81 protein-coding genes and 3 pseudogenes (1 of these 84 only partly in view) are annotated in these 94,874 nt (G+C 71.8%); 19 read left to right on the top strand and 65 right to left on the bottom strand.

Annotated features, from left to right (window positions below; genetic code table 11):
* The 4 genes from ACFHW1_RS14785 to ACFHW1_RS14770 form a co-directional block, all read right to left on the bottom strand.
* Positions 1-215, bottom strand: a 215-nt coding sequence (locus tag ACFHW1_RS14785) for a helix-turn-helix domain-containing protein (protein WP_416569014.1), incomplete at its 3' end; no start/stop codon positions are given.
* Positions 216-524: 309 nt separating this feature from the next.
* Positions 525-713: a hypothetical protein gene (locus tag ACFHW1_RS14780; protein WP_416615615.1), complete on the bottom strand. Its 189-nt coding sequence runs from the start codon at positions 711-713 to the stop codon at positions 525-527.
* A 190-nt stretch (positions 714-903) separates the two neighbouring features.
* A complete protein-coding gene (locus ACFHW1_RS14775) occupies positions 904-1,362 on the bottom strand; it encodes a hypothetical protein (protein ID WP_416615613.1) in 459 nt (152 codons plus the stop codon).
* 441 nt (positions 1,363-1,803) lie between these two features.
* The gene (locus ACFHW1_RS14770) at positions 1,804-2,055 is read right to left on the bottom strand and encodes a winged helix-turn-helix domain-containing protein (protein ID WP_416589559.1); all 252 of its coding nucleotides are present in this window, start codon (positions 2,053-2,055) and stop codon (positions 1,804-1,806) included.
* A 243-nt stretch (positions 2,056-2,298) separates the two neighbouring features.
* Here ACFHW1_RS14770 and ACFHW1_RS14765 point away from each other — a divergent pair, with 243 nt between their 5' ends.
* The 3 genes from ACFHW1_RS14765 to ACFHW1_RS14755 are packed head-to-tail and all read left to right on the top strand — an operon-like array spanning position 2,299 to position 3,955.
* Positions 2,299-2,640 carry a hypothetical protein gene (locus ACFHW1_RS14765; RefSeq protein ID WP_416615611.1) on the top strand — a complete coding sequence of 114 codons (342 nt, stop codon included), beginning with the start codon at positions 2,299-2,301 and terminating at the stop codon, positions 2,638-2,640.
* On the top strand, positions 2,637-3,425 hold the full coding sequence (locus ACFHW1_RS14760; protein ID WP_416615609.1) for a hypothetical protein: 789 nt from the start codon (positions 2,637-2,639) through the stop codon (positions 3,423-3,425). The genes ACFHW1_RS14765 and ACFHW1_RS14760 overlap by 4 nt, the downstream gene beginning before the upstream one ends.
* Positions 3,422-3,955, top strand: coding sequence for a hypothetical protein (locus ACFHW1_RS14755; RefSeq protein WP_416551796.1), 534 nt, complete (start codon positions 3,422-3,424; stop codon positions 3,953-3,955). The genes ACFHW1_RS14760 and ACFHW1_RS14755 overlap by 4 nt, the downstream gene beginning before the upstream one ends.
* On the opposite strand, the gene ACFHW1_RS14750 is transcribed toward ACFHW1_RS14755, so the two are convergent.
* Both ACFHW1_RS14750 and ACFHW1_RS14745 read right to left on the bottom strand, forming a co-directional pair.
* Complete coding sequence (locus ACFHW1_RS14750) at positions 3,882-4,529, bottom strand: TetR/AcrR family transcriptional regulator (RefSeq protein ID WP_416551795.1); 648 nt, start codon at positions 4,527-4,529, stop codon at positions 3,882-3,884. The genes ACFHW1_RS14755 and ACFHW1_RS14750 overlap by 74 nt on opposite strands.
* The gene (locus ACFHW1_RS14745; protein WP_416551794.1) at positions 4,526-4,846 is read right to left on the bottom strand and encodes a DMT family transporter; all 321 of its coding nucleotides are present in this window, start codon (positions 4,844-4,846) and stop codon (positions 4,526-4,528) included. The genes ACFHW1_RS14750 and ACFHW1_RS14745 overlap by 4 nt, the downstream gene beginning before the upstream one ends.
* 236 nt (positions 4,847-5,082) lie before the next feature.
* Here ACFHW1_RS14745 and ACFHW1_RS14740 point away from each other — a divergent pair, with 236 nt between their 5' ends.
* Positions 5,083-6,579, top strand: coding sequence for a cellulose binding domain-containing protein (locus tag ACFHW1_RS14740; protein ID WP_416589567.1), 1,497 nt, complete (start codon positions 5,083-5,085; stop codon positions 6,577-6,579).
* Positions 6,580-6,671: 92 nt separating this feature from the next.
* On the opposite strand, the gene ACFHW1_RS14735 is transcribed toward ACFHW1_RS14740, so the two are convergent.
* The 6 genes and pseudogenes from ACFHW1_RS14735 to ACFHW1_RS14710 form a co-directional block, all read right to left on the bottom strand.
* Positions 6,672-9,104 carry an ATP-binding protein gene (locus ACFHW1_RS14735; protein WP_416551792.1) on the bottom strand — a complete coding sequence of 811 codons (2,433 nt, stop codon included), beginning with the start codon at positions 9,102-9,104 and terminating at the stop codon, positions 6,672-6,674.
* 61 nt (positions 9,105-9,165) lie between these two features.
* Positions 9,166-10,299 (bottom strand): annotated as a pseudogene (locus tag ACFHW1_RS14730) (ATP-dependent 6-phosphofructokinase).
* A 223-nt stretch (positions 10,300-10,522) separates the two neighbouring features.
* Positions 10,523-11,077 (bottom strand): Uma2 family endonuclease, encoded by a 555-nt coding sequence (locus ACFHW1_RS14725; RefSeq protein ID WP_416551789.1) that lies wholly within the window; start codon positions 11,075-11,077, stop codon positions 10,523-10,525.
* Between the two features lie 244 nt (positions 11,078-11,321).
* Positions 11,322-12,293 (bottom strand): hypothetical protein, encoded by a 972-nt coding sequence (locus ACFHW1_RS14720; RefSeq protein WP_416551788.1) that lies wholly within the window; start codon positions 12,291-12,293, stop codon positions 11,322-11,324.
* A 5-nt stretch (positions 12,294-12,298) separates the two neighbouring features.
* Positions 12,299-14,872, bottom strand: coding sequence for an FtsK/SpoIIIE domain-containing protein (locus ACFHW1_RS14715; RefSeq protein WP_416551787.1), 2,574 nt, complete (start codon positions 14,870-14,872; stop codon positions 12,299-12,301).
* A 130-nt stretch (positions 14,873-15,002) separates the two neighbouring features.
* Complete coding sequence (locus ACFHW1_RS14710) at positions 15,003-15,686, bottom strand: S1 family peptidase (RefSeq protein ID WP_416567965.1); 684 nt, start codon at positions 15,684-15,686, stop codon at positions 15,003-15,005.
* Positions 15,687-15,932: 246 nt separating this feature from the next.
* Here ACFHW1_RS14710 and ACFHW1_RS14705 point away from each other — a divergent pair, with 246 nt between their 5' ends.
* Positions 15,933-16,670, top strand: coding sequence for a hypothetical protein (locus ACFHW1_RS14705; protein ID WP_416551785.1), 738 nt, complete (start codon positions 15,933-15,935; stop codon positions 16,668-16,670).
* A gap of 75 nt (positions 16,671-16,745) precedes the next feature.
* Here the strand turns inward: ACFHW1_RS14705 and ACFHW1_RS14700 are convergent, their stop codons facing one another.
* The 3 genes from ACFHW1_RS14700 to gltB form a co-directional block, all read right to left on the bottom strand.
* Positions 16,746-17,552 carry an SGNH/GDSL hydrolase family protein gene (locus tag ACFHW1_RS14700; protein ID WP_416551784.1) on the bottom strand — a complete coding sequence of 269 codons (807 nt, stop codon included), beginning with the start codon at positions 17,550-17,552 and terminating at the stop codon, positions 16,746-16,748.
* Between the two features lie 168 nt (positions 17,553-17,720).
* Positions 17,721-19,289, bottom strand: coding sequence for a glutamate synthase subunit beta (locus tag ACFHW1_RS14695; protein WP_416551783.1), 1,569 nt, complete (start codon positions 19,287-19,289; stop codon positions 17,721-17,723).
* Entirely contained in the window at positions 19,282-23,901 is a 4,620-nt protein-coding gene (gltB, locus tag ACFHW1_RS14690) for a glutamate synthase large subunit (RefSeq protein ID WP_416615607.1), read from the bottom strand. Before gltB ends, ACFHW1_RS14695 begins: the two co-directional genes overlap by 8 nt.
* Before the next feature lie 146 nt (positions 23,902-24,047).
* On the opposite strand from gltB, the gene ACFHW1_RS14685 reads away from it, so the two are divergent.
* A complete protein-coding gene (locus ACFHW1_RS14685; RefSeq protein WP_416615605.1) occupies positions 24,048-25,106 on the top strand; it encodes a GNAT family N-acetyltransferase in 1,059 nt (352 codons plus the stop codon).
* A 93-nt stretch (positions 25,107-25,199) separates the two neighbouring features.
* Here the strand turns inward: ACFHW1_RS14685 and ACFHW1_RS14680 are convergent, their stop codons facing one another.
* From ACFHW1_RS14680 to trpC, 5 genes are all read right to left on the bottom strand, one after another.
* Positions 25,200-26,396 carry an FAD-dependent oxidoreductase gene (locus tag ACFHW1_RS14680; RefSeq protein WP_416551780.1) on the bottom strand — a complete coding sequence of 399 codons (1,197 nt, stop codon included), beginning with the start codon at positions 26,394-26,396 and terminating at the stop codon, positions 25,200-25,202.
* 44 nt (positions 26,397-26,440) lie between these two features.
* Positions 26,441-27,712: a prolipoprotein diacylglyceryl transferase gene (gene lgt, locus ACFHW1_RS14675; protein WP_416615603.1), complete on the bottom strand. Its 1,272-nt coding sequence runs from the start codon at positions 27,710-27,712 to the stop codon at positions 26,441-26,443.
* A gap of 117 nt (positions 27,713-27,829) precedes the next feature.
* Positions 27,830-28,630 carry a tryptophan synthase subunit alpha gene (gene trpA, locus ACFHW1_RS14670; protein ID WP_416589572.1) on the bottom strand — a complete coding sequence of 267 codons (801 nt, stop codon included), beginning with the start codon at positions 28,628-28,630 and terminating at the stop codon, positions 27,830-27,832.
* A complete protein-coding gene (gene trpB, locus ACFHW1_RS14665) occupies positions 28,627-29,910 on the bottom strand; it encodes a tryptophan synthase subunit beta (RefSeq protein ID WP_416551777.1) in 1,284 nt (427 codons plus the stop codon). Before trpB ends, trpA begins: the two co-directional genes overlap by 4 nt.
* Positions 29,907-30,710: an indole-3-glycerol phosphate synthase TrpC gene (gene trpC, locus ACFHW1_RS14660; RefSeq protein ID WP_416551824.1), complete on the bottom strand. Its 804-nt coding sequence runs from the start codon at positions 30,708-30,710 to the stop codon at positions 29,907-29,909. Before trpC ends, trpB begins: the two co-directional genes overlap by 4 nt.
* A 435-nt stretch (positions 30,711-31,145) precedes the next feature.
* On the opposite strand from trpC, the pseudogene ACFHW1_RS14655 reads away from it, so the two are divergent.
* Positions 31,146-31,388: pseudogene (locus tag ACFHW1_RS14655) on the top strand (hypothetical protein); the annotation flags it as partial.
* 73 nt (positions 31,389-31,461) lie between these two features.
* Here the strand turns inward: ACFHW1_RS14655 and ACFHW1_RS14650 are convergent.
* The 3 genes from ACFHW1_RS14650 to hisI are packed head-to-tail and all read right to left on the bottom strand — an operon-like array spanning position 31,462 to position 34,105.
* Entirely contained in the window at positions 31,462-32,109 is a 648-nt protein-coding gene (locus tag ACFHW1_RS14650; RefSeq protein ID WP_416551776.1) for a Trp biosynthesis-associated membrane protein, read from the bottom strand.
* On the bottom strand, positions 32,106-33,662 hold the full coding sequence (locus tag ACFHW1_RS14645) for an anthranilate synthase component I (protein ID WP_416551775.1): 1,557 nt from the start codon (positions 33,660-33,662) through the stop codon (positions 32,106-32,108). Before ACFHW1_RS14645 ends, ACFHW1_RS14650 begins: the two co-directional genes overlap by 4 nt.
* On the bottom strand, positions 33,662-34,105 hold the full coding sequence (gene hisI / locus ACFHW1_RS14640) for a phosphoribosyl-AMP cyclohydrolase (RefSeq protein ID WP_416551774.1): 444 nt from the start codon (positions 34,103-34,105) through the stop codon (positions 33,662-33,664). The genes ACFHW1_RS14645 and hisI overlap by 1 nt, the downstream gene beginning before the upstream one ends.
* Before the next feature lie 372 nt (positions 34,106-34,477).
* Here hisI and ACFHW1_RS14635 point away from each other — a divergent pair, with 372 nt between their 5' ends.
* The 4 genes from ACFHW1_RS14635 to ACFHW1_RS14620 all read left to right on the top strand — a co-directional run bounded on the left by ACFHW1_RS14635 (position 34,478) and on the right by ACFHW1_RS14620 (position 37,933).
* On the top strand, positions 34,478-35,680 hold the full coding sequence (locus ACFHW1_RS14635) for a hypothetical protein (RefSeq protein WP_416615601.1): 1,203 nt from the start codon (positions 34,478-34,480) through the stop codon (positions 35,678-35,680).
* Between the two features lie 107 nt (positions 35,681-35,787).
* Positions 35,788-36,528 carry an ABC transporter ATP-binding protein gene (locus ACFHW1_RS14630; protein ID WP_416551772.1) on the top strand — a complete coding sequence of 247 codons (741 nt, stop codon included), beginning with the start codon at positions 35,788-35,790 and terminating at the stop codon, positions 36,526-36,528.
* A complete protein-coding gene (locus tag ACFHW1_RS14625; RefSeq protein WP_416551771.1) occupies positions 36,525-37,280 on the top strand; it encodes an ABC transporter permease in 756 nt (251 codons plus the stop codon). The genes ACFHW1_RS14630 and ACFHW1_RS14625 overlap by 4 nt, the downstream gene beginning before the upstream one ends.
* Before the next feature lie 26 nt (positions 37,281-37,306).
* Positions 37,307-37,933, top strand: a complete 627-nt coding sequence (locus ACFHW1_RS14620) for a TetR family transcriptional regulator (protein ID WP_416551770.1) — start codon at positions 37,307-37,309, stop codon at positions 37,931-37,933.
* 16 nt (positions 37,934-37,949) lie between these two features.
* Here the strand turns inward: ACFHW1_RS14620 and ACFHW1_RS14615 are convergent, their stop codons facing one another.
* Positions 37,950-38,699, bottom strand: a complete 750-nt coding sequence (locus ACFHW1_RS14615) for a DUF2470 domain-containing protein (RefSeq protein ID WP_416567972.1) — start codon at positions 38,697-38,699, stop codon at positions 37,950-37,952.
* A gap of 74 nt (positions 38,700-38,773) precedes the next feature.
* Between ACFHW1_RS14615 and rpsD the strand changes: the two genes are divergently transcribed.
* Complete coding sequence (gene rpsD / locus ACFHW1_RS14610) at positions 38,774-39,385, top strand: 30S ribosomal protein S4 (protein WP_416615599.1); 612 nt, start codon at positions 38,774-38,776, stop codon at positions 39,383-39,385.
* A 64-nt stretch (positions 39,386-39,449) separates the two neighbouring features.
* Here rpsD and ACFHW1_RS14605 read toward each other — a convergent pair whose 3' ends face one another.
* Both ACFHW1_RS14605 and ACFHW1_RS14600 read right to left on the bottom strand, forming a co-directional pair.
* Positions 39,450-41,183 carry an ABC transporter ATP-binding protein gene (locus ACFHW1_RS14605; RefSeq protein WP_416615619.1) on the bottom strand — a complete coding sequence of 578 codons (1,734 nt, stop codon included), beginning with the start codon at positions 41,181-41,183 and terminating at the stop codon, positions 39,450-39,452.
* A gap of 113 nt (positions 41,184-41,296) precedes the next feature.
* A complete protein-coding gene (locus ACFHW1_RS14600) occupies positions 41,297-43,228 on the bottom strand; it encodes an ABC transporter ATP-binding protein (RefSeq protein ID WP_416551767.1) in 1,932 nt (643 codons plus the stop codon).
* A 175-nt stretch (positions 43,229-43,403) separates the two neighbouring features.
* On the opposite strand from ACFHW1_RS14600, the gene ACFHW1_RS14595 reads away from it, so the two are divergent.
* The gene (locus tag ACFHW1_RS14595) at positions 43,404-44,033 is read left to right on the top strand and encodes a TIGR03085 family metal-binding protein (RefSeq protein ID WP_416551766.1); all 630 of its coding nucleotides are present in this window, start codon (positions 43,404-43,406) and stop codon (positions 44,031-44,033) included.
* An 87-nt stretch (positions 44,034-44,120) separates the two neighbouring features.
* Positions 44,121-45,065, top strand: a complete 945-nt coding sequence (locus tag ACFHW1_RS14590) for a terpene synthase family protein (RefSeq protein ID WP_416551765.1) — start codon at positions 44,121-44,123, stop codon at positions 45,063-45,065.
* Between the two features lie 459 nt (positions 45,066-45,524).
* On the opposite strand, the gene ACFHW1_RS14585 is transcribed toward ACFHW1_RS14590, so the two are convergent.
* Together ACFHW1_RS14585 and ACFHW1_RS14580 are read right to left on the bottom strand one after the other, a co-directional pair.
* Complete coding sequence (locus ACFHW1_RS14585; protein ID WP_416551764.1) at positions 45,525-46,892, bottom strand: S8 family peptidase; 1,368 nt, start codon at positions 46,890-46,892, stop codon at positions 45,525-45,527.
* Between the two features lie 276 nt (positions 46,893-47,168).
* Entirely contained in the window at positions 47,169-48,383 is a 1,215-nt protein-coding gene (locus tag ACFHW1_RS14580) for a S8 family peptidase (protein WP_416567976.1), read from the bottom strand.
* Between the two features lie 370 nt (positions 48,384-48,753).
* On the opposite strand from ACFHW1_RS14580, the gene ACFHW1_RS14575 reads away from it, so the two are divergent.
* On the top strand, positions 48,754-50,580 hold the full coding sequence (locus ACFHW1_RS14575) for an AMP-dependent synthetase/ligase (RefSeq protein WP_416568010.1): 1,827 nt from the start codon (positions 48,754-48,756) through the stop codon (positions 50,578-50,580).
* A 25-nt stretch (positions 50,581-50,605) separates the two neighbouring features.
* Here the strand turns inward: ACFHW1_RS14575 and ACFHW1_RS14570 are convergent, their stop codons facing one another.
* Complete coding sequence (locus ACFHW1_RS14570) at positions 50,606-52,066, bottom strand: PLP-dependent aminotransferase family protein (protein WP_416567977.1); 1,461 nt, start codon at positions 52,064-52,066, stop codon at positions 50,606-50,608.
* Positions 52,067-52,125: 59 nt separating this feature from the next.
* On the opposite strand from ACFHW1_RS14570, the gene ACFHW1_RS14565 reads away from it, so the two are divergent.
* Positions 52,126-52,857 carry a YczE/YyaS/YitT family protein gene (locus ACFHW1_RS14565; RefSeq protein WP_416551761.1) on the top strand — a complete coding sequence of 244 codons (732 nt, stop codon included), beginning with the start codon at positions 52,126-52,128 and terminating at the stop codon, positions 52,855-52,857.
* On the opposite strand, the gene ACFHW1_RS14560 is transcribed toward ACFHW1_RS14565, so the two are convergent.
* On the bottom strand, positions 52,832-54,349 hold the full coding sequence (locus tag ACFHW1_RS14560; protein WP_416551760.1) for a beta-N-acetylhexosaminidase: 1,518 nt from the start codon (positions 54,347-54,349) through the stop codon (positions 52,832-52,834). The genes ACFHW1_RS14565 and ACFHW1_RS14560 overlap by 26 nt on opposite strands.
* Before the next feature lie 56 nt (positions 54,350-54,405).
* On the opposite strand from ACFHW1_RS14560, the gene ACFHW1_RS14555 reads away from it, so the two are divergent.
* A complete protein-coding gene (locus tag ACFHW1_RS14555; RefSeq protein ID WP_416551759.1) occupies positions 54,406-54,879 on the top strand; it encodes a hypothetical protein in 474 nt (157 codons plus the stop codon).
* A gap of 33 nt (positions 54,880-54,912) precedes the next feature.
* Here the strand turns inward: ACFHW1_RS14555 and hisF are convergent, their stop codons facing one another.
* From hisF to hisD, 8 genes are read right to left on the bottom strand one after another with little or no spacing between them, the layout of a single operon-like run.
* Positions 54,913-55,695 (bottom strand): imidazole glycerol phosphate synthase subunit HisF, encoded by a 783-nt coding sequence (hisF, locus tag ACFHW1_RS14550; protein ID WP_416551758.1) that lies wholly within the window; start codon positions 55,693-55,695, stop codon positions 54,913-54,915.
* Positions 55,692-56,438 (bottom strand): bifunctional 1-(5-phosphoribosyl)-5-((5-phosphoribosylamino)methylideneamino)imidazole-4-carboxamide isomerase/phosphoribosylanthranilate isomerase PriA, encoded by a 747-nt coding sequence (gene priA / locus ACFHW1_RS14545; protein ID WP_416551757.1) that lies wholly within the window; start codon positions 56,436-56,438, stop codon positions 55,692-55,694. Before priA ends, hisF begins: the two co-directional genes overlap by 4 nt.
* A gap of 27 nt (positions 56,439-56,465) precedes the next feature.
* A complete protein-coding gene (locus ACFHW1_RS14540) occupies positions 56,466-56,792 on the bottom strand; it encodes a hypothetical protein (protein WP_416589583.1) in 327 nt (108 codons plus the stop codon).
* Entirely contained in the window at positions 56,789-57,454 is a 666-nt protein-coding gene (gene hisH, locus ACFHW1_RS14535) for an imidazole glycerol phosphate synthase subunit HisH (protein ID WP_416551755.1), read from the bottom strand. Before hisH ends, ACFHW1_RS14540 begins: the two co-directional genes overlap by 4 nt.
* Positions 57,454-57,624: a hypothetical protein gene (locus ACFHW1_RS14530; RefSeq protein WP_416551754.1), complete on the bottom strand. Its 171-nt coding sequence runs from the start codon at positions 57,622-57,624 to the stop codon at positions 57,454-57,456. Before ACFHW1_RS14530 ends, hisH begins: the two co-directional genes overlap by 1 nt.
* A 1-nt stretch (position 57,625) precedes the next feature.
* On the bottom strand, positions 57,626-58,237 hold the full coding sequence (gene hisB / locus ACFHW1_RS14525; protein ID WP_416551753.1) for an imidazoleglycerol-phosphate dehydratase HisB: 612 nt from the start codon (positions 58,235-58,237) through the stop codon (positions 57,626-57,628).
* Positions 58,237-59,421, bottom strand: a complete 1,185-nt coding sequence (locus ACFHW1_RS14520; protein ID WP_416551752.1) for a histidinol-phosphate transaminase — start codon at positions 59,419-59,421, stop codon at positions 58,237-58,239. Before ACFHW1_RS14520 ends, hisB begins: the two co-directional genes overlap by 1 nt.
* Entirely contained in the window at positions 59,418-60,800 is a 1,383-nt protein-coding gene (gene hisD / locus ACFHW1_RS14515; protein WP_416551751.1) for a histidinol dehydrogenase, read from the bottom strand. Before hisD ends, ACFHW1_RS14520 begins: the two co-directional genes overlap by 4 nt.
* 87 nt (positions 60,801-60,887) lie before the next feature.
* Between hisD and ACFHW1_RS14510 the strand changes: the two genes are divergently transcribed.
* The gene (locus tag ACFHW1_RS14510; protein ID WP_416551750.1) at positions 60,888-61,589 is read left to right on the top strand and encodes an LON peptidase substrate-binding domain-containing protein; all 702 of its coding nucleotides are present in this window, start codon (positions 60,888-60,890) and stop codon (positions 61,587-61,589) included.
* Here ACFHW1_RS14510 and ACFHW1_RS14505 read toward each other — a convergent pair.
* Both ACFHW1_RS14505 and dnaE read right to left on the bottom strand, forming a co-directional pair.
* The gene (locus ACFHW1_RS14505; RefSeq protein ID WP_416551749.1) at positions 61,504-62,325 is read right to left on the bottom strand and encodes a DUF2567 domain-containing protein; all 822 of its coding nucleotides are present in this window, start codon (positions 62,323-62,325) and stop codon (positions 61,504-61,506) included. The genes ACFHW1_RS14510 and ACFHW1_RS14505 overlap by 86 nt on opposite strands.
* A gap of 21 nt (positions 62,326-62,346) precedes the next feature.
* A complete protein-coding gene (gene dnaE, locus ACFHW1_RS14500) occupies positions 62,347-65,889 on the bottom strand; it encodes a DNA polymerase III subunit alpha (protein WP_416551748.1) in 3,543 nt (1,180 codons plus the stop codon).
* Between the two features lie 193 nt (positions 65,890-66,082).
* Here dnaE and ACFHW1_RS14495 point away from each other — a divergent pair, with 193 nt between their 5' ends.
* The gene (locus ACFHW1_RS14495) at positions 66,083-67,666 is read left to right on the top strand and encodes a hypothetical protein (RefSeq protein ID WP_416615597.1); all 1,584 of its coding nucleotides are present in this window, start codon (positions 66,083-66,085) and stop codon (positions 67,664-67,666) included.
* Between the two features lie 251 nt (positions 67,667-67,917).
* On the opposite strand, the gene ACFHW1_RS14490 is transcribed toward ACFHW1_RS14495, so the two are convergent.
* The 25 genes and pseudogenes from ACFHW1_RS14490 to ACFHW1_RS14370 all read right to left on the bottom strand — a co-directional run.
* Positions 67,918-69,396 carry an AAA family ATPase gene (locus ACFHW1_RS14490; protein WP_416568011.1) on the bottom strand — a complete coding sequence of 493 codons (1,479 nt, stop codon included), beginning with the start codon at positions 69,394-69,396 and terminating at the stop codon, positions 67,918-67,920.
* Positions 69,397-69,596: 200 nt separating this feature from the next.
* Positions 69,597-70,880, bottom strand: coding sequence for a hypothetical protein (locus tag ACFHW1_RS14485; protein WP_416551746.1), 1,284 nt, complete (start codon positions 70,878-70,880; stop codon positions 69,597-69,599).
* Positions 70,881-70,939: 59 nt separating this feature from the next.
* Positions 70,940-71,881 carry an RluA family pseudouridine synthase gene (locus ACFHW1_RS14480; RefSeq protein WP_416551745.1) on the bottom strand — a complete coding sequence of 314 codons (942 nt, stop codon included), beginning with the start codon at positions 71,879-71,881 and terminating at the stop codon, positions 70,940-70,942.
* The gene (lspA, locus tag ACFHW1_RS14475; protein ID WP_416551820.1) at positions 71,878-72,504 is read right to left on the bottom strand and encodes a signal peptidase II; all 627 of its coding nucleotides are present in this window, start codon (positions 72,502-72,504) and stop codon (positions 71,878-71,880) included. Before lspA ends, ACFHW1_RS14480 begins: the two co-directional genes overlap by 4 nt.
* 56 nt (positions 72,505-72,560) lie before the next feature.
* Positions 72,561-72,980 carry a TraR/DksA family transcriptional regulator gene (locus ACFHW1_RS14470; protein ID WP_278174555.1) on the bottom strand — a complete coding sequence of 140 codons (420 nt, stop codon included), beginning with the start codon at positions 72,978-72,980 and terminating at the stop codon, positions 72,561-72,563.
* 397 nt (positions 72,981-73,377) lie between these two features.
* Positions 73,378-73,668, bottom strand: coding sequence for a DUF167 domain-containing protein (locus tag ACFHW1_RS14465; protein ID WP_416551819.1), 291 nt, complete (start codon positions 73,666-73,668; stop codon positions 73,378-73,380).
* An 85-nt stretch (positions 73,669-73,753) separates the two neighbouring features.
* Positions 73,754-74,326, bottom strand: coding sequence for a hypothetical protein (locus tag ACFHW1_RS14460; RefSeq protein WP_416567981.1), 573 nt, complete (start codon positions 74,324-74,326; stop codon positions 73,754-73,756).
* Between the two features lie 52 nt (positions 74,327-74,378).
* Entirely contained in the window at positions 74,379-75,188 is an 810-nt protein-coding gene (locus tag ACFHW1_RS14455) for a DivIVA domain-containing protein (protein WP_416551743.1), read from the bottom strand.
* Positions 75,189-75,228: 40 nt separating this feature from the next.
* On the bottom strand, positions 75,229-75,534 hold the full coding sequence (locus tag ACFHW1_RS14450; protein ID WP_123602596.1) for a YggT family protein: 306 nt from the start codon (positions 75,532-75,534) through the stop codon (positions 75,229-75,231).
* A gap of 25 nt (positions 75,535-75,559) precedes the next feature.
* Positions 75,560-76,237: a cell division protein SepF gene (locus ACFHW1_RS14445; protein ID WP_416551742.1), complete on the bottom strand. Its 678-nt coding sequence runs from the start codon at positions 76,235-76,237 to the stop codon at positions 75,560-75,562.
* Positions 76,238-76,423: 186 nt separating this feature from the next.
* A complete protein-coding gene (locus tag ACFHW1_RS14440; protein ID WP_416551741.1) occupies positions 76,424-77,164 on the bottom strand; it encodes a YggS family pyridoxal phosphate-dependent enzyme in 741 nt (246 codons plus the stop codon).
* On the bottom strand, positions 77,161-78,279 hold the full coding sequence (gene ftsZ, locus ACFHW1_RS14435) for a cell division protein FtsZ (protein ID WP_416551740.1): 1,119 nt from the start codon (positions 78,277-78,279) through the stop codon (positions 77,161-77,163). The genes ACFHW1_RS14440 and ftsZ overlap by 4 nt, the downstream gene beginning before the upstream one ends.
* 290 nt (positions 78,280-78,569) lie before the next feature.
* On the bottom strand, positions 78,570-79,307 hold the full coding sequence (locus tag ACFHW1_RS14430; RefSeq protein WP_416551818.1) for a cell division protein FtsQ/DivIB: 738 nt from the start codon (positions 79,305-79,307) through the stop codon (positions 78,570-78,572).
* A gap of 188 nt (positions 79,308-79,495) precedes the next feature.
* Positions 79,496-80,929, bottom strand: coding sequence for a UDP-N-acetylmuramate--L-alanine ligase (murC, locus tag ACFHW1_RS14425; protein WP_416615595.1), 1,434 nt, complete (start codon positions 80,927-80,929; stop codon positions 79,496-79,498).
* A 21-nt stretch (positions 80,930-80,950) separates the two neighbouring features.
* Positions 80,951-82,057 (bottom strand): undecaprenyldiphospho-muramoylpentapeptide beta-N-acetylglucosaminyltransferase, encoded by a 1,107-nt coding sequence (gene murG, locus ACFHW1_RS14420; protein WP_416551738.1) that lies wholly within the window; start codon positions 82,055-82,057, stop codon positions 80,951-80,953.
* Positions 82,058-82,184: 127 nt separating this feature from the next.
* Positions 82,185-83,591, bottom strand: a complete 1,407-nt coding sequence (locus ACFHW1_RS14415; protein WP_416551817.1) for an FtsW/RodA/SpoVE family cell cycle protein — start codon at positions 83,589-83,591, stop codon at positions 82,185-82,187.
* Between the two features lie 228 nt (positions 83,592-83,819).
* A complete protein-coding gene (gene mraY / locus ACFHW1_RS14410; RefSeq protein WP_416551737.1) occupies positions 83,820-84,944 on the bottom strand; it encodes a phospho-N-acetylmuramoyl-pentapeptide-transferase in 1,125 nt (374 codons plus the stop codon).
* The gene (locus tag ACFHW1_RS14405; protein ID WP_416551736.1) at positions 84,941-86,386 is read right to left on the bottom strand and encodes a UDP-N-acetylmuramoyl-tripeptide--D-alanyl-D-alanine ligase; all 1,446 of its coding nucleotides are present in this window, start codon (positions 86,384-86,386) and stop codon (positions 84,941-84,943) included. The genes mraY and ACFHW1_RS14405 overlap by 4 nt, the downstream gene beginning before the upstream one ends.
* Positions 86,383-87,972, bottom strand: a complete 1,590-nt coding sequence (locus tag ACFHW1_RS14400) for a UDP-N-acetylmuramoyl-L-alanyl-D-glutamate--2,6-diaminopimelate ligase (protein ID WP_416551735.1) — start codon at positions 87,970-87,972, stop codon at positions 86,383-86,385. The genes ACFHW1_RS14405 and ACFHW1_RS14400 overlap by 4 nt, the downstream gene beginning before the upstream one ends.
* Positions 87,973-88,027: 55 nt before the next feature.
* Positions 88,028-90,262: a penicillin-binding transpeptidase domain-containing protein gene (locus tag ACFHW1_RS14395; protein WP_416615593.1), complete on the bottom strand. Its 2,235-nt coding sequence runs from the start codon at positions 90,260-90,262 to the stop codon at positions 88,028-88,030.
* Positions 90,263-90,267: 5 nt separating this feature from the next.
* Positions 90,268-90,846, bottom strand: a complete 579-nt coding sequence (locus tag ACFHW1_RS14390) for a hypothetical protein (protein ID WP_416551733.1) — start codon at positions 90,844-90,846, stop codon at positions 90,268-90,270.
* Between the two features lie 11 nt (positions 90,847-90,857).
* The gene (gene rsmH, locus ACFHW1_RS14385; RefSeq protein WP_416551732.1) at positions 90,858-91,991 is read right to left on the bottom strand and encodes a 16S rRNA (cytosine(1402)-N(4))-methyltransferase RsmH; all 1,134 of its coding nucleotides are present in this window, start codon (positions 91,989-91,991) and stop codon (positions 90,858-90,860) included.
* 265 nt (positions 91,992-92,256) lie between these two features.
* Complete coding sequence (gene mraZ, locus ACFHW1_RS14380) at positions 92,257-92,688, bottom strand: division/cell wall cluster transcriptional repressor MraZ (protein ID WP_123602607.1); 432 nt, start codon at positions 92,686-92,688, stop codon at positions 92,257-92,259.
* 763 nt (positions 92,689-93,451) lie between these two features.
* Positions 93,452-93,889 (bottom strand): annotated as a pseudogene (locus tag ACFHW1_RS14375) (AAA domain-containing protein); the annotation flags it as partial.
* Positions 93,886-94,874 carry the 3' portion of a hypothetical protein gene (locus tag ACFHW1_RS14370; RefSeq protein ID WP_416551731.1) on the bottom strand. It continues 505 nt past the right edge of the window, so 989 of the gene's 1,494 nt are visible here — the last part of the coding sequence; its start codon lies off the right edge, out of view; the stop codon is at positions 93,886-93,888. The gene ACFHW1_RS14370 and the pseudogene ACFHW1_RS14375, both read right to left, overlap by 4 nt.

The raw sequence follows: 94,874 nt of genomic DNA, 5'->3' as shown, positions 1-94,874 counted from the left end.
TTCGGTCGCAGACGATTCCCGTCGCAACGCGCCTGCGCCTCGACCGCACGGTAATCCCACGATCCGCCGTTCCGCGCGATCTCCCGAGCGATCGTCGAATGGTGCCGCCCGAGCAACCTTCCGATCGTCCGAGCTGACACCGAATCACCGCCCCGGCTCAACTCCCGCGAGATCGTTTCTCGCTCCTCAACCGTCAACGGAGAAGACCCGCTCATCTACCACCCAATCACTCGACACCCAAGATCATTTTACCGGGTGTCGCCATGACCGTTTGACTCCGCCCAGCGAAAGGATTCATCAACGCCCTTGTTGACGAAGTGAGGGAATCTGAGGCAAAGCCCGATGATTCAGAGAAGCCAAAAGCCGAGCCAGCAGTGCCGCATCAAGTGAAATCCACCCCGCCGACCACCCCAGGATTGCCCCAGCAGAGAAGACGGAGCCCCCTTGAAAGATTCGGACTAGGGTCGACAAGAGATGACAGTAACAGCCAAGTAGCTTCCAGCACTGGTTCCTATCTTCAGCAACTACGCCGGATCCTCGACGAGATCGAGACCCAGCAGGCCAAGCTGGCGAACGCGGCTAACGCGATGCGGGCCAGGCAGCTCCGCCTGGCCCAGTTGCTTGCCGGCGGGCGGCAGGACCGCACCCAGGAGATCTACACCTGGGCCGAGCTGTCCCGCTCCAACATCGAAGAAGCCGCTGTCCTCACTCACCAAGCCACGAGAAGCCTTGGCGCGTACATATCCAACTTGTAGGCTTGTATGGCTGAGAACTCGTCCGTACTGCTAGGTCAGCCCTCTTCACGAACGGCTAGCGACCAAAACCAGCCGCCAGGGCGATTGATTCAGGACTGTCCGAAAGCTTTGCGCTGTGTCAGTTCGCGGAGTTTCCCTGACGGCCCACTCAAGAGGAAGGTATTAGTTGCTCCAGGTTCCGCCAGTCCTTGGCGGCCCAGTCCATCAACTGGCGCACACGCTCTTTCCCTTCGTTGACCACCACATCGACAAAGCACTCGCACTTCGACAGATCCCTGCCGTTGATCATGCAAACCGCGATGCCTGCGATCTGCATCCCTCTCGACACAGCCACTAGTTGCTGATCCCAGGGCAGGGGTATCCGCTTGGCGATCTCCTTGCCGAAAGCCCTGGCTACTCGAGGGGTGCTGAGCAACTCCAGCAAAAAGCCCACCAGATCCCCGATCAGACCGTGAAGCCAGTCCTTGCCGTCCAAAGCGGCGCGGGCAAGACGAGCAAGCCCTTTACAGTTCCGCCCTGACCAGTCATCGGTCAGTCGGACCCACACCTTGTCCCCCGCGTAGCTTGCCGCCTGAGCCACGGCAGCCTCGGCTGCTCCGAGCGTCACCGCCGCCTCGAAGTAGCCAACCGCCTCTGCAACGACGGCCTCCCGCTTTGCGGGTGAAGGCCGCCGCCTCGGTCGAGTCGACTCACTGGTCAGACGTGGTGAGCTTGCCGCTCGTCGAGTCCCCGGCGGTGTCTTTGACTTGGCCTTCTTGGAAGGATGCTTGGCGTACTCAGCCAAGCGTCCGCGCAGCGGTACTTCTGGTCGACCGACGTGCTGCGGACACCTCTGACCAGGACGGCTGACAAGGCGTTGGCAGGCACGCCCGTCCTCATCCCGTGGTCCCCGACATTTGATCCTCTGTTTACGCAGCCTCCGTGCCATAGCTGAACGTAAACAAACGAGCACAGAGGATGACAGTAGTCGATCCTGTCAGATTCGGGACACAGAAGCGGGGTATGGGCCGCCGCTGGCGCTCCCTGCGACGCGGGCAGGGAGCAGCCGTCACCCGTTCGGGTCGACGACAAACACGCCGACGCCCTGCACGCCCTCGATCAGCCCTTCGGTCCGCAGCTTGAAGATGGCTTGGCGCACGACGATCGCTGACACGTCGTGCTCCTTGCACAGCTGCACGGTGGACGGAAGCTTGTCGCCTGGTGCCAGCTCACCGGAGACGATCTGGCTCCGGAGGTGGTCGGCGATCTTCTCCCACTTGGGCTTGGCGGGCATGGGCGGCTCCCTGATCTGCGCACCCATTTGATCACGCGCCAGCCTTGTATGGCAAGAAATTGGCGCTCATGGGTTGCTTTGAATGGGCGCATATGTAAAGCTGTCTCCGCGCTGCTCCCTGGTCTGCAAACCGGAGTGGTTGCCCCGCAAGGAGCCCGGTCGGCCGGCGCCGCCTGTCGGTCGGCCGGGTGCGTCAACCTGCCCGCCACCTGCGACAACAGTCGCATCAGCGGCGGGTGCCATCTCCACGCGTACGGGAGGCAATGTCCGGTGACACCCGACCCCCGCCCCACCCCGACCGTCCCACCACCGCCCACCCGGCTGCGCCCGGCCGGCAACCAGCGCTCCGCGACCTACTACACCCGGTACGCCCGCGCCCGCGTCGTCGAGGCGCAACGCACCATCGACAGTCACACCACCTCGGCGTACACCGGGTGTTGTCTCGGCTGTGGACGGCCCGGACCGTGCGCGGACCTGACCGAAGCCGAAGCGACGCTGCGCCGCTACCACCGGCTGCCGTTCCGCCGACCCGGCGCGACCCTGCTCGACCCGACCCGGGTCGCCGATGCCCCCGACCGGCCCCGCTTCTCCTGGCTGAGCAGGTCGGCATGAGCGCCCGGGAGTACGCCGCCGACGCCGCAGCCCTGCAGGTCGCCGCCGACACGATCGGCGCGCTGCGGGCGGTCTGCCTGGCCCTGGAGACCGCCGTCACCCACGTCACCGAGCAACTCGGCGACGCCCGCACCCTCGCCCCGGACGCCCGGCTCACCGTCGACCGCTACGAGGAGGCCCTGCACCAGGCGTGGGAGGCGTACGGCGAAGTCTTCGACGCCGTCACCGTCGCCCGGCCGCGGCTGCCGGGCAGCCGCCCGGTCGGCGTCGCCACCATCATGCGCGGCCTGCGGACCGCCCGTGAGCACGCCACCCACGCCGCCGGCACCACCGGCGACGCCCGGCCCCGCGTGCTGGCCGCCGCCGACCGCCTGGCCCGCAGCGACGACCCGTACGCCCAGGCCGCCGCCGCCCGGCTGCGCACCGCCCTGGCCCGCCTCGACCAGCTCGACGGCAGCCTCGGCGTCGGCACCGGCGCCCTCGACCGCTACTTCAACGCCCTCGCCAACGGCTACGACCCGCCGCAGCAGCGGCTGCGCCGGCTCGCCGCGCGCCGACCGCTCACCAGCACCCCACCCACCACCACCGACGCCGACGGCGACCCGCCCGGCGACGGTGCCGACTCCGCCGGGCATCAGCCACCGACCGAGGTACGCGGCCTCGCCGCCCGTACCGCCGCGTCGCTGGTCGCCACCGGCCGCCACCACGTCAGGTTCCGCACCTTCTGGCAGCTCGTCCGCCACCACATCTGGGAAGACGCCTTCCACACCTGGAGGAGCCGGTGACCAACGCACCCACCGCCGCCCTGACCTACCTGGTCGCCGGGCAGACCGGCGCACACGAACGCCAACTCGCCCGCTTCGACGACGACCAGTGGCAGGAGTATCTTGACCTGCTCAGCGGACTGTTCGTGCTCACCGTGGACCGACGGTTCCGGCCCGGCGACCCGGCCGCGGTGATCCGCTTCGTCGCCAGCGTCCGGGAACGCTTCGACCCCGCCGGCACCGCCATCGACCCGACCGTGGCCGAAACCCTGATGTACGCCGCCCTCGGCCAACACGACACCCTGCCCGCCACCGCCGAAACCATCACCGCACAGACACTGCTCGTCGTCGCCCTGGTCAACGACGAAGGACTCAGCCCGGCCGGCCTGGCCGACCTGATCGACGACACCACCACGATGATCGCCGCCGAGCCGGACGACCGGCCGGCCGTCGTCACCCCGGACGGGTCGGCCGCTGTCACCTCGGACGGACAGCCGGCCGACCACCAGCAGCCCGACGACCACGGGCAGCAGCCGGCTGATCCGACCTGACCAGAGCGGCGATCGACGACTCGACGGCAGCGGTGTCCAGCGGCTCACCGATGGCGAAGTGTTGCAGCAGGACACCGTCGACGAAGACGGCGACCGCGTACGCCGCGCGGTCGCCGGTCAGCGGCGTCAGGATCTCGCAGAGACGGTCCCGCCAGGCGCGGGCCAGTGGCCGCAGCTCGGGGCTGCGGGCTGCGGCCAGGTACAGCTCCAGCTCGGTCAGCGCCCGGCCCCGGTCGGCCAGGTACTCGCCGATCAGCCCGGTGAGCCGGGCCGGCAGGTCGGTGCCGTCGCCGAGCTGATCGGCCCAGCGGCGTAGCTCGGCCTCGACGTCCGTCTGTGCCTGCCGCAGCCCGGCCACGATCAGATCAACCAGGGTCGGAAAGTAGTAGGTGGTCGCCCCGAGCGGGACGCCGGCGCGGGCGGCGACCGCCCGGTGCGTGGTCCGCCCGATCCCGACCTCGGCGACCACCTCCAGGGTGGCGGCGGCCAGCGCCCGGCGGCGGCCCTCCGGATCCCGGGGCCGCACCGGACGGCGGTCCCGGCTGTGGGCCGCGCCAGCCGGGTCGGTGGTCAATGGGCACCGCCCAGGTTGAGCACCACCACACCGGCGATGACCAGCCCGATCCCGGTCACCTTCGCCAGGGTCAACGGCTCGCCCAGGAACGTCGCGCCGATCGCGGCGATGGCCGCCGTGCCGAGCCCGGCCCACAGCGCGTACGCGACACCGACCGGGATCGTCTTCACCGCCTGGGCGAGGCAGGCGAACGCGGTGACGTACGCCACGACCAGGGCGAGCGTCGGCCACAGCCGGGTGAACCCGTGGGTCGACTTGAGCAGGCTCGTCCCGATCACCTCGGCGGTGATCGCGGCGGCGAGGAACAGGTACGCCATGACCGTCTCCGTTCTTGTACACACGTACATGTACAAGCGTACAAGAAACGGGGTGAGTCGGCAGCGGACATCCCCGGCCGACCACCGGATGAGCAGCTGCCGCACGGATCGGCCCGACCATGAGCCGGTACGCAACTACCGGCAGGACGCCCGGCAGGTCGACTCCTGCCGGGCGTCCTGCCTGTCACCCCACATCAGACGTTGCTTGACTGGGCGTCATGGCATCAGTTCGGAAAGTGACCACCCTTGCGGTGGTCGTCGCAGCGATGGTCGGCGCGACCACGCTCACCAGTCCCACCTCCGGCTACGCCGAGGCCCACCAGCCGGAGCCGGCCGGGACCACCGAGTCCATCCTCGACCTCATCCCGGCACCGACCCTGGACCGGATGGTCGCCCAGGCTCCACTGGTCGACGCGGCCAACGTCATCCGCACCGCGGTCGACCATGCGCCGGGCCGGGGCTACGCCGGCATCGGCCTGGTCGACGACCAGGTCACCCTGTGGTGGAAGGGAGAGCCACCCGCCGACATCGCCGCGGCCGTCGCCGCCGCCCGCCGCACCGCGCCGGTCGAGGTGGCCGACGCCACCTACTCCCGCGCCGAACTGCGTACGGCAGCCGCCCGGATCGCCCCGGTGGTGGAGGCCGACCCGACCGACGCCAGCCACTCGGTCCGGCTGCGTACCGACGGCACCGGCATCGAGATCGGCGTCGACTACAGCTCGAGCACCGAACTGCCGACGCTGCCGGAGACCGGTGTCCGTACCACCTTCGTCGAACGCGACCAGCTGGTCGAACGGTCGCGGACCGACGACGCCGCACCGTTCGACGGCGGGGCCGGCATCGGGCCCACCACGCCCTGGTGTACGGCCGGCTTCGGCGTACGTGACGCGGACACCACCGCCGGCTACATCCTCACCGCCGAACACTGCGGGTCGATCGGCTCGGCCTGGCACACCGGCTGGGACACCACCACCGGCACCGGCACGCTGATCGGCTACGCGGTCGACAGCAACGACGACCACGACACGATGATCATCTCGACGTCGGCACCCGGCGGCCACATCTACGTCGGCGGTCAGCACGACGAGGTCCGCGCCGAAGTGGTCGGCTGGACCGAGGTCTTCCCCGGTCAGCTGCTGTGCCAGTCCGGGTACACCTCGGCGGGAGTGCTCGGCGGACCCATCTGCAACCTGCGGGTCGACTACCACTACGACGACATCGAGGACCTCGTCGAGGCCACCCAGCTCGACGGCCACGACTCCGCCCGGGGCGGCGACAGCGGTGGCCCGGTCTACTTCGTCAACCCCGACGGCACCGTGCTCGCAGCCGGCACCACCACCCGGTCGGCCGGACCGGGCTTCGGGTTCCAGGACTTCGCCACCGCCCGCGACGACTACGGCAACCTCGTGCCGGCGACGGCGATCGCCAGCAGCTGCCGGGTCTCCTTTGTGGTCACCCAGTCGTGGGGCACCGGCTACACCGCCAGCGTGACCGTCTACAACGACGGCCCGGCCGTCAACGGCTGGTCGGTGGGCTGGACCTTCCCCGGCGGGCAGCTCCTGCGGGGTCACTGGAACGGCGTCTTCCAGCAGACCGGATCGGCGGTGACCGTCACCAACGAGAACCACAACGCCGCCATCCCGACCGGCGGTGCCGTCAACTTCGGCTACACCGCGGACGGCTCCCCCACCGTCCCGGCGCCGTTCACTCTCAACGGGACCACCTGCAACTGACCCTGTCCACCGACACCGGGTCCCGCCGAATCGCGGCGGGGCCCGGTCCCCTTCGCGGCGGATCAGCATCTCGGCGCGCATCAGAATCCCGGTCAGGACCCGGCCAGTTCGCGCCGCAGGGTGGCGCGCAGGGTCCGCACCTGCGGGGCGTCCAGTTCACCGCACCGGTCGAGCGCCCGCTGGCGCAGCAGGCGCGCGGCGGCCGGGTCCGACGCCGCGCCGGCCAGAGCGGCGAGCGCGGACAAGGTCTGCGCCTCCCACCACGGGCAGGACAGTACCGCGTACAGGTCCAGCGCCGCCCGCAGCGCCTCGGCCGCCGCGTGGGCCTCGCCCAACGACGCGAGCGCGAGCCCGTACCGGTGCACGGCGTTGGCTTCGCTGAACGTCGCACCGCACCGGTGGAACACCCGCCGGGCGCGGGCGTACTGGTCGGCGGCCTCCCGCAGCCGGCCCATCCCGGCCAGATCCGCCCCGAGACTCACCATCGCGCCGGCCCGGGCCACCGCCGCGCCGGTACGGCTGAGACCACTGTTCCGTCGGTAGAACGCCAGCACCTCGCGGTGCAACTCGGCCGCTTCGGCGAACCGGCCGAGCGCAGCAAGCGACCCCGCCTGCGCACTCGCCGCACTCTGCTCGCCGAGGGCGTACCCGATCTCGCGGAACAGACCGACCGCCCGGCGGCTGTGGTCGACGGCCGACCCGGCGCGGCCGGTGCGGACCAGGACCGCGGCGGTGTAGGTCAGTGCCCACGCCTGCTCCCGGCGGTCCCCGATCCGCCGGGCCAGGTCCAGCGCCCGGTCCAGAGTGGCCAGCCCGTCGACGTTGCGGTCCTGGCAGAAGTACTGGGCCCAACCCAGGAAGTTCAGCAGTACCGCCTCGTCGCGACAGCTGCCGACGGCCCGGGCCGCAGCGACCGCCAGCGAGAAGATCTCTTCCCAGGGGTGCAGGTGACTGTTGGCATCGGAGTACCAGTGCAACGCCCTGGCGAGCGCGATCACGTCGGCGTATCGACCACACCGGGCGGCGTAGCGCAGCGCCGCCAGCCAGTTGCCGGATTCCCGGTCCAGCCAGTACGCCGCCGCCTGATCGTCGTCGAACGGGGAATCGGCCCGACCGGCGTCCGGTTCGAACATCACCCCGGCCTGCCGGGTACGCAGCAGCAGCCAGCCGACCATCCGATCGTGCGCCTCCGTCCGCCGGTCCTGCTGTTCCTCGACGTCGAGGCGTTCCCGGGCGTAGAGCCGAACCAGGTCGTGGAACTGGTACCGGTCGCCCAGGGTCAGCAGGAGACCCGCCTCGACCAGCTCCTCCAGGGCCACCGCCGCGGTCTCCTCGTCGATGCCGGCCACGACGGCGGCCAGTGCGGGTGCGAAATCGGTGCCGGGGATCAGCGCGGCCCGCCGGAACACTCGCGCGGTGACCGGGTCCAGTTGCCGGTACGAGACCTCGAACGCCGACCGTACGCCCAGGTCCCCGGCGGTCAGTACGGTCAGCCTTCGATGTTCGTCGCGGAGCAGGTCCACCAGCCACGCTACTGACCATTGTGGCCGGCTGGCTAGCCGGTTGCCGGCGATCCGCACGGCCAGCGGCAGCTGTCCGCAGAGTGTGACGAGTTGATCGGCGGCGGCCGGCTCAGCAGCGATCCGGTCGGCACCGACGATCGCCGCGAGCAGCGCTCGACCGGCCGCCGGGGCGAGCAGGTCGAGCGGCTGGCGGACCGCGCCGGCCAGGCCGGCCAGCGGACGCCGGCAGGTCACCAGCGCCAGGCATCCCCGCCAGGCCGGCAGCAGCGCACGTACCTGTGCCTCGTTCGCGGCGTTGTCCAGGACCACCAGCAGCGGCCGATCCCGGGTCAGGGTGCGGAACAGGCCGCCCCGCTCGGCCGGCGACACCGGCACCCTGCTGTCCGGCACCCCGAGCGACCGCAGCAGCCCGGCCAGCGCCTCGGCCGGGTCGAGCGGTCCGTCCGGCGAGGCGCCCTGCAGGTCGACGAAGAGCTGTCCGCCGGCAAACGCCCAGCTGAGTCGATGTCCGGCCGCGACCGCGAGGCTGGTCTTGCCGATCCCCGGCGGACCGTGCAGCACCACCACCGAGGATGTGTCCGGCCGGCCGGCGGCGACCTCGGCGGCGAGAGTCGACAGCCGTTGCAGGATCTCCGCCCGGCCGGCCAGGTCCGGGACGGCGGACGGCAGTTCCCCGGGTACGACCACCGCCGGGCCGTCGTGCGGCACCGTGCCGCTGTTGTACTGCCCGTGCGGCACCGTGCCGCTGTCGCGCGGCTGCCGCTCGGCCCGGGCCAGGGCGACGAAGCAGTCGCGGTCCGCCCCGGCCAGCCGCAGGGCATCGGCGAGCAGCACCACCGTCCGTCGTTGCGGGCTGTGCACCCGGCCGCGCTCCATTTCCCGGATGCTGCGGACGCTGGAACCCGCCGCCTCGGCAAGCTCCTCCTGGGTCAGCCTCCGCTGCAGGCGGAGGGCCCGGAGCAGATCCCCGAACTGGTCATGCTGCACCTGACCGGTAGCCATGGCTTCCCCAACCACCCAACGCCCTGGCGCACATGACGTGCGTGCCGCCACCTCTAGGTAACTAGAATCGGCGACAATAGGCACAGAGTGTGATCGCAGTCGTGACAAAACAGTGACGAGTCGCCGGAACCCGGCCCGCGCCGGCATGGACTCCCAGCCGCTCGATCAGGCGATCGACGGCGGCTAACCGGTGGCCTCCAGGACCGACAGCCACAGGTCGCCGTGCGGGTCGACCTGGCACGCCACGGATCGTGCAACTCGGATCGATGTACTTCACACTCGACTCGTGCCCGGCAGCGGCGAGGTTCTCGACGATCCGCCGCCGCAGGTAGCGGCCGAAATCGTGCAGCCGCAGATTGCCGGAGGCGTCGTGGCCGGCGGGTTCGCCAGCCAGATGCTCCTGGCCGGCGCCCTCGGCGGCGACGACCGTCGTGTGCCCCCGCTCGGCGACCCGGCGACGCAGGTGCGCCAGGAGGCCACCCGGGCCGTCCAGGGCGAACGGAGCCTCGGGCACCAGGACGAAATCGGCGTCGTGGGTGGCCAGGGCCGCGTAACAGGCGATGAAGCCGCTGTGCCGGCCCATCAGCTGCACGAGCCCGATCCCGCCGGGGAACGCGGTGGCCTCCACATGGGCGACCCGGATCACCTCGGTGGCGTGCGCGACCGCCGTCTGAAAACCAAAGCTCTATTCGATGTACGGGATGTCGTTGTCGATCGTCCTCGGCACCCCGACGACGGCAACCGGTCGACCCCGCCGGGCGAGCACCTCGGTGATCCGCGACGCACCCCGCATCGAACCGTCACCACCGATCACGAACAGGATGTCGATGCCGAGCTCGTCGAGGGTGTCGGCAATCTCCTCCGGATCCTGGTTGCCCCGCGACGTACCGAGGATCGTGCCGCCGTACTCGTCGATCCGGTCGACGACCGCCGGCGTCAACGGGACCGGGTCGTGGCCGTGCCGGGCGACCAGCCCTTGATAGCCGTTGCGGAAACCGACGATCTGGCGCACCCCGTAGCCGGTGGTCAGCTCCAGCACCAGAGCCCGGATCACATTGTTCAGGCCGGGACAGAGCCCGCCGCAGGTGACGATCCCGACCCGGGTGCGGGCCGGCTCGAAGAAGATCTTCTGTCGCGGTCCGCCCGGTTCGAGGCTGGGTAGCTCGTCGATGGGCAGACCCCGGCCGGTGAGCATCCCGACGGTGTCGTCGAGCAGCACCCGGTCGGGCTCGTCGACGTAGTGCCAGCTGGTGTTGCGCCCGAGCAGCAGTCGGGCCAGCGGCGAGTCGAACAGGCACCCGCCCAGCGTCCGGATCTCCAGTCGCACCGGCTCGTCGGCCATCCTCCCATGGTCCCGCCGTAGTTTTCAGCAGCGTTACCGAACGGCACCCTTGGCCGGTCGCACCACCGCGATCCGCTCAGCTGACGGGCGGGGCGATCAGGTCATCGACGGCGAGCTCGATGCCGGCGTACGGGACCGGGATGCGCTCCCCGGGAAGGTACTCGACCCGTGTCCGGTAACCGGACGAGATCGGCCCGGTGTGCTCGTAGATCGCCCGCTGGGTGACGACCCAGTACACCGGGTAGCCCGCCTGGCCGTACAGCCTGGTCTTGACGTTGAGGTCCTGGATCATCGTCTCGTCGGCGACCTCGACCACGAGCAGCACATCGGCGGCGTCCCAGACCGACAACCGCGACCCGACCATCCCGATCGGACCAGCGTCGACGCGACGTACCCAGCAGTCCGGGTCGGGAAGCGACTCCCCGGTCGGCAGGGTCGCAGTCGTCACCCGCACCCCGTCTCGCGGCAGCATCGTCAGCAGCTGACCGACCGTGTCACCGTGCCATGATCCGATCACCACGGGCCAGATGTCTCCTTCGACGAGCTCCACCCGGTGGTCGAACGCCCCCGCTTCCGAGGCGCGCAGAAACTCGCTCTGGCTCCATCGGTAGGCGAGCACGGGCTCGGTCATGGTCCCGATCCTACCAACCGCCCGAGGACACTGACCGGTGCAGCGCGTCGCGGTTGCGCCTGTCAGCTCGACAGCCGACTCGCCAGCGCCGTCGGCCCCTCCCCCCAAATTGATGTCACAGTCAGCACTTCCGATTCATTGGCTATTGCCATTGCAGGCTGACCACAAGGCTCTGGATGTTCGACATTTATCCAAAACCTCGGAGACGGTGGTGCAAATAGTGCAGGCCCAAGACCGAATCGCCTCAGAACTCGTCGAGCTGGAGGAAGACCAGCAGCAGGAGCATCGAGGCGGCGGCACCGGCGAAGCTGATCAGGAACCCCAGCTTCGGGAACCGAGGGCCGCCGTCGGTCTCCAACCGGGACCGCCCCCACTTGCTGATCACGAAGTACGCGGCGAAGAAGCCGGTCGCCGGGAAGCCGGCGCAGGACCAGATCCACTTGGTGCTGTAGTCGACGCCGGCGGTCACCGGGTTCAGGAAGAACCCGAACTGCAGGACGGCGACGGCGGCCGCGAACCCCAGGTAGACGGTGACTGCCCGGGCCAGCGGTGACCAGCCGGGCAACAGCGGCGGGCGGCCGGCGGCCTGCTCCGCCTCGGTGGCGGCAGCGTCGGCCTCGTCGAGTTGCCGGCGGGCCGCCTCCAGCTCCTGCTCCGGATCCGGTGGGAACCCGCCAGCCGCCGCCGGGTCGCCGGAGACCGGCGCGGCCGAGACCGAGCCGGACGCGCCCATGCCGCCGCCGTACGGCTGCACCGAGCCGGCGGCAGGGGAAAGCGGCCCGGAAGCCCCAGTCGGCAGCGGCACCGGCTGTTCGCCGGTGGCCAGCTCGGGGCGGCGCGGCGGTGGCGGAAGCCCGACCGGCCCCGGCATCGCCTGACCTGGCATCGCCCGGCCCGGTGGGGGCGGTGGCGGCGGTGGCCACGGGACGCCGGCCGGCGAGGCGTCGTACCCGCCGGACTGTTGCTGGCCCGACGCGCTGCCGGCGGCCGGGGTCGCCGCGATCGGCGGCGGCGCGGGCGGTGCCGGCATACCGGCGGCCTGGGCAATCGCCGCCAGCCGCTGCCACTGGGCATACAGCCGCTGGCCGAGCTGGTCGGCGTAGCCGGTGAGCCGCTGCCGGCGCGTCTGGTGCTGCGCCGCACCGGCCTGGCCGGTGCGGTGCAGGTCGTGCAGGTGCCGGGCCAGGGCGGCGTACTCGTCGAAGTCGCTGCTCACCGCGCTCAGCCCTCCTCGTCCAGCTCGCGGCCGGGCAACGCGAACGGCACGATCAGCCGGGTCCGCTGGTCGTGCCGGTCGATCAGCAGCGCCCGGTTCGGCCGCGGCCGGTACGCCAGGTCGTGGGTGCCCAGGTAGGAGCCCAGCTCACCGCCGGGCACGTTCATCGCCACCAGGCAGGCCAGGTCGTCGCGGTTGTGCGAGCCGCCCAGGTCGTCGGCGAGCCGGCGCAGCCCGCGCCACCACCCCAACAGGTGTACGCCGTGGCCGGGACCCTGACGCAGCACCACCTGCAGGTCGTCCAGCCCGGACCGGAACATGTCGTCCTTCGCGCCGAGCACCCCGGCGGCGGCGTCCATGCCGAACACCACCAGGTACGTCCGGCCGCCGTCGGCCGACGCGGCGGTGTCCGGGTTGGCCAGTCGGCGCAGCTCCTCGCGCAGCTCGGCGGCGGTCAGCCGGGTGATCGAGTGCCCGAGGGCGTGCAGCGCCTCAGCGGTTTCATCGGCGACCTCGTCGGCGGAGGCGACCAGCGGGGCGAACAGGAACCGGGGGTGGCCGGCCGGCTCCTGCCGGGCCAGGCTGACCGTGGCGGCGTGCAGCACGTCGGCGGCGTGGCCGGTGGTGCCGACCACCGCGATGTGCCGGCCCGGGGTGGCGTCCAGCGGGAACACCGCCGACGTCAGGTCCACGTCGACCTGCCGGCCGACCAGGGCGAGGGGGCGCCGCCCGCCGGGGGCCAGTGAGCGGTACGTCGGGTCGCCGTCGAGGTGCGCCGCCTCGTACCCCTTGAAGATCGCCGGTGGCCGGGAGCCGGCGGCGCGGGCCTGCCACAGCTCGTGGCGCAGCGCGGCGATCCGCCGGGCCCCGCCGTGCGCGTCCGGGAACCGGACGACCGTGTTGGCGCCGGCGATGCCGGCCGAGGCGTTGACGATCGCCTGCCCGACCGGCAGCCCACCGGCGGTGTGGTTGAGCGGATCGAGGACGCCGTTGCCGCCGGGCAGCGCCACCCGCAGCGGGAACTGGCCGAAGATCGAGTCGGTCTTGCCGTACAGGGCTTCGATTCCGGACATGCTCTGGCTGGCCAGCACCAGGTGTACGCCGTACGACCGGCCTTTGCGGGCCAGCTCCTCCAGCAGGGCGGCGGCCTCTCGGGCGACCGAGTCGTTGCCGTCGAACAGCACGTGGAACTCGTCGATCACGGCGACGGTACGCGGCGTCGGGGCACCGTCGCGGGGCAGGTCGGCCAGTTTCGTCACGCCGTGGCGTTTCATCGCCGCCGCCCGCCGGTTCAGCTCGCGGCGCAGTTCGCGCAGCACGGCGACGCCGTACTCCCGGTCGGATTCGATGCCGACGGCGCGGGCGTGCGGGATCCACGACGGGTCGCGGCCGGTCGGCACGAACTCGGTGAAGCTGACGCCTTCCTTGAAGTCGAGCAGGTAGAGCGCCAGCTCGTCGGGTGGGTAGCGGGCGGCCAGGCCGTACAGCAGGTCGAGTAGGAAGACGGTCTTGCCGGAGCCGGTGCGCCCACCGACCAGCCAGTGCGGGGTGACGTCGTCGAAGGCGAGGATCGCCGGCTCCCGGCCGGCGCGGCCGACGACGGTGTGCAGGCCGGTGCCGGCGGTCTCGGTCCAGACCCGGGGCGGCAGCAGGTCGGCGAAGTCGAGTGCGGAGCCGCGCCGGTGAATCTCGCCGAGCCGGTCGGCGAGGGCCTGCACGACCCGGGCCGGCGGGTCGCCGTCGAGGGCGACCGGTGCGGCCAGCCCGCTGCCGTCGGAGCTGAACGGCTGGCCGGGCGGGTCGCCGACCCAGCCCCGGTTGCCGTCGAGTCGCAGCTGGGTGGTCGGGCCGAGCGTCGGCGGCTGCGCTCCGGTGCCGGTCGGCGGGTAGCCGGCGACGATCACGCAGACCCGGGCGGTGGTGCCGGCGTGGGTGAGCGCGGCGAGGCGCATCAGTTCGGCGCGGCTGTCCGGCAGCGCCGCCGCGACCACCACCAGCAGCTCCCCCGGCTGCCCGCCGGTGCGGGCCTGGGCGGCGCGTACGTGCTGGTCGGCGTCGTCGAGGCGTTCCTTGGCTTCGGCGTCGGTGGCGGCCGGTGCCGTCAGCACACCGGCTTCGACCAGCGGGCGCAGCGGCAGGAAGGTGGCTCCCATCGAGGTGGTGTCCAGCGCGGTCACCCGTACCGTGCCGGGTTGGGCGGCGGCGAGCAGCCGAACGACGAGGCTGCGCAGCAGGGCGGCGATCCGTGGCTGCCGGGCGTCGGCGTCGATGGCCAGGTGGGTGCCGGCGCCGAGCGGCACCAGCGCGGGGAACTCGACCGGGTCGCCGGTGCCGGCCAGCCCGACCGGGCGGGCCATGCCGACCCGCACCGGTGCCGGGCCGGCGGACAGGTCCTGGGTGGCGCTGGTCGCGCCGGTGGTGAGGGTTTCGCCGACGTGGCGCAGCCGTTCGGTGACGTCGCCGAGGTCCGGCGGCGGTGGTGCCGGGCCGTCCGCTATAGCCGATCGTGCGGTGGTCAGGTGGGTCACGGCCTGCCGGTGGGCGGCGACCGCCCGACGGTACGCGGCACCGAAGCTCATCCCACCCCCACCTGCCACTCGGGTAGCCACCGGAACACTATCCGAATCGGGCGGGCGCTGTTAACCCGGCTGCCGGGCCGGCGGCGGTCGCCGGCCGGGCAGCCGGGTCAGGACGGTCAGGTGCCGACGGTCAGACGCCGGTGATCGAGGTGATCCAGTCGCGGCTGGCAGCGACCGAGGCGTAGTTCTGCGAGGTCGACCCGTTGGAGTTCGAGCAGACACCCACCTGTTGTCCGTTGTAGAACTGCGGGCCGCCCGAGTCGCCCTGCCAGGCGATGCCGGTCACCGGGGAGCTGCGCAGCGCCGGTCCCTCGTACGCGTCCCGGCCCCGCACCGACACCACCTGCACCGAGGCTGTCTTGAGCTGTGGTGACAGGTGACAGTTGAGACAGGTACGGCCCCAGCCGTAGATGGTGTTGGTCGAGCCGACCGGCGGGTTGCTGGCGGCGAGCGTGACATACGTGGTCACGATCGGTGTGCTGAGATACAGCAGCCCGATGTCGTATAGGTATCCGTATTGGGAGTAGGTCGCGCTGACCGCACTCACCTGGCCGCCGGTGGCGTGATGGACACTGCCGACCCGGACCGACATCGAGCCGCCGATGCAGTGCTCCGCGGTGAGCACCCAGCGGGAGGCGATGATCGAGCCGGAGCATCTGAACGAGCCGTCGCTGTAGACAGCGGCTACCCAGGGCGCTGATGAAACGGTGTCGCCGCCGATGATCTGCTGCGGTGCGGCAGCGGATGTCGACGGAGTCATGACAGCGCCGGCGAGTGCCGTCACGACCGCAATCAATAGTTGGCGGAGACGCAAGATGGTGCTCCTCACCGAGCGAACGCCCAGCCCTGGCGTCGCCCTCATCGAAGGTCCCCGGCGTCGATCTTATCGCTGAGGATATCGACACACAATACGCATTCGCCTGCATAATTAGCAGCGCGGTCGGCCCGGTGCCGGACGGCCTGGTCGGCACTCGGAGCGGCCGGTAGTGCCAGCACCGAGCCCGATAAGCCCCTAGTATCCGTAATCGGAGTGTCCCGACGACCGTCGGAAGTGCGATCGATGCGACCTGGCGACAACGACGGCACCGACGACGGCCGCGAGACCAGACACGGCACCCGCGACGGTACCGAGCGCGACGAGACGTTGCGCCGGTTCGCCGACCGCCTCGACAAGCCGCTCGGCGTCCTCGGTGTGCTGTTCCTGCTCCTGGTGATCGGACAGTTCGTCACCACCCATCCGCCGACGGCCGCCGTTCTGGGCGCGGCCAGCTGGGTGCTGTGGGTGGTCTTCGTCGCCGAGTTCTCGCTGCGGGCCTGGCTGGGCCGGCACCACCCGGGCCGGTTCTGGCGGCGCAACTGGTGGCAGCTGCTCTTCCTGGCCGTACCGGTGCTGCGGTTCGCCCGGGTGGCGTTGGCCTTACGGACGGCCCGCGCCGGTGCGGCCATTTCCGCCGCCGTACGCGGTTCGCGCTCCGCCGGTCGGCTACTCACCGACCGTCTAGCCTGGCTCTTCGCGGTGACGGTGAGCCTCATCCTCGCCGCCGGCCAACTGCTGGTGGTCTCCGGCTCGTATCCGAGCTACGCGCAGGCGCTGCACGACGTCACGCTCACCACGATCACCGGTCAGCGGATGGCCGCGCGGGACCCGTTCGCCCAAGGTCTGGAGCTTGTTCTGGCCGCGTACTCGGTCGTCGTCTTCGGCACCCTGGCCGGCGCGCTCGGCGCCTACTTCCTCAGCAACCGGCCAGCTCCCAGCGATGACGACCGGGACCGGGACCGGGATCAGGCAACTACCTGACGGACGGTCCGGTCCCCGTGGTGCGGGCGGGGACCGGACCGCCAGGTACTTGGCTCCGTTCGGTACGTGAAACTGTCAGCCGGTGACCGTGTTGAGCGCGGCCAGATACCCGTCGCGGTAGCCGGCGGCGTTCGGGTGGTACGCGGCGATCAACGCGGAGAAGTCGTTGATCCATGGGCTGCCAGCACATACGCCGTGCCCGGCGAACTGCGGCCGGGTGTCCACGAAGGTGGCCCCGGCAGCCGACGCGCGGGCGGCAGTAACGTCGGCCAGCAGGTCCGCCGCGTCGTTGATGATGGACCGCTTGGTCAGGCTCATACCGAACAGACCGCAGTAGCGGACCTCGTCGAACAGGCGCGGGTAGCCGAGCACGATCAGCTGCGCGTGCGGTGCCCGCTGCCGGATCGCGGCGTAGGTGGCGTCGAGCCGGCCGGGCAGTTCGGTGGTGGCGAACCGTTCGGCCCGGTCGACCGCGCTGGCGCAGGAGGACTCGCTGCCCAGCCGGCAGCTGAGCACGACATCGGCGAATCCGGCGTCGTTGCCACCGATGGTGATGGTGACCATCGTGGTGCCGGCGTCAAGCGCGGACACCTGGTTGTCGAGCACGTCGTCAGTGACCGCACCGCCGCAGGCGACGAAGCGGAAGCTGGCCGGGGAGTTGGCGGCCGCCCACAGCGGCGCGTACGAGCGGTCGCTGCGCAGGCAGGTCGTCTCGTAGGGGCCAGCGCCAACGCCGGACGAGAACGAGTCGCCGAGGGCGACGTAGTGAACGGCGGCGGGTGCGGCGGATGCCGGGGCGGTGGCCGCGACGACGCCGACGCCGGTGGCGCCAAGGGTGACGGCCAGCGCGACGGCGGCGCGGGCCAGGGGACGAAGGAGCATGGACGGACCTCACAAGGATGGGGGGATCCTCGTGGCCGCGCGCGTGGCCGTGGGGAGTAACGGTTGTTACTAGCCAGTAATGCTATCGAAACATCTGCATCCCCGAAAGAGGAACGACCCCACCGAAGACCAGCAGATCTTCAGCAGGGCCGAACGGAACGGTCCCGGTCACCGAGCGGCGAGTGGCTGTGCCGTCGGCACCACCGGTGCCGGCAACTCCCCCACCCCACCGAGGTACGAGTGGATGGCGGCCGCCGCTGCCCGTCCCTCGGCGATCGCCCACACGATCAGCGATGCCCCCCGGTGCATGTCACCGGCGACGAAGACCCCCTTGGTAGCGGTCTGCCAGGCACCGTCGGAGTCGATCGCCCCGCGCCGGTTACGGACCAGCCGCAGCTGCTCCAGCAACGGCTGCTGCTCGGTGCCCTCGAAGCCGATCGCCAGCAGCACCAGGTCCGCCGGCAGCTCCCGCTCGGTGCCCGGCACCACGGTCAGGATCCGCTCGCCGTCACGCTTGGTCACCGTCACCTCGGCGATCCGGACCGCCCGTACCGCGCCGGTGCCGTCGTCGACGAACTCCTGCACCGCGACGGCGAAGACCCGCTCGCCGCCCTCCTCGTGCGCCGGATACTCGCGCAGCACCCACGGCCAGGTCGGCCACGGGTCCCGGGCCTCGTCGCGGGCGCTCGGCGGCTCCGGGTAGAGATCCAGCTGGTACACCCCGGCCGCACCCTGCCGGTGCGCCACCCCGAGACAGTCGGCGGCGGTGTCACCACCGCCGATGATCACCACATGCCGGCCGGCCGCGTCGATCGCCGGCCGGTCCACCGGTACGCCGTCCACGTGCGATGACCCGGACTCCGACGGCGGCTCGACGGCCACCACCCCGGCCGCCTCGGCCGTGCGGGCGTGCGCCGCCGCAGCCGCCACCACCCGGTTCGACTCGACCAGGTGCTCCATCGCCAGATGCACCCCACGCAGCGCCCGGCCCGGCGTCGCCGGGGTGTCCCGGCCGGCCAGCGCCCCGCAGGCCAGCAGCACCGCATCGTGGTCGGCCCGCAGCTGCTCGGCGGTCACGTCGACGCCGACGTTCACCCCGGTACGGAACTGCACGCCCTCGGCCGCCAACTGGGCCAACCGCAGGTCGATGTGCTCCTTCTCCAACTTGAAGTCAGGGATGCCGTACCGCATCAGGCCGCCGATGGCGTCGTCGCGCTCGAACACGGTGACCGCATGCCCGGCGCGGGCCAACTGCTGGGCGGCGGCCAGCCCCGCCGGGCCGGAACCGACCACCGCGACCCGCCGGCCGGACGGATCCGGCACCGGATGCGGGGTGACCAGGCCGGCACCCACCGCCCGGTTGATGATCTCCACCTCGACCTGCTTGATGGTGACCGGCGCACCCCCGGCGATGCCCAGCACGCAGGCCGCCTCGCACGGCGCCGGGCAGAGCCGGCCGGTGAACTCCGGAAAGTTGTTGGTGGCGTGCAGCGACTCGATCGCCGCCGCCCAGCCACCGGTACGGACCAGGTCGTTCCAGTCCGGGATGCGGTTGCCCAGCGGACAGCCGTCGTGGCAGAACGGGATGCCGCAGTCCATGCAGCGGGTCGCCTGCTCGCGGATCAGCTCGTCGGCGGCCGGCGGATAGACCTCCCGCCAGTCCATGATCCGCACCGGCACGGGTCGGCGGTGCGGCAGCCGCCGGTCGATCCGCAGGAATCCGGTCGGGTCAGGCACGAGCCACCTCCATGACGGCCTCATCCACGTCACGGCCGGCGGCTTCGGCGGCCCTCATCGTCTCCAACACCCGGCGGTAGTCGCGCGGGACCACCACTGTGAACTCCTCCACCGCCTCCGGCCAGCGCTTGAGCAGAGCCTCGGCCACCGCCGAGTCGGTCTCGGCGAAGTGCCGCTCGACCAACTCACGCAGCATCGGCTCGGCGTCGGCGGCCACCGGCTCCAGATCCACCAACTCCCGATTGACCAGCTGCTCGTCGAGGCGCCACAGGTACGCCGTACCGCCGGACATACCGGCGGCGAAGTTGCGCCCGGTCGGGCCGAGCACCACGACCGTACCGCCGGTCATGTACTCGCAGCCGTGGTCGCCGACGCCCTCGACAACGGTGACCGCGCCGGAGTTGCGCACCGCGAACCGTTCGCCCACCCGCCCGCGCAGGAACAGTTCCCCGGCGGTCGCCCCGTACAGGATGGTGTTGCCGGCGATGATCTGCTCCTCGGCGCCGGCACCACCGGGCGCGGCGAACGGGGCCGCCGGGTCCGGACGCACGATCAGCCGGCCACCGGACAGACCCTTGCCGACGTAGTCGTTGGCGTCGCCGACCAGCCGCAGCGTCACCCCGCGCGGCAGGAACGCACCGAACGACTGCCCGGCGGTGCCGGTCAGGGTGAACTCGATGGTGTCGTCGGGCAGCCCGGCCCCGCCGACCCGGCGGGTCACCTCGCCGCCGAGCATCGCGCCGACGCTGCGGTGCTCGTTGCGTACCGGCACCGACGCCCGCACCGGGGCCCGGTCGGTCAACGCCGGCCCGGCCAGGGCGATCAGCTCGTTGTCGAGCGCCTTGTCCAGGCCGTGGTCCTGGGCGCGGACGCCGCGCAGCGCGGCGCCGGCCGGCAGCGCCGGCACGTGCAACACCGCGGACAGGTCCAGGCCCTTGGCCTTCCAGTGCTCCACGGCCGGCGTGGTGTCCAGCAGGTCGGCCCGACCGATCGCCTCGTCGATCGACCGGAAACCCAGCTCGGCCAGGTAGCTGCGGACCTCCTCGGCGAGGAACAGGAAGAAGTTCTCCACGAACTCCGGCTTGCCGGTGAAGCGTTCCCGCAGCACCGGGTTCTGGGTGGCGATGCCGACCGGGCAGGTGTCCAGGTGGCAGACGCGCATCATCACGCAGCCGGAGACGATCAGCGGGGCGGTGGCGAAGCCGTACTCCTCGGCACCGAGCAGCGCCGCGATCAGCACGTCGCGGCCGGTCTTGAGCTGGCCGTCGACCTGGACGGTGACCCGGTCGCGCAGTTTGTTCAGCAGCAGCGTCTGCTGAGTCTCGGCCAGGCCCAGCTCCCACGGGGTGCCGGCGTGCTTGAGCGAGTTCAGCGGGGACGCGCCGGTGCCGCCGTCGTGCCCGGAGATCAGGATGACGTCGGCCTTGAGCTTGGCGACACCGGCGGCGACGGTGCCGACGCCGATCTCGCTGACCAGCTTGACGTGCACCCGGGCGGCCGGGTTGACGCACTTGAGGTCGTGCACCAGCTGGGCGAGGTCCTCGATCGAGTAGATGTCGTGGTGCGGCGGCGGGGAGATCAGCCCGACGCCGGGGGTGGCGTGGCGGGTCTTGGCGATCCACGGCCACACCTTGTTGCCGGGCAGCTGGCCGCCCTCACCCGGCTTGGCCCCCTGCGCCATTTTGATCTGCAGGTCGTCGGCGTTGACCAGGTACTCGCTGGTGACGCCGAACCGGCCGGAGGCGATCTGCTTGACCGCCGAACGGCGGGCCGGGTCGTAGAGCCGGTCGACGTCCTCGCCGCCCTCGCCGGTGTTGGACCGCCCGCCGAGGCGGTTCATCGCGATGGCGAGGGTCTCGTGCGACTCGGCGGAGATCGAGCCGTAGCTCATGGCGCCGGTGGAGAACCGCTTGACGATCTCGCTGGCCGGCTCGACCTCGTCGATCGGCACCGGCTCGCGGACCCCGTCGCGCAGGGTGAACAGTCCACGCAGCGAGCCGGCCTCGGCGGCCAGGTTGTCGACGGTGGTGGTGTAGCGGCGGAACACGTCGTACTGCCCGGAGCGGGTGGCGTGCTGCAGCAGGAACACCGTCTCCGGGTTGAACAGGTGCAGTTCGCCTTCGCGCCGCCACTGGTACTCGCCGCCGACGTCGAGGCGGCGGTGCGAGCGTTCGGCGCTGTTCGACGGGTAGGCGCGGGCGTGCCGGGCGGCGACCTCGGCGTGGATGCCGGACAACCCGACCCCGCCGACGGTGCCCGGGGTGCCGGCGAAGTAGCGCTCGACCAGCCGGGGATCCAGACCGACCGCTTCGAAGACCTGTGCCCCGCAGTACGAGGAAACCGTGGAAATGCCCATCTTCGACATGATCTTGAGTACGCCCTTGCCGAGCGCCTTGACGTAGTTGCGGATCGCCTCGGCGGAGGTGATGCCGGCCAGCGCGCCGGTGGCGATCAGGTCCTCGACCGATTCGAAGGCCAGGTACGGGTTGACTCCAGCGGCACCGTAGCCGATCAGCACGGCGGCGTGGTGCACCTCCCGGCAGTCACCGGACTCGACGACCAGCGCCACCTGGGTGCGAGTCTGCTCGCGCACCAGATGCTGGTGCACGGCGGCGGTGAGCAGCAGCGACGGGATCGGCGCCAGGTCGAGGGTCGAGTCCCGGTCCGACAGCACGAAGATCCGTACTCCGTCCTCGATCGCCTCGGACACGTGCCGGCAGATCTCGGTGAGCCGGGCCTTGATGCCGGCGGCGCCGTCGCGCAGCGGGTACAGGCCGGAGACCCGGACCGCCTTGAAGCCGGGCAGGTCGCCGTCCTCGTCGATGGACAGGATCTTGGCCAGCTCGTCGTTGTCGATGATCGGGTACGGCAGCACGATCTGCCGGCAGGAGGCCGGACCCGGGTCGAGCAGGTTGGCCTCCGGGCCGATGGTGGACTGCAGGCTGGTCACCATCTCCTCCCGGATGGCGTCCAGCGGCGGGTTGGTGACCTGGGCGAACAGCTGGTGGAAGTAGTCGAACAGCAGCCGGGGCCGGGTGGACAGCGGCGAGACCGGGGTGTCGGTGCCCATCGACCCGATCGGCTCGATGCCCTTGCGGGCCATCGGCGCGATCAGGATCTTCAGCTCCTCCTCGGTGTAGCCGAAGGTCTGCTGGCGGCGCTGCACCGAGTCATGCGTATAGACGATGTGGTCCCGCTCCGGCAGGTCCCGCAGGTCGATCAGGCCGGCGTGCAGCCAGTCGCCGTACGGGTGGGCGGCGGCCAGCTCGGCCTTGATCTCCTCGTCTTCGACGATGCGCCCGGCGGCGGTGTCGACCAGGAACATCCGCCCCGGCCGCAGCCGGCCCTTGGCGACCACGGTCGCCGGGTCGAGATCGAGCACGCCGGCTTCGCTGCCCAGCACCACCAGGCCGTCGCTGGTGCGCCACCAGCGGCCCGGCCGCAGCCCGTTGCGGTCCAGCACCGCGCCGACCAGCTCACCATCGGTGAAGGCAACCGAGGCCGGACCGTCCCACGGCTCCATCAGGCTGGCGTGGAAGCGGTAGAAGTCACGCTTCGCCGGCTCCATCCCGGGGTCGTTCTCCCATGCCTCCGGGATCATCATCAGGACGGCGTGCGGCAGGCTGCGCCCGGCCAGGTGTAGCAGTTCGAGGACCTCGTCGAAGTTGGCCGAGTCGGACGCCTGCGGGGTGCAGACCGGGAACAGCCGGCGGATGTTGCCGGGGATGTCCGGCGTGGCGAGCAGCGCCTCGCGGGCGTTCATCCAGTTCTTGTTACCCCGGATCGTGTTGATCTCGCCGTTGTGCGCGATGAACCGGTACGGGTGCGACAGCGGCCAGGACGGAAACGTGTTGGTGGAGAACCGGGAGTGCACCAGGGCGATCGCGCTGGCCACCCGCTCGTCGCGCAGGTCGGGGTAGAACTCGGGCAGCTGGTCCGGGGTGAGCATGCCCTTGTAGACCATGGTCCGGCCGGACAGCGACGGGAAGTAGGCGGTCACGCCGCGCTCGGCGCTCTCCCGCTCGGCCTGCTTGCGTACGCAGAACGCCACCCGGTCCAGGTCCAGCCCGGCCAACGGGGTGCCGGCCGGGCCGGCCGCCGAGTCGGTCAGCCGCTGCGCGGACAGGAAGAGCTGCGCGATCCGGGGGCGGACGGCGTCGGCGGTCTCGCCGAGCCCGTCCGGCTGCACCGGCACGTCCCGCCAGCCGAGTACGTCGGCACCCTCGACCAGGGCGTACTTCTCGACGATCCGGCGGACCCGGGCCTCGTCGGCCGGGTCTGCGGGCAGGAACACCAGGCCGGTGGCGTACTGCCCGGCCGGCGGCAGGTCGAAGTCGACGACGGCCCGTAGGAACGCGTCCGGGACCTGGATCATGATGCCGGCGCCGTCACCGGTGTTCTGCTCCGCACCCCGCGCACCACGGTGGTCGAGCCGGCACAGCGCGGCCAGGCCCTTGGCCACCACGTCGTGCGAGCGGCGGCCGTTGAGGTCCGCCACGAAAGAGACACCACACGCGTCGTGCTCGTGGGCGGGGTCGTAGAGACCCTGCGCCGGCGGCTGGGATGCCTGCGGCGGGCAGGGGTGCGGTCCCTGCGGGTACGGAAGAACCACCGGGCCTCCTGTCGTCACTCGCGCATGAACAGATTTCGGGACGACGTCGGCCCTGGAGAGTTTTCTGAGTCTACGTGAGGGGCCACCGGACATCACCAGTGCGAATTGATCACACGTCCATTGTATGGGACGTGTAGTCTCACAAGGTGGCCAACCAGGAGAACGAACTCCTTGGCCGGCTGGACCGGTTCTGCGATGCCGTACCGCGTGCTGCCGCCCGCCCCGAAGAGCTGGGTGACTATGTACTTTTCGTGCGGAATGGGGAGGCGGGTTGGCCGTTCTACGCCCGCCCCCGGGTAGGCGTGACCGCGCCGCCGGCCGCCGCCGACATCACCACCGTACGCGCCCGGCAGCGCGAACTGGGCCTTCCCGAGTCCTTCGAATGGATCCACGAGATCAACCCCGACCTGCTGGCGGTGGCCCGATCGGCCGGGCTCGGCGTGCGGCAGGCACCGCTGATGGTGCTCGACCCGACCGCTCTGCCCCCGGTTGGCCGGTTCGCCGACCGGCCGGTACGGCTGCTCGACCCGGACTCACCCGACTTCGCGGCAGATCTCACCACCTGGTTCACCATCGCCCAGGCCGCGTTCGCCCCGTCCGACGGCACCGGTACCGGACTGCCGGCCGTCGGCGCGGACACCCCCGAGATTGTTACAGTGACATTTCCCACTGTCGACAGTGGCAGTCCCGGCGGCGGCGCGGGCGGCGCGGCCGGGCCGCCCGCGCCGGCCCCCGGCGGGCTCGCCACCACCGCCCCGGCAGCCCCACCGGACAGCATCGAACCGCTGGCCACGACAGGCCCGACGGCCTCACCTGTCGCGGCGGCGACCGACGACCCGGCCCTGCCGGACACCCTGGTCGACCGCGAACGGTCGGCGATCGCCGCCGGCAGCCACACCATCGCCCTGGCCGGGCTGCCCTCGGCCGGGCTGCCCTCGGCCGGGCAGCTGGCCGCCGTCGGATCGCTCAACCGGGTCGACGACGTCGCCGAGATCGTCGGTGTCGGCACCGTGGCACCGGCCCGCCGCCAGGGTCTGGCGTCTGCGATCACCGCCGCGCTGGCCCGGCACGCGCTCGCCGCCGGCGTCGACCTGATCTTCCTGGCCGCCGGCGACGACGACGTGGCGATGCTCTACCACCGACTCGGCTTCCGCCGAGTGGGTACCTCCTGCATCGCCGAGCCCACCGCCCATCTTGTCGGCTGACCGGCCCAATCGCCGCAGGCGACCGGCCCAATCGCCGCAGGCGACCGGCCCAATCGCCGCAGGCGACCGGCCCACTTGCCACAGGCGATACGGTCAGGACGGCGGCGGCTGCCACTTCGCTGCGGTGGCGGCCACACTGCCCATCAGCCGAGGGCTGATCGTGCCGAGCGTCGCGTCCCGGGCCCGCAGCGCCAGCCGTCCCCGCGCCGACAGCACCGCCGCCATCCGCCGGGTCTGGCGCACCATCGCCACCGCCCGCGGCCGGCGCAACCGGCTGTACGAATCGACCGCTGCGGCCAGCGCCGGCCCTGGCACGGTGTTCCGGACCAGGGCGCACAGCGTCGCCGCGTCCTCGAACGCCAGGCACGCGCCCTGCCCGAGATGATGCGGCATCGCGTGCGCCGCGTCACCGAGCAGCACCACTCCGCCCGGCCCGACCGGGAACCCGTACGCCGGAGGCAGCGGCCGCAGCTCGCGGACCTCCTGCTGCACCAGGTCGGCCGGCTCGGTAGCGGCGAGCAGCTCGCCCACCGGGGCCGGCCAGCCGGCGAACCAGCGGCGCAGCAGGGTCAGCTGGGTCGCCGGCGGCTCCGGGCGAGAGGCCCCGGCGGCGGTCGCCACCCAGTAGATGCCGCCCCGGCTGGAGCCGCCGGCCGAACCCCGTTCACCCAACGAGGCCGAGACGAACCGATAGCCGGCGCCGAGTATCTCGCCGCCGACCTGGCCGGCAGCCAGCTGCGGCGCCCGGTACCAGGGGATCACCGCCCGCCAGGCCGAACTCCCTGAGCTGACCACCGAACTGCCCGGGGCCAACGCCGGACGCAGCGCGCTGTGCACGCCGTCCGCCGCCACCACCAGGTCGGCCTCGACGACGCCCCGGCCGATGGTCACTGCCGGCCGGTCCACCGCCGGTCGCAGGCCCTTCACGGTCACCCCGGTGCGGATCTCGGCCTGCTCGCCGAGACCTGCGATCAACGCGTCGTGCAGATCCTCCCGGTGCACCACCACCGGGGCCCGGTCCTCCGGCTGCGGCCGGGGCTGCACCAGCCACTGCCCGTCGGGGCGGCGTACCCCGGTGTACGACACCGGGGTGGCGATCGCCTCCAGCCCGGCGCCGAGGCCCAACGCCCGCAATGCGCGGACACCGTTGGCCCAGAGCACCAGGGCGGTGCCGTCGGACCGGACCCGGTCCTCACGTTCCAGCAGGGTGACCCGCCAACCGGTGCGGGCCAGGGCACCGGCGACCGCCAGACCGCCGATGCCCGCCCCCACCACGACCGCAGTACGCATCCCGCCCCCTCTCCCCCGGTCGATCGGCACCCGCCGACCGGCGGTCAGCTTCCGGTCTTACCGGTGCCGGTGCCGGCTCCGGTCTCGGCGTCGGCTCCGGTCTCGGTGCCGGTCTCGGTGCCGGTCTCGGTGCCGGTCTTGGCGTCGGCGTCGCTCTCGGCGACACCGTCGTCGGCACCGTCCGCGCCGGGGTCGGTGGTGCTGCCGGTATCCGTTCCGGCGGTGGTCTCGGCCGGCAGCTCACCGGTGCTCTCGTACCGCCGGAACTGTTCCTCGGTAACCACTCGGTAGCCGGCGGCCAACTCGGCGGTGGGTTTCCTGCCCGAGACGTCGATCTGGGACACCCCACCGGTTGCCCCGGACTCGGCCGCCCCGCTTTCGGTCGGCTCGGCGGTGCCCGACCCGGCGTCGGTCGAACCGCCGGCGGCCGGGGTCGACGCGCCTACAGGTGGCAACGGCCGACCCTCGGCGTCCAGCGGGACAAGGAACTGTTGCGGGCCGCGTACCCGGACGAGATAAACCAGCGCGGCCAGGAAGACCACCGCCGAGGTCCACACGTTCAGCCGGACACCGAGGATCTCGTTGGCCTCGTCGGTCCGCATCATCTCGATCCAGAACCGGCCGGCGGTGTAGCCCGCCACGTACACCGCGAAGGCCCGACCGGCACCGAGCTTCCAACGGCGGTCGGCGAGCAACACCAGCGCGGCGACACCGACGTTCCAGATCGCCTCGTACAGGAACGTCGGATGGTAGAGCCCCGGCTCCAGCACCGGGTTGCCCTCCGGGTCGCGCAGCGCCTGACCCGGGTTGCTGCGGTCCATCTGGTGCACCTGCAGGCCCCACGGCAACGTGGTCGGGCCGCCGTACAACTCGTTGTTGAACCAGTTGCCGAACCGGCCGACGGCCTGGGCGAGCGGCAGGCCGGGGGCGAGTGCGTCGGCGACCACGCTGAGCGGGATGCCCAGCTGGCGGCCGGCCAGCCAGGCGCCGACCGCGCCACCGGCGACGGCGCCCCAGATACCGAGACCGCCCTGCCAGATGTAGAAGGCTTCGATCGGGATGCCGTTGGCGCCGAAGTACGCCTGCGGTGAGGAGACGACGTGGTAGAGCCGGGCACCGAGAATGCCGAACGGCACCGCCCAGATGGCGATGTCCAGCACCGCCCACGGGCGGACCCCGCGCTGGCGGAGCCGGTACTCGGTGACCGCGCTGGCCACCACGATGCCGAGGACGATGCAGAGCGCGTACGCCCGGATGGGAACTGGACCAAGTTGCCAGACTGCGGTGGCCGGGCTGGGGATCGCGGCGAGTGTCACGGGTGCACACGCTACCGTCGCGACCCGCCAACCCGGGACCCCCAGCCGGCCAGCGTCAGGCGTGTCGCCGGCTTACCAGGTCACGGTGCCCTGCTTTGCCGGGTCGCCCAACCCGCTTCACCGGGTCACGGCGCGTACGCCGGCGGCGAGTTCACCGCTGAGCGAACGCAGCGCGGCCAGCCCGGCGGGCAGATCGGCTGCGTCCAGCAGGCACCGGATCAACGCGCTGCCGACGATCACCCCGTCGGCGAACGAACCCACCTCGGCGGCCTGGGCGCCGTTGCCCACCCCGAGGCCGACGCCGACCGGCAGGTCGGTGACCTGGCGCAGCCGGCCGACCAGGGTCGGTGCCGCGCCGGAGGACTGCTCGCGGGCCCCGGTGACACCCATCAACGCGGTGGCGTAGACGAAGCCCCGGCAGTGCCGCACGGTCATCGCCAGCCGGGCGTCGGTCGACGACGGCGAGACGAGGAAGGTCCGGTCCAGGCCGTACGCGTCCGAGGCGGCCAGCCACTCGTCCGCCTCATCCGGGATCAGGTCCGGGGTGATCAGCCCGGTACCCCCGGCCGCCGCCAGGTCACGGGCGAAGGCGTTCACGCCGTACCGCTCGATCGGGTTCCAGTAGGTCATGGTGACCACCGGCGCGCCGGTCGCGGCGACCGCCTCGATGATCCGCAGTGCGTCAGCGGTGCGGACCCCGCCGGCCAGGGCGATGTCGCTGGCCCGCTGAATCACCGGGCCGTCCATCACCGGGTCGGAGTAGGGCAGCTCGACCTCGATGACGTCGACCCCCGCGTCGACCATCGCCCGCATCGCGACGATGCTGTCGTCGACGTTGGGAAAGCCGGCCGGCATGCAGCCGACCAGCACGGCGCGGCCCTCGGCCCGGGCCTTGTCGAACGCCACCGAGATGCTCATCGGTCCTGCCCGTCGAGTCGGTCCTGTCCGTCGAGAATGCCGAAGTACGCGCCGGCGGTGTGCACGTCCTTGTCGCCGCGGCCGGAGAGGTTGACCACAATGGTCGGCTCACGGCCCAGCTCGGCGGTGAGCTCCGGGATGACCCGCAGCGTGCCGGCGAGAGCGTGTGCGCTCTCGATCGCCGGGATGATCCCCTCGGTGCGGCAGAGCAGCTGGAACGCCGACATCGCCTCGGCGTCGGTGACCGGTCGGTAGCGGGCCCGGCCGGCGTCGTGCAGCCAGGCGTGCTCCGGCCCGACCGCCGGGTAGTCCAACCCGGCCGAGATCGAGTGCGAGTCCAGGGTCTGCCCGTCGGCGTCCTGCAGCAGGTAGGTACGCGCGCCGTGCAGCACACCGGCGGCACCGCCGGTGATGCTGGCCGCGTGCCGGCCGGTGCCCACCCCGTCGCCGCCGGCCTCGAAGCCGTACAGCCGGACCTGGTCGTCGCCGACGAAGGCGTGGAAGATGCCGATGGCGTTGGAGCCGCCGCCGACGCAGGCGGTGACCGCGTCCGGTAGCGCGCCGAGGCTGTCCAGGCACTGCTGGCGGGCCTCGTCACCGATACCGCGCACGAAGTCGCGGACCATCGCCGGGAACGGGTGCGGCCCGGCGGCGGTGCCGATCAGATAGTGGGTGTGGTCGACGCTGGCCACCCAGTCGCGCAGCGCCTCGTTGAGCGCGTCCTTGAGGGTGCGCGACCCGGTGGTCACCGGCACCACGGTGGCACCGAGCATCCGCATCCGGGCCACGTTGAGCGCCTGCCGTTCGGTGTCCACCTCGCCCATGTAGACCACGCATTCGAGGTCCAGCAGGGCGGCGGCGGTGGCACTGGCCACACCGTGCTGACCGGCGCCGGTCTCGGCGATGATCCGGGGCTTGCCCATCCGCCGGGTCAGCAACGCCTGGCCGAGCACGTTGCGCACCTTGTGCGCGCCGGTGTGGTTGAGGTCCTCGCGCTTGAGCAGCACCGTCGCGCCGACCTGCGCGGACAGCCGCTCGGCCCGGTAGAGCAGCGACGGGGTGCCGGCGTAGTCGCGCAGCAGCCGGTCGAAGTCGGCCCGGAAGCCGTCGTCGGCCATCGCCTGCCGGTACGCGACGTCCAGCTCGTCGAGGGCGGCGATCAGCGCTTCGGGCACGAACCGCCCGCCGTAGCGGCCGAAGTGGCCGGTGTAGTCGGGCAGCGCGGCGGGTTGCGCACCGGTGCCGGGCGCATCGACGCCGGCGGCGTTCGGGGCGCTCATCGGACCGGCCTCGGCGTCGCCGGGTGATTGCCGGCGTTGACCAGCTCGGCGACCGCGTCCCGGGGGCTCTTCTGGGTCACCAGGCCCTCGCCGACCAGGACCGCGTCGGCGCCGGCCGACGCGTACCGGATGAGGTCGTGCGGTCCGCGCACCCCCGACTCGGCGATCTTGACGACACTGTTCGGCAGCCCTGGCGCGATCCGCTCGAACACCGACCGGTCCACCTCCAGGGTGCGCAGGTCTCGGGCGTTGACCCCGATGATCTGGGCACCGGCTTCGAGGGCTCGGTCGGCCTCCTCCTCGGTGTGCACCTCGACCAGCGCGGTCATGCCCAGCGACTCGATCCGCTCCAGCAGACCGACCAGCACGTTCTGCTCCAGCGCGACCACCATCAACAGGACCAGGTCGGCGCCGTAGGCGCGGGCCTCGTGGACCTGGTAGCTGGAGACGATGAAGTCCTTGCGCAGTACCGGCACGTCGACGGCGGCCCGTACGGCGGTGAGGTCGTCCAGTGAGCCGCCGAACCAGCGCTGCTCGGTCAGCACGCTGATGCAGCGGGCACCACCGGCGGCGTACTCCGAGGCCAGAACGGCCGGGTCCGGGATGTCGGCCAGCGCGCCCTTGGACGGCGAGGCCCGCTTGACCTCGGCGATCACCCCGACCCCGGGCTTGCGCAGCGCTGCGCAGGCGTCGATCGGCGGTGGCGCGGCGGCGGCGAGCTCACGGATCCGGCTCAGCGGGACCAGCCCTTCGCGGCGGTCAACCTCGGCTCGGACGCCGGCGATGATCTCGTCGAGCACTCCGAGCGCCGGCGCCGACGGTCCGGCGTTGTCCTCCTGGTCAGCAGTCACCAACGGACTCCCCTCTCCGGGTGTCATGCGCCCGATGCTAGGTGGCGGCGCAGGTGAGCTGGAGTCGGGGGTATGGCGCGCCTCACCATCTGGGCTGGGGCATAATGCCGATCTTTTGTGAGAAGAGCATCACCCACCGTGCCAACGGCTGCCAGCGGGCCGGGCCACCCGGGCACCACCGGACTCCATCGACGCTGATCGTATCGCGTCGGCGGTGCCGGCTCCGCTGTGGTGCAGATCAACACCGGCGGTACGGGTGCCGCCCGGTCCGTTGGGTGATAGTTGACCTGCGGGTCACCGCCGTGAAACAGCCTCCGGTCAGCATGGGGTTCGGGCAGACTGGTCGGCGGTAGCCGCCGGCCGCGCAACCACCTGGGGGACGCCATGAGCAGCACACCACGGGACGCCAACGTCGACCTGATCGCCATCCCCCGGGCCGTGGTCTCGCTGGCCGCCGAGGTCGTGCACACCATGGAACGCGCCGTGATCGGCGATCACCGGGTACGTACCGCCAAGGGCAATGCCTGGGAGGCGATCTGCGCCGACCGGGCCCGCGCCCACCAGCGGGACGAGATCCGCCGGCTGGTGGCCACGCTCACCGCCGCCCGGTCCGTCGAGGTATCCGACGCCGCTGATGAGCCAACCGCCACCGCTGAAGCCGCCACCGCTGAAGCCGCCACCGCCACCGCCACCGCAGCCGTCACCGGTCGGCGCCCGGGTCGTCGTCGGTCGGGTCCTCGCCCCGGTCCAGAGCGTTCCACGCGTCCAGCGTCGACCGCCTAGACCGGCCGCCCAGACCAGCCGCCCGGCCGTCGGCACCCGGACCGGACCCGTCGGCACCGGACCGGCCGCCACCGGGCCGGCTCCGCTCGTACCGGGCGCCCATCGCCGGCCATTGCCGGGAGCGCAGCGCGGTGACCGACCCACCGGCGGCGAGCAGCACCGCACCGACCACAGTCGCCGCCGGCCACTGCGGAGCCGACACGGTGCTGTCCGTCGTCGGACCGGCCGGACCTGCGCCAGTGAGCAGCACCGTCAGCCCACCGGCCGCCATCGCCACGCCGAGGACCGCGAGCAGCGCGCCGACCAACCGCCGGGCCAGCCCTCGGGTGGCCAGCACCGCGCCGGTGCCGGCCAGTCCGACCAGAGCGACCGCCGGCAGCCACGGCAGCACGTCGGCACCGGTGCGGGCCACCTCGACGGCCGGCAGCGGCACTGGGCGCCCGGTCACCTCGACCGCCCAGTCCCGCCCGGCCGCGTACAGCACCAGGCCGGCCCCGGCCAGACAGGTGACGGCGGCGCCGGCCAACGCCCGCCACGGCGCGGCCGACAGACCGGGGCCGGTCACCGGGCCGGACGCAGCGTCTCGGCGGCGGCGATCGCCACCAGCACCGCCGCCGCCTTGCTCTGCGTCTCCCGTTCCTCGGCGGCCGGATCCGAGTCCGCCACGATCCCCGCACCGGCCTGCACGTAGGCGCGGCCGCCACGGATCAGTGCGGTCCGGATCGCGATCGCCATGTCCAGGTCGCCGCCGAACCCGAAGTAGCCGACGGTGCCGCCGTACAGGCCCCGACGGGTCGGCTCCAGCTCCTCGATGATCTCCATCGCCCGGACCTTCGGCGCGCCGGACAGGGTGCCGGCCGGAAAGGTGGCCGCCAGCGCGTCGAACGCGGTCCGGTCCTCGCGCAACTCGCCCACCACCGTCGACACGATGTGCATCACGTGGCTGTACCGCTCGACGGTGGCGAACTCCGGCACCTCGACGGTGCCCGGCCGGCAGACCCGACCGAGGTCGTTGCGGCCCAGGTCGACCAGCATCACGTGCTCAGCGCGCTCCTTCGGATCGTTGAGCAGCTCGGTGGCGAGGGCGGCATCGGCCTGCGGGGTGGCACCCCGCCGCCGGGTGCCGGCGATCGGGTGCAGCATCGCCCGCCGGGTGCCGCCAGCGGTGACGGTGACCTTGAGGTGCGCCTCCGGTGACGAGCCCACCACGTCGAAGTCGTCGAACCGCAGCAGGTACATGTACGGGCTGGGGTTGGTCGCCCGCAGCACCCGGTAGACGTCCACCGGGTCGGCGGTGGTGTCCCGCTCGAACCGCTGGGCCAGCACGATCTGGAAGCACTCGCCGGCCTGGATCGCCTCCTTGGCCTCCTCCACCGCCTTGGGGTACGCGCCTGCGGCGGTGCGGCTACGGGCCGCCGGCCCGGGCGCACCGGGCGCGTCCATCATCGACACCATCGGTGGGTTGGGCCGGGACAGGGCGGTGGTCATCGCGTCGAGCCGACCGATCGCGTGGTGGTAGGCGGCTGCCGCGGTGACCGGGTCGGCCGCCGCCGGCAGGACCGCGTTGGCGACCAGGATCGCCGTACCGTCGAAGTGGTCGAGCACCACCAGGTCGGTGGCGAGCAGCAACCCGAACTCGGGCAGCGCGAGATCATCCTCGGTGTGCTCGGGGATCCGCTCCAACCGGCGGACGAAGTCGTAGCTGAGGTAGCCGACCAGGCCGCCGGTCAGCGGCGGCAGGCCGCCGACGGGGTCGGTGTCCGGGGGCGGCCCGGTCAACGCGGCGACGGTCGCCCGGAGCACCTCGACCGGGTCACCTTCGGTGGGCACCCCGTCGGGCGGGTCGCCGAGCCAGTGCGCACCGCCACCGGACTCGGTCAGCGTCGCCGCGCTGCGTACTCCGATGAACGAGTAGCGCGACCACGCGGTGCCGGCCGACCCGGCGCCCTGTTCGGCGGACTCCAGCAGGAAGGTGCCGGGTCCGCCGGCGAGCTTGCGGTACACCCCGACCGGGGTCTCGCCGTCGGCCAGCAGCCGCCGGGTCACCGGCACCACCCGACGCTGCCGGGCCAGGGTCTGGAAGGTCGGTTCGTCCGGACTGACCGTACCGGTGATCATCAATTCTCCTGGAGGTCGGCGATGGTGCCGGTCACCGGCAGCTCGTCGAAAAAACAGTTGTCGGCCCCGGTGTGGCAGGCGGCACCGACCTGCTCGACCGTGACCAGCACCGCGTCGCCGTCGCAGTCCAGCCGCACCGACCGCACATACTGGTGGTGCCCGGAGGTGGCACCCTTGACCCAGTATTCCTGCCGGCTGCGCGACCAGTAGGTGGCCCGCCCGGTGGTGAGAGTGCGGTGCAGCGCCTCGTCGTCCATCCACGCCATCATCAGCACCTCGCCGGTGCCGTGCCGCTGCACGACGGCGGCGATCAGCCCATCGGCGGAGCGGCGCAGCCGGGCCGCGACGGCCGGATCGAGCGCGGAGCGCCGTGGCGGGTCGCCGGGCGTGGGTCGCCGGGCGGTGGTCGGTGGGCCGGCTTCCGGTTCATCTGGTACGGACACAGTGCCCGATTGTTCCGTACGCCCGGACCGCCGTGGCGCGGCGTCCGGCATGCGGTGTCGTGAGCCCGACAGCGGTCGGCCGGAATCGACGGTTCGGGGGCTGTGCCGGTGCGGCATCAGGAGTACCTTGGCGGTGCGCCGCCACGGTCCAGGTCTGCGGGCACGCCCACTGCTCGGCGGACCGAATCCCGGTGCCCGCCGATCGCACCTTTCCGCTCAGGTTCCACGCCTGAGCCGGCGATGTGTGTCCGCCGGGCCTGTCGGCCGTGGCCGACGCAGCGAGTCGGCGCACCACCCAGCACCACGCCCGTGCGGACGGCTCCGGTCACCCCGGGACCGGGTCGCCCCGCCGAAGCGGACGGAGGATCAGCAATGCAGCCCACCCCCACCCCTGCGCACACCGGGCCGGTGAAGCCGGACGAGACCGGCACAGGTCCGGGTCCCGTGCACGGCACTCCCGTACCGACGCCCCGACCCGCCCTCGACGACAATCCGATCAACGAGGCGACGACGGAGATCCCGATGATCGTGCCGAAGCCGGCCCACCGCAACGGCCCAAGCCCGTTGCCGCCGATCGCCACACAACTGCTCGGCGGCGACGGCGAGGTGACCGGCGAACCGGCCGGTGACTCCGCTGACGACGACCGGGACGCGCCGGCTGCCGCAACGACGCCGGCCCAGGGTGTCCCCCCGACACCGGCAGCCGGCCAGGCGGACGACGGCCAGGCGGACGGGCAACGGGCGGACGGGCAACGGGCGGACGGGCAACGGGCGGAGACCGACGCCGAACCGGCCGGGGAGGATTCCGGGCCGGTCGAGCAGGACCCCGCAGCCGACGACCAGGACGGGAACGGCGATGGGGATCCGACAGCCGGCCCGGCCGGCGGGACCGACGAGCCGGCCGACACCGATGTTCCAGCGAACCAGACGGTCGAGCCGGATGGGACGGACGAGCCGGATGGGACGGACGAGGCGGACCGGCCGACCGCCGCGGCGGACCCGGATGACGACGAGCGGTCGGGACCGACAGCCGAGACGGACGACGACCCGGCCGAGGACGAGGAGACCGTCACCGCGCACGGCGACGCCGGTGACCTGTTCTACGCCGCCGCCGACGACGACCAGTTCGACGACGATGAGGACGACGAGGACTTCGGCGAAGATCCGGAGGACGACGAGGACGACGAGGACGACGAGGAGCGGGCTGCCATGCTGACCACAATGGAGGAGACGACCGGGCCGGCGGCCGGACACGACGACCAGCCGGCAGTAGCCCGGCCGGCGAGACCGGGCGACGTAACGCTGCCACCGATCACCATCTGGACCGAGGACGCCGCCGACGAACTGCGCGACGAGTGGCACGAGATCAAGGCCCGGTTCGTCGACGAACCGGAGGTCGCCCTGGCGCAGGCTCAGTCACTGGTCGGGCACACCGTCCGTACGCTGGCCGAGCGGCTGCTGGCCGAGCAGGTCGAACTTGACCCGCACCGGCACAGCGAGACGCCGGACACCGAGTCGATGCGGATGGCGTTGCGGCAGTACCGGGAGTTCCTGGACCGGCTGCTGGCGATCTGACCGCTGCGGGCGGGGCGGCCCGTTCCGTCCCGCCCGCCCGGGTCGACCTGCCGAGATAATTCATCTATCGTTGAGTTCTACAACTGATGAGTTGTCCGGAGGCAGCCATGGACCCTGTCGTCGAGGTCACCGACCTCGTGGTCGACCGCGGCCGGCGCCGCGTGCTGCACGGCATCTCGTGCACCGTGGGCAGCGGCAGCGTCACCGGTCTGCTCGGCCCGAGCGGCAGCGGTAAGAGCACCTTGATGCGGGCGGTCGTCGGCGTGCAGACCGTCCGGTCCGGACAGGTCCGGGTGTTCGGCCAGCCGGCCGGGGCGCCACAGCTGCGGCGTACCGTCGGGTATCTGACCCAGGCGCCCAGCGTCTACGCGGACCTCACCGTCCGGGAGAACGCCCGGTACTTCGCCGCGCTGTACGGCCTGCCGGCGGCCGACGCCGACCGGGCCGTGGCGGACGTCGGCCTGGCGGCCGCCGCCGGGCAGCTGGTCGCCGACCTGTCCGGCGGACAGCGCAGCCGCGCCTCGCTGGCCTGCGCACTGGTCGGCCGCCCCGAACTGGTCGTGCTCGACGAGCCGACCGTCGGCCAGGACCCGGTGCTGCGGGCCGAGCTGTGGGCCCGGTTCCACGCTCTCGCCGCCGCCGGCACCACCCTGCTGGTCTCCAGCCACGTGATGGACGAGGCCGGCCGGTGCGACCGGCTGCTGCTGATCCGCGACGGGCGGCTGATCGCCGACGACACACCTGCGGCGGTGCGCGCCGCCGCCGGCACCGACGACCTGGACGAAGCGTTCCTGCGGCTGATCCGCGACCGTCAGCCAACCGACCCGAGCCGAGGAGCCGACCGGTGAACCCGAGGATCCTGGCCGCCACCGTCGGCCGCGTGCTGCGCCAGCTGCGCCACGACCGGCGTACCGTCGCGCTGCTGGTCGTCGTACCGGCGCTGCTGCTGACCCTGCTTCACTACATGTACGGCGACCAGCCGGCAACCGGCGGGCAGCCGATGCTGTTCGACCGGGTCGCCCTGGTCATGCTCGGCGTCTTCCCATTCGTGATCATGTTTCTGGTGACCAGCATCGCGATGCTGCGCGAACGCACCAGCGGCACCCTGGAACGACTGCTCACCACCCCGCTGGGCAAGCTGGACCTACTGTTCGGCTACGGCCTCGCGTTCGGGCTCGCGGCGGCGGTGCAGGCCACCGTGGCCAGTGCTGTGGCGTACTGGCTGTTCGACCTGTCCACCGCCGGCAGCCCGGCGCTGGTGATCGCGATAGCGGTGCTCAACGCCCTGCTCGGCGTGGCGCTCGGCCTACTATGCAGCGCCTTCGCCCGCACCGAGTTCCAGGCCGTACAGTTCATGCCGGTGGTGGTGATCCCACAGCTGCTGCTCTGCGGCCTGTTCGTCGCCCGCGACGAGATGGCCGGCTGGCTGGAGGCGGTCAGCAACGTCCTGCCGCTGTCCTACGCCGTGTCGGCGTTGACCGAGGTCGGGGCGCATCCGGAGCCGACCGCGACGCTCTGGCGTGACCTGACCGTGGTCGCCGGGGCGGTGGTGGCCGCGCTGGTGCTCGCCGCCGCGACGCTGCGCCGCCGCAGCGGCTGAACCAGACGCGACAGGAAGCGGTACTGATGGCACGACGCACCGGCCGGCGACCGGGCAACCCGGACACCCGCGAGGCGATCCTGGCCGCCGCCCGGCAGGTCTTCGGCGAACGTGGCTTCGACCAGGCGTCGGTGCGCGCCATCGCGGCGGCGGCCGGCGTGGACCCGGCGCTGGTGCACCACTACTTCGGCACCAAGGACAACCTGTTCCTGGCCGCGATGGACGCGCCGGTGGATCCGGGCGAGCTGCTGCCGCAGGCGCTGGCGGGCGGGCCCGAGCAGGTCGGCGAACGGCTGGTCCGACTGGTGCTGGGGGTCTGGGACTCGCCGGCCGGAGTGGCTGCCCTGGCGCTGCTGCGGTCGGCGTTGACCAACGACTGGACCGCCCGGCTGATGCGCGAGTTCGTCACCACCCAGATCATCCGACGGGTGCTCGGTCAACTCGACCTGGACCAGGCGGAGCTGCCGGTCCGGTCCGCCCTGGTGGCCTCGCAGATGGCCGGCCTGCTGGTGGTTCGGTATATCCTGCGGTTGGCACCGCTGTCCACCATGGCGGCCGACGAGGTCGCCGCAGCGGTCGGTCCGACGATCCAGCGCTACCTGACGGGGCCGCTGACGACAGCGGCCGGGGCGGCCGAGACGACGTCGGGCTGAGCCCGCGCCGCCCGCGTCAGGCGGCGGCCGGTGGAGTGCAGCGCCGGCAGAGCACCGGGTGCAGCAGGCGGGCGAGTTCGGCGCGGTCACGTACCGGGGCCGGGAAGGCCAACCGGGCGCGCGGCCCGTGCGGGCCGAGCGCGACCACGAACCCGTACCGGTCCATCCGGACGACCTGCGGATCCCTGGCCAGCGACCGGTGACCGGCGTCGCGCAACTGCCGGCGGATGAACGCGGTCATCTCGGCTCGGTGGTGGTCGGCGAGGTCGACGAGCAGCTCCGACTCGATGGCGCCGATCGGGTCGGGCTCGGCGGCGGCGTACACGTCCGGGTCGACGTCGATGGTGACGCCGCAGCGTTCCAGCCGGACCTCGGCCACCTCCATCCGGAAGATGGTGGCACCCCGGCCGACGTCGAGCAGGTCGGGGCAGGCGTGCACGTCGGCGAAGTCCAGCGCGGCCATCCGGGCAGGGGCACCGTCGAGCGGGCCGACCCAGCCGGACACCCAGACCCGGCCGTGCGTCGGCGAACCGGCCACCGGCGGTACGTCGGCCACCTCCAGCACCACGGCGGTGTCGTCGGTCCCGGGGACGGGTCGCAGCGCGCCGTCGAGTAGGTCGGACCCGGCGGCGAGCAGCAGGATCCGCCCCATCGGGTCGGTCGCGTGCCGTACGGCGTGCGGTCCGGGGCGGCAGGCGACGTGCGCCATGCCGGGCAGCCGGCCGAATGCCATCGTCCGGGCGATCTCCGCGGGACTGGGCTGCATGACACGGACCTCCGAGATCAGTTAGGCTCACCTTAGTGAGGGCAGGCTAACCTACTGAACCCGGAGACGTCCACGTGAACCACCCACGACCCAAGGCGCGAATCTCCCGCGCCCTCGGCATCCCGCTGACCCGCAAGTGCACCCGGTACTTCGAGCGGCGCCCGTACCCGCCCGGCGTGCACGGTCGCGCCCGCCGCAAGCCCTCCGACTACCAGGTACGGCTGCTGGAGAAGCAGCGCCTGCGGCACCAGTACAACGTCAGCGAGACCCAACTGCGGCGCGCCTTCGACGACGCGGTCCGCGGCACCGGCAAGACCGGCGAGGCCCTGGTCACGTTGTTGGAGCGACGCCTCGACGCGATCGTGCACCGGGCCGGCCTGGCTCGCACCATCTACCAGGCACGACAGCTCGTCGCCCACGGCCACTTCACCGTGGACGGTCACAAGGTGGACCGGCCGTCGTACCGGCTGCGCCCGGGTCAGGTGGTCCAGGTCCGGGAACGCAGCCGGACCAAACCGCCGTTCCAGATCGCTGCCGCCGGGGCGCACGTCGGCGAGGGACCGGGTGCGCCGTACCTGTCGGTCAGCCTCGCCGAACTGACCGCGACCCTGGTCCGCGAGCCCGCCCGCCGCGAGGTGCCGATCATCTGCGACGAGCAGCTGGTCGTCGAGTTCTATTCCCGCTGACCCCGGCCGCCGCTCCCGCCGGACCCGGTGACCTGCCCCGGCGGGTACGGCGCGGAGCCGGCGGTCACCGGGTTTGCTCCAGCCAGGAGGCGAAGAGCCGACCGTAGACCGACTCCGGATCGGCGAGCAGTTCCTCGTGCGGGCCTCGCTGCACCACCCGGCCACGGTCCACGACGATCACCTCGTCGGCGGCCTGGGCGGTGGACAGTCGGTGCGCGATCGCCACCGTGGTCCGGCCCCTGGTCACCGCCTCCAGGGTCCGCTGCAGCCGCACCTCGGTCGCCGGGTCCACCGCGCTGGTCGCCTCGTCGAGCACCAGCAGATCTGGATCCGCCACGTAGGCCCGGACCAGCGCCACCAGTTGCCGCTCACCGACGCTGAGCGCCTCGCCGCGCTCACCGACCGGGGTGTGCACCCCGTCCGGCAGGCCGGTCACCCAGTCGGCCAGCCCCAGCTCCACGAAGGCGGCGGACAACTGCCCGTCGGTGAGCTCCGGGCGGGCGAACCGGACATTCTCGGCGACCGTCGCGTCGAACAGGAAACCGTCCTGCGGAACCATCACCACCCGGGACCGTAGCGACTCGAACCGGACCCGGTCGAGCGGTACACCGGAGAGCTTCACCTGCCCGGACACCGGGTCCATCAGCCGGGCGAGCAGCTTCGCGAAAGTCGTCTTGCCGCTGCCGGTCTCGCCGACCACCGCCACCCGGGTCTTTGCCGGGATCTCCAGGGTCACCTCGGAGAGCACCTGCGGCCCGCCCGGGTAGGCAAAGCAAACCTGCTCGAACCGCACGTCCAGCGGCCCGCCCGGCAGCTGCACCCCGTCGTCGCCCGGGTCGGCCACATCCGGGGCGACGTCCAGCACGTCGAGCACCCGCCGCCAGCCGGCGATCGCGTTCTGCGCCTCGTTGAGCACCTCGGTGGCGATCTGGACCGGCTGGATGAACAGGGTCACCAGGAACAGGAACGCGGTGAGCTGGCCGACGGTCAGCCCGCCGTCCAACCCCATCCGGACGCCGACCACCACCACCCCGGCCAACGCCAGACCGGCGGCGATCTCCCCGGTGGAGAAGCTGACCACGCTGGTCCGCAGCGCGCGCTGCTGGGCGCGGCGCTGCCCTTCGATCGCCTCGTCCAGCCGACCGGCGGTGCGTCGGGACACGCCGTACGCCCGGATCACCGCCGCGCCGACCACGCTCTCCGCGACCGCGGCGAGCAGCGCGCCGGTGCGCTGACGAACCACGCCGTACGCGGCCGCGAGCCGACGCTGGAACGCCCGGATGATCAGCAGCGCGGGGACGAACGCGGCGAGGACCACCAGGGTCAGCTGCCACGAGTAGACCGCCATCACGACCGCGGTCACCACCACCTGACCCATGCTGATCAGCAGGATGACCCCGCCCCACTGCAGGAACTGGGTGATCTGGTCGACGTCGCTGGTGACCCGGCTGACCAGCGAACCGCGCCGCTCGGACTGCTGGTGCAGCATGGACAGGTCGTGCACGTGACGGAACGCACGGGTCCGCACGGCGGCGAGAGCGGTCTCGCTGACCGTGAACAGCCGGCGCACCATGAAGTAGCCGCAGACGGTCGTCACGACCAGCACGGCGGCGGTGGCCGCGACGATCGTGCCCACCACTTCGAGATCGGGGCCGCCCGGCGCCCGCAGGCCGTTGTCGATCGCCTGCTGGACCGCGACCGGGATGGCGGCCCGGCCGATCATCGACACCAGCGCCAGCAGCAGGGTGCCGGCCAGCCCGGTCCGCAGCTCCGGGGAGAGCGCCAGCCCGCGGCGCATCGTCTGCCAGGTCGACTCGGATCTGCCCGCCAGTGGGTTGGCGGCCGGCCCGCCCGACGGGTCGACGGGGTCGCCTCGACGCTCGCCGCCGGCGCGGTCGACGGTGGGCGCGCTCACGCGACCACCTCCGCCGCCCGCGCCGGACCGCCACCGGGATCGCCGTCGGTGCCGGTCCGGGTCCGCTCCCGCTCCGCTTCCGCCTGCTCGTACGCGGTCACCAGGTCGTTGTAGCCGGGACAGCGGGACAGCAGCTGCTGATGCGTGCCGTGGTCCACTACCCGGCCCTGGTCGAGGTAGACCACCTCGTCGGCGAGGGCGATGGTTGCCCGCCGGTACGCGACGATCAGAATCGACGTCGCGAACTCGGAGCTGCGCAGTGCGGCCAGGATCGCCGCCTCCACCCGGGGGTCGACGGCGCTGGTCGCGTCGTCGAGCACCAGCAGCCGGGGCTGCCCGGCCAACGCGCGGGCCAGGGTGAGCCGCTGCCGCTGGCCGCCGGAAAGCGTGGTGCCGCGCTCACCGACGACGGTGTCCAGCCCGTCGTCGAGCGCCGCTACGAACCCGTCCGCCTCGGCCAGCCGCAGCGCCGACCAGGCCACCTCGTCGGTCAGCCCGGGCCGGTCGAGAGTGACGTTCGCCCGGACCGTGTCGTCGAAGGCGAACGGCACCTGGGCGACCAGGGAGACCGTGCGGGCCAGCGAGCCGGCGGTCAGCCGGGGCAGTTCGACGCCGTCCAGCACGACCCGGCCGCCGGTCGGATCGACCAGCCGGGCGGCCAACGCGGCGATGGTCGACTTGCCGGCTCCGGTTGGCCCGACCAGGGCCACGGTTCGCCCGGCGGGCACGGTGAACGACACGTCACGCAGCACCGGCGGCAGCGCGCCGTCGGTGCCGGGCGCGGTGACCGCAGTCGGGTCGACGGACTGGTCGGCCGGGGCCGGCGCGGCGGGCTCGCCGACCGGGGGCCGGTAGCTGAACCAGACCCGGTCGAAGACCAGGCTCGCCGGGGTGCCGGCGGCGGGCAGTTCGGTGTCGCCGTACGGCATCTCGCCGGTGGCCGTGAGCACGTGCCGCACCCGGTCCCATCCGGCGACGCTGCGGGGCAGCTCGGCCAGCACCCAGCCGATCGCCCGGACCGGGAAGGCCAGCACGGTGAACAGGAACGCGACGCTGACCAGGTCGGCCACGCTGACCGCGCCCTGCCGCAGCCGGGCGGCACCGACCAGCAGCACGGCAAGGGTGCCAAGGCTGGGCAGGGTCTCCAGCAACGGGTCGAACAACCCGCGCAGCCGGCCCACGGAGATCAGCGCGTCGCGCAGCTCGGCCGCCCGGCCGGCGAACCGGGCGGTCTCCTGGGCCTCCCGCCCCATGGTCTTGACCACCAGGGCACCGTCGAAGCTCTCGTGCGCGATCCCGCTGACCTCGGCCCGCAGCTGCTGTGCCCGGACCTGCCGGGGGGCCATCCGGCGCGAGTAGACCACGTTGAGGGCGAACAGCGCCGGGAACACCGCAAGCCCGACCAGTGCGAGCACCCAGTCGGTGGCGAACAGCGCGGCGATCGCCGTGACCAGCATCACCACCGTGCCGACGGCGAACGGTAGCGGGGCGACCGGGAACCAGGTCGCCTCGACGTCGGAGTTCGCGTTCGACAGCAGGGTGCCGGTGGGGTGCCGCTGGTGCCAGGACATTGGCAGGTCGAGGTAGCGGCGGGTGACCCGGCGGCGGTAGCTGGCCTGCAGACGGTACTGCATGAAGCCGGCGCCGAGCCGCCGGCCGAAGATGCCCACCACCTTGACCACGCTCACCGCCAGCAGGGCCGCCGCGCCGGCTCCGAGCAGGCCGGTCTCCACCCGCCCGGACTCGATCGACGGAACCACCACCTCGCCCACGATCGCCCCGACCACGTACGCGCTGGCGATGGTGAGCAGCCCGAACACGACGCTGCCGCTGACGCCGACGGTGAACAGCCCCGGCTGCTCGCGGATGCCCTGGCCGAGCACCCACAGGCCGCGGAGCAGGACGTCACGGCTTGTTCGATTGGCCACGCTACCCCCGACTGTAAGTCCTGGTCATCAAATCTCGTCCTTACCGACCCACGATGCCAGCGGGGTACGACGACTGTGGCCACCGCCACAGCACGCCCCCGGTCCCGGCACCCGACCCGGTACCACGACGTCGACTCGCTCGGCGCGCCGTCCGTCGCCCGCCTACGATCGGTTCATGGCGCGGTTCGCACAAATGGAACGTCATGCCCTGGCCGACCTGTTCCTTGCCGTTGGTCCGGATGCCCCGACGGTGAACGACGGGTGGACCACCCGGGACCTCGCCGCGCACCTGGTCGTCCGGGAGCAGCGGCCCGACGCGGCAGCGGGCATCTGGTTGCCGGTGCTGCGCGGCTACAGTGAACGGGTCCGGCTCGAACTCGCCGCCTGCCCCTTCCCCGACCTGGTCCGGATGGTCCGGCAGCCACCGGCGTGGAGCCCGGTGAGCAACCGGATCACCGACGAAGTGGTCAACCTGATGGAGTTCTTCATCCATCATGAGGACGTCCGACGGGCCCAGCCGGACTGGCACCCCCGGGACCTGCCGCCCGGCGAGCAGGCCGCGCTGTGGAAACGCGTCTCGGCGCTGACCAGGCTGCGGCTGCGCCGGTTCCCCGGCACGGTCACCGTCGTCGCCGACGGCTACGGGGACGTGGCGACCGGGACCGGCGGGGACCGGGTGTCGCTCAGCGCCCCGCCCGGGGAGCTGGTGCTCTTCCTGACCGGCCGACAGCGGGTGGCCCGGGTCCAGCTCGACTGCGCCGCTGCGGTCGAAGAACGATTGCGTAACGCCCGCTTCGGCTTCTAGCGGCGATCCTCGTCGTGGCCGGGCCGGACCGCGATGATGATCATACCGGTACGCCATCCCTCCCCTTGGCGGCCGGCTGGAGGCCGTATGCGCGCGTTCGCCCCGACGTCCGTGGTCGCCCCACCGTTCCGGCCCCGCGTCAACCCGTACCGGTCGACGCTCGCCAGGGCGTCGGCGGGCTGGGCGGACCGGCACGGGCTGACGGCTGATCCGCAGCGTGCCGCCCGGCTGCGCCGCGCCAACGCCGCCGAGTTGGCCGCCCGGGTCGCGCCCGACGCCGACGTCGTCCGCGTGCAACTGCTCAGCGACCTGTTCACCTGGCTGTTCGCGCTCGACGACCGCTGCGACGAGGACGGGCTCGGCACCGACCCGGGCCGGGTCGCGCCGGTGATCAGCCCGCTGATGCGGACACTCGACGGACCCGGTGCCACGCCACCGACCGACCTGGGCGACCGGTCGCCACTGGCGCTGACCCTCGCGGATCTGTGCCACCGGGTCCGCCGGCTGGGCCGGCCCGGGATCCTGCTGCGGTTCACCGCTTCGCTGCACCAGTACCTCTTCGCGCTGCTCTGGGAGGCCGGCAACCGCCAGCAGGGCCGGGTGCCGGCGGTCGCCGAGTACATCCAGATGCGCCGGCACGCCGGCGCGGTACTGCCCAGTTTCGCGCTCACCGACCTCGCAGAAAGCGGACTGCCGCATTCCCGTCACCGGGTTGACCCGACGCTCGCCAGACTGAACACTGTGGCGGCGGATCTGGTCTGCTGGTGCAACGACCTGTTCTCGTACGGCAAGGAACATGGCCAGGATCCCCACAACCTGGCCACCGTGATCGCCCACGAGACCGGCTACGGTCCGGCGGCGGCCCTGGCCACCGCCGCCGAATGGTTCAACGACGGTCTCGCGCTGTTCCTCCGGCTGCAGGCCGAGGTGCTGACCGACGCGCCGCCGCCGGTGCACCGCCTGGTCGCGACGCGACGAAACTGGATCCGTGGCACCTACGACTGGTCGGTGATCTCCAGCCGGTACCAGTGACCGGGCGTCGCACCGCCGGTGTGGACGGGATTCAGCCGTCCAGCTCCCAGCCGATCTCCGGCTGGTCACCGGCGCACACGGCGTCGACCTCGTGCTCCCCTGCCGGCCCCACGAAGCTCACCTCGACGTCGTCCTCCGGCGGTCGGAGCTGCCCGAGGACACCGCCCGGGTGGTGCGGCTCGACTTGCCGGACGGTCCGCCGGTGGGAATCGACGCCGAGGACCTGGCCGCCGCAGTCGACGCGGTGCTGGGCAACGCCTTCGCACACACCCGGACGGCACCGCATTCGCCGTCACGCTGACCGGCGCGACGACCGACGGCGCCGAGCGGAACCTTCACGATCAGGACGATGACCGCTGGGACGGCGACGGCCACGACCGCCGGGACCGCTGAGCCGCGGCGGCCCGAACGTGCCGGGCGCCGGGACGGGGTGATGTCCGTCCCGGCGGCCGGACGTGATCAGCCAATCGGTGCGGGCAGCAGCGGCGGACGCTGGGTCAGCGTCGGCACCGCGGTCAACGTCGGGCGCGGGGTGAGGGTCGGGCGCGGGGTGAGGGTCGGAATCACGGTCGGGATCACAGTCGGCCTGACGGTCAGCGTCGGTACCGGGGTGATGACGTTGCGGAACAGGACGTAGAGCAGCAAGTTCGGCGAGCCGGGCCCAGGGTTGACCACCACGTTCGGCGTGGCGATCCGCAGGATGAACGCGGACACCTGCGCCGGGGTGTAGTTCGGGTACGCCTGCAGCACCATGGCGGCCGCGCCGGCCACGTGCGGCGCGGCCATCGAGGTGCCGCTGATCGTGTTGGTCGCGGTCGGGCTGGTGTGCCAGGCCGAGGTGATCTGCGATCCGGGCGCGAACAGGTCCAGGCAGCGTCCCCAGTTGGAGTAGGAGGCCCGGTTGTCGTTGCGGTCGGTGGCCCCGACGGTCAGTGCGGTCGGGACCCGGGCCGGCGAGAAGTTGCAGGCGTCGGCGTTCGAGTTGCCGGCCGCCACCGCGTAGCTGACTCCGGAGGAGATCGAGGCGGTTACCGCGCTGTCCAGCGTTGCGCTGGCACCGCCACCGAGGCTCATGTTCGCGACCGCCGGCCGGCCTGCAGCGTTGGTGGTGACCCAGTTGACGCCGGCGAGGACTCCGGCGACGGTGCCGCTGCCGCTGCAGTTGAGCACCCGCACGGCGACCAGCCGGACCTTCTTGGCGACGCCGAACCTGGTGCCGCCGACCGTACCGGCGACATGGGTGCCGTGCCCGTTGCAGTCCGCCGCGGTGCCGCCGAACGCGTCGTAGCCGGGCACGGCCCGGGGGGACAGGTCGGTGTGGTCGAACCGGATGCCGGTGTCGATGATGTACGCGGTGACCGTCGAACCGGTGTTCGGGTAGGTGTAGGAGCGGTTCAGCGGCAGGTAACGCTGGTCGATCCGGTCCAGGCCCCAGGACGGCGGGTTGACCTGGGTGCCGGCCAGCGAGACGGTGTGGTTCTGCTCCACGTACGCCACGGACGAGTGCGCCGCCAGGCGACGGGCGGCGGCCTCGGAGAGCTTGATCTCGAAGCCGGTGAAGGCGGTCTCGTACAGTCGGTTGACCACGCCGCCGTAGGTCCCGGCGAGTTCGGCGGCGCGGGTCGCGATCCGGGCGGTCCGCATGGAGCGGGAGCCGCTCACCGCGCTGGCCTTCAACGCGACGATGTAGCTGCCCGCCACCGCGGTGGCACCACCCGCCTGGCGGATCTCGCCGGTGGGGGCGGCCGTGGCCGGCGGGGTGACCGTCATGGTGGCGACGGCTGCCGCCACGACCAGCACCAGGGCGCGCCGGACGTGCGTGCGCATGGGTGTCATCTCCGTCCTTCCTTCGGTCTTTTGTCCGCAGTAGTCGATCTACTGCGGACAGATGAACGATCGACGATGCCGATCGGACCGATCGTAGGGCGGAGCCTATTGACGACTTCCTATATTTCTTGAGTCATATCACTGACAGCATGCATCCGGCTACCCTAAGCGCCGTCGGAGTGTGGGCGAGATGCCGCAGGGTGCGGCCCCCGGGCGCTGGGGTGCCCAGGGGCCGCGCGCTGCTCGAGCTGTCGGGTCGGTCAGCGGATCACCGGATCAGTTGACCACGTAGAGCAGGCGGTTCGGCGAGCCGGAGCCCGCACCGGACACCACGCCGGTGGTGGCGTTGCTGACCAGGTAGCTGGTCACCTGGGAGGGGCTGTAGGAGGGGAACCGGCTGAGCACCAGAGCGGCGGCACCCGCCACGTGCGGAGCGGCCATCGAGGTGCCGCTGATGGTCCGGGTGGCGGTGTTGCTGTTGTACCACGGTGCGGTGATCGACGAGCCCGGCGCGAAGATGTCCAGGCAGCGGCCGTAGTTGGAGTACGACGCACGGGCGTCGCTGCTGGTAGTCGCGCCGACGGTGATCGCGCTGGAGACCCGGGCCGGCGAGTAGTTGCAGGCGTTGGCGTTCGAGTTGCCGGCCGCCACCGCGTAGCTGACACCGGAGGAGATTGAGTTCGCCACCGCGCTGTCCAGCGTGCTGCTGGCCCCACCGCCGAGGCTCATGTTCGCCACCGCCGGCTTGACCGCGTTGGCGGTGACCCAGTTGACCCCGGCGACGACCCCGGCGACGGTGCCACCGCCGGAGCAGTTCAGCACCCGCACGGCGACCAGCCGGACACCCTTGGCCACCCCGTACGCGCTGCCGCCGACCGTACCGGCGACGTGGGTGCCGTGCCCGTTGCAGTCCGCCGACGTGCCGCCGAACGCGTCGTAGCCGGCGCGGGCCCGCCCACCGAAGTCGTTGTGCGTGGTGCGGATGCCGGTGTCGATGATGTACGCGGTGACGTTGCTGGCCGTCGTGGGGTAGGTGTAGGCGTTGTTCAGCGGCCGGTTGCGCTGGTCGATCCGGTCCAGACCCCAGGACGGCGGGTTCGTCTGGGTGGCGGCGAGCGACACGGTGTGGTTCTGCTCCACGTACGCCACGGACGAGTGCGCGGCGAGCCGGCGGGCGGCCGACGCCGACAGCCGCGCCTCGAAGCCGTTGACCGCGGCGCCGAAGACACGGTTGACGGCACCGCCGTACTGTGCGGCGAGGCTGCCGGCCCGGTCCGCGACGGCGGCCGCGCGGGCTGCGTCACCCCGGGCTGCGACGGCGGCGTCGGTGAACACCACGATGTAGCTGCCCGCGACCGCGGTGGCCCCGCCGGCGAGCTTGATCTCCCCGGCCGGAGCGGCGGCCGCCGGGTTGCCGACGAGCGCGGTGGCGACGGCGGCGGCGCAGCCGGCCAGCAGTAGCCGGCGGCCAGTGGTACGGAGAACGGTCATCCCTGTTCCTTCCTGGATGCGGACACCCGCGTCGGCTTGTGGCCGTCTCGGTCGCGGGCGGGCGAGCGGGATATCGATTGATGAAATCCTATGCGTGAGCGTTGGCAGGTTTATATATCGATATCCCCATACCGCCGACGCATGGTTTCCGGTGGCCGGCGCCGGGCGCCGGCCACCGACCCCGAGGCCGGACACCGCCGGGCACGAGCGAACCAGCCCTTGACGAGGAACGACACCGCGAGGCTTGGCCGGGTTTGCCGCGCTGGGCGTTGCTTGGGGCTAGCCGAAAACCGAGCCTGGCACTACTGTTCGGTAACACAGAATTTACGTGACAGCGCTCACTATCACATATGCGGAGGCGACGGACCCGATGGCTCTCGACGTCCCATACCGGTCGATTCCCGACATGTTTCTGCAGCGGGTGGCTGCCACGCCGGACCGGAACGCGATCGCCGGACCCGCCCCCGGCGACTCCGGCCTGACCTGGATGACCTGGGCCGAGGTCGCCGGCCGGACCAGGGCGATCGCCGCCGGCCTGTACGCACTGGGCGTCGGCAACGAGGACCGGGTGGCCATCCTGGCCAACACCCGGATCGAATGGGTGCTGGCCGATCTCGGCATCATGTGCGCCGCCGGCGCGACGACCACGGTCTACCCCACCACCGAGCCGGCCGACGCGGCGTTCATCGTCGGCGACTCCGGCTCGAAAATTCTGATCGCCGAGAACCGTGCCCAAGCCGACAAGATGGCCGACGCGGACCTGCCGGCGCTGACCCACGTGGTGCTCATCGACGGAGCAGCCGACCCCGCCGCGACGGTCCCCCAGCTCACCCTGGCCGAGCTGGAGGAACGCGGCACCCAAGCACTCGCCGAGGAACCCGGCCTGGTCGAACGGATCGCCACCACCATCGAGCCGGAGCACCTGGCCACCCTGATCTACACCTCCGGCACCACGGGCCGGCCCAAAGGCGTCGAGCTGCTGCACCGGGGCTGGTGCTGGGAGGCCGTCGCCCAGTCCCAGCTGGGCATCATGAACCCCGACGACCTGCAGTACCTCTGGCTGCCGCTGTCACACTCGTTCGGCAAGACCCTGCTGTGCAGCATCATCCACGTCGGGCTGCCGACCTATGTCGACGGCCGGGTGGACAAGCTGGTCGACATGCTGTCGGTGGTCCGGCCGACGCTGATGTGCGCCGCCCCGCGGATCTTCGAGAAGGTCTACAACAAGGCGGTCGCCACAGCGCAGGAGGCCGGCGGCGCCAAGGCCCGGATCTTCGACTGGGCGGTCCGCGTCGGTCGCCAGCGGGTGGCCCTGCAACAGGCCGGCCGGCCGGTGCCGGGTGGGCTGAAGCTCAAGTACGCGATCGCCGAGAAACTGGTCTTCAGCAAGCTCCAGGCCCGCCTCGGCGGGCACATCAACGCGCTGGTCTCCGGTTCGGCGCCGCTGAGCCCGGACATCGCCGAGTTCTTCGCCGCCGCCAACCTGCCGATCTGCGAGGGCTACGGGCTGACCGAGGCGAGCGCGGCCAACTTCGTCAACCGGCCGGTCCAGATCAAGATCGGCACCGTCGGGCAGGCGCTGGGCGACCTGGAGTGCCGCATCGACGAGGACGGCGAGGTGCTGCTGCGCGGCGCACCGGTGATGCGTGGCTACCACAACCTGCCGGCGGAGACCGCCGAGGCGTTCACCGCCGACGGATTCTTCCGCACCGGCGACATCGGCAATCTCGACGACGAGGGCTTCCTGACCATCACCGACCGCAAGAAGGACCTGGTCAAGACGTCCGGCGGCAAGTACGTGGCACCGTCGCACATCGAGGGCCTGTTCAAGGCGGTCTGCCCGTACACCTCGCAGGCGGTGGTGATCGGCCAGGCCCGCAACTACTGCACCATGCTGGTCACCCTGGACCCGGACGCCATCACCGGCTGGGCCGCCGACGGGCCGCTGGCTGGCCGGCCGTACGCCGAGATCGTCGCCTCGCCCGAGGTGCACACTCTGGTGGCGGGCTACGTCGCCGAACTCAACGGCAAGCTCAACCGGTGGGAGACAATCAAGAAGTTCGCTATCCTCAGTCGGGACCTGACCATCGAGGACGGCGAGATGACGCCGTCGCTCAAAATCAAACGCCGGATCGTGGAGAACAACTTCGCCGCCGAGATCGACCGGATGTACGCCGGTCAGCTCGCCGAGATCTGACCGTGGGGTCGGGCACCAGCCGCCGTCAGGCGATCATGGCGGGCTCCCGCCACTGACGGCGGCTGGTGCGGTCAAGGTCGTAGCGCACGGCGGCGATCCGCCGTACCGCGTCGGTCAGCACCGGCACCGGCAGGGTGAACGGCAACCGCAGGAACCGCTCCAGGGTGCCGTCGATGCCGAACCTGGGGCCGGGGGCCAGCCGTACCCCGGACTCCTCGGCCGCTCGGGCGAGCGCGCTGGAGATCGGGCCGTCCAGCTCCGCCCAGAGGGTCACCCCGCCGTGCGGCACGCTGACCCGCCACTCGGGCAACACGTTGGCCAGCTCGGTGAGCAGCGCGTCCCGCTGGGCGGTGAGCTGCGCCAACCGGGCCGGCACGATGGTGTCCGCCGCGGCCAGCAGGTGGACCCCGACCAGCTGGTCGAGCACCGGACCGGCCATGTCCACCCCGACCCGCAGGGCGGCGAGCCGCTGTACCAACGGCGCCGAGGCCCGTACCCAGCCGATCCGCAGCCCACCCCAGTAGGGCTTACTCATCCCCCCGATGGAGATCACCCGGGAGTGCCGATCGAAGACCGCGGTCGGCGGTGGCACCGGGGTGCCGTCCAGCGGCAGGTCCACGAACGACTCGTCGACCACCAGGTCGGTGCCGCTGGCGTGGGCCGCCGCGACCACCCGTTCCCGCAGCTCGGCCGACATCAGGTGACCGGTCGGATTCTGGAACTCGGGGATCAGGTAGGCCAGCCGGGGCCCGTCCTGTCGGATCGCGCCGAGCAGCAGGTCGGCGTCCCAACCGCCGCCGGCGGTGGTCGCCAGTCCGTGGGTGGCGATCCGGGCCCGACGGGCGGCGAGCGCGGCGAGCGCGTTCGGGTAGGTAGGCGACTCGACCAGCACCGGTGCGCCAGCTGGCAGCAGCAGCCGTAGCACCAGGTCGAGGGCGTGCTGGGTGCCGCTGGTCACCATGATCTGCTCCGCGCTGGTGGGCAGACCACGCCGGGTGTAGCCCTGGGCGACCGAGGCCCGCAGCTCGGCCAGCCCGGTCGGGTAGTAGCCGGCGTGCTGAAGGTAGCGGGGCAGGTCTTCGGCGGCGGCGCGGGCCGCCGGCACCAGCTCGGGTGGGGCGGCCAGCGCCGCGTACCCCAGGTCGATCATGTCGGGGGCGGTCTCCGCGGTCCACAGCCCGGAGCTGGCCACCTGGTGTCCGGTGGGCAGCGTGGTCCAGCTGCCGGCCCCCCGGCGGCTGGTCAGGTGGCCGGTCTCCCGCAGACTGCGGTACGCGGCGGTGACGGTGGTCCGGCTGATCCGCAGCGCCTCGGCCAGTTCCCGCTCGGCCGGCAGCCGTACGCCGAGCGGCAGCCGCCCGTCGGCGAGCAGGCCGCGGACCGCCCCGGCCAACGCGGCGTAGTCCGGGTTGCGCCGCCGGCCGGGCAGGGCATGCCACTGGCCGAGCAGCCGGGCCAATTGGCTGCCCCGCACGATCACTGCCATAGCCAGTTGCCTCCAATTGGTCGTATCGCGATCGCCGATTGGCCTTCAATGTGGCATGCATGACCAAGATTGGCAACGGCGGTGGACTCCGCCGCAGACCGGACCCCAACCCCGGTCACCATCCCGGCGGCCGCCCCGGCCGCCACCCGGGTCGGCGACTGCCCCGACGGCTCGGACAGCTCTACGCCGGCCTCGCCCTGTACGGCGTCAGCATGGCGCTGATGATCGAGTCGGATCTCGGGCTGAACCCGTGGGACGTCTTCCACCAGGGGTTGACCCAGCTGACCGGGTTGAGCTTCGGGACCGTCACGGTGTTCGTCGGCGGAGCCGTGCTGCTGCTGTGGATACCACTGCGGCAGCGGCCCGGCCTCGGCACGGTCAGCAACGTGGTGGTGATCGGCGTCGCGGTGGACGCCGGTCTCGCACTGCTGCCCGCACCGACGCAGCTGCCGGTCCGGGGCGCGTTCCTGGTCACCGGGATCGTGCTCAACGGCCTGGCCACCGCCTTGTACATCGGGGCGCGGATGGGCCCCGGCCCCCGGGACGGGCTGATGACCGGCTGGGTCGCCCGGCACCCGCGCAGCTTGGTCCGGCTCGTCCGCACCGTGATCGAGCTGACCGTGCTGGCGTGCGGCTGGCTGCTGGGCGGCACCGGCGGGCTGGGCACCGTGCTCTACGCGGTCGGCATCGGACCGCTGGTGCAGTTCTTCCTGCCGCTGTGCACCGTACCCACCGGCGCGACCGCGCCCGAGCCGGTCCCGGCGGTCAGTCGTCCGGCGGACGGTAGCTGACGCCGACCCGGTCCAGCCGGCGCAGCTGCCCGGTCAGCCGACTACGGAACTCCGCCCACACCCCGGGCGGCACCGCGCCGGTGTCGTCGGTCGGCACCGGTCCGGACCAACCCACCTCCGCCAACGCGGCCAGCCGGGGGAAGGCCCGCCACCACACCCGCTGCTCGGTGGGCAGGTACTCGCTCCACAGCTGCCCCTGCACCCCGAGCACGTCGCCGGGCTGGAACCCGTACACCGTGCGCAGCGGCAGCACCCCGGCGATGGCCAACGGCTCGGCCGGATCGTCGGACTCGGCCCAGTCGAAGTACGTGTGGCTGTACGGCGCGGCAACCACCGGAAGACCGGCGGACCGGGCCAGGTCGATCCGGTCGATGCCCCGCCACGCGAAGACGGTGGACCCGCCCGGAACTCCCCGGTCGAGCAGTTCGTCCCAGACCGCGGTCCGCCGACCGTGACCGGCCAGATGCTCGGCCAGCCGCCCGGTCCACCAGCCCTGCAGGTCGGCCACCCGGGGCAGGCCGAGCTCGGTGGCCCGGGCGACGGCCGCCGGGTTCGCCGCCCACTCGGCGGTCGGCACCTCGTCCCCGCCGACGTGCACGTACTCGAACGGAAAGACCTCGACCACCTCGTCGAGGATGTGGTGCACGGCGGCCAGGGTGGCCGGTTCCAGGTTGAGTACGTGGGTGGAGATCCCCCAGGTCGTCCCGACGGCCAACCGGCGGGTCGGATCGTTGCCGAACTCGGGATAGGCCGCGATCGCCGCCTGAGCGTGCCCGGGCAGGTCGATCTCCGGCATGATCCGCACACCGCGCCGGGCCGCGTAGGCCACCAGGTCACGCAGCTCTGCCTGCCGGTACCAGCCGCCGTGCGGCACCCAGTCGCTGCGGCCGTCCCGAAGATGACCGGCCGGCGACGCCGCCCGGAACCCGCCCACCTCGGTCAACCGGGGGTACCGCCGCACCTCGAACCGCCAACCCTGGTCGTCGGTCAGATGCAGGTGCAGAGTGTTGAGCTTGTGCATGGCCAGCACATCGACATAGCGGTAGAGCAGCGGCAGCGGGTGGCACCAGCGGGCCACGTCGAGCAGCGATCCCCGCCACGGGTACGCCGGCACGTCGACGATCTCCACCGTCGGCAGCCGCCACGGCACCCCGGTGACCGGACCGGCCGCGTACACCTGGTCGGGCAGCAACTGACGCAGCGTCTGCACCGCCCAGCGCAGCCCGGCCTCGGCGGCGGCCACCGCCCGGACCCCGGACGGGTCGACCCGCAGCCGGTAGCCCTCGGCGCCGAGCGCGGGATCGTCGCGCACCAGCAGACTGATCACGCCATCGCCGGGCGCCCCCGCTGCCGCCAGCGGCAGCCCGGTCGCCGGGGTGAGCAGTTCGCGCAGCAGGTCGGCGACGCCGGCCGGCGCGCACACACCGGTCGTCGCATCGAGGGTGAAATGCCCGGCCGCACGGATCAGCCGGGTGGGACGCGGCAAAAGCATGTCCACAGCCAAGCACAGGAGTTCCGCCCGCGCGCCCGGCGCGGCATCATGGGCAGATGATGGACGAGGGGTGGGCTTGGTCGGACGCGTGGATCTTCGTCTCGACGGTCATCGCGGGCAAGGTGGGTCGGCACCGCAGGTCTCCGCTGAGCCGCCGGCCCGAAGGGGTACGCCTGGTCGACGTGCTCACCACCGCCGAACACCTCAACCAGGCGATCCCCACCCGGGAAGAGATCGAGACCGGGGTACGCCGGCTACTCGGTGCCGGGCTGGTCTCGGTCAGCGACGGCTGGTTCCAGGTGACCGAGGCCGGTGAACGGCTGTGGCGGGACCGGCCACGCAGCGGTCTGACCACCACCGTGGACAGTGTGCACGGGGTGCTCGACCAGCGGTACACCACCGCCGAGGCCGACTGGCAGCTGGACGACCAGGACCACGCCGCCGCGATGCTCGAATACACCGGGCGTTTCCTACCGCCGGCGCCCCGGCGTCCGGTGGAGAACTCCGCCGCCCGGCAGGGCCGGGCCTGACCTCGGGCGGGTCGACAGGGCCGGCTATGGCGGTCAGCGCACCGGGTGGCCGGCGTCGCGCAGCTCCCGTTTGACCGCGCCGATGGTCAGCTCGCCGAAGTGGAACACACTCGCGGCGAGGACCGCGTCGGCCCCGGCGGCCACCGCCGGCGGGAAGTGCGCGGTGGCACCGGCCCCGCCACTGGCGATCACCGGGATGTCGACCACCGCCCGTACCGCGGCGATGAGTTCGACGTCGAAGCCCGCCTTGGTTCCGTCGGCGTCCATCGAGTTGAGCAGGATCTCCCCGGCGCCCAGTTCGGCGCCGCGCCGTGCCCAGGCCACCGCGTCGATCGCGGTCCCCCGCCGACCGCCGTGCGTGGTCACCTCGAAACCGCTGGGCGTGTCACCGCTGGCCACCGTCTGCGGCCCGGCGCGGCGCACGTCCAGGGACAGCACCAGCACCTGCCGGCCAAACCGGTCGGCGATCTCGGCGATCAGATCGGGTCGGGCGATCGCCGCGGTGTTCACCCCGACCTTGTCCGCTCCGGCGCGCAGCAGCGTGTCCACGTTCTCCACCGACCGCACCCCGCCGCCGACGGTGAGCGGGATGAAGACCGACTCGGCGGTCCGACGGACCACGTCCAGCATGGTGCCGCGGGCGTCGGAGGAGGCGGTGACGTCGAGGAAGGTCAACTCGTCCGCGCCGGCCGCGTCGTAGGCTGCGGCCAACTCGACCGGGTCCCCGGCGTCACGCAGGTCGACGAAGTTGACCCCCTTGACCACCCGGCCCGCGTCCACGTCGAGGCAGGGGATCACCCGGACCGCGACGGTCACGCCGAGGCCTCCGATCGGCCGGCGTCGCGCAGCGCGGCGAGCGCCTGCGCGACGCTGAACGCGCCGGCGTACAACGCCTTGCCTGCGATCACTCCCTCCACCCCGGCCGATTCCAAAGTGGCGAGCGCCCGCAAATCATCCAGGGTGGACACACCGCCGGAGGCGATCACCGGCGCGTCGGTCCGCGAGCACACCTCCCGGAGCAGGTCCAGGTTCGGTCCCCGCATGGTGCCGTCCTTGGTGATGTCGGTGACGACGTACCGCGCGGCCCCGGCCTTGTCCAGCCGTTCGAGGATCTCGAACAGGTCACCACCGTCACGGGTCCAGCCTCGAGCGGCCAGCGTACGGCCACGCACGTCCAGGCCGATCGCCACCCGGTCGCCGAACTCGGCGACGATCCGGTCGCACCAGACCGGGTCCTCCAACGCGGCGGTGCCGATGTTGACCCGGGCCGCGCCGGTGCCCAGCGCGGCGGCGAGCGACTCGTCGTCGCGGATCCCGCCGGACAACTCCACCGCTACGTCGATCTGCCGGACCACCTCGGCGAGCAGATGGGCGTTGCTGCCCCGACCGAAGGCGGCGTCGAGGTCGACCAGGTGGATCCACTCCGCCCCGTCACGCTGCCAGGCGAGCGCCGCCTCCAGCGGATCACCGTAGGAGGTTTCGCTACCGGCCGCGCCCTGGACCAGGCGGACGGCCTGGCCGTCGGCGACGTCGACAGCGGGAAGCAGGGTCAGGGTCACGGATTGTCTCCTCGAAGGTGGTGGGTATCAGGTCCGTCGGCCGAGTGCGATGACCACGACGGCGGGTGCCACGAGCAGCAGTACGACGATCAGCAGCAGGCGCAGCGCCATGTCGGGCACGGCCAGCCAGACGACCGCCAGCGCCGCCACGGTCAGCACCGCGATCCCGGCACGTTCGGCGCGGCTACGCCGGATGAACAGCCGCCCGGTGCGCCCGCCCGGCCGACGCGGGGTGAGCCGGCGCAGCGCGGACCGGCGCCGCTGCCGGCGGGCGCTGGTCCGGGCGCGGGCGGCCCGCTCGCGTTCCGCCTCGGCCAGCCGGGCGGCCCGGCGGCGGGCCCGTTCCTTGCTCACCGGTCCTCCCCTCCCGTCATGGTCGGTGGAGTCAACGTGGCCAGCCAGTTGCCCAGCAGGATCGCCCCGGTCTGAGCGGACTTCTCCGGATGGAACTGCGTCGCCGACAGCGCGTCACGTTCGGCGGCGGCCACGAAACCGGCTCCATGTTCGGTGGTGGTGACCAGGGCGCCGGCGGCGCTCAGCTGGTCGACGGCGAGTGCCGCGTACGAGTGCACGAAGTAGAACCGGGCGTCGCCGGGCAGACCGGCGAACAAGGTGCTGCCGGCCGGCGCGGCGACGGTGTTCCAGCCCATGTGCGGCACCCGCTCGGCGGGCAGCCGGCGAACCCCGCCGGGCAGCAGGCCGAGCCCTTTGGTGACCACCCCGTGCTCCTCGCCGTACTCGAAGAGGATCTGCATGCCGACGCAGATGCCGAGTACCGGGCGGCCCTCGGCGACCCGCCGCGCGATCACCGGCGCCGCACCCAGCTCGTCGATACCGGACATGCAGGCCGCGTACGCGCCGACGCCCGGCACCACCAGTCCGGCGGCGGCGTCGGCCGCGGCCAGGTCGGCGGTCACGGTCACCTCGGCACCGGCCCGGGCCAGAGCCCGTTCGGCGGAGCGCAGATTGCCGGAGCCGTAGTCGAGCACCACGACGGCCGGCGATGGCGTGACCATCAGTCACCTCCCGGTAGCAACCAGAACACGCCGGCGGCGACCGCCAGCAGGGCGAGGCCGGCGGCCAGACCGATGGCACCCCGCCCGGCACCCTGACGGTGCAGCGACCAGACGCCACCGACCAGCACCCCGGCCAGCGCGAACAGCGCCACCGGCAGGAAGCTGTCCACGTTACAGCGCGCCTTTGGTGCTGGGCACCGAGCCGGCCGACCGGGGGTCGATCGCCACCGCCTCGCGCAGCGCCCGCGAGACCGCTTTGAACTGGGCCTCAACCACGTGGTGCGCGTCCGGGTGGCCGCCGTCGCGGGCGGCCCGCAGCACCGACACGTGCAGCGTGATCATGGCCGAGTGGCCGAGCGACTCCCAGATGTGCCGGGTCATGCTGGTCGGGTAGACCGGCCCGATGTACGGCGCCAGCGCCGGCTCGTCGTGCACCACGTACGGCCGGCCGGACAGGTCGACCACCGCCCGTACCAGTACCTCGTCCATCGGGATGGTGGCCGAGCCGTACCGGCGGATGCCCGCCTTGTCGCCCAGCGCCTGGCGCAGCGCGGTGCCCAGCGCGATCGCCGTGTCCTCCATCGTGTGGTGCGCGTCGATCTCCAGGTCACCGACCGTCTGTACGGTCAGGTCGAACCCGCCGTGCCGGGCGATCTGGTGCAGCATGTGGTCGTAGAAGCCGACACCGGTGCCGATGTCGGCGGTGCCGGTGCCGTCGAGGTCCAGCTCCACCAGCACCTTGGTCTCGGCCGTGGTGCGTTCGACCCGTGCGGTGCGGTTCATCAGATTCCTTCCGTGGACGCTCCGGCCCGCAGGCCAGGGAGGAGATTTGCGGCTGTCTGCGACGTGGCGGCTGGTTCGGACCCGGTGACCTGCTCGGTCATCGCGTCGAGGAACGCGTCGGTCTCCTGCGGCGTCCCAGCGGTCACCCGCAGCCAGCCGGCCAGCCCGACGTCACGGACCAGCACCCCGCGTTCCAGCAACGCCTGCCAGACGGCCCGCTGGTCGCCGGTGGCGCCACCGGCGCCGTTGACACCGAACAGCACGAAGTTGGCGTCGCTGTCCGCCACGGTGAGCCCGAGCCGACGCAGCTCGGCGACGATCCGGTCCCGCTGCTGCATGATCACCCGTACCGTACCGAGCAGGGTGTCCCGGTGCGCCAGCGCCGCCCGGGCCGCCGCCTGGGTCAGCGCCGACAGATGGTAGGGCAGGCGGACCAGTTGGACCGCGTCGACCACCGCGGGATGCGCCGCCAGGTAGCCCAGTCGACCGCCAGCGAAACCGAACGCCTTGCTCATCGTCCGGGTCACCACCAGCCGTGGATGCGTCGACAGCAGCCGCACCGCGCTGGCCGTGCCGGGGCGGGCGAACTCGGCGTACGCCTCGTCGACGACGACCATGCCCGGCGCGGCGGCCAGTACCGCCCGCACCACCGCCGGGTCCAGGGCGGTCCCGGTCGGGTTGTTCGGAGAGCAGAGGAAGACCAGGTCCGGCTGGTGCTCGACCACCTGGCCGGCCGCGTCGTCGGCGGACAGGTCGAAGTCGGGTCCGCGTCGGCCGTCCACCCACCGGGTGCCGGTGCCCACCGCCAGCAGCGGATGCATCGAGTACGCAGGGGTGAAGCCGAGCGCCACCCGGCCGGGACCGGCGAACGCCTGCAGCAACTGCTGCTGAATCTCGTTGGAGCCGTTGGCCGCCCACACCCCGGCGGTGGTCAGCCCGTGCCCGAGATAGCCGGCCAGATCGGCCCGCAGTGCGACCGCGTCCCGGTCCGGGTAGCGGTTGAGTTGCCGCAGCTCGGCGGTGACCGCCTCGGCGATCGCCTCGACCACGACGTCCGGCAGCGGGTAGGAGTTCTCATTGGTGTTGAGCCGCACCGGTACGTCCAACTGCGGTGCCCCGTACGGACTGCGCCCGCGCAGATCGTCGCGGATCGGCAGGTCGTCCAGGGTGACCGGGCCGGTCATCTGGTCACCGCCGGTCCGCCCGGGGAAACGGCCGGTGAGTTCGCTGCCGGGGCGGCGCTGCCGGCCGGGTCGGCGAACCGGGCCCGGACCGCCTGCCCGTGCGCCGGCAGGTCCTCCGCCTCGGCCAGGGTGACCACGTGCTCGGCGACGTCACGCAACGCGTCCGCGTCGTACTCGACGAAATGGATGCCGCGCAGGAAGGACTGCACCGACAGGCCCGAGGAGTGCCGGGCGCAGCCGCCGGTGGGCAGAACGTGGTTGGAGCCGGCGCAGTAGTCGCCCAGCGACACCGGGGCGTACGCGCCGACGAAGACCGCCCCGGCGTTGCGGACCCGCAGCGCCCACTGCCGGGCGTCCCGGGTCTGGATCTCCAGGTGCTCGGCGGCGTACGCGTCGACCACGGCCAGACCCGCGTCGAGGTCGTCGACCAGGACGGTGCCGGACTGCTCGCCGCCGAGCGCGGTCGCGATCCGGTCGGCGTGCCGGGTGGCCGGCACCTGCCGGGCCAGTTCCTGGTCGACCGCGTCGGCCAGCCCGGTCGACGGGGTGACCAGTACGCTGGCCGCCAACGGGTCGTGCTCGGCCTGGCTGATCAGGTCGGCGGCGACGTGCACCGGGTCCGCGGTGTCGTCGGCGAGGATGGCGATCTCGGTCGGGCCGGCCTCGGCGTCGATACCGGCCACCCCGCGCAGCAGCCGTTTGGCGGCGGTGACCCAGATGTTGCCCGGCCCGGTGATCACGTCGACCGGGGCGCACCGGTCGGTCCCGTCCGGGTCGACCGCGGCACCGTAGCCGAGCATCGCGACGGCCTGGGCTCCGCCGACCGCGTACACCTCGTCGACGCCGAGCAGGGCGCAGGCGGCCAGTACCCGCGAATCGGGCAGCCCGTCGTTGTCGCGCTGCGGCGGGCTGGTCACCACCAGCGATGCCACCCCGGCGACCTGGGCGGGGACCACGTTCATGACCACGGTCGATGGGTACACCGCCAACCCGCCGGGCACGTACAACCCGACCCGGCCGACCGGCACCCAGCGTTCGGTGACGGTGCCGCCGGGCACCACCTGGGTGGTGACGTCGGTCCGGCGCTGGTCGGCGTGCACCCGCCGGGCCCGGTCAATGCATTCCAGCAGCGCGGCCCGGACCCCGGGATCGAGGTCGCGCTCGGCCGCGGCGAGCGCTTCGGTGGGCACCCGCAGCCGGTGCGGGCTGACCCCGTCGAACCGCTCGGCCGCCTCCCGGATCGCCGGGTAGCCATGGTCACGGACCGCCTCCACCAGCGGGCGGATCCGCTCGACCGCCACGGAGACGTCGAGCTGGGCACGGGGCAGCAGGCCACGCGGGTCAGGTGACCCGCCTCGCAGGTCGATCCGGTTCAGCACGCTTGCGAGTCTAGGCGTCCTCCCACTGGCCGGACGCCGGCCGTCCAGCGGACGGGACAGTGAGCGTGACCACGCTAGGCTCGACCGGTGGGTCAGCGGCTACCGGTCTTTCCGCTCGGGACGGTGCTCTTCCCCGGGTTGGTGCTGCCTCTGCACATCTTCGAGGAGCGTTACCGGGCACTGGTCCGGCATCTGACCAGCCTGCCCGAGGGCGTCACCCGGGAGTTCGGGGTGGTGGCGATCCGGCGTGGCTGGGAGGTGCTGCCGAGCGCCGGGCCGCCGGGTGCGCCGGCACCGACCTCGGTGAGCCTGTACGAAATCGGCTGCACCGCTCAGCTGCGGCAGGTCACCGAGCTGCCGAACGGACGGTACGACATCGTGACGGTGGGCCGGCGCCGGTTCCGGATCACCGACCTGGCCACCGAAGGTACGCCGTACCTCACCGCGTCGGTGCAGTGGCTGCCCGAGCCGACCGGGTCCGAGGAGCTGGCCGACCTGCTGGCCCCGCAGGTGCTCGCGGTGTTCCGGCAGTATCTCGACCTGGTCCGGACCGACTCTGCCGAGATCACCGAGCAGCTGCCGGAGACGCCGACCGTGCTCTCCCACCTGGTGGCGGCGACCGCCGCGTTGCACATCAGCGAGCGGCAGGCGCTGCTAGCGGAGCTGGACACCGCCCGACGGCTGCGGGCCGAGCTGCGGATGCTCAATCGGGAGGTGGCGCTGCTGCGCCGGGTGCGGGCGGTGCCGGTCCCGTTGCCCGAGTTGGCGGTTCCGGCGAGTCCGAACTGATCCGCGGATCGGCGGCGACGTCCGGGGCCGGACGAACGTCCGGGGCCGCTGGGAGGATCGGAAGGTCAGGCCCGGCTTCGCCCCGGTCCGGCCCCGGACGCAGGTCCGGGTGGCTGGACCAGCCGGCCAGCATGGTGTACGCCAGCACTGCGCCGAGCGCCGGAGCGCTGAACGCGCCGGTGACCGTCGGCAGCACGCCGAACCACAGGTCGAAGTCGCCGGCCTGCAGGTCCGGTGGCCGCTCCAACTGGGCACCGAGCGCCGCCGCCTCGATCGCCCGCTGGTAGCCGGCCAGGCCGATCTGCCGGCCCAGGGCCCAGGCCAGCGCCGCCGCGCCGAGCCCACCGGCGGCGACGGCGACCAGCCCGTACGGGCCACGGGACCGGGGCAGCGACGCCCAGACGACGATCCCGGCGAGGATCCCGTAGCCGACGCCGAGCATCGCGAACCAGCCGTCGGCGGCGACGAAGACCTCCGGGTCGCCGCCCCGTACCGCCGCGCCCTGCTCGGTCTTGACCACCGGGATCCAGGGGGCCAGCATCGACCAGGCGACGCCGAGCGGAGCACCGCCCACGGTGATCGCGGCGGCGACGTACAGCCCTGGCCGTCGCCGGATCCGGCGCCGGCTGGCGGCCGGGGTGGACCCCGCCGCGCCGACGTCGGACGAGGGTGCCGGCGACGCTCCGGACGGGCCGGTCGGGTCGCCGGGTGGGCCGGCGTCGGCGGTGGAACTCACCCGTCGATCCTCTCGCAGGTCTCAGCCGGCCACGGCGGTAGGGCCGAGGAGCGCCTTGAGGTCGGCCATCAGGGCGGTCGTCGGGGCGACCCGGTGCGGGCCGAGGCGCAGCAGGGTGGCGCGGCCGCCGTTGACGAGTTTGACGTGTACCTCGGCCGAGCCGGGGTGGCTGGTCAGCACGTCGCGGAGGCTGTCGACCAGGGGCGGGGTGCAGCGGGCCGGGGACAGCGCGATCACGATGGGTTTGATCTCGTCGGCGGCGGTGATCTCCGGTACGGACAGGTCCATCGCCATCAGCCGGGGCTGGTCGTCGCGTCGATCGACCCGGCCCTTGACCACGACGATGGCGTCCTCGGCGATGTACTGGCCGACGAGTTCGTAGGTGTTCGGGAAGAACAGCACCTCGACGGCGCCGCCCAGGTCCTCCAGGGTGGCCGACGCCCACGCCCGGCCCTGCTTGGTGATCCGCCGCTGTACCCCGGAGAGGATGCCGGCCAGGACGACCACGGTGCCGTCGGCGACCGCGCCGTCCTCGGCGAGGGCGGCGATGGACATGTCGGCGGCGTTGGCGAGGACGTGCTCGACTCCGAACAGCGGGTGGTCGGAGACGTACAGGCCGAGCATCTCCCGTTCGAAGGTGAGCAGGTCGGTCTTGTCCCACTCGTCGTCGGGGATCGGCGGGGTGACCACCATCGGGCCCGCGCCGCCGCCGGCCGGGTCGGCGGCGCCGAACGCGTCGCCGAACAGGTCGTACTGGCCGACCGCCTCGTTGCGTTTGAGGTCCATGAACGAGTCGATCGCGTCGGCGTGCACCGTCAGCAGGCCCCGGCGGGTGTGGCCGAGGGAGTCGAACGCGCCCGCCTTGATCAACGACTCGACGGTGCGTTTGTTGCAGGCCACCGGGTCGACCTTGCGCAGGAAGTCGTAGAAGTCGGTGTAGGCGCCCTTGTCCTTGCGGCACCGGGCGATCGCGTCGACCACGTTCGTGCCCACGTTACGCACGGCGGCCAGGCCGAACCGGATGTCGGCGCCGACGGCGGTGAACCGGGCCCCGGAGGCGTTGACGTCCGGCGGCAGCACCTTGATCTTCATCCGCCGGCACTCGGCCAGGTAGACGGCGGCCTTGTCCTTGTCGTCGCCGACGCTGGTCAGCAGCGCGGCCATGTACTCGGCCGGGTAGTTGGCCTTCAGATAGGCGGTCCAGTAGGACACCAGGCCGTAGCCGGCGGTGTGTGCCTTGTTGAACGCGTAGTCGGAGAACGGGACCAGGATGTCCCACAGCGTCTTGATCGCCTCGTCGGAGTAGCCGTTGTCCCGCATGCCCTGCGAGAACGGCACGTACTCCTTGTCCAGGATCTCCTTCTTCTTCTTGCCCATCGCCCGGCGCAGCAGGTCAGCGGCGCCGAGCGTGTAGCCGGCCAGCTGCTGGGCGATCGCCATGACCTGCTCCTGGTAGACGATCAACCCGTAGGTGTCGCCCAGGATGTCGGCGAGCGGTTCGGCCAGCTCGGGGTGGATCGGCACCACCGGTTTGCGGTTGTTCTTGCGGTCGGCGTACTCGTTGTGCGCGTTGGCGCCCATCGGACCCGGCCGGTACAGGGCGAGGACGGCGGAGATGTCCTCGAAGTTGTCCGGCACCATCGACCGCAGCAGCGACCGCATCGGCCCGCCGTCGAGCTGGAACACCCCGAGCGTGTCACCGCGGGCGAGCAGCTCGTAGGCGCGCTTGTCGTCCAGCGGCAGATCCTCCAGGACCAGGTTGAGGTTCTGGTTGTCGGCGATCCCGGCCAGGCAGTCGTCCATCACGGTCAGGTTGCGCAGCCCGAGGAAGTCCATCTTCAGCAGGCCGATGGACTCACACGCGCCCATGTCCCACTGGGTGATGATCGCCCCGTCCTGCTCCCGCTTCTGGATCGGCAGCACGTCGACGAGCGGATCCCGGGACAGGATCACCCCGGCCGCATGCACCCCCCACTGCCGTTTCAGCCCCTCCAGACCCTTGGCCGTGTCGACGATCTTGCGGACCTCGCCGTCGGACTCGTACAACGCCCGGAACTCCACCGCCTCCGGGTAGCGCGGGTGCTTCGGGTCGAAGATGCCGGTCAGCGGGATGTCCTTGCCCATCACCGGCGGCGGCATCGCCTTGGTGATCCGGTCACCCATCGCGAACGGATAGCCGAGCACCCGCGCCGCGTCCTTGATCGCGGCCTTCGCCTTGATCGTGCCGTAGGTGATGATCTGGGCGACCCGCTCCTCGCCGTACCGCTCGGTCGCGTACCGGATCATGTCACCGCGGCGACGCTCGTCGAAGTCCATGTCGATATCCGGCATCGACACCCGGTCCGGATTCAGGAACCGCTCGAACAGCAGGCCGTGCGGGATCGGGTCCAGCTCCGTGATACCCAGGGCGTACGCGATCAGCGCCCCGGCCGCCGAACCACGGCCCGGACCGACCCGGATCCCCTCCCGTTTGGCGTAGTGCACCAGGTCCGCGGTCACCAGGAAGTAGCCGGGGAAACCCATCTTGAGGATCACGTCGAGCTCGTACTCGGCCTGCCGGCGGTGCCCTTCGGGCACCCCACCGGGGAACCGGCGCTCCAGCCCACGCAGCACCTCGGCCCGCAGGAACGACTCCTCGGTCTCCCCGGCTGGCACCGGGAACTGCGGCATCAGGTCACGGGACGCGAACAACGCCGAATAGTCGCCGATCTTCTCGGCGATCTCGAGAGTGTTGTCACACGCCCCCGGCACCTCGGCGTCCCACAGTTTCCGCATCTCCGAAGCGGATTTCAGATAGAAGTCCCGCGCGTCGAACTTGAACCGCTTCGGGTCCGCCATCGTCGAACCGGACTGAACGCACAGCAGCACCTCGTGCGCATCCGCGTCCCGTTCATGCGTGTAGTGCAGATCATTGGTCGCGACCGGTTTGAGATTCAACCGCTTACCTAGCCGGATCAGATCATCCCGGACCCGGGTCTCGATACCCAGACCGTGATCCATCAACTCCAGGTAGAAATTGTCGGCCCCGAAGATGTCGCGGAATTCAGCCGCCGACGCGCACGCCTTCTCGAAGTCACCGATCCGCAACCAGGTCTGGACCTCACCGGACGGGCACCCCGTCGTCGCGATGATCCCCTTGCCGTACTCGTTCAGCAGTTCCCGGTCCGCACGCGGCTTGTAGAAGTACCCCTCCAGGCTCGCCCGCGAGCCCAGCCGGAACAGGTTACGCAGGCCGTCCGCGTCCGCCGCCAGCATCGTCATGTGGGTGTACGCGCCACCACCGGAGACGTCGTTCTCCCCGCCGTCGGCCCACCGAACCCTGGTCCGGTCCCGACGATCCGTCCCCGGCGTCAGATACGCCTCCAGGCCGATGATCGGTTTCACCCCGGCACCGGTCGCCTGCTTGAAGAAATCGTACGCGCCGAAAAGATTGCCGTGGTCGGTCATCGCCAGGGCCGGCATTTCCAGACGGTTGGCCTCGGCGAACAGTTCCTTCAACCGGGCCGCTCCATCGAGCATCGAATACTCTGTGTGCACGTGCAGGTGCACAAAACCATCGGACACCGACCCGGCCCCCTTCTCCCGTCCCGGCACGACCAGCGAACCCTATCGTGTCGCCGCCGGCACCGCATCGAGCCACGCGGGGATCCACCGCCACCCGGTCGACACCCACTTTCGCCCGCCCCGACTCGCGACACTCTCGGCGGACCACGAGCTCCACCCGACAACACCGCCAGTGAGGGTTTACCGTCTCTGTGTGAAGGCAACCAGACAGAGACCCACATTTCGCTCCAGGTTGGCCGGCATCGGCATCGAGGCGCTGGTCAGCATCGGCACCGCGTTCGGGTTCCTGGCCTGGAGCAAAGACATAGATGTCGATCCACTGGACCGGAAAGGCCAGGTGAGCGGCCTGGCGGCACTCCAGCTCCGGTTCGCGGTGCTGGCCGGCGTGCTGGTCGTCGCGATGGTGCTGACCCACCGGCTGCTCGCCCCGGCACACCGCCCGTACATCGTCCGGGCCGGCTGCGCCGCGATCGCCGGGCTCGCCACCGGGCTCGTCGCCGGTGGGATCGCGGTGGCACTGCGCGGCACCCAGCTGCCGCTGTGGGCCGGCGGCGGCGACTACCAGTGGATTCTCGAATGGACCGCCGCGTTGTGGTCCGGGCAGGAAATCTCCGACCACTACCCACCGGCCGTCTTCTGGATGATCGGGGCCTGGGCCCGGCTGACCGACCAACCGCACGTCCTCGCCCTCAAGGACCTCCAGTTGGCCGGTACGGCCCTGTTCGGCCCGGCCGCCTACCTCGCCTGGCGGTTGGTGCTGCGTCCGCTCTGGGCGGTGGCCGTCGGGGTACTGGCGATGCTGCCGATGATCGAACCGGTCAAGCCGTACCCGCAGATCACCCTGGTGATGCTGATCCCGGTGCTGGTGAAGTTCCTGTCGACGGTCCGCCGGGCGGACCGGATGACCGCCCGGCGGGCACTGCTGGCCGGCACGCTGGCCGGGGTCGGCCTCGGGCTGCTCTTCCTGCTCTACTCCGGATGGTTCGTCTGGTGCGCGGGCGGCATGCTGGTGGCCGTCGCACTGACCGCCCCGTGGCGGACCGGCTGGCGGTCGGTCCTGCTACTCGGCGGCGCGACCGTGGTCAGCTTCGTGCTGGTCGGCTGGGTACATCTACGCGGCCTGCTCGCCCCGACCGGCGGCACCTCCGACGACTACTTCTACTTCGACACCGACACCGAGCCGGCGTACATCGCGATGTGGCGCAACGACCGACCGGCCGACGTCGGCCCGGTCTGGCCCCCGGTCGGCGAACTCGGCGGGGTCGGGCTGTTCACCCTGCTGCTCGCGGGCGGGCTCGGGCTGGCCCTCGCGCTGGCCTGGCGCCGCAGCATCGTGATCGCCCTCGGCGCGTGCGCGGCCAGCGCCTGGTTCCTGCGGATGTGGCTGGCCAGTGAACAGTGGGAGACCCAGACCGTACGGCTGTATCCGCGGACCACCGCAGTGGTGCTCTACTGTCTACTGATCCTCACCGGATTCGGTGTCCTGCTCGCCGTCCAACGCTGGCGCGACCGCACCGGCGCCACCGGCCCCGGCGCCACCGGCCCAGCCGGCCGAGAGCCGACCGCCCCGGTCGGGCTGCTGCTCGTGCCGCTGCTGTTCGTGCTCGCCTCCGCCGGGTCCGCCACCGTCGACCGGTACCTGCCCGACGAGCGGACCAACCACGCCGGCTACTTCGCCTGGATCGCGCACACGACGCCCTACCCGGACGGCCGATGCTCCCGCTGGGGGGTGGCGCACGGCTGTCAGCCAACGGCCGACCGGGTGCCGGCCGACTGACGTACCGCACGTCGGTCAGGCCGGACGCAGCTCCACCCGCATGATCCGGCCGCTCTCGCGCCCCGCTCGGCGTCACCCTGGCGGATCGCGACCGTCGCGCCAGGGGTCACTCCGCTGAGCCAGACGACGCCGTCACCGACTGGTGGCGCAGCGACATAGCTTGATCAGACACGGCCCCGCAGAATCGGTCGTAGGGGTCACCCCCCCCACGATCGGCCGACCAACAGTTGACCGATCGTGGGGTGGCACCGTCAGCGGACGAACGGCTCCAGCATCATCGAGGCCGCCTGCAGCCACGCCTGCCGCGTCTCCGGCTGCAACTGCACGTACTCGATCGACGATCCGGTCTCCAGCGCCGGATCGTAGGGGACCACGGCCACCGCCCGGGTCCGGGTGGCGAAGTGCTGGCGCAGGTCGTCGAGCAACGGCATCGCCCCCGGGCTCGGGCAGGACAGCAACGTCACCGCGTTACGTACCAGGTCGCCCATGCCGACGTCGTCCAGCAGGTCCAGCATCCAGTCCGCGGTGAACGCCGCGTCCTCCCGGGGCACGCAGGTGACCACCAGCTGATCGGCGGCCTGCAGGACGGTCTGCCAGTTCGCGCTCTCCACGTTGTTGCCGGTGTCCACACAGATCACGTCGTGGGTGCGGCGGAGCAGCTCCAACACCCGCCGTACGGTGTGCGGGTCGAGACGCTGCGCAAACCGAGGGCTCTCCTCACCGGCGAGTACGTCGTACGAGCCGTCGGAGGCGTGCCGGAGGTAGTCGTCGAGCCGGTCGGTCAACTCGTAGCCGTGCGCGCCCTCGATCTCCACCAGATCGGAGATCAGATGGCGGATGGTCCGGGCATGTCGGGCGCTGCCGGCCCGCAGGCCGAGCGTGCCGCGCAGCTCGTTGTCGTCCCAGGCGAGCACCCCGCGGCCACGGACGCTGCCGATCGTCGCCGCAGCGAGGACGGTCGCCGTCGTCTTGTGCACCCCGCCCTTCGGATTCGCGAACGCCAGCACCCGCGGTATGCCGAGGTTGCGCCGCAGGATGCCAGTGGCCCGGTCGACCTCGGCGTCGGGCCGACTCTCCCGCCACTCGATCCGCGCCGGATATCCGCCGCCGCCGTCCGGACCCGGCGGGTACCCCGGCCCCGGCCCGGCCCGGCGGGGCGGCTCGGCGACCGGCGGATAGCCGCCCACCTCGGGGCCGCCCGGGAAACCCTGCTCCTGGGGTGGCGGCACACTCGGGCGCACCGGGCGAGCGCCCCGGTCCGGAGGAGGGCCGGGCATCACCGGGTAGCCGGGCGCGTAGCCACCCGGGGCTACCGGGCCCGGAGGCGGTGCCAGCGCGGCGTACCGACCGGCGGCCGGTGCCGGTGGACCCTGGTCGGCCGGATAGCCGGGATCCGCCGGATAGCCGGGATCGGCAGGGCGGCCAAGGCCTGACGCGCGACCGGGACCGGCTGGATGGCCGGAGTCGCCCATCCAGCTGGAACCGGTGGGATTGCCCGGCTCCGGGTGGTGACCCGGCACCTGCGCGACGCCGTTGGGCACCTGCGCGGTTCCGCGACCGTTCTCCCGAGAGCGGGGCGCCGCCCCACTGCGATCCGCAACCTCTGGCTGCTCACCGGTACGGCCACCGAGGCGAGCCCGGTCGAGCAGCGCACGCCAGCGCGGCGCTGGTTCGGCAGGCCGGCCCCAGCCGGACTCGGTGCCCTCCACGGCTCGCCCTCCCAGCGCTATCGGTCCCCGCCTGACAGGCTACGAAGCTAGACCTGTTCAGGCCACACCGCCAAAGGCCCGTTGTTCGCCCCTACCGGCCATCTCTGCCGGACTCCCCCAGTCCGGTCACCGCAGCCGTCACCTTACGAGGATCGTGGCGGCACCGGGGGTAGCGTACGGAACCGAGACACCGGTGGTCGATACCGGCCCGCTACCAAGGTTCACCGGGGGTGCTCCGGGCAGCCCGACGGTCCGACGGTGGCCGACGACGCGCCGGTCTGGAACGGGGTACAGCCAGCCGGCGTGGCCGGACGGCCCGCACCGCTGGTCGACCTGCCCGACGGAGCCGTGGTCGGGCTCCCCGACCCGGCCGACGGGTTGGCCCGACCCGCCGGGTTTCCAGGAGCTGCCGGGTTTCCAGGACCGACCGGGTTTCCAGGAGCTGCCGGGATCCCAGGACCGGCCGGCGACGTGTCGGCTCCGTCCCGGGTGCCGACGTCGGCGTCCGGGGCGGAATCGGCGCTGTCCGGGGCGGAATCGTGGTCGGGCGCGGGCCCGGTCTGCGCCCCTGGCCCCACGTCCGGGGCGCCGTCGGTCGCCGGAGCGACGCCGGTCGGGCCACCGCCGACCGCACTGTCGGCCGCACCGCTCGGCTCGGCGGCCAGAACATCGAACGGCAACCCGCTGCTGGTGAGCGCGGCGTCGCCAATCGGCACCACCCCGTCGTACTCCGGTAGCGGAGGCAGGAACACCGCCCGGTCCAGGCGGCGGACCTCGGGCGCGGGATCGACGGCCCGGACCTCGGCCAGCCGGGCCAGCCTGCGCAGGTCTACCGGGACGCCCTGGACCACCGCTGCGAACACGCAGGCACAGTGCTCGCGGTAGGCGGCGGCCTCGGCGGTGGCCACCCGGGCGCCCTTGTCGTAGGCCAGCCACTGGTCCAGGTCGGCCGCCCGGCCGAGTTCGGCGACCCGGCGGCGGTAGTCGGTCGCCTGCCTGTTCTTGCGCTCGGTGACCTGATCCATCCCGGTCAGCACGTCCTCGGGCAGCTGGAAGGCCGGCATCCGGATCACCTGAGTCTTCTCCCGTCCCAGCGGGACCCGGGTGTAGACCTCCACGGCGGACACTCCGGACAGGACAGCGGCGAGCCGGTCGGGTGCCAGATATCCATCGAAAGTCACCAGTGCGTAGCTGTCGCCAGTCGACCCGGCCGGGGCCGGATCCTCCGGTAGGGTGGCCAGCTCACCACGAACCGCCCGGAGGTAGTCGGGTATGGACTCGCCCTCGGCTACTCCCACCTGCACGATGTCGTCCACCGCGCGGACGGCGCCGTCGTCGTGATCCACCGCCCAGACGGCGGCGACCAGCACCGCGCTGATCGACACCCCGGCCACCCCGACGAGCAGCTGGGGACGGACCGGTCGCTGCGCGAGCCGGACGGCGGCGTCCACCAGGATCGGCAGCAGCCGTCGGTCGATTCGCCGCAACAGGTCGCCGGCACGCACGGGCGACTCTCCTTCCCCGATGGCGGGTGGACGCTGAGTGACCGCGTGTTCGCCGGCTCTCAATCGCCGAGCACGGCCAAGGCACGCTTCAAGTCGTCAGGGTAGTCGCTGTGAAAGCGAACTTCCTCCACCGTACGGGGGTGTAGGAAACTGAGCGCACGGGCATGCAGCCACTGGCGGGTCAGTCCGAGTCGGGCGGCGAGTGTCGGATCCGCACCGTACGTCAGGTCACCTAGGCACGGGTGCCGCAGCGCGGAGAAGTGCACCCGGATCTGATGGGTGCGGCCGGTTTCCAGGCGGATGTCGACCAGGCTGGCGGCGGGGAATGCCTCCACCGTCTCGTAGTGGGTGACGCTGGGTTTGCCGCCCGAGACGACCGCCCACCGGTAGTCGTGGGTGGGGTGGCGGTCGATCGGGGCGTCGATGGTCCCGCGCAACGGGTCGAGATGCCCCTGTACGACGGCGTGGTACCGCTTGTCCACCTCGCGTTCTTTGAACGCACGCTTGAGTACCGAGTACGCGCGCTCGCTCTTGGCCACCACCATCAGCCCGCTGGTGCCGACGTCGAGCCGGTGCACGATGCCCTGGCGTTCGGCCGCGCCACTGGTCGCGATCGTGTGACCGGCAGCCGCCAGACCGGCCAGCACGGTCGGGCCGGTCCATCCGGGGCTCGGGTGCGCCGCCACGCCGACCGGCTTGTCCACCACCACGATGTCCTCGTCGGCGTACTCGACCCGCAGCCCGTCGACCGGTTGGGCGATCACCACCGGAGCCGCGACGGGCGCCGGCAGGACCACCTCCAGCCAGGCACCGGCGGTCACCCGGTCGGACTTGTGCCGGGTCACCCCGTCCACCGCGGCGTCGCCGGACTCCACTAACGCGGCGGCCGCAGTGCGGGACAGTCCGAACAGCCGGGAGACGGCCTGATCGAGCCGGGTGCCGTCGAGCCCGTCGGGCACCGGCAGCGACCGTCGCTCCCCATGGCGGGCAGGTGTGGTCAACGGTCCACCTTTCCGGACAGCCGGCGGCCGTCGCGCTGTCGGCCGGTCAGTTCCAGCAGTACGGCAAGGAGTACGCCGACGACCAACGCGCTGTCGGCCACGTTGAAGATCGGGAAAACCTGGCCGTACGGATGGAAGACGCTGAACATGTCCACCACATGGCCGAGAAGGGGCCCGGGGGCGCGGAACACCCGGTCCAGGAGGTTGCCGAGCGCCCCACCGAGGACCAGCCCGAGCGCCACCGCCCAGGGCAGCGACCGCAGCCCTCTGGTCAACCAGCCGATCCAGCCGACGACCGCCACGGTGACGAGCGGGAATATCCAGGTGTAGTCGGATCCGAGGCTGAACGCCGCACCGCTGTTGCGGATCAGCGTCAGGTAGAGGGCGCCGCCCAGCAGGCGGACCGGTTCCCGGTCGGTCAGGGCGCTGATCGCCCACTGCTTCGCGCCGAGGTCGACGAGCAGTGCCGCCGACGCGACCAGGGCGAAGACCCACAGCGCACGTCGGCCGGTGCCCGTCACCGGCTGGCCGGTGACGGGCACGCCAGGGCCCGCTTCAGGTGCTGGCGGGGCGTCGCCACCGGCGTTCGGAACGTCCGGGCGCGGATCGCCGTCGGCGGACAGACGCCTCTCCCTTCTCAGTGGAGCGGCTCACCCGCGTCGGGCCCGTCACCGCCCGGCTAGCGCCGCTCCTCGATCTGCTTGCAGGACACGCAGAGCGTGGCCGAGGGGAAGGCAGCGAGCCGCTCGACCGGAATGTCCGTGCCGCACCGCTCACACCAGCCGTAGTTACCCTCGTCCAGCCGCTCCAGCGCCCGCTCGACCTGGTTGATGCGATCCAGGATGCTCTTGGCGAGGGAGATCTCCTGCTCCCGCTCGAACGTCTTGGTGCCGGTGTCGGCCTGGTCGTCGCCGGCCGAGTCGGTCAGCCGTTCCCGCTGCAGCTCGGTGATCTCGCTCAGCGTCTGATCATACTCGGCTCGCAACTCGTCCCGACGGGCCTGCAGGGCAATCTGGATCTTGGTGGTCTCGGCCGCGCTGCGCGGTGCCCGGGCCGCTCGCCCGCGGGCGGCGGTCTTCGTGTCGGCTGGCTTCGCCATCGTCGCTCCCTCGGCCGCGTCACCCGCGGCGATCGGCAGTGCCTGTACGGGATCCTCCGGCGTCGGCAGGCCGGACGGTACACGGCGCGGCGCGGTGGACAGGGTCTCCCGACCCGGCCGGCACCTCGCTCCCGTCAGCTCGGCCATGCTGCCCCCAAAGCACAAAACGGGCGTACAACGGGTCCGTTGCACACTCCGGAGATTCGCAAGGATACGGAACGTGAAGACATCCGACAACAATGGCACAGCTTTCGTCCGGTGATGCACCGATTTGCCTGGCCAGATCGAGCAGAAGAGAACGACGACGCGGCGTGCGCCGACATATCACCCAAGAAGGACAGTTGCCGCGCCTTGTCGAGGAGTGTGCCGCGTGGTCGGGGTGTCGGTGGTCAACCGTTCACCCGTCCCGCAGCCGCCGCAGCCGGGCGTCCAACGCCTCGGCCTCGTCGGTGGACACGGTGTCCACCGAGAACAGCTTGTCCCGACTGGCGGCACCGGTCCGTAGCGTGACCCGCCGGGTCGGCACGTCGAGCGCTGTCGCGAGCGCATGCCGGGCCGCCTCCGTCGCACGGCCGTCCACCGCCGGGGCAGTGACCGCGACGATCAGCGCCGGTCCCTGCGGGCCGGGGTGACAACCACCGATCCGGGCGCGGGACGCACCGGGCTTGACCCGGACGGCGACCACCAGGCCGGTCTCCGGACGCCCGCTGGCACCGGCGGCCGGCCGGGTGGGCCGGCGGCTGCTCGCACGGGACACGAAGGAAGCCGCCTGTTCAGACGCGGCCGGACTCGGCCAGCAGGGTCCGGTTCGGCTGGCAGAGCCCACACGGGGTGAATCCAAGTTCCAGGGCCTCCCGCACCGGCAGCGGCTCACCGTCCCTGGCTACCAGGTGCAGGCAGCTCGCCCGGTGGTAGCGGGGCCGTCCGTCGACCACGATCACCTCGGCATCGAGCCCGGCCAGCCGGGCGTGATCGGTTTCACCCGTCTCCTCGACCGCCGGTTCGTCGGGCGGGTCGTCGTCGGCTGCCCCGCTGCCGAGACGGTCGTCGGCCGGGTCGGTCGGCTGCCGACCGACCGGCGCGGCGAATGACCGTTGACCAACCCACTGGTCCGGATCGGGGCCAACGCCGAACTCAGGCCGGGAAACCGGCTCCGGGTCGAACGGGCCGGTGCGCAGGTTGCCGGCCCGGGCCGCAGCGGCCTGCCGAGCACCGACCACGAGAGCCACCGCCGCGAGCAGACTGGCGACGATCGAGCCGACCAGCAGCAGGCTGGACCCGCTCGCCAAGCCGAACACGAGCAGAGTGACGGCGACGAGGATGAGCACCAGACTTGCCACTATCACGGCTCACCCCCGCCGCCTCGTTGCTGACGTACCCCCCGCGAGAGGCTCGGCCTCAGCGGCCGGCCTCCAGCGCGCCGGACCGCCCACCGCCGTAGGAGCTGGCCAGGCCGGCGGTCGCCAGACCACCACCACCCGACGCGGAGCGGCCGCCCTCGACCCGCCCCATCTCGGCCTCGAGGCCCTGCCCGCGACCGTCCAGGTCGCGCAGCTGGCTCTCCAGGTACGCCTTGAGCCGGGTGCGGTACTCCCGCTCGAACTGCTTGAGCTCCTCGATGTGCTTCTGCAGGGCAGTTCGCTTGGCGTCCAGGCCACCCATCGCCTCCTGGTGGCGCTGCCGCGCGTCCCGCTCCAGTGCGTCGGCCTTGGCCCGCGCCTCGCGGGTGACCTCCTCGGCCTTGGTGCGGGCGTCGGTGAGCAGCTTGTCCGCCTCCCGGCGGGCGTCGGAGACGTGGTCGTCCGCCGTCCGCTGGGCCATCATCAGCACCCGCAGTGCCTGCTGCTCGCCGTCGCCGCCGCCACCACCGACGACCGGGCCACCGGCCGACCTGACCTGCTCCAGCTCGGCCTGCATGGCACGGGCGGCCTGCTCGGCGGCGGCCTTGTCCCGCTGTACGCGGTCGAGCTGGGCCTTCATATCGTTGAGCTCCGCCGCGAGACGCGGGTCGCCACCCGGGCCCGCCGGCCCGCCACGACCTCCGCGCTCCACCTGGGCGCGCAGCTCGTTGTTCTCCTCAATCAGACGGGCGAGCTCACGCTCGACCTCGTCCAGGAAGGCGTCGACCTCCTCCTCGTCGTACCCCCGCTTGCCGATCGGAGGCTTTTTGAAGGCGACGTTGTGGACGTCGGCCGGGGTTAGCGGCATCGAAACTCCTCGGGTCAGTTGCGGCCGCGTAGCGCGCCGGTCAGTTGGTTGCCCTGATCAGCGGCTCCACCACGAACGTGATCAGCACGAACAGGATAACCAGGAGCACAAGGGAGGCCAGGTCGAAGCTCACGGTACCAATTCGCAGTGGTGGGATCACCCGCCTCAACGCCTTAAGGGGGGGATCAGTGACGCTCCACACCGATTCCAATCCGGCTGCGGCACCCCGACCGGGTTGCCAGCGTCGACCATACTGAAGCACCGCGCTCAGGACAAACCTCGCCAACAGGGTGAGCAGAAAGACGTACAGCAGCAGATACAGGACTTGAAACAAGATTGACAACACGGCAGGCGAGGTCCTCGGGTCAGGGCTAGCCCAGGCTGAAGAATCCACCCTCGGCTATCTTGGCCTTGTCCTCCGCGGTGACCTGGACGTTGGCCGGTGAGAGCAGAAACACCCGGTTGGTGACGCGTTCGATCGTACCGCGCAGACCGAACGCCAGACCGGCAGCGAAATCAACCAGACGGCGGGCGTCGGCCTCATCCATCTCGGTGAGGTTGATGATCACCGGCGTGCCGTCGCGAAAGTGCTCCCCGATCGTCCGGGCCTCCCGGTAGGTGGTCGGGTGCAGCGTGGTGATCTGGTACCGCTGCTCCTCCTCGGCGACGACCATCCGCTCCCGCACCACGGGCTGTGGCGCCAGAGCCAGATTGTCCCTGGTCGGGTAGCTGGCCGGCGCGGCCTCGGCACCGGCCCGGGTGATCGATCGCACACTGGCACGCTCACCCCGGTCGGGATCCAGACCCCGGTGCTCCCGCTCGGCGGCCCGGGCCTGCAGCCGCTCCGACGGCCGCAGCCGCTCCACCGGTGGCCGCGCGCGTGGTGGTGGGTCGTCCGGCTCCTCGTCGTCAGCGAACTCGTCGGCGTACCTGTTGTCGCGGTATCGCGACTCTCGGTAGCCACCCTTGTCGTAGCCGTCGTCGTAGCCCTGGTCGTCGTCCTCCTCGACCAGACCTAGCCAGACCCCCGCTTTGCGCAGTGCACCCATGCCGCGCCCCTCCGTCCGCCGTGCGGCACGCGCCCCCGCCGTGCCGCTGTCGCGCGTGAACACTGCAGTGCCCACCGGTCCGAACCGGCTCCCCGCCGTGACCGATGTGCGGTCACGGACGTCGACCCCCGACGACGGGGAGCCCGGCTCAAACAACACTGATGTAGTTTGGTATCCGCCGCCAGGCTACCGTAGCGTTGGGCGCTTTCCGAGCAACGCACTTCCGACACGGACATGTGTCGCGCCGGCGTTCACCGCCGCCTCCAGGTCGGCGCTCATCCCGGCCGAGACCATCCACGCCTCCGGCGCGGCGGCTCTGAGCTGGGCAGACACCTCCGCCAGCCGGGCGAACGCCGGCTCCGGCGGCTGGTCGAGCGGAGCCACCGCCATCACCCCGGCGAGTCGCAGATCGGACGTGCCCAGGACGCACTCGACCACCGGCCAGAAGCCGGTCACCGCATCCGCCGAGTCCGGCAGCGCGCCACCACGCCCCGTCACGCCGTCCAGGCTGACCTGCACCAGCACGTCGAGCGGTCGACCACGCCGACCGGCGGCGGCGGCCAGGGCCCGGGCCAGGGGCACCCGGTCGACCGAGTGCACCAGGTCCGCGTAACCCGCCACCGACCGGCACTTGTTGCGCTGCAACTGGCCGACGAAGTGCCAGCGCAGTCCGGGCGCGCCGGACGGTCCGGGGGCCAGCTCGGCGACTTTGGCCGCCGCCTCCTGGTCCCGGTTCTCGCCGACGTCGGTGACCCCGAGTTCGGCCAGCAGCCGCACGTCGGCGGCCGGATAGGTCTTGGTCACCGCGATCAGTGTGACGCTGTCCGCCGGCCGACCCGCCGCCGCCGTGGCGGCGGCAAGCCGGGACCGTACGGCGGTCAGCCGGTCGGCCAGTTCCGCACGTCGCCGTTCGGTGTCGACGGTCATGACCCGTTCTTGAGAAAGTCCGGGACGTCAACGTCGTCGAAGAGCACCCGGCGGGTCTGCTGGGTCGGCGTCTGAGGCGCCGGGGCGACAGCCGGGCTGGCCGGCGCGGCCGGTGATACCGGTGCGGCCGGGACCTTACGCGGACCCTCGGCCGGCTTGTACGCGGGAGCCCCACCGTCGAAGCCGGCCGCGATGACGGTGACCCGCACCTCGTCGCCCAGCGCGTCGTCGATGACCGCCCCGAAGATGATGTTGGCGTCGGCGTGCGCCGCGTCGGTGACCAGTTGTGCCGCGTCGTTGATCTCGAACAGGCCGAGATCGGAGCCACCGGCGATGGAGAGCAGCACCCCCCGGGCACCGTCCATGCTCTGCTCCAGCAGTGGGCTGGAGATCGCCGCCTCGGCCGCCTCGACCGCCCGGTTCTCGCCCCGGGCACTGCCGATCCCCATCAGCGCGCTGCCGGCCCCGCTCATCACGCTCTTGACGTCGGCGAAGTCCAGGTTGATCAGGCCAGGCGTGGTGATCAGGTCGGTGATGCCCTGGACACCGGAGAGCAGCACCTGGTCGGCCTGCCGGAAGGCGTCCATCATGCTGATCCCCCGGTCACCGAGGGCCAGCAGCCGATCGTTCGGGATGACGATCAGCGTGTCGCACTGGTTGCGCAGCTCCTCGATGCCGGCCTCGGCCTGCACCTGGCGTCGCTTGCCCTCGAAGGAGAACGGCCGGGTGACCACGCCGATCGTCAGGGCACCGAGCTTGCGGGCGATGTTGGCCACCACCGGCGCCCCACCGGTGCCGGTACCACCGCCTTCACCGCAGGTGACGAAGACCATGTCGGCACCCTTGAGCACCTCTTCGATCTCGTCGCGGTGGTCCTCCGCGGCGTTCTTGCCGACGTCCGGGTTCGCCCCGGCGCCGAGGCCCCGGGTCAGCTCCCGGCCAACGTCGAGCTTGACGTCGGCGTCACTCATCAGCAACGCCTGGGCGTCGGTGTTGATCGCGATGAACTCGACGCCCTTGAGGCCAACCTCGATCATCCGGTTGACGGCGTTGACTCCGCCTCCGCCGATGCCGACGACCTTGATGACCGCCAGGTAGTTGTGCGGAGGTGTCATCGGGGTGCCTTCCCTTCGAGAGTGGCGGGCGCCGGCCTGACCCGGCCCACTGGGACCACGGAGGACAGACCCGTCGGTACACGAGAGCGGGGGCGAACCCTCACCCTCTACTAGAGGCTTAGAGTTATGTCAACCACTGAACCTCTCCGGGCAACGTATGCGCACGTACCGCGTGATCCAAGGACCATGCTGGGCGTGTCGCAGGCCGCGCCGGGCCGAGCCAGTCTCGGCAGCCCGTAATGTACCTTCTTCACCGAGCCGTCCTGAAATCACCCAGACGACATGCCGGATCAGCGGATGGTCACCACGTCCGGCGCGCTGACGTCGATCACGCTGCCGTCCTGCACCAGCAACGCGTCGGCGACCCGGGCCTTGACCGCATTCTCCGTGGCGTCACCCCAGATCACCACCCGGTCGTCGGCGATCCGCAGCTCGATCCCGGCCGGGCCGCTGACCACCATCTCCACCAGCACCTCACGTAGCTGGGCGGTCAGCGACTCGAGCACCCCGACCGCGTCGCGGACCAGCGCCTGGTCGAACTCGGCCGTATCCAGCCGGACGACCGCCAAGTCGTCCGGGCGCGCGGCCAGTGTCCGGAAAGCCACCCCGGCCCCATCGACCACCACGAACGCGTCGCCTCGGGGCACCACGGCGGCCGGTACCCGCTCCACCACGGTGATCACCACCGTACCCGGCCAGTCCCGGCTCGCCACCACCCGCTCCACCGCAGCCAGGCCGGAGACCCGGTCAGCCACCGCGACCAGATCCACCCGGGCCAGTGGGGTTCCCGGCGGAATCTGCGCGGCCTGCCGTACGTCCGACTCGGTCACCAGCTCCGCCCCAGCGACCCGGACCTGTTCCACGCCGAACACCGAGGTCGCCGAGACCACCCACCAGCCGACCGCGGCCAGGGCCGCCAGGCCGCCGGCCACCGCCCAGGGCAGCGCGGCCCGCAACCGTCGTCGCCGGGCCCGGCGCATGAACCGCCGGACCGACGGCGGCACCGCCTCCCGGCTCGCTCGAACCAGCCGCCAGCGGCCGGTGGACCCGTCCGCGCCGCCCGGCTGGCGCCGGGTGTGTCCGCTGTCCGCTCCCGCCGGACCGGACCGGGCGGCAGGCACCCCGGCCCGACCAGTCCGACCTGCCGGGCGGGCATCGCCGACCCGACCGGCGCCGGACCGGCCCGAGCCGGGCCGCGGCGAGCGACCTGGCGGGGTCATCCTGCGTCAGCCGCCGCAACGGCGAGCGCGGAGAGCAGTTCGTCACCCAGCAACGAAATCGGTGGAGCGCCCATCGTGACCACCAGGTCACCCGGCTGGCAGCGGCGGACCACCTCCGGCGGGACGTCCTCCCAGGACGGTACGAACACCTTTTGATCGTCCGACAACGGGACGTCCGCCGTCAGCGCCACCCCGCCCTCGCCCGGCTCCCGCAGCTCACCCGGTCCGAACACCTCCATCACGATCACCTCGTCGGCGATCGCCAGGGCAGCGGCCAGCTCGGCCTGCAGGTCCCGGGTCCGGTAGACCCGGTAGGGCTGGAACACCACCACCAGCCGTCCGGCACCGGCGACCTCCCGCATGGTGTGCAGCGCCGCGGTCATCGACGTCGGGTGGTAGGCGTACTCGTCGTAGACGGTGACGCCGCCGACCGAGCCCTTGCGTTCGAAACGGCGCCGTACCCCGGGAAACGCGCCCAGGGCGGCGACCACGTCACTCAACGGCAGCCCGAGGCGCAGCGCGGTGAGCACCGCAGCGGCGCTGTTGAGCCCGAGATGCCGGCCGGGCACCGGCAGGGCGATCTCGCCGAGCGTCGTACCGTCCAGCGTGGCCAGATAGCGGACCCCGGCTGCGGACGACGTGATCTCGGACAGCCGCAGATCTGCGTCAGCGGACTCGCCGTAGGTGTAGACGGTCCGACCCTGGTCGCGCAGCGCCTCGGTGAGCTGCCGGGTCCCGGGGTTGTCCGCCCAGGTCACCACGAACCCGTCCGGATCGGTCAACCCGGCGAACTCGGCGAAACCCGCAGCGAGCCCGGCCAGATCACCGTACGTGTTCAGGTGGTCCGCGTCGATGTTGGTGATGATCGACACGAACGGGCGGTAGAGCAGGAACGAACGGTCACTCTCGTCGGCCTCGACAACGAAGTACTCACCCGTACCGTGGTGGGCGTTCGAACCCACCTCGGAAATCTCGCCGCCAATGACGAACGACGGGTCTTCGCCGGCCCGCTGCAGGGTCAGGGTCACCATCGAGGTGGTCGTGGTCTTGCCGTGGGTGCCGGCGACCGCGATGGTCCGCCGGCCGGTCATTGCCGCCGCAAGGGCCTCCGACCGGTGCAGCACCCGCAGCCCGCGCCGACGGGCGGCCGCCAGCTCCACATGGTCGGCCGGGATGGCGGTGGAGTAGACCACCGTGTCCACCCCGTCGAGATTGGCCTCCTCGTGGCTCATGTGAATGGTGCCGCCGAGCGCCCGTAGCACCGCCAGCGACGGCCAGTCCCGCAGTTCGCTGCCGGTCACCGGGATCCCCCTGGTCAGCAGCAGGCGGGCCAGGCCGCTCATCCCGACCCCGCCGATACCGATCAGGTGTACGGTCCCCAGCTCTTCGGCGGTGAGCGTGCCGGTGGGGGCGAACTCGGTGATGTTCACGTGGTCACCTTCCCGTGCGGGTCATCGGGACACCGCCTCGTAGACGAAGTCGAGCAGCGCCTCGTCGCCGTCGCGGCGACCGTACTGCGCCGCCGCCGAGCCCATCGCGGCCAGCCGCTGCGGGTCGCGGGCCAACGGGACCACGACCTGCTCCACCCAGGCCGGGGTCAGTTCGGCATCATCGACGAGCAGACCGCCGCCGGCCTCGACCACCGGCAGCGCGTTTCGCTTCTGCTCCTGATTGCTGTGCGGATAGGGCACGTAGACCGCAGGCAGTCCGATCGCGGCGACCTCGGCGCAGGTCATCGCACCCCCCCGGCAGACCATCAGGTCGGCTGCGGCGTACCCGAGCTCCATCTCCGACAGGTACGGCAGCGTCACGTACGGCACCGGCAGATCACTGGGTACCGAGACCGGCTCGTTGCGGGCACCGATCGCGTGCAGCACCTGGACACCGGCCCGAGCCAGCTCCTTGGCCGCACCGGAAACCGCCAGGTTGATCGACCGGGCACCCTGGGATCCACCGGAGACGAAGACCGTCGGCAGATCCGGCCGCAGCCCGAAGTGCGCTCGGGCGGCTTCCCGAGTGGCCGCCCGGTCCAGCCCGGTGATGGATCGGCGCAGCGGCACTCCGACCACCCGGGCGTCGCGCAGCGACTCGGCCTGGCCCGGCTGGTGTGGGAAGCCCACCGCGACGTGCTTGGTGAACTTCATACCCATCCGGTTGGCCACCCCCGGAGGCACGTTCACCTCGTGCACCACGATCGGCATCTCACGACGCCACGCCGCCAGGTAGGCCGGTACGGACACGTACCCGCCGAAGCCCACCACCACCTCGGCCCGTACCTCGTCGATGACCTTGCCGGCGGCGCGGGCGGCCTTGAACATCCGGTCTGGTGTACGCACGAGGTCCATGTTGACCGACCGAGGCAGCTGATGTGCGGGGATCAACCGCAGATCGTACCCTTTCGGCGGAATCAGCTCGTTCTCTAGCCCTCTGGGGGTACCGAGACAGGTGATCTGCACGCTCGGGTCGTGCCGACGCAGACAGTCGGCGAACGCCAACAGCGGGTAGATGTGCCCACCGGACCCCCCACCTGCCAGCACCACCGATCGCAGCGGACCCATCAGCATCTCCTCTCGCTCGACTCGGTGGCCGCGCGGCGGACCCGACGGGACCACCGACGGCTTACGCGGCACGCCGGGCGGTGCGTACGGGGCCCGTCGACCCGGATGCGCGCTTCGCGGGGGTACGTTAACGCCCGTCCCGTCGCCGTGGCACACGGGGCGGCGCCGATTCGCTCTGGCTACCCGACCGTGACGTACCGCGACCGCCCGGCTGCCCGGTGCCGGCCCGCCGCGGTCCGACGCCGGTCATCCGCGGCTTGGCCGGGTGGCGCTGGCGGGGCATCGGCGGCAGCGGGGCCCAAACTAGTCGCACCCAGCGGGCCGGCGGACGGGCGTTGAGCGCTCGGGCGGCGTCGGGTTCGGCCCGGGCGAACGACGCCAGCATGCCGATCGCGGCGAGCGTCACCACCAGCGCGCTGCCACCCGCGGAGATGAACGGCAGCGGAATACCGGTGATCGGCAGCAGCCCGATCACCCCGGATATATTGATCACCGCCTGGCTGATCAGCCAGCTGGCCGCCGCGGCGGCGGCAAGTCGCCGGAACGGGTCGTCCACCCGACGGGCGATCCGCAACGCGGTGTACGCGAGGACCGCGAACAGGGCCAGCACCACGACGCAGCCGACCACCCCGAGTTCCTCGGCGACGATGGCGAAGATGAAATCGTCCTCGGCCTGCGGCAGGTAGCCCCACTTCAACCGGCTGGAGCCGAGCCCTTCACCGAACCATCCCCCGTTCGCGATCGCGTACCTCGCCTGCAGCGCCTGGTAGCAGTCGTCGACGCACTGGTCCGGTGGGGTGAAGAACGATGTCAGCCGGGCCAGCCGGTAGTTGTCCGCGTCCTGGGCACCGGAACCGGCGCCCTGCCAGGCGGCGGCGATCAGCAGGCCGATGCCGACCAGCCCGACCGCGCCCAACGTGGCGAAGATCCGCAGCGGTACACCGGCCGCCCAGAGCAGCCCGACGACCAGGGCCAGGATGCACAGCATGGTGCCCAGGTCGTTGTAGCCGACCAGGAGGAACAGCAGGCCGACGGCGGGGAACAGCGGGATGGCCAACTCCCGCCAGTGACCCAGCTCGGCACCCTTGCGGGCGATGACGTCGGCACCCCACAGCACCAGGCCGAGCTTGGCCAGCTCGGACGGTTGCAGCTGGAAGGAACCGAAGTAGAGCCAGAGCAGCTCCGCCTCCACCGGACCGACCCGGGCGGCCTGCCAGCCCGCCAGCGTGGACACCAGCAGCAGGCCGTTGAGCAGTAGCAGCAGGGCGACCGCCGCGCCGAGCACCACGATGCCCAGACTACGAAACGTTGCTGCCGGCAGCCGTTGGCAGATCCAGAACGCGACCAGACCGATCACCGCGAAGGTCGCCTGCCGGCTCAGCACGCTGAACGCGCTGCCGTCGTCGATGTACGCCTTGATGCTGGTCGCGGAGAAGACCATGGTCAGGCCGATCATCAGCAGCAGCCCGCTGCTGAAGATCAGCAGATAGTACGACGCGAGCGGCCGGGCCAGCAGACCACGCAACGCGGCCAGTCCGCCGGTCGGATCCAGCCGGGCCGCAGGGCCGTGCCGATTTGGGACAGGCCGGTCCGCAGCGGTGCCAGGCCGATCAGTGACGGACCGGCCCGAGTCAGCGCTCATCCGGGCCGCCACCTGTCGTCGCCATCGGTCCATCATCGGCGCTGCCGCCCTCGGCGGCCGGACATCAACACCGCGCCGGCGTGTCGGGCCGGCCGCCGCAACGGGCGCGGGCCGGCTGGGCTAGCCCATCACCGCAAGGAACTCGCTGTAGAACAGGCCGAGGCCGATCGCCACGCCGATCCCGGCGATGATCCAGAACCGGACGACGATGTTGACCTCGCTCCACCCGGCCAGTTCGAAATGGTGCTGCAGAGGCGACATCCGGAACACCCGCTTGCCGGTGGTGCGGAACGAGATGATCTGGATCACCACCGACATGGTGATGATGACGAAGAGCCCACCGATGATCAGCAGCAGCAGCATGGTCCTGGTGGCCATCGCCATCCCGGCGATCAGCCCGCCGAGCCCGAGCGCGCCGGTGTCACCCATGAAGATCCGCGCCGGCGAGGTGTTCCACCAGAGGAAACCGACACAGGCTCCGGCTGCCGCACCAGCGATCAACGCGATCTCCAGCGGGTCGCGCACCTGGTAGCAGTACTGGGCGGTGTAGTTCGGGTCGGCGCACCAGTGCCGGTACTGCCAGAAGGCGATCAACGCGTAGGTGCCGAGCACCATCACCGACGCGCCGGTGGCCAGACCGTCCAGCCCGTCGGTCAGGTTGACGCCGTTGGTCGTGGCCATCACCACCAGGATGAAGATGACCACCGACGCGGCCTTGCCGACGTCGAGGGCGTCGATGTCGCGGATGAACGACAGCGTGGTGCTGCCGACCGTCTCGGTGTTGGTCGCGTCGCCGGTGGAGTCCACCATCGTGCTCGGGAAGTACAGCGCGATCACCCCGAACACCGCGCCGACCAGGATCTGACCGAGTAGCTTGCCCCGCTTGTTCAGCCCGGCGCTGTTGCGTTTGCGGACCTTGAGGAAGTCGTCAACAAAGCCGACTGCCCCGGAGAAGACCAACAGGCCGAGCAATACGAGCGCGGTGATGGTCGGCCCGACCTGGGCGATCTGCTGGGCCGGCAAAGTGGTCAGGGCGAGGTGACCGGCGACGTACGCGACCACCGTCGCCACAATGAAGACCACGCCGCCCATCGTCGGCGTGCCCTTCTTGCCCTGGTGCATGACCGGGCCTTCGGCCCGGATCGGCTGGCCGGCCTTGAGCCGCGTGAAGACTTTGATCGCCACCGGGGTGCCGAACAGCGACACCAGGAAGGCCACGGCCGCCGCGACGATGACCGCTCTCACGCCGTCGCCTCCCCGACCCCGGTCACCGGCGTACCCTCGGAGGCCGATCCGTCGCGCAGCGCGTCGACGACCTCCCAGGTGCGGTACCGCGAGCCCTTCACCAGCACCACGTCCCCGTCGGTGAGTTCCCGCCGGAGCAGGTCGATCGCCGCCTGTTGATCGGTGACCAGCACCGACTCCCCTTCCCACGTCGCAACCGCCGCCGCCCCATGCCGGATCGGCGCGGCCTGTTCACCCACCACCAGCAGCCGGTGCACGCCGAGCTCGGCAGCCAACCTGCCAACCTCGGCGTGCCCCTGCTCCTCGTACTCGCCAAGCTCGGCCATATAGCCAAGCACCGCGGTGGTCCGTCGCCCCGAGCCGAGATCGACCAACGCCCGCAGCGCCGCCGCCGTGGAGGCGGGGTTGGCGTTGTAGGAATCGTCGATCACGGTGATTCCGTCCGCCCGGTCGATCACGTCCATCCGACGAGTCGAGACCAGCCGGAGCTGGCCGAGCCCGGCCGCCAGCTCCGCCGGGTCGGACATCCCCAGCTCGATCGCCACGGCCGCGGCGAGCAGGCTGTTACCGACCTGATGCCGGCCGCTCACCGCTAGCCGCACCGGCGCCGACCCTGCCGGGGTGACCAGCTGGTACGCGGCCCTCCCGCGGTCATCCACTGTGACGTTCTCGGCGCGCACCGTCGCCGCGGAGTCCGCTCCGGCCAGCACCACCCGCCCGGCGGTGCGTTCAGCCATCTGCCGCACCCGGGGGTCGTCGGCGTTGAGCACCGCGACGCCGTCAACCGGCAACGCCTCGACCAGCTCGCCCTTTGCGGTGGCGATGGCGTCGACCGAACCGAACTCCCCGAGGTGCGCGACCCCGACGTTGATCACCACGCCGATCCGGGGCGGCGCGACTTCGCACAGGTGCCGGATGTGGCCGATGCCCCGGGCGCCCATCTCAAGCACCAGGAACCGGGTCTCGGCGTCGGCCTGCAGCACGGTGTACGGGTGGCCGAGCTCGTTGTTGAACGAGCCGGCCGGCGCCACCGTCGGGCCGATCCCGGCGACGAGCTGCGCGATCAGGTCCTTGGTCGTGGTCTTTCCCGACGATCCGGTCAGGCCGATCACGGTCAGCTGGGGCAGTCGGTCCAGGACCGCCCGGGCCAGCCGGGCCATCGCGTCGAGCGGATCGCCGACGAGCACCATCGGCACCGGGGTGGCGCCGCCGTCGACGGCGATCGGGCGGGTGCCGAGCACCGCGACGGCTCCGGCGGCGAGCGCCGCGCCGGCGAAGTCGTGCCCGTCGACCCGCTCGCCGGCGAAGGCGACGAACAGCCCGCCGGGCCCGATCCTGCGGGAGTCGAACTCCACCCCGCCGGTGACCCGGCTGGCTGGATCGGCGTCCTGCAGCCGCCCACCAACCGCCTCGGCCACCTCGGCCAGCGTCATCGTGATCATGCCTGCCTCACCAGTGCCGGGAACCGGGCGGTCAGTGACGCCGCGAGCTCCACCCGGTCGTCGAACGGCTGGACGTTGCCGTCGATCTCCTGTCCCTGCTCGTGGCCCTTGCCGAGCAGCGCGACCACGTCGGTGGGCCCGGCAAGCCGGACCGCCTCGTCGATCGCCGCCCGCCGGCCGGCGACCTCCACCACCTCGGCTCCAGCGACGCCGTCGGCCCCGTGGCGTACCTCGGCCCGGATCGCCGCCGGGTCCTCGGTCCGCGGGTTGTCGTCGGTGACGATCACCAGGTCGGCACCGCGGGCGGCGGCGGCGCCCATCGTCGGACGTTTACCCCGGTCCCGGTCGCCCCCGGCCCCGATCACGCAGATCAGCCGGCCCCGCCGGGAGTCGGCGAGACCGCGCAGCGCGGTCAGCACGGCGACGATAGCGTCCGGCTTGTGCGCGTAGTCCACCACGCCGAGCACCGGGCCGGGGGCGGCGACCTGTTCCAACCGGCCGGGTACGCCGGGGCAGTCGGCCACTCCGGCGGCGGCCGTGGCCGGATCGACGCCGAGCGCGACCAGGGTCGCGATGGCCAGCAGCGCGTTCGCCACGTTGTGCCGCCCCGGCAGCCCGACGGCGGCCTCGATGGAGATCCCGTCCGGGCCCAGGGCGATGAAGTGTTGCCGGTAGCCGTCGTCGCTGACCGCCGCAGCCCGCCAGGTGGCGGCGGCGTCCCCGGCGGCCGAGTAGGTGACCGTGTGTGGACGACGCAGCGGCTCCAGGGCCGGGTCGTCGTGATTGAGCACCTCGACCGCGCAGCGGCCGTCGAAGAGCCGGGCCTTGGCGGCGAAGTAATCGGCGGCGTCGGCGTGAAAGTCGAGGTGGTCCGACCCGAAGTTGGTGTAGCCGCCGACCGCGAACCGCACACCGCCGACCCGGTCCAGGACCAGCGCGTGGCTCGACACCTCCATCACCACGCTAACCACGCCGTGCTCGCGGGCCACGGCCAACATCGCGTGCAGATCGGTCGCCTCGGGGGTGGTCCGCATGCTGGGCACGATCAGGTCGCCGAGGCGGGTCTCGACCGTACCGATCAACCCGGTCGACTGGCCGGCGGCCCGCAGCCCCGACTCGACCAGGTACGCGGTGGAGGTCTTGCCGGCGGTGCCGGTCAACCCGATCATGGCCAGGTGCCGGGTCGGCTCGCCGTAGACGACCGCCGCGACCCGGCCCAGTACCGTCCTCGGCTCGGGGACCACCAGGGCGGGCAGCCCGGCTTCGGCAGCCGCCGGGGCGCCGGCTGGATCGGTGAGCACGGCCACCGCGCCTCGGGCACCGGCGTCGGCGACGAACTCGGCGCCGTGCCGGCGGGCTCCGGGCAGCGCGGCGTACAGGTCACCGGGCCTGACGTCGCTGCTGGCGTGGGTGATTCCGCTGATCAGCGGGGCTGCGGCGGTCGGTGGCGGCACCGCCAGCGACGCGGCGAGCTCCGCGAACGGAATCGGACGATTGGTGCGGGGTCGTGGATTGCCGGGCACGGCGCTAGACCCTACCCGGTCCGCGGTCCGGGCCCGCGCAGCGGCGTACCGGTCGCTCCGCATCGCGCGGCGTTTCGTCCGTACGGGTGACTCCCGCACGTCGCCCGGGCACGGAGCGTCACGGGTGCACCACGAACTCGGGTGGCTCGGTGCCGGTCGGCGGTACCCGGTAGTGCAGCAGGGTGAAGCGCATCATGTCGCGAAACGCTGGGGCGGCGACGTCCCCGCAGCCACCACCGGGGGTGTGCGACACCACGGCGACCACGTAGCGCGGGTCGTCGGCCGGCGCCATGCCGATGAACGACGTCACCGCACCGGGGGCGACGGAGCCGTTGACGATCCGCCGACCGGTGCCGGTCTTGCCGGCCACCCGGTATCCGGGGACCGCCGCCGCGGTGCCGGTGGCACCAGGGATGGTGGTGACGCCTTCCATGATCATGCGCAGCGCGGCGGCGTTGTCGGCACTGAGCACCCGGCGGGTGGTCGGCGCCTCGGTCGGGGCGCGCTGCCCGTGCTCGTCAACGATCTCCCGGACCAGTCGGGGCGGTACGTAGACGCCGTCGTTGGCGATCGCCGCGTAGGCGGCGGCCATCTGCAGCGGGGTGGCGTCGACGCTGTGCCCGAGCGGCACCGACCCGTACGACGAGGCGCTCCACTCGTCCAGCGGCAGCACCCTGCCGCTGGCCTCGCCGGGTAGTCCGACCCCGGTCGGGCTGCCCAGACCGAACGCCTGCTGGTACGCGTGCAGCCGCTCCGGCCCGAGCTGGTCGGCGATCTTGATCGTGCCGACGTTCGACGAGTAGGCCAGCATACCGGCCAGGCTGGTCGCGACACCCGCCTCGATCGGGCGGGTGTCCCGGAAGGTGGTGTCGCCCTTGCGGATCGTCGGACCGAGGTCGAGTGTGGTGTCCGGCCCGATCAGCCCTTCCTCCAGGGCAGCTCCGAGCACCAGCGGTTTGTGCACCGAGCCGGGTTCGGCGGTGAACGTGGTGGCGATGTCCTGCCGGTCGGACGGATCGCTGGACCACGCGTCGGCGGCGTTGTAGGTGGGCTCGCTGGCCTGGGCGAGAACCTCCCCGGTACGCGGGTCCAGCACCACCGCAGCGGCCACACTGACGGCGCACTGCTCCAGCGTTGCGCTGAGGATCCGTTGCACCTCGTACTGCAGGTCCCGGTCAATGGTGAGCACCAGCGAACTGCCGGGCTGCGGCTCGGTCTCCTGCCGGTAGCCGCCGGGAATCTCGGCCAACCGCAGGTCGCGGTTGCCCTGCTCGGCGATCCGCTGCCCGTTCACCCCGCGCAGCACCTCGTCGTAGCGCGCCTCGATGCCTTCCAGGCCGTTCATGTCCAGACCGACGAAGCCGAGCAGGTTCGCGGCCAGGTCGTTGCCGGGCACCTCGCGCCGTTCGTCGTAGTCCACCCCGATACCCGCCAGTTCCAGGTCCATCACCTGGTCGGCGAGCTCGACGTCCACCCCACGAGCCAGGAACTCGAACCGCGACTCCTGCCCGTCCTCGCGGGTCTGCGGGACCAGCCGGTCCAGCAGCGTGGAGCGGGGGATGCCGAGCAGCGGTGACAGCGCCTCCGCCGTCGCCTGCGGATCCTCGACCAGACCCGGGTCGGAGTAGACGAACCGGGCGGCGACGCTGTGTGCCAGCACAGCGCCGGTACGGTCGTAGATGCTGCCCCGGGGGGCGGGCACGACGACCGAGCCGATCCGGTCCCAGACGCCGCCGTCGGCGTACGCCGGGGCGTCAACGACCTGCAGCACGATCAGCCGGATCCCGATCACCACGAACATGGCCAGGGTGAGAAAGGTGCCCAGCCGCAGCCGGCGCCGGGGGTCGGCCAGCCGGGGCAGGGTGGCGGGCCGCCGTGGGCGGCCCCGGGTGCCCTGTCGGGCCGGGCCCGGGGCACGCCGGGCGGAGCCGGACGACGCCTGCCGGGACTTGCCGTCCGCCCCGGCATGGCCGGTGGTCGACCGGTGGCGGTTGGAGTCGGCTCCGCGCCGCGCTGCCCGGTCCGGGTCGACGCCGCGGCGCGACGTGCTCCGCCGGTCGGCGTCGCGACGTGGTCCGGTACCCCGGTCGCCGGGGTCCGCCGGACCGGTCCGGGCTGGCGGCCGACCGCTGGTGGACCGACCCCCGTCGAGCACCTGCAGCGCGGGCCGGAACGGATCCCGACTGCGTTCGGCGCGGCCGGTGCGGCGTTGCTCGGCAGACTCGCGCACCGTCCTACCCCGGGGGGTGTAGGCGCGGGCGTCGGCGATGCCGCCGATCGGGCCGGGTTCACCGACGCCGCCGCGCCGGGATCCACGTGGATCCCGGCGCGGCGGATCGGAACGGTCAGCCACCCGGCTTACTCCCCCGCCCCCTGCTGCGAGCTGGTGATGGCCGGCTCACCGGTGGCCGGCTGCGGTACGCCGATGATCCGTCCGTCCGGCAGCCGGATGAACGCTGGCGGACCGGACTCGACCAGGCCGAGCTTGCGAGCCTGGGCGGCCAGGTTGTTCGGCGCCTCGTACTGCGCGATTTCCTTCTCCAGCTGCTGCTCCTGCAGATCCAGGTTCGACTGCTGCTGCTGCAGCGTGCCGATCCGCACCGCGTTCTCGTTGATCTTGGTGTTGACCAGCAGCACACCGAGCACCCCACCGACGACGACCACCAGGATCATCGCGATGAACGGTGCCCGGGGCACCGACACCGGTGCCGGCGGTGCGACCCGCAGTCGCGGCGGCGCCGGCTCCGCCGAGCTGTCCCAGACCCGGACCGAGTCCTGAGTCGTGGGCTGCTCCTGCAGCGCCGCGCTGCCCTGGGTCACGTAGCCCCCTGCCGGGTTGCTGCGCCGCGCCGCGGTCCGGCCCCCCGACCGCGGTGCGCCCGCCCGGGCGCCGCGCTGACCGACCTGCCCCGAGCGGTCGCGCTTCTCGACGTTCATCTCCCCTCCCCCTACTCCTTCTCGTCACGACCCCGATCGTGACGTCTCCGCCGGCCGGCTATCCCGTCCGGTGTGGATGGCCCGGACGCCGCCGCGCCGGGCCGGTGTGGTGCTCTCCCCGGGTGGGGCCGTTCGCGGGCGGCCCCACCCTTTCCCCGCCCGGCGGTGCCGGCACTGCGCACCGCCGCCTGTCCGATGTACTCCGCCGCGCGCAGCCGTACCGACGCCGCCCGCGGGTTGGCCGCGATCTCCGCCTCGCCGGCCTGCTCGGCACCCCGGCCGAGCAACCGCAGCGTCGGGCCGGTGCCCGGCAGCTCGACCGGCAGCTCCACCGGTGCGGTGCTGCGCGCCCGGCCAGCCAACGTCTGCTTGGTGATCCGGTCCTCCAGCGAGTGGTAGGACAGCACCACCATGCGTCCGCCGACGTGCAACGCGTCCAGCGCTGCCGGCAGCGCCCTGCGCAGCACCGCCAGCTCCTCGTTTACCTCGATACGCAACGCTTGAAACGTTCTCTTCGCGGGGTTTCCCCCAGTTCTTCGGGTAGCCGCCGGCACCGCCGACTCGACCAGTTCAGCCAGTCGCGTCGACGAGGTGATCGGCTGCCGCTGCCGCTCCCGCACGATCGCCGAGACGATCCGGCTGGCGAACCGCTCCTCGCCGTACTCCCGCAGCACCCGGACCAGGTCCCCCGGGGGGTAGCCGTTGACGATCTCCTCAGCTGTGGTCCCCCGCCCCTGGTCCATCCGCATGTCCAGGGCGACGTCCCGGGAGTAGGCGAACCCGCGCTCGGGCGCGTCGAGCTGCAGTGAGGACACCCCCAGATCGAACAACACGCTGTCCACCCCGGACAGCTCGAGCTGGTCAAGGACCTCGGGCAACTCGTCGTAGACCGCGTGGACCAGATGGACCCGGTCGGCGAACCCGGCCAACCTCGCCCGGGCGTGTGCCAGCGCTTCCCGGTCACGGTCCAGCCCTACCAGGGTGACCAGCGGGAACGCCGCCAGCACCGCATGGGCGTGACCACCCAGGCCGAGAGTCGCATCGACGTGCACGGTCGGCCGGTCACCGCGGTCCAGCGCGGGGGCGAGCAGCTCGAGACACCGCGCGAGCAGCACCGGTACGTGCGTACCGCGAAGCTCCCCCATGTCGACCCCCAGTGGCCTGCCTGCCGTGCCGTGCCCGGTTGCTGCGTTGCCGCTCGTCGTACCGCCAGATCCCCATCCGCTCTACTCCCGCCCACCGTCCGTGCCGGACCGGTGCTCGAAACACGCGCCTGGCGCCGGGGAAGTGGCGCCAGGTGCGGGAGCGGCTGGAGATCTCGCAGTACGTCGGACGACCGGTGCCGACCGGCGGCTCTCGCGTCAGCCACCGACACCCGACGAAGAGCCGGGCGGTCGATCATCCGTTGCCCTACAGTCCGCCGGGCAGCACCCCCTCTTCGATGTCCGCGAAGTCGTCCTCGCTATCGGAGAGGTATGTCTCCCATGCCTGCTTGTCCCAGATCTCCACCCGGCTGCTCGCCCCGATCACCACGAGGTCGCGGCCGAGCCCGGCGTACTCCCGCAGATGCGCCGGGATCGTCACCCGGCCCTGCTTGTCGGGCACCTCGTCATGCGCGCTGGCAAAGAAGACCCGGCTGTAGGCCCGCGCCGCCTTGTGCGTCATCGGTTGCTCGCGCAGCTGCTCGGCGATCCGCTGGAACTCCGGCGTCGGGAACACGTACAGACAGCGTTCCTGCCCCTTGGTGATCACGACACCTCCCGCCAGCTCGTCCCGAAACTTGGCTGGAAGGATCAACCGGCCCTTTTCGTCCAGGCGCGGAGTATGGGTGCCGAGAAACACGGCCCACCCCCCTTGCCCTTGTACGGCATTCGCGGTGCCGCATCCCCCCGGGGCCGGCGGGCCCTCCCGGCCCCGCCATCGCGCCCCACTCTACTCCACTTCCCTCCACCCGCAACCAGAATCGCGACCGAAACACGCCCAACTCTCCGACAAAACTGCACGTCAGCGGGGGTGGTGCCGAGTGGAGGGCGGGCGGGCGCCGGTCCGCTTTCCGACAGCGCGACATCGTTCTCTCCCGTCCGGCGCGGACACCGACACCGCCCGCGGCGACGATGGCAGGGGCTGTCCGCTCCCGATCGCGGTAGCGGCTGTCGGCTCCCAATGGCGGCCCGCTGCCCGGCGAGGATCTCCAGCGCCGCCCGCACCGGGTCACCGTTCCAGCGGGAGGCGAAGCGTCGACCAACGCCCAACCGGCCCGGCGCAACGCCCGCTGCCGCGCCAGGTGCGCTTGCGGACCGTCCGGATGGACCACACGGTTGAGACCGACGGTGTCGGCGCCGACACCGAGACAGATGTCCACCGTCCACCGTCCGACCGGGTAGTCGAACCGCACCACGCCGCCGTTTTCGGTCAGCCGGGCACCGAGCTGTTCAGCCCAACCGCTGACCCCGGCGGTGGTCGCCACGCCACCGCACGGCACCGCCGGCGGCGGTTGGCGCGCGTACCGCAGAGACTCCCTTACCAGGCCGTCGGCGGCGGTCAGCGAGGTCACCACCACCAACTGCCGGCGCGCCCGCGTGATCAGGACATTGAACAGGTGCGGATCGGCCAGGAAACGTAACCTGGCCGGCGGATCGTCGTCGGTTGCCGCGAACGACGCCTCCACCGTGTCGGCCGCGCCGCCCTGGATCGTGTGCTCGGTGCCGACCCGCAGGCCCAGCTCCTCGATCCGCTCCACCGGAAATTCTGCGACCAGTGCCGCCTCCAGCGCGTCGGCCTGCGCGCGAAACGGGGTGACGACGCTGATCTGCGACCGGCCGGAAGTCGCGAGCTCCCGCACCACCTCGACGGTGGCGGTCACCCCCGCCGTATTCACCCCGTCCACGGTGGCCGCCGACACCACCTGCCGCACCGCGATCACGTCGATCGACTCGTTCGCCGGGTGGCGGGTGGTGACCGCGAACCGGTCAGCGTAGAACCGCCGGGCCGCAAACTCGATCAGCTGCGGTACGCAGCGGCGGTGCTCGTCGAGCCAGGTCACCGGTGCGCTGGCAGCGGCGAGATCGAAGGCGCTGACCCGGCGGACGTCGAGCCGGTCGTCCAGACCGTGTCGGTCGAGCGTGTCGGCCACGTCCACGTCGGCGACGAAGGAAACGAAGCGCAACTGCCGTGGGTCACCGACGACCAGCGCCCGACGGGCCCGGGCCAGCGCCGGGGCAGCCCGGATCTGGTCGCTGTGCGAGGCCTCGTCAAGGATGACCAGCTCGCCAACGCCCCGGCGTTGCGCCGGGCCGCCGGATCCCATCGACGCTCGCTGCCGGCGCGGTCCCGCATCGCGGTCGCGACCCGTTCGGCGAGCTCCCGGTCGGCCTCATCGAGCCGGTCCCAGTACGCCGCCAGATCAGTGCCGCCCGCAGCGGCGAGCCGAGCCCGAGCCGCCACCGCCCGGGCCGCCTCAACCGCATCGGCGACCTGGTCCAACGCACCGTCGGTGTCCCCGGCGAGGTCGACGGCGACACCGAGCCGACGCCGCAGCCAGCGACGGGCGGCCCGCCGCAGCCACCTCGTCCGCCAGTTCCAGCCCGCGCCGCGTGCCAGCCGGACCTGGCGCGCGGCACCGGCGAGGTCCATCCCGGGTGCGGCGAACGCGCCCGGTGCGGTCAGTGACAGCGCACCGAGCAGCGGCTCCCACGACGTAGCTGCGGCGGCCAGTTCCTCGGTCTCCAGGGCTAGCCGGATTAGGCCGGTCTCCCGGTCGACCGTGTCCAGGGCGGCGGCCACCACGGTGTGGCCCTTGCCGTTGCCCGGCGGACCCGACACGACGGTGAGTCGTTCCCGCCGGACCCGCCGGACCACGTCCGACTGGGCGGCGGTCAGCGGCAACGGCGACTCGACCGCAGCGGCGTCGAACCGGGCGTCGGGCGTGGCTGCATACCCCGCCGTTGTTTCGCCGGCACCGCCGCCAGCGCCGGTCGGCGTCGGCTGGTAGACCGCCGCCAGCGCGGTGCCGGTCAGGTCCCGGCCGG

The organism is Micromonospora sp. LOL_014, from assembly GCF_048060245.1.
Classification (GTDB): domain Bacteria; phylum Actinomycetota; class Actinomycetes; order Mycobacteriales; family Micromonosporaceae; genus Micromonospora_E.
This window is presented reverse-complemented; position numbering and strand designations above follow the sequence as displayed.

What these genes read in the sequence shown, in the direction of transcription:
- ACFHW1_RS14770 (WP_416589559.1), bottom strand. Translation starts at nt 2,055, where the DNA reads ATGGGTGCGCAGATCAGGGAGCCGCCCATGCCCGCCAAGCCCAAGTGG.
- ACFHW1_RS14760 (WP_416615609.1), top strand. Translation starts at nt 2,637, where the DNA reads ATGAGCGCCCGGGAGTACGCCGCCGACGCCGCAGCCCTGCAGGTCGCC.
- ACFHW1_RS14745 (WP_416551794.1), bottom strand. Translation starts at nt 4,846, where the DNA reads ATGGCGTACCTGTTCCTCGCCGCCGCGATCACCGCCGAGGTGATCGGG.
- ACFHW1_RS14735 (WP_416551792.1), bottom strand. Translation starts at nt 9,104, where the DNA reads ATGGCTACCGGTCAGGTGCAGCATGACCAGTTCGGGGATCTGCTCCGG.
- ACFHW1_RS14725 (WP_416551789.1), bottom strand. Translation starts at nt 11,077, where the DNA reads ATGACCGAGCCCGTGCTCGCCTACCGATGGAGCCAGAGCGAGTTTCTG.
- ACFHW1_RS14715 (WP_416551787.1), bottom strand. Translation starts at nt 14,872, where the DNA reads ATGAGCTTCGGTGCCGCGTACCGTCGGGCGGTCGCCGCCCACCGGCAG.
- ACFHW1_RS14705 (WP_416551785.1), top strand. Translation starts at nt 15,933, where the DNA reads ATGCGACCTGGCGACAACGACGGCACCGACGACGGCCGCGAGACCAGA.
- ACFHW1_RS14700 (WP_416551784.1), bottom strand. Translation starts at nt 17,552, where the DNA reads ATGCTCCTTCGTCCCCTGGCCCGCGCCGCCGTCGCGCTGGCCGTCACC.
- ACFHW1_RS14680 (WP_416551780.1), bottom strand. Translation starts at nt 26,396, where the DNA reads ATGCGTACTGCGGTCGTGGTGGGGGCGGGCATCGGCGGTCTGGCGGTC.
- trpA (WP_416589572.1), bottom strand. Translation starts at nt 28,630, where the DNA reads ATGAGCATCTCGGTGGCGTTCGACAAGGCCCGGGCCGAGGGCCGCGCC.
- trpB (WP_416551777.1), bottom strand. Translation starts at nt 29,910, where the DNA reads ATGAGCGCCCCGAACGCCGCCGGCGTCGATGCGCCCGGCACCGGTGCG.
- ACFHW1_RS14645 (WP_416551775.1), bottom strand. Translation starts at nt 33,662, where the DNA reads ATGATCACCGGTACGGTCAGTCCGGACGAACCGACCTTCCAGACCCTG.
- ACFHW1_RS14635 (WP_416615601.1), top strand. Translation starts at nt 34,478, where the DNA reads ATGCAGCCCACCCCCACCCCTGCGCACACCGGGCCGGTGAAGCCGGAC.
- ACFHW1_RS14630 (WP_416551772.1), top strand. Translation starts at nt 35,788, where the DNA reads ATGGACCCTGTCGTCGAGGTCACCGACCTCGTGGTCGACCGCGGCCGG.
- ACFHW1_RS14620 (WP_416551770.1), top strand. Translation starts at nt 37,307, where the DNA reads ATGGCACGACGCACCGGCCGGCGACCGGGCAACCCGGACACCCGCGAG.
- ACFHW1_RS14615 (WP_416567972.1), bottom strand. Translation starts at nt 38,699, where the DNA reads ATGCAGCCCAGTCCCGCGGAGATCGCCCGGACGATGGCATTCGGCCGG.
- ACFHW1_RS14605 (WP_416615619.1), bottom strand. Translation starts at nt 41,183, where the DNA reads ATGCGCCGCGGGCTGGCGCTCTCCCCGGAGCTGCGGACCGGGCTGGCC.
- ACFHW1_RS14595 (WP_416551766.1), top strand. Translation starts at nt 43,404, where the DNA reads ATGGCGCGGTTCGCACAAATGGAACGTCATGCCCTGGCCGACCTGTTC.
- ACFHW1_RS14590 (WP_416551765.1), top strand. Translation starts at nt 44,121, where the DNA reads ATGCGCGCGTTCGCCCCGACGTCCGTGGTCGCCCCACCGTTCCGGCCC.
- ACFHW1_RS14585 (WP_416551764.1), bottom strand. Translation starts at nt 46,892, where the DNA reads ATGCGCACGCACGTCCGGCGCGCCCTGGTGCTGGTCGTGGCGGCAGCC.
- ACFHW1_RS14580 (WP_416567976.1), bottom strand. Translation starts at nt 48,383, where the DNA reads ATGACCGTTCTCCGTACCACTGGCCGCCGGCTACTGCTGGCCGGCTGC.
- ACFHW1_RS14575 (WP_416568010.1), top strand. Translation starts at nt 48,754, where the DNA reads ATGGCTCTCGACGTCCCATACCGGTCGATTCCCGACATGTTTCTGCAG.
- ACFHW1_RS14570 (WP_416567977.1), bottom strand. Translation starts at nt 52,066, where the DNA reads ATGGCAGTGATCGTGCGGGGCAGCCAATTGGCCCGGCTGCTCGGCCAG.
- ACFHW1_RS14565 (WP_416551761.1), top strand. Translation starts at nt 52,126, where the DNA reads ATGACCAAGATTGGCAACGGCGGTGGACTCCGCCGCAGACCGGACCCC.
- ACFHW1_RS14560 (WP_416551760.1), bottom strand. Translation starts at nt 54,349, where the DNA reads ATGCTTTTGCCGCGTCCCACCCGGCTGATCCGTGCGGCCGGGCATTTC.
- ACFHW1_RS14555 (WP_416551759.1), top strand. Translation starts at nt 54,406, where the DNA reads ATGATGGACGAGGGGTGGGCTTGGTCGGACGCGTGGATCTTCGTCTCG.
- hisH (WP_416551755.1), bottom strand. Translation starts at nt 57,454, where the DNA reads ATGGTCACGCCATCGCCGGCCGTCGTGGTGCTCGACTACGGCTCCGGC.
- hisB (WP_416551753.1), bottom strand. Translation starts at nt 58,237, where the DNA reads ATGAACCGCACCGCACGGGTCGAACGCACCACGGCCGAGACCAAGGTG.
- ACFHW1_RS14520 (WP_416551752.1), bottom strand. Translation starts at nt 59,421, where the DNA reads ATGACCGGCCCGGTCACCCTGGACGACCTGCCGATCCGCGACGATCTG.
- ACFHW1_RS14470 (WP_278174555.1), bottom strand. Translation starts at nt 72,980, where the DNA reads ATGGCGAAGCCAGCCGACACGAAGACCGCCGCCCGCGGGCGAGCGGCC.
- ACFHW1_RS14455 (WP_416551743.1), bottom strand. Translation starts at nt 75,188, where the DNA reads ATGCCGCTAACCCCGGCCGACGTCCACAACGTCGCCTTCAAAAAGCCT.
- ACFHW1_RS14445 (WP_416551742.1), bottom strand. Translation starts at nt 76,237, where the DNA reads ATGGGTGCACTGCGCAAAGCGGGGGTCTGGCTAGGTCTGGTCGAGGAG.
- ACFHW1_RS14440 (WP_416551741.1), bottom strand. Translation starts at nt 77,164, where the DNA reads ATGACCGTCGACACCGAACGGCGACGTGCGGAACTGGCCGACCGGCTG.
- ftsZ (WP_416551740.1), bottom strand. Translation starts at nt 78,279, where the DNA reads ATGACACCTCCGCACAACTACCTGGCGGTCATCAAGGTCGTCGGCATC.
- murG (WP_416551738.1), bottom strand. Translation starts at nt 82,057, where the DNA reads ATGGGTCCGCTGCGATCGGTGGTGCTGGCAGGTGGGGGGTCCGGTGGG.
- ACFHW1_RS14405 (WP_416551736.1), bottom strand. Translation starts at nt 86,386, where the DNA reads ATGATCACGATGACGCTGGCCGAGGTGGCCGAGGCGGTTGGTGGGCGG.
- ACFHW1_RS14400 (WP_416551735.1), bottom strand. Translation starts at nt 87,972, where the DNA reads ATGCGGAGCGACCGGTACGCCGCTGCGCGGGCCCGGACCGCGGACCGG.
- ACFHW1_RS14390 (WP_416551733.1), bottom strand. Translation starts at nt 90,846, where the DNA reads ATGAACGTCGAGAAGCGCGACCGCTCGGGGCAGGTCGGTCAGCGCGGC.
- rsmH (WP_416551732.1), bottom strand. Translation starts at nt 91,991, where the DNA reads ATGGGGGAGCTTCGCGGTACGCACGTACCGGTGCTGCTCGCGCGGTGT.